General features: G+C 32.5%; 121 protein-coding genes and 1 riboswitch (2 of these 122 cut by a window edge). Of the genes, 19 read left to right on the forward strand and 102 right to left on the reverse strand.

Features of this window, described 5'->3' with window-relative positions; translation table 11 throughout:
* From J2S15_RS15115 to J2S15_RS15150, 8 genes are all read right to left on the reverse strand, one after another.
* On the reverse strand, positions 1–2173 hold the 5' end (the start) of the coding sequence (locus J2S15_RS15115) for an alpha-N-acetylglucosaminidase TIM-barrel domain-containing protein (RefSeq protein WP_307409813.1). Its footprint begins 3311 nt before the window's first position; only the first 2173 of its 5484 coding nucleotides appear in the window; the start codon lies at positions 2171–2173; its stop codon lies beyond the left edge, outside the window.
* A gap of 296 nt (positions 2174–2469) precedes the next feature.
* Complete coding sequence (gene htpG / locus J2S15_RS15120) at positions 2470–4368, reverse strand: molecular chaperone HtpG (RefSeq protein WP_307409814.1); 1899 nt, start codon at positions 4366–4368, stop codon at positions 2470–2472.
* A gap of 99 nt (positions 4369–4467) precedes the next feature.
* A complete protein-coding gene (locus J2S15_RS15125; protein WP_307409817.1) occupies positions 4468–5010 on the reverse strand; it encodes a hypothetical protein in 543 nt (180 codons plus the stop codon).
* Positions 5007–5825 (reverse strand): HAD family hydrolase, encoded by an 819-nt coding sequence (locus J2S15_RS15130; RefSeq protein WP_307409819.1) that lies wholly within the window; start codon positions 5823–5825, stop codon positions 5007–5009. Before J2S15_RS15130 ends, J2S15_RS15125 begins: the two co-directional genes overlap by 4 nt.
* A gap of 55 nt (positions 5826–5880) precedes the next feature.
* Positions 5881–6516 (reverse strand): pyroglutamyl-peptidase I, encoded by a 636-nt coding sequence (gene pcp, locus J2S15_RS15135; protein WP_307409821.1) that lies wholly within the window; start codon positions 6514–6516, stop codon positions 5881–5883.
* A 59-nt stretch (positions 6517–6575) separates the two neighbouring features.
* Positions 6576–6968: a hypothetical protein gene (locus J2S15_RS15140; RefSeq protein ID WP_307409823.1), complete on the reverse strand. Its 393-nt coding sequence runs from the start codon at positions 6966–6968 to the stop codon at positions 6576–6578.
* A 101-nt stretch (positions 6969–7069) separates the two neighbouring features.
* Complete coding sequence (locus J2S15_RS15145; RefSeq protein ID WP_307409825.1) at positions 7070–8065, reverse strand: isocitrate/isopropylmalate dehydrogenase family protein; 996 nt, start codon at positions 8063–8065, stop codon at positions 7070–7072.
* A gap of 1 nt (position 8066) precedes the next feature.
* Positions 8067–9407, reverse strand: a complete 1341-nt coding sequence (locus J2S15_RS15150) for a citrate synthase (protein WP_307409826.1) — start codon at positions 9405–9407, stop codon at positions 8067–8069.
* Between the two features lie 104 nt (positions 9408–9511).
* Here J2S15_RS15150 and J2S15_RS15155 point away from each other — a divergent pair, with 104 nt between their 5' ends.
* Positions 9512–11425 carry an aconitate hydratase gene (locus J2S15_RS15155; protein ID WP_307409828.1) on the forward strand — a complete coding sequence of 638 codons (1914 nt, stop codon included), beginning with the start codon at positions 9512–9514 and terminating at the stop codon, positions 11423–11425.
* 120 nt (positions 11426–11545) lie between these two features.
* The gene (locus J2S15_RS15160; RefSeq protein ID WP_307409830.1) at positions 11546–12019 is read left to right on the forward strand and encodes a TspO/MBR family protein; all 474 of its coding nucleotides are present in this window, start codon (positions 11546–11548) and stop codon (positions 12017–12019) included.
* 79 nt (positions 12020–12098) lie between these two features.
* Here the strand turns inward: J2S15_RS15160 and J2S15_RS15165 are convergent, their stop codons facing one another.
* From J2S15_RS15165 to J2S15_RS15175, 3 genes are all read right to left on the reverse strand, one after another.
* On the reverse strand, positions 12099–12665 hold the full coding sequence (locus tag J2S15_RS15165; RefSeq protein ID WP_307409832.1) for a phosphatase PAP2 family protein: 567 nt from the start codon (positions 12663–12665) through the stop codon (positions 12099–12101).
* Between the two features lie 82 nt (positions 12666–12747).
* The gene (locus J2S15_RS15170; RefSeq protein ID WP_307409833.1) at positions 12748–13686 is read right to left on the reverse strand and encodes an L-lactate dehydrogenase; all 939 of its coding nucleotides are present in this window, start codon (positions 13684–13686) and stop codon (positions 12748–12750) included.
* Between the two features lie 8 nt (positions 13687–13694).
* The gene (locus J2S15_RS15175; RefSeq protein ID WP_307409835.1) at positions 13695–13964 is read right to left on the reverse strand and encodes a GNAT family N-acetyltransferase; all 270 of its coding nucleotides are present in this window, start codon (positions 13962–13964) and stop codon (positions 13695–13697) included.
* A 232-nt stretch (positions 13965–14196) separates the two neighbouring features.
* Between J2S15_RS15175 and J2S15_RS15180 the strand changes: the two genes are divergently transcribed.
* A complete protein-coding gene (locus tag J2S15_RS15180) occupies positions 14197–14397 on the forward strand; it encodes a cold-shock protein (RefSeq protein ID WP_307409837.1) in 201 nt (66 codons plus the stop codon).
* A 43-nt stretch (positions 14398–14440) separates the two neighbouring features.
* On the opposite strand, the gene J2S15_RS15185 is transcribed toward J2S15_RS15180, so the two are convergent.
* The 22 genes from J2S15_RS15185 to J2S15_RS15290 all read right to left on the reverse strand — a co-directional run bounded on the left by J2S15_RS15185 (position 14441) and on the right by J2S15_RS15290 (position 34264).
* The gene (locus J2S15_RS15185) at positions 14441–15304 is read right to left on the reverse strand and encodes an Abi family protein (RefSeq protein ID WP_307409839.1); all 864 of its coding nucleotides are present in this window, start codon (positions 15302–15304) and stop codon (positions 14441–14443) included.
* Positions 15305–15608: 304 nt separating this feature from the next.
* A complete protein-coding gene (locus J2S15_RS15190; protein WP_307409841.1) occupies positions 15609–16025 on the reverse strand; it encodes a flavodoxin in 417 nt (138 codons plus the stop codon).
* A 16-nt stretch (positions 16026–16041) separates the two neighbouring features.
* On the reverse strand, positions 16042–16593 hold the full coding sequence (locus J2S15_RS15195) for a DUF3793 family protein (protein WP_307409843.1): 552 nt from the start codon (positions 16591–16593) through the stop codon (positions 16042–16044).
* A 161-nt stretch (positions 16594–16754) separates the two neighbouring features.
* Positions 16755–17480: a GntR family transcriptional regulator gene (locus tag J2S15_RS15200; protein ID WP_307409845.1), complete on the reverse strand. Its 726-nt coding sequence runs from the start codon at positions 17478–17480 to the stop codon at positions 16755–16757.
* 16 nt (positions 17481–17496) lie between these two features.
* Positions 17497–18222 carry a GntR family transcriptional regulator gene (locus J2S15_RS15205; RefSeq protein WP_307409847.1) on the reverse strand — a complete coding sequence of 242 codons (726 nt, stop codon included), beginning with the start codon at positions 18220–18222 and terminating at the stop codon, positions 17497–17499.
* Between the two features lie 62 nt (positions 18223–18284).
* Complete coding sequence (locus tag J2S15_RS15210; RefSeq protein ID WP_307409849.1) at positions 18285–18725, reverse strand: GNAT family N-acetyltransferase; 441 nt, start codon at positions 18723–18725, stop codon at positions 18285–18287.
* Positions 18726–18835: 110 nt separating this feature from the next.
* Complete coding sequence (locus J2S15_RS15215) at positions 18836–20188, reverse strand: MATE family efflux transporter (RefSeq protein WP_307409851.1); 1353 nt, start codon at positions 20186–20188, stop codon at positions 18836–18838.
* Positions 20189–20242: 54 nt separating this feature from the next.
* Complete coding sequence (deoC, locus tag J2S15_RS15220; protein ID WP_307409854.1) at positions 20243–20881, reverse strand: deoxyribose-phosphate aldolase; 639 nt, start codon at positions 20879–20881, stop codon at positions 20243–20245.
* 8 nt (positions 20882–20889) lie between these two features.
* Positions 20890–21720 carry a PTS system mannose/fructose/sorbose family transporter subunit IID gene (locus tag J2S15_RS15225; RefSeq protein WP_442319969.1) on the reverse strand — a complete coding sequence of 277 codons (831 nt, stop codon included), beginning with the start codon at positions 21718–21720 and terminating at the stop codon, positions 20890–20892.
* A complete protein-coding gene (locus tag J2S15_RS15230; RefSeq protein WP_307409858.1) occupies positions 21707–22483 on the reverse strand; it encodes a PTS mannose/fructose/sorbose/N-acetylgalactosamine transporter subunit IIC in 777 nt (258 codons plus the stop codon). Before J2S15_RS15230 ends, J2S15_RS15225 begins: the two co-directional genes overlap by 14 nt.
* A gap of 15 nt (positions 22484–22498) precedes the next feature.
* On the reverse strand, positions 22499–22969 hold the full coding sequence (locus J2S15_RS15235; protein ID WP_307409860.1) for a PTS sugar transporter subunit IIB: 471 nt from the start codon (positions 22967–22969) through the stop codon (positions 22499–22501).
* A gap of 12 nt (positions 22970–22981) precedes the next feature.
* Positions 22982–23392, reverse strand: coding sequence for a PTS sugar transporter subunit IIA (locus tag J2S15_RS15240; protein ID WP_307409862.1), 411 nt, complete (start codon positions 23390–23392; stop codon positions 22982–22984).
* The gene (locus J2S15_RS15245; protein ID WP_307409864.1) at positions 23389–24222 is read right to left on the reverse strand and encodes a sugar phosphate isomerase/epimerase family protein; all 834 of its coding nucleotides are present in this window, start codon (positions 24220–24222) and stop codon (positions 23389–23391) included. The genes J2S15_RS15240 and J2S15_RS15245 overlap by 4 nt, the downstream gene beginning before the upstream one ends.
* 79 nt (positions 24223–24301) lie before the next feature.
* Complete coding sequence (locus J2S15_RS15250) at positions 24302–24889, reverse strand: HAD family hydrolase (RefSeq protein WP_307409865.1); 588 nt, start codon at positions 24887–24889, stop codon at positions 24302–24304.
* A 2-nt stretch (positions 24890–24891) separates the two neighbouring features.
* A complete protein-coding gene (locus J2S15_RS15255) occupies positions 24892–25923 on the reverse strand; it encodes an SIS domain-containing protein (protein WP_307409867.1) in 1032 nt (343 codons plus the stop codon).
* 775 nt (positions 25924–26698) lie between these two features.
* Positions 26699–27652 carry a virulence RhuM family protein/type II toxin-antitoxin system death-on-curing family toxin gene (locus J2S15_RS15260; RefSeq protein ID WP_307409869.1) on the reverse strand — a complete coding sequence of 318 codons (954 nt, stop codon included), beginning with the start codon at positions 27650–27652 and terminating at the stop codon, positions 26699–26701.
* Positions 27653–27995: 343 nt separating this feature from the next.
* Positions 27996–30596, reverse strand: coding sequence for a cation-translocating P-type ATPase (locus J2S15_RS15265; RefSeq protein WP_307409871.1), 2601 nt, complete (start codon positions 30594–30596; stop codon positions 27996–27998).
* A 111-nt stretch (positions 30597–30707) separates the two neighbouring features.
* Positions 30708–31058 carry an iron-sulfur cluster biosynthesis family protein gene (locus tag J2S15_RS15270; RefSeq protein ID WP_307409873.1) on the reverse strand — a complete coding sequence of 117 codons (351 nt, stop codon included), beginning with the start codon at positions 31056–31058 and terminating at the stop codon, positions 30708–30710.
* Between the two features lie 79 nt (positions 31059–31137).
* Positions 31138–31806 carry an MmcQ/YjbR family DNA-binding protein gene (locus J2S15_RS15275; RefSeq protein ID WP_307409875.1) on the reverse strand — a complete coding sequence of 223 codons (669 nt, stop codon included), beginning with the start codon at positions 31804–31806 and terminating at the stop codon, positions 31138–31140.
* Between the two features lie 106 nt (positions 31807–31912).
* A complete protein-coding gene (locus J2S15_RS15280) occupies positions 31913–33562 on the reverse strand; it encodes an FAD-dependent oxidoreductase (protein WP_307409876.1) in 1650 nt (549 codons plus the stop codon).
* Entirely contained in the window at positions 33562–33861 is a 300-nt protein-coding gene (locus J2S15_RS15285; protein ID WP_307409878.1) for a rhodanese-like domain-containing protein, read from the reverse strand. The genes J2S15_RS15280 and J2S15_RS15285 overlap by 1 nt, the downstream gene beginning before the upstream one ends.
* Positions 33862–33946: 85 nt before the next feature.
* Positions 33947–34264 (reverse strand): SH3 domain-containing protein, encoded by a 318-nt coding sequence (locus tag J2S15_RS15290; RefSeq protein ID WP_307409880.1) that lies wholly within the window; start codon positions 34262–34264, stop codon positions 33947–33949.
* A gap of 130 nt (positions 34265–34394) precedes the next feature.
* Between J2S15_RS15290 and asnA the strand changes: the two genes are divergently transcribed.
* Positions 34395–35408 carry an aspartate--ammonia ligase gene (asnA, locus tag J2S15_RS15295; RefSeq protein WP_307409882.1) on the forward strand — a complete coding sequence of 338 codons (1014 nt, stop codon included), beginning with the start codon at positions 34395–34397 and terminating at the stop codon, positions 35406–35408.
* Positions 35409–35422: 14 nt separating this feature from the next.
* On the opposite strand, the gene ytvI is transcribed toward asnA, so the two are convergent.
* From ytvI to J2S15_RS15415, 24 genes are all read right to left on the reverse strand, one after another.
* Complete coding sequence (gene ytvI / locus J2S15_RS15300; protein ID WP_307409884.1) at positions 35423–36520, reverse strand: sporulation integral membrane protein YtvI; 1098 nt, start codon at positions 36518–36520, stop codon at positions 35423–35425.
* Positions 36521–36608: 88 nt separating this feature from the next.
* On the reverse strand, positions 36609–37271 hold the full coding sequence (locus tag J2S15_RS15305; RefSeq protein ID WP_307409886.1) for a DUF1003 domain-containing protein: 663 nt from the start codon (positions 37269–37271) through the stop codon (positions 36609–36611).
* 96 nt (positions 37272–37367) lie between these two features.
* Entirely contained in the window at positions 37368–38000 is a 633-nt protein-coding gene (locus J2S15_RS15310) for an ATP-binding cassette domain-containing protein (RefSeq protein WP_307409888.1), read from the reverse strand.
* A gap of 1 nt (position 38001) precedes the next feature.
* Complete coding sequence (locus J2S15_RS15315; protein WP_307409890.1) at positions 38002–39999, reverse strand: DUF1430 domain-containing protein; 1998 nt, start codon at positions 39997–39999, stop codon at positions 38002–38004.
* 19 nt (positions 40000–40018) lie between these two features.
* The gene (locus tag J2S15_RS15320) at positions 40019–40318 is read right to left on the reverse strand and encodes a hypothetical protein (RefSeq protein ID WP_307409892.1); all 300 of its coding nucleotides are present in this window, start codon (positions 40316–40318) and stop codon (positions 40019–40021) included.
* A 438-nt stretch (positions 40319–40756) separates the two neighbouring features.
* A complete protein-coding gene (locus tag J2S15_RS15325; protein WP_307409894.1) occupies positions 40757–41413 on the reverse strand; it encodes an ATP-binding cassette domain-containing protein in 657 nt (218 codons plus the stop codon).
* Positions 41414–41416: 3 nt separating this feature from the next.
* Entirely contained in the window at positions 41417–42958 is a 1542-nt protein-coding gene (locus J2S15_RS15330; protein WP_307409896.1) for an FtsX-like permease family protein, read from the reverse strand.
* Positions 42951–44054 carry a sensor histidine kinase gene (locus J2S15_RS15335; protein WP_307409898.1) on the reverse strand — a complete coding sequence of 368 codons (1104 nt, stop codon included), beginning with the start codon at positions 44052–44054 and terminating at the stop codon, positions 42951–42953. Before J2S15_RS15335 ends, J2S15_RS15330 begins: the two co-directional genes overlap by 8 nt.
* Entirely contained in the window at positions 44042–44713 is a 672-nt protein-coding gene (locus tag J2S15_RS15340; protein WP_307409900.1) for a response regulator transcription factor, read from the reverse strand. Before J2S15_RS15340 ends, J2S15_RS15335 begins: the two co-directional genes overlap by 13 nt.
* Positions 44714–44792: 79 nt before the next feature.
* Positions 44793–45458, reverse strand: a complete 666-nt coding sequence (locus J2S15_RS15345; protein ID WP_307409902.1) for a P-loop NTPase family protein — start codon at positions 45456–45458, stop codon at positions 44793–44795.
* A 166-nt stretch (positions 45459–45624) separates the two neighbouring features.
* A complete protein-coding gene (locus J2S15_RS15350; RefSeq protein ID WP_307409904.1) occupies positions 45625–46152 on the reverse strand; it encodes an HdeD family acid-resistance protein in 528 nt (175 codons plus the stop codon).
* 90 nt (positions 46153–46242) lie between these two features.
* Positions 46243–46899, reverse strand: a complete 657-nt coding sequence (locus J2S15_RS15355) for an ATP-binding cassette domain-containing protein (RefSeq protein ID WP_307409906.1) — start codon at positions 46897–46899, stop codon at positions 46243–46245.
* Positions 46900–46901: 2 nt separating this feature from the next.
* Positions 46902–48344, reverse strand: a complete 1443-nt coding sequence (locus J2S15_RS15360; RefSeq protein ID WP_307409908.1) for an FtsX-like permease family protein — start codon at positions 48342–48344, stop codon at positions 46902–46904.
* Positions 48341–49444 (reverse strand): sensor histidine kinase, encoded by a 1104-nt coding sequence (locus tag J2S15_RS15365; RefSeq protein WP_307409910.1) that lies wholly within the window; start codon positions 49442–49444, stop codon positions 48341–48343. Before J2S15_RS15365 ends, J2S15_RS15360 begins: the two co-directional genes overlap by 4 nt.
* Positions 49432–50103 carry a response regulator transcription factor gene (locus tag J2S15_RS15370; protein WP_307409912.1) on the reverse strand — a complete coding sequence of 224 codons (672 nt, stop codon included), beginning with the start codon at positions 50101–50103 and terminating at the stop codon, positions 49432–49434. Before J2S15_RS15370 ends, J2S15_RS15365 begins: the two co-directional genes overlap by 13 nt.
* An 80-nt stretch (positions 50104–50183) precedes the next feature.
* On the reverse strand, positions 50184–50936 hold the full coding sequence (gene yaaA, locus J2S15_RS15375; protein WP_307409914.1) for a peroxide stress protein YaaA: 753 nt from the start codon (positions 50934–50936) through the stop codon (positions 50184–50186).
* A 96-nt stretch (positions 50937–51032) separates the two neighbouring features.
* A complete protein-coding gene (locus J2S15_RS15380) occupies positions 51033–52214 on the reverse strand; it encodes a YibE/F family protein (protein WP_307409916.1) in 1182 nt (393 codons plus the stop codon).
* 58 nt (positions 52215–52272) lie between these two features.
* Positions 52273–54408 carry a purple acid phosphatase family protein gene (locus J2S15_RS15385; protein WP_307409918.1) on the reverse strand — a complete coding sequence of 712 codons (2136 nt, stop codon included), beginning with the start codon at positions 54406–54408 and terminating at the stop codon, positions 52273–52275.
* Positions 54409–54983: 575 nt separating this feature from the next.
* A complete protein-coding gene (locus J2S15_RS15390) occupies positions 54984–56399 on the reverse strand; it encodes a glycoside hydrolase family 1 protein (protein WP_307409920.1) in 1416 nt (471 codons plus the stop codon).
* Entirely contained in the window at positions 56389–57660 is a 1272-nt protein-coding gene (locus J2S15_RS15395) for a PTS sugar transporter subunit IIC (protein ID WP_307409923.1), read from the reverse strand. The genes J2S15_RS15390 and J2S15_RS15395 overlap by 11 nt, the downstream gene beginning before the upstream one ends.
* Before the next feature lie 13 nt (positions 57661–57673).
* Positions 57674–57982: a PTS sugar transporter subunit IIB gene (locus tag J2S15_RS15400; protein WP_307409924.1), complete on the reverse strand. Its 309-nt coding sequence runs from the start codon at positions 57980–57982 to the stop codon at positions 57674–57676.
* A gap of 14 nt (positions 57983–57996) precedes the next feature.
* Positions 57997–58308 (reverse strand): PTS lactose/cellobiose transporter subunit IIA, encoded by a 312-nt coding sequence (locus tag J2S15_RS15405; RefSeq protein ID WP_307409926.1) that lies wholly within the window; start codon positions 58306–58308, stop codon positions 57997–57999.
* Positions 58308–60200 carry a BglG family transcription antiterminator gene (locus tag J2S15_RS15410; protein ID WP_307409928.1) on the reverse strand — a complete coding sequence of 631 codons (1893 nt, stop codon included), beginning with the start codon at positions 60198–60200 and terminating at the stop codon, positions 58308–58310. The genes J2S15_RS15405 and J2S15_RS15410 overlap by 1 nt, the downstream gene beginning before the upstream one ends.
* A gap of 139 nt (positions 60201–60339) precedes the next feature.
* Positions 60340–60714 carry a hypothetical protein gene (locus J2S15_RS15415; protein ID WP_307409931.1) on the reverse strand — a complete coding sequence of 125 codons (375 nt, stop codon included), beginning with the start codon at positions 60712–60714 and terminating at the stop codon, positions 60340–60342.
* Between the two features lie 176 nt (positions 60715–60890).
* On the opposite strand from J2S15_RS15415, the gene J2S15_RS15420 reads away from it, so the two are divergent.
* Positions 60891–61658 carry a Type 1 glutamine amidotransferase-like domain-containing protein gene (locus tag J2S15_RS15420; RefSeq protein ID WP_307409933.1) on the forward strand — a complete coding sequence of 256 codons (768 nt, stop codon included), beginning with the start codon at positions 60891–60893 and terminating at the stop codon, positions 61656–61658.
* Positions 61659–61669: 11 nt separating this feature from the next.
* On the opposite strand, the gene J2S15_RS15425 is transcribed toward J2S15_RS15420, so the two are convergent.
* The 3 genes from J2S15_RS15425 to J2S15_RS15435 are packed head-to-tail and all read right to left on the reverse strand — an operon-like array spanning position 61670 to position 64986.
* Entirely contained in the window at positions 61670–62206 is a 537-nt protein-coding gene (locus J2S15_RS15425; protein WP_307409935.1) for an SMI1/KNR4 family protein, read from the reverse strand.
* A gap of 10 nt (positions 62207–62216) precedes the next feature.
* The gene (locus tag J2S15_RS15430) at positions 62217–64406 is read right to left on the reverse strand and encodes a transglutaminase domain-containing protein (protein WP_307409937.1); all 2190 of its coding nucleotides are present in this window, start codon (positions 64404–64406) and stop codon (positions 62217–62219) included.
* Positions 64396–64986: a hypothetical protein gene (locus J2S15_RS15435; protein WP_307409939.1), complete on the reverse strand. Its 591-nt coding sequence runs from the start codon at positions 64984–64986 to the stop codon at positions 64396–64398. The genes J2S15_RS15430 and J2S15_RS15435 overlap by 11 nt, the downstream gene beginning before the upstream one ends.
* 102 nt (positions 64987–65088) lie before the next feature.
* On the opposite strand from J2S15_RS15435, the gene J2S15_RS15440 reads away from it, so the two are divergent.
* The gene (locus J2S15_RS15440) at positions 65089–66324 is read left to right on the forward strand and encodes an MFS transporter (RefSeq protein WP_307409941.1); all 1236 of its coding nucleotides are present in this window, start codon (positions 65089–65091) and stop codon (positions 66322–66324) included.
* Between the two features lie 26 nt (positions 66325–66350).
* On the opposite strand, the gene J2S15_RS15445 is transcribed toward J2S15_RS15440, so the two are convergent.
* Entirely contained in the window at positions 66351–67082 is a 732-nt protein-coding gene (locus J2S15_RS15445) for a tyrosine-protein phosphatase (RefSeq protein ID WP_307409943.1), read from the reverse strand.
* Between the two features lie 131 nt (positions 67083–67213).
* On the opposite strand from J2S15_RS15445, the gene J2S15_RS15450 reads away from it, so the two are divergent.
* The gene (locus tag J2S15_RS15450) at positions 67214–67726 is read left to right on the forward strand and encodes a hypothetical protein (protein ID WP_307409945.1); all 513 of its coding nucleotides are present in this window, start codon (positions 67214–67216) and stop codon (positions 67724–67726) included.
* A gap of 19 nt (positions 67727–67745) precedes the next feature.
* A complete protein-coding gene (locus J2S15_RS15455; protein ID WP_307409947.1) occupies positions 67746–68234 on the forward strand; it encodes a deoxycytidylate deaminase in 489 nt (162 codons plus the stop codon).
* A 39-nt stretch (positions 68235–68273) separates the two neighbouring features.
* Here J2S15_RS15455 and J2S15_RS15460 read toward each other — a convergent pair whose 3' ends face one another.
* Both J2S15_RS15460 and J2S15_RS15465 read right to left on the reverse strand, forming a co-directional pair.
* Positions 68274–68450, reverse strand: coding sequence for a hypothetical protein (locus J2S15_RS15460; RefSeq protein ID WP_307409949.1), 177 nt, complete (start codon positions 68448–68450; stop codon positions 68274–68276).
* 10 nt (positions 68451–68460) lie between these two features.
* Positions 68461–69477 (reverse strand): NAD-dependent epimerase/dehydratase family protein, encoded by a 1017-nt coding sequence (locus tag J2S15_RS15465; RefSeq protein WP_307409951.1) that lies wholly within the window; start codon positions 69475–69477, stop codon positions 68461–68463.
* Positions 69478–69633: 156 nt separating this feature from the next.
* On the opposite strand from J2S15_RS15465, the gene gpmA reads away from it, so the two are divergent.
* Positions 69634–70377: a 2,3-diphosphoglycerate-dependent phosphoglycerate mutase gene (gene gpmA / locus J2S15_RS15470; protein WP_307409953.1), complete on the forward strand. Its 744-nt coding sequence runs from the start codon at positions 69634–69636 to the stop codon at positions 70375–70377.
* Positions 70378–70395: 18 nt separating this feature from the next.
* On the opposite strand, the gene J2S15_RS15475 is transcribed toward gpmA, so the two are convergent.
* From J2S15_RS15475 to J2S15_RS15490, 4 genes are all read right to left on the reverse strand, one after another.
* The gene (locus J2S15_RS15475) at positions 70396–71046 is read right to left on the reverse strand and encodes a class I SAM-dependent methyltransferase (RefSeq protein ID WP_307409955.1); all 651 of its coding nucleotides are present in this window, start codon (positions 71044–71046) and stop codon (positions 70396–70398) included.
* Positions 71047–71158: 112 nt separating this feature from the next.
* Positions 71159–71440 carry a hypothetical protein gene (locus J2S15_RS15480; RefSeq protein WP_307409957.1) on the reverse strand — a complete coding sequence of 94 codons (282 nt, stop codon included), beginning with the start codon at positions 71438–71440 and terminating at the stop codon, positions 71159–71161.
* 105 nt (positions 71441–71545) lie between these two features.
* Positions 71546–71986, reverse strand: coding sequence for a DUF3788 family protein (locus J2S15_RS15485; protein ID WP_307409958.1), 441 nt, complete (start codon positions 71984–71986; stop codon positions 71546–71548).
* The gene (locus J2S15_RS15490; protein WP_307409960.1) at positions 71979–73061 is read right to left on the reverse strand and encodes a glycerol dehydrogenase; all 1083 of its coding nucleotides are present in this window, start codon (positions 73059–73061) and stop codon (positions 71979–71981) included. Before J2S15_RS15490 ends, J2S15_RS15485 begins: the two co-directional genes overlap by 8 nt.
* A 166-nt stretch (positions 73062–73227) precedes the next feature.
* Between J2S15_RS15490 and J2S15_RS20345 the strand changes: the two genes are divergently transcribed.
* The 3 genes from J2S15_RS20345 (at position 73228) to J2S15_RS15505 (ending at position 75468) form a co-directional block, all read left to right on the forward strand.
* Entirely contained in the window at positions 73228–73704 is a 477-nt protein-coding gene (locus J2S15_RS20345; RefSeq protein ID WP_370872562.1) for a DnaJ domain-containing protein, read from the forward strand.
* Positions 73705–73801: 97 nt separating this feature from the next.
* Positions 73802–74518, forward strand: coding sequence for a helix-turn-helix domain-containing protein (locus J2S15_RS15500; protein ID WP_307409962.1), 717 nt, complete (start codon positions 73802–73804; stop codon positions 74516–74518).
* Positions 74449–75468, forward strand: coding sequence for an IS3 family transposase (locus J2S15_RS15505; RefSeq protein ID WP_307410095.1), 1020 nt, complete (start codon positions 74449–74451; stop codon positions 75466–75468). Before J2S15_RS15500 ends, J2S15_RS15505 begins: the two co-directional genes overlap by 70 nt.
* A gap of 94 nt (positions 75469–75562) precedes the next feature.
* On the opposite strand, the gene J2S15_RS15510 is transcribed toward J2S15_RS15505, so the two are convergent.
* The 15 genes from J2S15_RS15510 to J2S15_RS15580 all read right to left on the reverse strand — a co-directional run bounded on the left by J2S15_RS15510 (position 75563) and on the right by J2S15_RS15580 (position 89176).
* The gene (locus tag J2S15_RS15510; protein WP_307409963.1) at positions 75563–76159 is read right to left on the reverse strand and encodes a recombinase family protein; all 597 of its coding nucleotides are present in this window, start codon (positions 76157–76159) and stop codon (positions 75563–75565) included.
* Positions 76160–76278: 119 nt separating this feature from the next.
* Positions 76279–76560 carry a hypothetical protein gene (locus J2S15_RS15515; RefSeq protein WP_307409965.1) on the reverse strand — a complete coding sequence of 94 codons (282 nt, stop codon included), beginning with the start codon at positions 76558–76560 and terminating at the stop codon, positions 76279–76281.
* Between the two features lie 109 nt (positions 76561–76669).
* The gene (locus J2S15_RS15520) at positions 76670–77437 is read right to left on the reverse strand and encodes a 4Fe-4S binding protein (RefSeq protein ID WP_307409967.1); all 768 of its coding nucleotides are present in this window, start codon (positions 77435–77437) and stop codon (positions 76670–76672) included.
* Positions 77438–77521: 84 nt separating this feature from the next.
* Positions 77522–78502 carry a Gfo/Idh/MocA family protein gene (locus J2S15_RS15525; protein ID WP_307409969.1) on the reverse strand — a complete coding sequence of 327 codons (981 nt, stop codon included), beginning with the start codon at positions 78500–78502 and terminating at the stop codon, positions 77522–77524.
* A gap of 40 nt (positions 78503–78542) precedes the next feature.
* Entirely contained in the window at positions 78543–80063 is a 1521-nt protein-coding gene (locus J2S15_RS15530; protein ID WP_307409972.1) for an ATP-binding cassette domain-containing protein, read from the reverse strand.
* A 178-nt stretch (positions 80064–80241) separates the two neighbouring features.
* Positions 80242–80811 (reverse strand): ECF transporter S component, encoded by a 570-nt coding sequence (locus J2S15_RS15535; protein ID WP_307409973.1) that lies wholly within the window; start codon positions 80809–80811, stop codon positions 80242–80244.
* Positions 80812–80902: 91 nt separating this feature from the next.
* Positions 80903–81045: riboswitch (FMN riboswitch) on the reverse strand.
* 50 nt (positions 81046–81095) lie between these two features.
* Positions 81096–81653, reverse strand: coding sequence for a nitroreductase family protein (locus tag J2S15_RS15540; protein ID WP_307409975.1), 558 nt, complete (start codon positions 81651–81653; stop codon positions 81096–81098).
* A gap of 82 nt (positions 81654–81735) precedes the next feature.
* Positions 81736–82206 (reverse strand): cupin domain-containing protein, encoded by a 471-nt coding sequence (locus J2S15_RS15545; protein WP_307409977.1) that lies wholly within the window; start codon positions 82204–82206, stop codon positions 81736–81738.
* A gap of 8 nt (positions 82207–82214) precedes the next feature.
* Positions 82215–82703: an LURP-one-related/scramblase family protein gene (locus tag J2S15_RS15550; protein ID WP_307409979.1), complete on the reverse strand. Its 489-nt coding sequence runs from the start codon at positions 82701–82703 to the stop codon at positions 82215–82217.
* A gap of 15 nt (positions 82704–82718) precedes the next feature.
* A complete protein-coding gene (locus J2S15_RS15555) occupies positions 82719–83183 on the reverse strand; it encodes an LURP-one-related family protein (protein WP_307409981.1) in 465 nt (154 codons plus the stop codon).
* A gap of 25 nt (positions 83184–83208) precedes the next feature.
* Positions 83209–83781, reverse strand: coding sequence for a histidine phosphatase family protein (locus tag J2S15_RS15560; protein ID WP_307409982.1), 573 nt, complete (start codon positions 83779–83781; stop codon positions 83209–83211).
* A gap of 584 nt (positions 83782–84365) precedes the next feature.
* Positions 84366–85142 (reverse strand): Mrp/NBP35 family ATP-binding protein, encoded by a 777-nt coding sequence (locus J2S15_RS15565; RefSeq protein WP_307409984.1) that lies wholly within the window; start codon positions 85140–85142, stop codon positions 84366–84368.
* Between the two features lie 61 nt (positions 85143–85203).
* A complete protein-coding gene (locus tag J2S15_RS15570) occupies positions 85204–85857 on the reverse strand; it encodes a Crp/Fnr family transcriptional regulator (protein WP_307409986.1) in 654 nt (217 codons plus the stop codon).
* 117 nt (positions 85858–85974) lie between these two features.
* Complete coding sequence (locus tag J2S15_RS15575; protein WP_307409988.1) at positions 85975–88473, reverse strand: ABC transporter permease; 2499 nt, start codon at positions 88471–88473, stop codon at positions 85975–85977.
* Between the two features lies 1 nt (position 88474).
* Positions 88475–89176, reverse strand: a complete 702-nt coding sequence (locus J2S15_RS15580) for an ABC transporter ATP-binding protein (RefSeq protein ID WP_307409990.1) — start codon at positions 89174–89176, stop codon at positions 88475–88477.
* Positions 89177–89327: 151 nt separating this feature from the next.
* On the opposite strand from J2S15_RS15580, the gene J2S15_RS15585 reads away from it, so the two are divergent.
* The 6 genes from J2S15_RS15585 (at position 89328) to J2S15_RS15610 (ending at position 94117) form a co-directional block, all read left to right on the forward strand.
* Entirely contained in the window at positions 89328–89918 is a 591-nt protein-coding gene (locus J2S15_RS15585) for a TetR/AcrR family transcriptional regulator (RefSeq protein ID WP_307409992.1), read from the forward strand.
* A 119-nt stretch (positions 89919–90037) separates the two neighbouring features.
* The gene (locus J2S15_RS15590; RefSeq protein ID WP_307409994.1) at positions 90038–90580 is read left to right on the forward strand and encodes an RNA polymerase sigma factor; all 543 of its coding nucleotides are present in this window, start codon (positions 90038–90040) and stop codon (positions 90578–90580) included.
* A complete protein-coding gene (locus J2S15_RS15595; RefSeq protein WP_307409996.1) occupies positions 90573–91289 on the forward strand; it encodes a hypothetical protein in 717 nt (238 codons plus the stop codon). The genes J2S15_RS15590 and J2S15_RS15595 overlap by 8 nt, the downstream gene beginning before the upstream one ends.
* Positions 91273–92175, forward strand: a complete 903-nt coding sequence (locus tag J2S15_RS15600) for an ABC transporter ATP-binding protein (protein ID WP_307409998.1) — start codon at positions 91273–91275, stop codon at positions 92173–92175. The genes J2S15_RS15595 and J2S15_RS15600 overlap by 17 nt, the downstream gene beginning before the upstream one ends.
* Complete coding sequence (locus J2S15_RS15605; RefSeq protein WP_307410000.1) at positions 92147–93685, forward strand: ABC transporter permease subunit; 1539 nt, start codon at positions 92147–92149, stop codon at positions 93683–93685. The genes J2S15_RS15600 and J2S15_RS15605 overlap by 29 nt, the downstream gene beginning before the upstream one ends.
* Positions 93686–93817: 132 nt before the next feature.
* Entirely contained in the window at positions 93818–94117 is a 300-nt protein-coding gene (locus J2S15_RS15610; protein WP_307410002.1) for a hypothetical protein, read from the forward strand.
* Between the two features lie 53 nt (positions 94118–94170).
* Here the strand turns inward: J2S15_RS15610 and J2S15_RS15615 are convergent, their stop codons facing one another.
* From J2S15_RS15615 to J2S15_RS15680, 14 genes are all read right to left on the reverse strand, one after another.
* Positions 94171–94329 carry a hypothetical protein gene (locus J2S15_RS15615; RefSeq protein ID WP_307410004.1) on the reverse strand — a complete coding sequence of 53 codons (159 nt, stop codon included), beginning with the start codon at positions 94327–94329 and terminating at the stop codon, positions 94171–94173.
* A gap of 53 nt (positions 94330–94382) precedes the next feature.
* On the reverse strand, positions 94383–95957 hold the full coding sequence (locus J2S15_RS15620) for a hypothetical protein (protein ID WP_307410006.1): 1575 nt from the start codon (positions 95955–95957) through the stop codon (positions 94383–94385).
* A 151-nt stretch (positions 95958–96108) separates the two neighbouring features.
* Positions 96109–96942, reverse strand: a complete 834-nt coding sequence (locus tag J2S15_RS15625; protein WP_307410007.1) for a Cof-type HAD-IIB family hydrolase — start codon at positions 96940–96942, stop codon at positions 96109–96111.
* Between the two features lie 117 nt (positions 96943–97059).
* A complete protein-coding gene (locus J2S15_RS15630) occupies positions 97060–97911 on the reverse strand; it encodes a MurR/RpiR family transcriptional regulator (RefSeq protein WP_307410009.1) in 852 nt (283 codons plus the stop codon).
* Positions 97912–98002: 91 nt separating this feature from the next.
* Positions 98003–99406: a glycoside hydrolase family 1 protein gene (locus J2S15_RS15635; protein ID WP_307410011.1), complete on the reverse strand. Its 1404-nt coding sequence runs from the start codon at positions 99404–99406 to the stop codon at positions 98003–98005.
* 21 nt (positions 99407–99427) lie between these two features.
* Positions 99428–100894, reverse strand: a complete 1467-nt coding sequence (locus J2S15_RS15640) for a glycoside hydrolase family 1 protein (protein WP_307410013.1) — start codon at positions 100892–100894, stop codon at positions 99428–99430.
* Positions 100881–102272, reverse strand: a complete 1392-nt coding sequence (locus J2S15_RS15645) for a PTS transporter subunit EIIC (protein ID WP_307410015.1) — start codon at positions 102270–102272, stop codon at positions 100881–100883. The genes J2S15_RS15640 and J2S15_RS15645 overlap by 14 nt, the downstream gene beginning before the upstream one ends.
* 122 nt (positions 102273–102394) lie before the next feature.
* Positions 102395–103231, reverse strand: a complete 837-nt coding sequence (locus J2S15_RS15650) for a PRD domain-containing protein (protein ID WP_307410017.1) — start codon at positions 103229–103231, stop codon at positions 102395–102397.
* A gap of 15 nt (positions 103232–103246) precedes the next feature.
* Positions 103247–103729, reverse strand: a complete 483-nt coding sequence (locus J2S15_RS15655; RefSeq protein WP_307410019.1) for a PTS sugar transporter subunit IIA — start codon at positions 103727–103729, stop codon at positions 103247–103249.
* A 198-nt stretch (positions 103730–103927) separates the two neighbouring features.
* Entirely contained in the window at positions 103928–104491 is a 564-nt protein-coding gene (locus tag J2S15_RS15660) for a hypothetical protein (protein WP_307410021.1), read from the reverse strand.
* Between the two features lie 84 nt (positions 104492–104575).
* Positions 104576–104977: a hypothetical protein gene (locus J2S15_RS15665; RefSeq protein ID WP_307410022.1), complete on the reverse strand. Its 402-nt coding sequence runs from the start codon at positions 104975–104977 to the stop codon at positions 104576–104578.
* 288 nt (positions 104978–105265) lie between these two features.
* Positions 105266–107611 (reverse strand): ABC transporter ATP-binding protein/permease, encoded by a 2346-nt coding sequence (locus J2S15_RS15670; protein WP_307410024.1) that lies wholly within the window; start codon positions 107609–107611, stop codon positions 105266–105268.
* Between the two features lie 163 nt (positions 107612–107774).
* Positions 107775–109148 carry a PTS transporter subunit EIIC gene (locus tag J2S15_RS15675; protein ID WP_307410026.1) on the reverse strand — a complete coding sequence of 458 codons (1374 nt, stop codon included), beginning with the start codon at positions 109146–109148 and terminating at the stop codon, positions 107775–107777.
* An 18-nt stretch (positions 109149–109166) separates the two neighbouring features.
* Positions 109167–110630: a glycoside hydrolase family 1 protein gene (locus tag J2S15_RS15680; RefSeq protein WP_307410028.1), complete on the reverse strand. Its 1464-nt coding sequence runs from the start codon at positions 110628–110630 to the stop codon at positions 109167–109169.
* 138 nt (positions 110631–110768) lie between these two features.
* On the opposite strand from J2S15_RS15680, the gene J2S15_RS15685 reads away from it, so the two are divergent.
* Positions 110769–111767 (forward strand): AraC family transcriptional regulator, encoded by a 999-nt coding sequence (locus J2S15_RS15685; RefSeq protein ID WP_307410030.1) that lies wholly within the window; start codon positions 110769–110771, stop codon positions 111765–111767.
* A gap of 11 nt (positions 111768–111778) precedes the next feature.
* Here the strand turns inward: J2S15_RS15685 and J2S15_RS15690 are convergent, their stop codons facing one another.
* The 6 genes from J2S15_RS15690 to J2S15_RS15715 all read right to left on the reverse strand — a co-directional run.
* Positions 111779–112180, reverse strand: coding sequence for an arsenate reductase ArsC (locus tag J2S15_RS15690; RefSeq protein WP_307410032.1), 402 nt, complete (start codon positions 112178–112180; stop codon positions 111779–111781).
* Positions 112177–112671, reverse strand: a complete 495-nt coding sequence (locus tag J2S15_RS15695) for a GNAT family N-acetyltransferase (protein ID WP_307410034.1) — start codon at positions 112669–112671, stop codon at positions 112177–112179. Before J2S15_RS15695 ends, J2S15_RS15690 begins: the two co-directional genes overlap by 4 nt.
* 9 nt (positions 112672–112680) lie before the next feature.
* Positions 112681–112980 carry a thioredoxin family protein gene (locus J2S15_RS15700; RefSeq protein ID WP_307410035.1) on the reverse strand — a complete coding sequence of 100 codons (300 nt, stop codon included), beginning with the start codon at positions 112978–112980 and terminating at the stop codon, positions 112681–112683.
* 19 nt (positions 112981–112999) lie between these two features.
* On the reverse strand, positions 113000–113992 hold the full coding sequence (locus J2S15_RS15705; protein ID WP_307410038.1) for a permease: 993 nt from the start codon (positions 113990–113992) through the stop codon (positions 113000–113002).
* A gap of 108 nt (positions 113993–114100) precedes the next feature.
* Positions 114101–114385: an ArsR/SmtB family transcription factor gene (locus tag J2S15_RS15710; protein ID WP_307410040.1), complete on the reverse strand. Its 285-nt coding sequence runs from the start codon at positions 114383–114385 to the stop codon at positions 114101–114103.
* Positions 114386–114490: 105 nt separating this feature from the next.
* A protein-coding gene (locus J2S15_RS15715; RefSeq protein ID WP_307410042.1) for a hypothetical protein crosses the window boundary here: on the reverse strand, positions 114491–115343 show its 3' portion. The gene runs 254 nt beyond the window's last position; only the last 853 of its 1107 coding nucleotides appear in the window; the start codon falls outside the window, past its right edge; it ends in the stop codon at positions 114491–114493.

Raw genomic sequence — 115343 nt, forward strand, 5'->3', positions numbered from 1 at the left:
AAGTAGCTGAATCCGTTGCAATCATACTTGGACGTAAATTCCCACCCCAGTTCTTTTGTTTTGTAACTTCTACATTAGGTTGGAATTCATTAAAGTTTGTTGGAACCATTCCTCCATATCCTTGTAGTACGGTTTGCATTCCTAATGAGTTTTTCCATCTTTGAGAACTTCTCGCAAGTTCTAGACGATCTTTTACATATCCATCAGGAACTGGACCACCTAAGGTTTCCATATTGTTCATAAACTGCCATGCTGAATATGATGGACCTGTTAGCCAATCTTTTGCATCATCGTAAGAATAACCAAAGTTCATTAAGAATTGAATCCATGTTGCCTCTTGCCCTGCAAGATCTAATACAACATTTACTCCATTTAATGCCAGCCAGTCATTTTCACGTTGCCATTCTTCTTCACCAAAGAAGGCAAATGTATAACTAAGAGTACAATAGTTAAATGCATACCTTACCTGGTATGGCGTTTCTTTACGCACTGTTTTTCCAATAGGAACGATTGCTTCTGGCATATTTACTTGCATTGTCTGCTCTGAAATATGTACCTTAACATAATTCTTGTAATAATAGTTTAATCCTGTCGTTAATGATAAACCCTCATTACCTTTTATATGAATTTTTCCATTTACATCACTTAATTCAAAGTAATCATTTTCACTTGTTTCATCTGCAATTTCAAAAGTGAACCAACTTCTATATTCAGGTCCAACTGTTCGATCAATGATTCCATATACATTTTCAATTGTTTCATCATTTGTTATCGGTGCTGCATATGCAGTTTGGTTAAAAGCTTTTACATCTAATATCTCTTCCAATGTACCATCTCTTAATACTTCTGTATTTGAATCTGTTTTTTCTCCATATGCTTTTACTTCTGATAGATGTGACGTAATTTCACCATCTGTAAATTCAAGAAAGACTCGAATAATTCGATACGATTGTGGTGTATCAAAGATTATTTCGTTTCCTTCAGCCGTAGCTTTTTCATCAACTCGATGTTGGTGCAGACGATCATAATTATTTCCATCATTACTTCCATAAATTGTATAATATATAATCTTCCCCTCAGGTACATAAATCTGCAATTTATCTAGATTATATGTGTCCATCAAGTCAATATCTACATATGCTGGAAATGATGTTCCTGACCAACTAGTTTTAATATCCCCATCCGTAACAAGGTTTGTTGCCTTTTTAGATAGATTACTTCTTGTTGGCTTATTAAACGCTACGTTTTCATCATCAATTACTATTTTTTCCAACCCATCATATGCTTTTTTAAAATTTCTATAGGCTATTTTTATCGCAAATGCATCCGTGCTGTTATCTGCAATTAATTTGTTAGAAACATTTAGATAATCTTCAAATATAGTATAACTATCTGTTGTATATTCTTCTTGCTTTACAGATGGTGTACTTTCTACTAAATCCTTTAAATTTTGTAAGTCGTATGTTTCATTTGATGCAATTAATTTAGGACTTTTGTTTATAGCTTTTGTTTCTCTACTGTGTAAAAGCAAAGAAACAGAACTATTTTGTTTTCCAACTACAAATATCGTTATCTCAGTATTTCCATCTTCAATCAGTTGTTTAATCGTTTCTGATATATCCGTAGTTATTCTTTTTTCAGAATCTTTTTTTATTTCATACTCTTCATCTTTATCGGTATGAAATGTAAATAATTCATTTTCACTACTCCTTGATATTGATTCTGGTTTTGTATTATATGTAATAACTGTTTCATCCCATGACATATCTGTTGTATAATAGAATCCAAAATCTTGAGCTCCATTTTTAAAACCTGCATTTTTAAAAACATTAAACTCAAATTCAAATGTATCAAGTGCATATTCTTCTACTTCTTGCTTAGTTGGTAAATCAAACTTCATGATTCCAATTATTTCATCAGAAGGCGTATATTTTGAATTTATAACAGTATATCCTTTACCAGCATACTGTGCTCCATGAGTACTTGTTATATTTTCAAAATCATAATTCGTGTTCCCTTTACCTCCACTACGCACAAAAGCATCTTCTTTTGCAATATATTCAATTGTTTTATTCTCTGCTGCTGACACTATTTCCTGTTTTGGTGAAACTATAAAAACACTCAATCCAATAAATAATGATAATATTGTCAATAATAATCGATTTCTTTTCATAATGATCCCCCTTTATGTATCAATTATTTTTCTTCCTTATTCACTTTAACCTGTTTTTTCTTTATCACTCCTTACAATTTAATCGCAAAGCCAGTCAAATATATATTTATTATAAGTAATTAATAATAGTAAATTTTTGCTTTCGTTGGTAAATTATTGAACTTTAAAGATTTTCTATAGTTTTTTTATATAGTAATTTTAAAGAACTTATAACTATACAAATATGAAAGAAAACATAAAAAGAACCTCAAAATTTTATCCTTGAGGTTCATCTTTTATATCTTTTATTTTATATATTAAGCATTTGCTTTAACAATCAGTTTTGCAATTTTATCTGCATATGAAATTGGATCTTCAATCTGGAATCCTTCCATCAACAATGCCTGATCATATAGAATTGATGCATAATCAGCAATCTCATCTTTATCTTTATCATATACATTTTGTAGTGCTTTAAATAAATCATGGTTTGGGTTAATCTCTAAGATACGAGTTGCTTTCATACCCATTGGATTTCCATTTGGCATTTGTGCCAACACCTTTTCCATTTCAAATGACATTCCATCTGCTGCACTCAGTACAACTGGATGACTTACCAGACGAGTAGAGATTTTCACATCACTCACTTCATCCTTCAGCGCTTCTTTTAACGCGTTCAGAAGGTCTTCATTATCTTTTGCAGTTTCTTCTACTTTCTTCTTTTCTTCATCGCTTGCAAGGTCTAAATCACCTTGAGAGATGTTTTTAAATGTTTTTTCTTTGTATGTATTTAAGATTTGTAATGCAAATTCATCTACATCATCTGTAAGATATAGAATTTCCAAATCTTTTTCTTTTACTAATTCTACCTGTGGTAATTTATCAATTTTTTCAACACTGTCACCACTGATAAAGTAGATTTCTTTTTGGTCTTCATTCATTCTGCTTACATACTCATCTAATGTAACTAACTTATCTTCTTTAGAAGAATAGAACATTAACAAGTCCTGCAGCATTTCTTTGTTCGCTCCAAAATCATTGTATACACCATATTTGATCTGCGTACCAAATGTATTCCAGAACGCTTCATATTTTTCACGATCTGTACGTAATAATTTTAATAATTCACTCTTAATCTTCTTTTCAATTCTAGTTGCAATTGCACGTAACTGACGATCATGTTGTAGCATTTCACGAGAAATATTTAATGATAGATCTTGTGAATCAACTAATCCACGAACAAATCTAAAGTGTTCAGGAATCAGTTCACTTGCCTTATCCATAATGAATACACCTGAAGAATATAACTGTAATCCTTTTTCATAATCATTTGAATAATAATTTACTGGAGCTTTCGAAGGAATAAATAACAATGCATTATATGACACTGTTCCCTCTACACTTGTATGAATTACTTCCAGTGGAGGATTGTAATCCTGGAACTTATCCATATAGAAGTTATCATATTCTTCTTTTGTAATATCACTCTTATTACGTTTCCATAATGGAACCATTGAATTCAATGTCTTATTTTCAACTACTGTTTCATATTCATCACTATCTTCTTTTTTTCTGCTTTCTTCCACATCCATCTTGATTGGGTAACGAATGTAATCAGAATATTTTTTTACTAATCGCTGAATCGTTGGACTTTCCAAATATTCATCATAGTTTTCATCATCGGTATTTTCTTTCAGATAAAGCGTAATAATTGTACCACTTGTATCTTTTTGTGTTTTTGTGATTTCGTATCCATCACTGTTTTCACTCATCCAGTGGTAAGCATCTTCACTACCATATTGTTTTGAAACTACTTCCACCTTATCAGCTACCATAAATGCTGAATAGAATCCTACACCAAACTGACCAATAATATCAATATCTTCATCCGTCTCATTGTTTGATTTAAAATCAAAAGAACCACTCTTGGCAATCGTACCTAAGTTTTCTTCTAATTCTTCTTTGCTCATACCGATTCCATTATCTTCAATCGTAATCGTACGTTGCGCCTTATCTAATGTTAAGTCAATCTGTAAAGTACCGCGATCAACATCCTCTAGTTTTTCACTTAATGATTTATAATAAAGTTTATCAATTGCATCTGATGCATTAGAGATTAATTCTCTCATAAAAATCTCTTTATGAGTATAAATAGAATTTATCATCAGATCCATCAATCGTTTCGATTCTGCCTTAAATGCCTTTTTTCTTGCCATGCTATACCTCCTGTTAGCACTCTTTCCTATTTTGTGCTAACAGTATTGTAATACGACTTCTTAGCACTGTCAACCCCTAAGTGCTAAGAAAAAGACTCATTATGAGTCTTGCTTGTTATAGATAGAAGTTCGAAACTCACTATAAGGAGTTACATAACTTAATGATTCTTTTTCTAATACTCCTTGTGGGCGTAAGCGATTGTTTTTATATTCATCACTTTCGACTAATAAATCTCCCACTCTGTTTGCTTTCAACATCGTTGGTTCTCTATCTTCCAACATAATCATTCCATAGATTAACGATGCTGATATATCCATTGTCTCCTTCGTAAACTGAGTAGCTTCCACCAAAAGTTTATCGATGGTTGATTTTAATTTTGGAATATCTGTATTATCTTTTAACGCAATAAAATCCATATCGTTGTTTCCCATAATCATTGGTCGATACAATACCAACAAACTATCTACTAACTGTAACATTTCCTTTTTTATATACGTTAAATACGCCTTTTTGATTTCAACATCATCACCAACCAGATAATTTTCTTCTCCATCAAATGTAAAATCTACGATATAAGCTATTTCACAATGTTTAAATCCTCTTGGAATAAAATTTGTCTTAATTACGGGATACTTTTTCATTCGTTCTCCTTTAATACAAAGTTTTCAATTGCATATGCAACTCCACTTTCATCATTAGTAAGCGTCACTTTATCTACCATCTCTTTGATTTTTCTTGGTGCATTTTCCATTGCTACACTTAATCCGGCAACTTCAAACATTGATAAGTCATTGTAGTTATCACCAATACATACAACTTCATCAAGCTGAATACCTAAATCCGCACATACATTTTGGATTGCTTTTCCTTTGGATGTATCTTCACTGGACATCTCAAAGTTTTCATCATATAAATATAAATTAATTCCTTCAATTTCTTTTAGTTCTTCACGCATCTTGCGAACATTTTCTAAGTTTTCATCCCATGCAAAGATTTTCAGAATATTAATATCCTGATTTGATAAAACATCTACCACATCAACATTGTACAACATATCCATCTGATCCTTTAGTGGTGTCTGTGATTTGAACTGATCATAATCTAAAATACCTGGATCACTTTTTGTACATAATGAAAGATTCTTATTCTTAAAGTAAGTTCGTACATGATATTTTTGTGCTAACTTAGCAACTTTCATAACTGCTTCTTTCGGTATTGGAAATTGTCTTGTCTTATTCGCAATACGATAATAAGCTCCATTAAATGTAATATGTCCCATTCTTCCAGAAATCTGATTCATAATACGAATTGTGAAACAGTTTGGTCGACCACTTACGATTGCAACTTCAATTCCCTGGTCCAATGCCTTACGAATTGCTTCACGATTCTTCGTAGATACTCTTTGACGTGTATCTAATAATGTTCCATCTAAATCTATACAAATTAATTTATACATTGTTTTCACCTCTTCCCTAGTAGTATATCAAAAAAAGATATGTATTCCTACATATCTAATCGAGTTTACCTTCACTTTGTTTAATATCTTCTTTTGTATGAATGGTTGTCTGAATCATTATTGTCAATGCTTGTACAATCACTTCCAAAGTCATACTGGCATATTGTGGTTTATCGCTGACCTGTTGTGGTAAGAATGGGATATGAACAAATCCACTGCGAATATCTGTATCTCTTAGCATATGGCTTACACCATACATTACATGGTTACAGACATACGTACCAGCACTGTTTGATACCTCAGCAGGTATTCCTTCCTTACGTATTTCAGATACAATCGCTTTGATTGGTAACGTTGAGAAATAAGCATCAGGACCATCATCAACAATCGCTTCATCAATTGGTTTGTTTCCTGCATTATCTGCAATTCGATAATCATCCACATTAATACCAATGCGTTCTACACTAATGGCACTTCTTCCACCAGCCTGTCCAACACAGATGACTACATCTGGCTGATACATCTTAATTGCTTCTTCTAATACTTTTAATGATGTATATTGTTCAACTGGAATTTCTATCCCAATTACTTCATGACCATCAATTTCTTTTGGCAAACGTTTTACTGCCTCAATTGACGGGTTGATTGCTTCTCCACCAAATGGCTGAAATCCACTAATTAATATTTTCATAACAACATTCCTCTACTTTTTATATTATATATAATACCATAAATGGAAAACAAGAAGTCCTACGACTCCTTGTTTCTCTTTTCTAAGACTTTCAGTGCTTTCTTTACTTCCTCTGCTCTTCGTTTATCCTCATGGTAATCCAATGTATTTAACTGCAGATAATCTTTGGAAATATCAAACATTATTTCAGTATCATCAAAGAATTTAACTTTTATTCTGACTTTCACATAGGTAGAAGGTGTTGCCAACACAATCCCTGCTGTACTAGCTGCGATATTATTTAAAACCGTTTCTGCTGTTTTGCCCTTTTGTGGTTCTTCTATAATATGAACCTTCTTCACATTCTTATAGTCAAAAATTTTGTTGTCTAAACTAGGAACTCTCCACAACTGATGTGCCTTATCAAATTCCACATATCCCAATACTTCTTTGCTAGGTGTAAATTCACTCATCTCCATTCACCTTCCTTTTATACAAAGATTATATCATATAAATGTTAATCCTGTGTTAATTATGGAAAAAAAGACTTCACTATTAGAAGTCTCTCTCATAACTATAGTTTTGCGATAATTGCATCACTGAACTCGGTAGTAGAACTAGATCCACCTAAGTCAGCAGTTCTTACCTTATTTTCAATCAGTACATCATCAATTGCTGTACGGATTTTTGTAGCTTCAGTTTCATATCCTAAGTAATCTAGCATCAGACATGCTGCTAACAATAATGCAGTTGGGTTTGCTTTGTTTTGTCCAGCAATATCCGGTGCACTACCATGCACTGCTTCAAACAATGCAAAGTCATCTCCTAAGTTACTACTTGGTAATAATCCAAGACCACCAATTAATCCACTTGTAAGATCCGATACAATGTCTCCATACAAGTTTGGCATAACCATAATATCAAACTGTTCTGGTCTCATTACTAATTGCATACATGTGTTATCCACAATCATATCCGTTGCTTCAATTTGTGGGTAGTCACCTTTAATTTCATTAAAGATATTCAAGAACATTCCATCACTCAATTTCAGAATGTTTGCTTTATGCACACAAGTTACTTTTTTACGATTATTCTTCACTGCGTAATCAAAGGCGGCACGAATAATTCGCTCACTGGCACCTCTGGTAATTAATTTGATTGCATGAACAGTATTTTCATCAATCATTGTTTCTTCACCAATATACAAATCCTCAGTATTTTCACGGAATGTGATAATGTCAATATTATCAAACGGTGTTTTTACATTTGGCATTGATTTCGCAGGACGAATATTTGCATATAAATCATATTTGTTACGCAATTGTACATTCAGACTTTTGAATCCTTTTCCAATTGGTGTTGTAATTGGTGCTTTTAAAACAATTTTATTCTTTTCAATAGAATCAAAAACACTTTGTGGGATTAATGCTCCCGTCTTTTCGTAACATGCTTCACCTACTTCATGAAGTTCAAAGTTTAAATCTAAATTTAATGTTTCTAAAATACGTACAACTTCCTTACAAATCTCAGGACCAATTCCATCCCCTTTTAATACGGTAATATTTTTCATTCTATTTTCCTCTCATTTCTATATCAATATATGCTTCTGCTTCACCTACATATTTTGTGGCAGGACGAACAATCTTACCACTGTACAACTGACTTTCAATATTGTGTGCCAACCAGCCAACACTTCTTGCACATACAAACAATAATGTATACAGGTCTCTTGGTATATTCAGCATTTCATACACAAATCCACTGTAGAAATCTACATTCGATGAACATCGGATTCCCTTATACTCATAGATCATTTCTTTCGCAACCTTTTCAAATCGCTTATAGAAATCATATTCACGTTGCATTCCTTTTTCAGCTGCCAGTTTTTCTGCTGCGTCACACAGAATCTCACTACGTGGATCACTTAATGTATAAACGGCATGACCCATTCCATAAATTAATCCACTCTTATCATAGTAATCTTTATCCAACAGACGACATACAATATCTTTAATAACGGTTTCATCTGCATCATAACCGATTTCATTGATAACCGTATCCATCATATCACAAACCTTTAAGTTCGCACCACCATGCTTTGGCCCTTTCAAAGAACCAATCGCGCCAGCAAACGAAGAATAGATGTCCGTTCCACTACTTGACATTACTACATTCACAAAGGTTGAGTTATTCCCTCCACCATGATCAGCGTGTAAAACAAGCGCAATATCTAACACTCTTGCTTCAGTTGCAGTAAACTTTTGGTCTGGACGAATCATCTGTAAGATGTTCTCAGCTACACTTAAGTTTTTATCCGTATTATGAATAAACATACTTTTTCTTTCATAATAGTGAATTTTACTTTGATAGTTGTAGCAAATCAGACTAGGAATCTTTCCTACAATATGTAATCCCTGTTCCAAAATATGGTCAATACTTACATCATCTGGTGTTTTATCATATCCATATAAAGTAAGTACATCCTGCTGTAATTTATTCATTAAGTTTTTTGTGGGGAAACGAAGGATTTTACTTTCTAAGAAATGTTTTGGTAATGCATATTTCTTATGCAGTTCTTTCGTAAAGATTTCAAATTCTTCTTTGTTTGGTAAATAACCAAACAAAATAAGAAAACATACTTCTTCATAAAGATTGGCATTCTTCGTTTTCGAATGTTCAATAATGTCCTTAACATTGATTCCGCGATAATAAAGCTCCCCATGCTGATCAATTTTCTCATCGTTTTCTTTATAGTACCCAACAACATCACTGATTTTTGTTAGTCCAACCAGTACTCCTGTACCATCTTCATTACGAAGGCCATTTTTTACTGAATATTCTTTATATAGTTTGGAATCTATATAACCTATTTCTTTCGATTTCTCGAAAAATAAACGAATATTTTCATTCATTTTTTCACCCCCTAAGTATTATTGTTGTCTATTATACCATTTTTCCCTCAAAAAACTAAACAAAATTGTGATATAATAAGATACAAAATAAAGGAGGACGTGCAATGGCAACACTTTGCGAAAAAATATTAAGAGATCATCTGGTGGAAGGAACCTACGAAAAAGGAAAACAAATTGGTATTCGTATTGATCAGACATTAACTCAAGATGCAACTGGTACAATGGCTTACTTACAACTGGAAGCCATGGGAATTGATAAGGTGAAAACCGATCTGTCAATTAGTTATGTAGACCACAATACCTTACAGAGTGGATTTGAAAATGCAGATGACCATAAATATCTACAAACCGTAGCAAATGCTTATGGAGTTTACTTTTCAAAACCAGGTAATGGAATCTGTCACCAGGTTCACTTGGAACGTTTTGCGGCACCAGGTAAAACATTATTAGGAAGTGACTCACATACACCTACTGCAGGTGGTGTTGGTAGTATCGCAATGGGTGCTGGTGGACTTGATGTTGCCTGTGCAATGGCAGGTAGACCATTCTTCCTAAGCGCTCCTGAGGTAGTAAATGTTAAGTTAAGTGGTAAATTAACCAAAGGTGTTTCTAGTAAGGATATCATCTTAAAAGTATTACAGTTATTAAGTGTAAAAGGTGGAGTTGGTAAAATCATCGAATATAGTGGTGATGGAGTGAAATCACTAACAATTCCTCAACGTGCAACCATCTGTAATATGGGTGCAGAGCTTGGTGCTACTACATCGATATTCCCAAGTGATGAAATCACTTATGAATTTTTAAAGAAACAACATAGAGAAGATGTATATGTAGAGTTAAAAGCAGATGATGATGCAGTTTATGATTCAACTATAGAAATTGATCTTTCTACATTAGAACCAATGATTGCAATGCCACATTCTCCTGATAACGTTCAACCAATTAGTGAAGTAGAAGGAATGAAAGTTGATCAAGTTGCAATTGGTTCTTGTACAAACTCTTCATTCTTAGACTTAACAACAGTAGGAAACATCTTAAAAGGAAAAACAATTCATCCTGATGTAAGTTTAGTTGTAAGTCCTGGTAGTAAACAAGTATTACAAATGATTACAAAAGATGGGTCATTATCAAATATTATTGCAAGTGGTGCGCGTATTCTTGAGTCTACTTGTGGCCCATGTATTGGAATGGGACAATCACCAATTACCAATGCAATGTCACTACGTACCTTCAACCGTAACTTCTATGGAAGAAGTGGTACATTAAGTGCAAAAGTTGGACTAGTGTCACCAGAAGTTGCTGCAGCATCAGCAATTACTGGAGTCATTAGTGATCCTCGTAAATTTGATTTTGATGTAGTGGAAGAACCAGCTGAGTTCTTAATTGATGATTCCATGATTATTGCACCTGATTGTGACAAGAGCAAAGAAATTGTTCGTGGTCCAAATATTAAACCATTACCAATCAATGATCCATTAGATAATAATATACATAAGCGTGTAATGATTAAAGTGGAAGACAACATTACAACTGATCATATTGCACCTGCTGGGGCTAAGGTTCTTCCTTATCGTTCTAACATTGAGAAAATCTCTGAGTTTATCTTTATGAACAATAAAGCGGATTTCCATGATGTATGTAAAGAATATGGTGGAGGATTTATTATCGCTGGTCATAACTATGGTCAGGGGTCATCTCGTGAACATGCTGCACTTGCTCCTATGTACTTAGGAATCAAAGCAGTTGTCGCAAAAAGTTTTGCTCGTATTCACCGTGCGAACTTAATCAACTTTGGTATCTTACCACTAACATTCACAAATGAAAGTGATTACGATACAATTGATGAAATGGATGAACTTCACTTAAATGATTTGCATAATATTGAAGTTGGTAAACCATTAACGTTAGTAAATGTAACAAAAGGAAAAGAATATGTAGTTGATCACAACTTAAGTGATTTAGATATTGAATTAATTAAAGCTGGTGGAACATTAAACCATATTAAAAACAATCAATAACAAAGCGATGGCTATCTCAGTTTGATATAGCCATTTTCTATATTTATCAAGCATCTGATTCGTAATCGTTCCACTTTAATATTATGCTTATAGTATGGAATAGGAAAGGATGGAAAGGAAATGAAAGTTAGAGATTTTTTTGGAGTTGTTTTTAGTGTACTAATAAGTGAAGGGATAGGTTTCTTATCTTCCCTGTTTGCAGGTGATTTAAAAGCAAGTTATGCAACATTTACAAAACCTGTTTTAGCACCTCCGGATTGGTTATTTGGGATTGCCTGGGCAATTCTATACTTATTCATGGGGATTGCAGCATACCTGGTTTATCGTTCAAATGTACCAAAGGTAAGAAAGAAAATTGCTTTGGTCTGGTACGCGATTCAGTTATTTATCAATTTTATCTGGTCAATTATATTTTTTAGAGCAGACTCAATGTGGATAGCATTTGCAGTAATTATCATATTGGATATTCTTGTATTGATTACAATGATACGATTTAGACAAATTAATAAGAATGCATTTTTATTAATGGTTCCATATTTTATATGGATTTTATTTGCCACATATCTGAATGTTGCATTTGCGATACTTAATTAGCTATCACTAATAAATAGGTTGTCTCCCATCTAGAGGAGACAACCTATTTTATAATTATTCAATTCTGTTAATTATGGTTCTATAATAAATAATGTACAAGTGATGCAATACACAGTCCAAGACTCCAGCCACCTATTACATCAAATAAATAATGAATTCCTAAATAAACTCTACTGAATCCAATAAAGAAAGGTAATAGGACACAGGCAATGATAATAAATACCTGTAACTCCGGAAACATTCCTACCATACTAAATGCAATTGAACCATATAGTGCTGCTGAGGTTAACGCATGTGAACTTGGAAAACTGTAATCAACTTCTTCTACTAAGCGATCATCTTTTGGCCGCTCTCTTTTGATGGTTGTTTTTAGCGTCTTACAAAAAACAGCTGTTATAATGACAGCAACTCCAACTGGCAGTGCCAATGCATTACGATCAGGAAAGAATAGAAGTGCCAGACAGATTGCCATCGTTGGTGTTCCTTTTCCCAGTTCAGTAAAGAAATGCATCATCTTTGTGACTACATTACTTCGATGCGAAATAACAGCTGCTGATACACTTTTATCAAAGGTATCGTTTTTTTTACTAATAACTAAAAAACAACACAATAGAAATATTACCCCTGAAACAATTGATATAATCATATATTCTCCTCCATATATAGTTGTTATTATTGTAACATTATTTCACCAAAAAAAAACAACCTTGTTATCAAGGCTGTCTCAATTATAGCTTTTCAAAGTTTTCTGTAATTACATTTGCACTTTCATATAAAGCACCAAGTTCCTGCTCTACTAATGGCATAATAATGATTTCTTCTACCCCATCTTTACCAACAATACAAGGTACACTAATATGAATATCATCTAATCCATATTGACCTTCTACATTGGCACTTACTGGTAGTAGCTGTTTCTCATCATGAATAATACATTTCACCAAATAAGACAAACTAGCTGCAATTGCATATTCCGTAGCACCTTTTCCTTGAATCACTCGCCATCCAGCAGTTTTTGATTCTTCAAGAATTTCATCATAATCTAATGCAAATCGTTCAGAATGACGACGTTCCATTTCGCGCAATGCGATTCCATTAATGGTTACACATGACCATGGAACCATCTGTGACTCTCCGTGCTCGCCTAATACAAATGCCTGTATCGATTTATGGTCCATATTGGTTTCTCTTGATAGAACCGCCTTTAAACGCATTGTATCAAGTAATGTACCTGTACCCAATACCCGATTCGCATCAAATCCACTCTTTTCATATATATAGTGAGTAATTACATCACAAGGATTTGTAATATTAATAATGATGCCATTGAATCCACTTTCTAATATTGGAGGCAAACATTCATCAATCATTCGTTTACTCTCATGTAACTCTTCCAAGCGATTGCGTTCACCTTCAAATATTGTCCCAACACTCATTACTAAAATATCACAGTCTTTAAGATCTGCATATTTACCATACTCAATGTGGGTACGATGTGGCATATAACCAGCTGCATCACTCAAGTCCTGTTGTTCACTTAATAACTTATCTGCATCTGTATCTACTAACACAATGGTATCTGCAACACCTTGCATCATTAATGTATATGCACAATGTGCACCAACATGACCCGTTCCACAAATTCCTATTTTTATCTGTTTCTCCATACAACTACCTACTTCAGGTATTCACTGTATTCAGGATGTTTTTGAAACCAAGAAACACTATATGAACATACTGGAGAAGCCTTTGCATCATTTTCTTTTAATAACACAATCAGTTCATCAAACAGTTTAGCTGCTACTCCCTGACCTCTTAATGAGTTATCTACAAATGTACTCATCAGATAGTAAACATTCTGATGTTCCTTATATTCTAACGCTGCTACTTCTTTACCATGCTCATCTTCCATAATAATTGCTTTTGCTTTTCTTTTAATTTCCATAACTATCCACTCCTTCTCTTATTATCACCATTATATCGAATATCTTACGTTTTATACATTTAAAAGCATGATTTATCTCGATTTATATTTTTCTATTTTACCACACTCTGAATTGAATCAATAATTTGCTTTATGGTTTTCGCTGTGTTATACTTGCTTCATATGAAAGATGTAACAAGATATAGTATTTCAATTGAGTACCTCTTTTTTATAGTAAAGGAGGTAATTATTTATGGAATCTGGTAAAGTAAAGTTTTTCAACGAAGAAAAAGGATTTGGTTTTATTACAACAGACGCAGGTAACGATGTATTCGTACACTTCACAGGTATTAAATCTGAAGGATTTAAAACATTAAAAGAAGGAGATTACGTTAAATTCGATATCGAAGCTGACACTCGTGGTGATAAAGCAGTTAACGTTGAAATCGTTTAATTCATTTTAAACAGAAAGACATCCGTAGATGTCTTTTTTTGTTTTATAATCCTGATACTTGCATCATTTTAGAAAATGAGGTTGGATTTATTTTTGATTGATATTTTTCTTTTATGTTATCTAATTTTTTGGTAAATGTATCAAACTCCCTTTTAGTCAAAAAATATTTCATATGGTTTTTTAGACTAGCAATATTAAAACTCGCAGATCTCTTCTTATAAAATCTATAGTCATGCGCACAAGCATTTCTAAATATATTACCTTGTTTTAACATTTTCTTTATATCATCTTCATTTACTCTAATCGTATTGTTTTGATGTTCTGTTCTTCTATGATGTGAATAATATGCTGCAATATCGTTTCTTTGATGACTTTTTAAGTAAAAATAAACATATGCAACTTCGCCCATAGTTAGAGAATTAATAATTATCCAAAATGGCACTTCTTGATGATTATTTATATAATGCCTAATAGATTCATTATTATCGCCCATCTTTTTTAAAAACAAAGATATCGTATCATGAATACATCCACTAAAACCTCGTTCTCTTCGACTATTATCATAATTATTAAAATCAAGAAATGCTCTGGTATTATTTGGATGATTTCGTGAAAAAACATAAGCTATCTGTGTCTTAATAGATTTTTCTATTTTTATTAAGTACTCCAGATAAACCAGTCGCAATTCTCGATCCATGTCAACTGCACAAATCAATTCATCAAACGTGACATACCTCATATATTTCTCAGGAGAAGTACTTCTTAAAAATTCATCTTTATATCCATTTATAATACAATAATAATTCTCAGTCTCAAGTTTTCTTATTGCCCTTGATTCATTTGGTATTTGTAATTCCCTATCCCTTAATATGGTTAACTGTTGCTTATAAGTCTTAAAAGGCTTCATTTATCCCTATCCCCCTAATAGTATTAAAATAAGGAGGCCGAAGCCCCCTTATTCGAAGTGGTCACCGAATGATTCCACTTCTTCTGCGTAATCAAATAATACATTAATTTAATAACTCAGTCAATCAATTTGGACTAATATTACTCACAATCGTTGCATACTATATTTACATTTTATAATAATTATAATTGTTTCTTTTCCATTTCATTTATCATTCCTTCCCCGTCGAATTTGTAAAATAAAACCATGTAATTAATCCTACCTAATTACATGGTTTTTATACTTCTCAAAGTAATTATTACTTTTAAACTGCCATAAATGATGCAGCGAACTTCTTACAAGTTTCCTTATCATCATCTGTTGGTGTTTCATTAATGATTAGACCAGTTTCAAATAATTCAGCTCCATCTGCTTTTACACGAGCTTCCCAGTCACGCATCCATTGTCCATCGCCCCATCCATAAGATCCAAATAGAGCAACTTTCTTACCTGCTAATCCTGCTTCAATTGAAGCAAAGTATGGTTCGAATTCACCTTCATCCAATACTTCATCACCCATTGAAGAACATCCAAACATGTATTTGTCATATCCATCTAACGATGGTGTTTCAGAAACATTTACACATGTTACATCTGCATCACCACAACCTTCAACGATTGCGTTTGCCATAATCTCTGTATTTCCTGTCATACTCCAGTAAACAACTAATACTTTTTGCATATTGTATATTTCCTCCTTATGCATGTAATAACTGGCTTAAATTATTGCCAGAATAAAACGAATGTAAGTAGTAATCACTACATTCTTTAAACTTTGCGAAGAGCTCCTGCTTTTCTTTCTCCTTATGATATACTTTCCAAGGTCCAATACATTTACAGTTCTTTCCCTTATGTTCCATAAAAGAAATTACATCATCAATACTGTAACCAAGAAACACACCAATATCGTGAGGAAATTCATCATCAGAAAGTCTCAGTTTTAAAATTTCAAGATTCTTCTCAACTGAAAGCGTATATCCCTGCTTCAATAGAAATTTCTTGCTTGATTTCTGATTCCAAACATTTAAGAGGAGTTTCCTACGATAGATGTATAAAAGCACAGAATCTTTACGATCAAGTAAAATCTCTATTTCGATATTATCTTTTTGAAGCATTTCTCTATAGTACTCTAATACAGAAGCAAGATTTTTAACATCTTTCTTTCTGCAAGTAAATAAAGAACCAGCTTTCACCCCACCAATTGTACAAGAGCAGAACAGAAATAATAATTCTTCAAACTTACGATTCATGAATTCCTCCGATAAAGTTATACAAGGCTAACTGAATGGTTAAAAATAAAAGTTATCCTCTTCTAACATAATAAAATAATTTATATCTGTTGTCAATAAAATATAGAGGTTGCTAATACAAGAAAAAAGAAGAATTGCAGTTTAAGCAACACTTCTTATATTTATATTCTTTTTGCTTCATATGTAAAGACTGCTTTATCACAACGAATATAACTCTCTGTATATTCTACGACATTTCCATCCTTATCTTTACCTAAATACTCAAAATAGTATAAGGGATCATTGGTCTGAATTCCCATTTGTTTGGCAAGTTTTTCATCAGCTTCAATAATAATCAGACGTTGCTTGAAGTTAATTGGAAAATGTCCTTTTGATTCCATATAGTTATAGATAGAAACATTCTCAAAATTGTGTTCATCTGCATCTTCAAAGAACTTAAATGGCATATAACAATATTCTACTCCAAACGGTTCATCATTTGCATAACGTAGACGTTGAACAACATAAACATCCTCATATTTTTGCAGATTCAATTTTGAACCCAAATAGTTAAAGGCTTTTGTAAGACCTTTTACTACCACCTTATCTTTTCTTTTTACTCCCTGCTCGCGAAACAAAGCACTAATTCCAGAAGCATCATCACTTCCCCAGGCTAAACGCTGACGATGCTTTCGCTGTACAAAGGTTCCTTTCCCATGCACACGAAACAAATACCCTTCTTCTACTAGTGCATCAATTGCCTTTTTAACCGTCATTCGATTCACTTCGTAGCTCTCTGCCAGTTTTCGCTCACTAGGAATTGCTTCCCCAGGTAAATACTCTTTATTATTTACTTTTTGAACAATTGCATCTCTAATTTGTATATATATCGGCATCCGATAATCCATATAAGTATCTATCCTCCTACTTCTTTCTTCCAGTTAAGTCATCATTTACATATACAAAACGATTCATAATCATATAGGTTTCTGAATACTCAATTGGCTTTTCATCTTTTGAAAGTACTAATCCCTGTTGTTTTACTAACTTCTCCCCTACAGGTACATGAAGATGTTTTGAAAGAAACTCGTCACTTTCCTCAACTATGATTTCCTGTTCTGAATAATCTAAATCAATTAAATAATCTTCTTCTAAAATACTATAAAATGATCGGTTTTCTAAATCTTTTTCCATTAATGTAGGGGCAACTGCACAAGGAACTAGAGATTGTTCAAGCGATACAACTTCATCATCAACATAACGAAGGCGGTCGATAAAAAAACACTTCGTTCCTATTGGAAGTTTAATTTTACTGAATAAATCTTTTCCAATTTCCTTTTTTTCTATATTTAATAATTTGATATGTTGTTGTTTTCCCATATCAGAAACTACCTGTGAAGTAGAAGAAATACGATACACGTTCTTTTCAATGCGACGTGGAGCTACATAATAACCACTACGTTCTCTTGAACAAATCCATCCTTCCTGAAGTAATATCTTTAGTCCAGTACGAACAGTTGCTCTTTGTACATCTAGTTTTTCTGCCAGTTCACGTTCACTAGGTAATTTTTCTCCTTCTAAAATAGGAGTGTTTTCTATCATATATTTTATTTCATTGCATACGATAATATCAAGTGTTAACAATCTCATGGTAATTTAAACCTCTTTCCTCGTTTATTATACCACATTAAAATTTATAGAGAAGATAGAGCTTAATATTTTTCCATCACAATATACTTACTTTTTTTATACCCTAATTTCTTATAGAAAGATAATGCCTTTTCATTTCTTGGATTCACTTCCAGGGTAAACGTATAATCATCTAAATGATAATTACTCTCGAGCCAGTAAAAGAATTCCCTCCCATATTGATTTCCTCGATATTCTTCCTTTATATACAATTCATCAATTAATATTGTGATACTTTCATTTCCATTGCACCAGAAAAAACCTAATAAAGCATATCCAATAATGTAGTGATTATGTTCTATCATTAATCCTCTTACATAGGGTGATTTCTTCATCACTTGTACAAATGTGGTTACAAACTGTTCTTCACTTCCATCCTCCATTGATGCATCACTATGATAAAAGGCAGTAGACATTTCTATATACTCACGTTTATCTCGTTCTTCAAAATCACGAATAATCATATCATTTCTCCTTTCTAATTATGATTTCGTATCATTGAAGCTATCCTGGATTACTCTGATAATAATCAGAATAATAATGTATTACTCGTTCTCCCTCATCAGTCACGTTTTCACTCCTTTGCTAAAGTTAAATTTTTAATCCAATGCTCTTTTTTATAAAAGTAAGTAGACAAAAATACTTTTACAATGTTCACGCCTTCTACCAATATAAACATCATAAGTAAATCTAAATTCCATATTCTGGAAGCTAGTATACTTAACAACAATGGACCAAATACAATGAATAAACCATCTATCGCAAGTACTGATGTTGTATCTCCTCCCGCTCTCAAAATGTAATAGGCAGTTTCTGCATATCCTTGTGTCCACATAATAGCTGCTTTTACTATTAATAGAATCATTGCCATATGAGCATTGGTCTCTTGCAGTGAAAATAATAGAGGTATAAATGGTGATCCTACCATAATAACTATACTTCCCAATATATAAATGATTAGTCCTATTTTAATCATCTTTTTAGAGTCACTACGAGCCTCGTTTAAATGATTAGCACCTAAATCCTTACCTATAATAATTCCTGTCGCTGTAGCACATCCAGCGAAAGCGACATGGACTAGTGATGATATGTTGTCTACTACTGTTAATGCTGGAATATAACTTTCACCAACATAACAATAGTTCATAAAAATAACACTGAGTCCTACTGACCATAGTATTTCATTACATACAAGAGGAACTGTTTGTTTTATTACAGCAAGTTTCTCTTTTATATGTAATTTCTTAATTTTCACAAAAAGATATAAATCCGATTTTTTATTTGATAATAAATAGAATAGAAAAAACAGTTCCACATATCGTGATATTGCTGTTGCTATTGCAGCCCCCTTAATTCCCATAGCATCAAAACCAAAATGTCCAAAAATCAATATATAATTCAATATAACATTTACAACAAATGCGATAAAACCACTAACCATTGGTATTTTTGGTTCTCCTTTGATTCGATATGCAACAGCAATCATCATTACACAAGCAAATGGAAGATAAGAGTACCTGACAACATACAAATAGTCCAATGCTCCTTCTACTATGTTTGGTGTTTCCAAAAAGATAGTAATTACTGATTTTGGAAATAACAACAAATAAACGGTTGCAACAACGCCTACAAGCGCACAACACCATAAACCAAAGCGAAACACTGCATTGTAGGATTGTTTATTGTTCGCACCATAATACTGAAAAATATAAATACCAATTCCATTTGCTAATCCGAAAATTGCCAGATTGAAGACAAAGAAGAATTTATTAGCAACGGTTACACTACTAATTGCATCTTCTCCTAAGCCACCAATCATTATGGTATCTGCAATACTTAACAGATTCACGAGCAACTGTTGAATAATAACAGGTAATGCTAATAATAAAACATACTTTACAAACTTCTTATCTAATTTTGATTTCATTGTCCACCCCACTTCTAAAATGAACCTGGCATCTTATACATACCAGGTTCATATCTATTTTTCTTCGCTAATAATTTGAATTGCAGCACTAGCTCCAAGTGCGTTTGCACCTGCATCAACTAATTCTTTCGCAAATGAATAGCTACGAATACCACCAGCTGCCTTGATTTGAATTGAATCCTTCAGATATTTACGCATTAACACTACATCACTCGTTCTAGCTCCTCCAAAACTCTTTCCTGTAGATGTTTTCAAGAAACTTGGATTTGCTTCATTCGCAAATTTGCAAACCTTTATTTTTGCTTCTTCATCAAGTTTACACATTTCAACAATTGCTTTATCTGTAATTTGATGTTCTCTGCAGAAATCTGCTATCGCTTTTAATTCTGCTAAAAGTTCATCATAGTTTCTTTCTTCAATATTCTTCTGATTTAAAACATAATCAATTTCTTTAAATCCTTTATCTGCATAAATTTGAAACTCTTTTAATTTAGCTTCAAGACTCAAGTTACCTTCTGGAAAATCAATTGCTCCAGCAACAATAATATCTGTATCTTTCAAATACTGTACTGCTTCGTCATATTGATCTAAGGATGCAAATATACATCTTACTTTCATGTCTTTCGCTTTTTGAAGATATTGAATAAATGAATCATTTGGATCATCAATATAATCGATATATTTATTTATCATAAGCTAACCTACGCTGCCATAATTCCAAAATAAGCCATTACAATTCCTAACACTACAGTAATTAGAATTAGTTTTACTGGACCTACTTTTTTGCCTAATGCCCAATAATAAATCCATGTAACTCCTAAACCAACAATACCTGGCATTATACCATCAAGTACTTCCTGCAGACTTGCTACTGACTCTCCAGATCCAATCTGTAAGGATACTGAAGCCCAGAACATATCAAACGTCATGGAACCAATTACCATAATCCCTAAGATACCTGCTGCATACATAAGCTTATCCATTGTTCCATTTTCTTGTGCTTTTGTAAGATAATTAAATCCTAAGTTATATCCTAATCTGGCTCCAAATACACGAACTAAGAATGCTGGTACATTATAAATTAATACGTATAAAATTGGTCCAAGTATACTTCCTTGTTGAGCTAATGAAAGACCAACACCAAGTGCTATAACACGAATACATCCTAAGAAAATTGAATCACCAATTCCTGACAATGGCCCCATCAGTGCAGCTTTAATCCCATTGATTCCATCACCATCAATATCACCTTTGTTTACTTCTTCTTCCATTGAAAGAACAATTCCACCAACAAAGGGTGCCAACTGAGGTGTAATATTGAAAAACTCCATATGACGTATAAGTGCATCTTTATACCCCTCTGGATTCGTTGCATAGATTTTCTTTAAAGATGGGTCTAACATCAGTAAGAACGCCATATGCATCTGTCTAGGATAATTCCAAGACCATTCCATTCCAAGACCACCTACATTAAAACTCATTCTTGTTAATTCTTTTTTTGTAATTATCCCTGTTTGCTTAGAAGTCATCATCATCTACCTCCTCATTATTTGCTCCAACTACTGCTTCTTTTACTCCAGATAAGAAACCAAATTTTTCAGCAACGATAATAACTCCTAAAATCGCAACTCCAAGTACAGGCATTCCTAAATATGCAGTTAGAATAAATCCTAAAAAGTAATATGGAATAATCTTTTTCGTTAAAATCATTCGCATTAACATTGCAAACCCTAATGTTGGTAACATTCCTGCAGCAACTGCCATTCCATCAATAATCACTTGAGGAATTGAACCCAATACAGATTCCACAACATCTACTCCTAAATAGTATGCAAAAAATACTAACAAGAATTTTTCTAATGCACCAATTGCTCCCATTAGCCAGTGCACTTTCTTGATTGTCTTTGAGTCACCTTTTGTTGCAGCATCATCTGCAAACTTTAAGAATGTTGGTGTTAATGCAGCGATAAAATTACTGATCGATAACGCAATTAGTGCGATTGGCATCGCTAGAGTAACCGCTGTTTCCAATCCCGCACCTGTTGATATTGCGAATGCTGTACCTAAGATTCCTCCAATTAATACATCTGGTGGAATATATGCACCAACTGAGATTGCTCCCATAAATAATAATTCCAAACTAGCCCCCACAGTAATACCAGTTTGTAAATCTCCTAAAATTACTCCTACAATTGGACCAATCGTAATTGGTCTAAATGTATATAATGTCCCTAGTTGATAATCCAATACTCCCCATACTGCAACTAGTCCTAATAAAAACGATTGAACTACCATTATTATATTTCCTCCTTACAACACTTTTTCAACAAATATCTTTTTATCATCAACTAAGGCTCTGATTTCCACTTCTAACCCTTTTTGAATGAACTCTTTGAGAATTTCTTCTTCCCTTTTTGTAACAAATATTTGTTTACTTAGTTGCTTTGTTTCATCTGATTCCTTTGTGTTTCCTAAATTTATACTCTTTACTTGTGGACATCCATCTACGAGTTGCTTTGCTTCTTCAATTGTTTGAACTACAATGATTAACTTATATTTATCTGTAACACCACTATTAATTGCATCAATAGAATCTTGCATATTTTTTATCACTAATTTACACCCAGAAGGTTTCCCAAGTTTCAATGTTGTTTTCCAAACATTGTCATTTATTACCATATCGCTAGCAACCAAAATACAATCAGCCCCTACTCCATTGGTCCATGAGAATGCAACTTGTCCATGTAATAATCTATGATCTATTCTAACTAGTTTTATCATAATTTTACCTTCCTAAAACTCATCTTCTTGAGAGTTATCTTCAATTAGCGGATTACAGAATTTCGGTGCTGTATCTGCATTATTTACAATACTCTCTATTATCGCTTTTGTATCACCATCACCAGCTAAGAATATCTGCATCAGCAATGGTAAATTCATTCCTGTTATCAAATAATAATTCTTTCTTCCTAAAAGTTTCATAAACTCATTATTTACACTACCCCCAAATACATCAGTCATTGCAATGATCTCTGCTTCTTCTGGAATCAAACTTATTATTTCCTTTATATCACTTTCAATATCGTTTGATTCTACAAATCCATTGATAATATGTATATTTGGCTGTTCTCCAACAATGATTTTAATACTCTCATAAATCCCTTTTGCAAAGGTTCCATGAGATGCAATTATATAATGTTTCATTGTTTATTCTCCTTCATAATGTTATTGAATTTCTGCATTGTTTTAAGATCTGCTTCATATGGTTTATGATAATAAATCCCATTTACACTTTCTAGTGATAACAAACCATCATATCCATATAATTTCAGTTCCTTAATATCTTCTTCCATACTTCGTTTTCCATCCCCCCACGCAAGATGTCCTACAGGTGAACCGTCAACAAAATGTATATGGATAATATCTTTTCCAAATGCTTCAAAGTAATCTCTAATTGTTTCACCAGCTCCAGCCATTGCTCCAAAATCAATACACACTTTTAATTGATCACTTCCTACTGCCTCTCGATAACGTTGAAGACTGGGTATCGAATTAACGATTAGCGACTCATCTTTCTGTAATGATTCAATTGCAAGATAAATCTGTTTGCTTTTTGCATATTTGCATAATCGTTTCATCATCTTAACACTTCGCTGAAACGCCTCTTCGCTATCTTCATTTAGAAATGCCCAACCACTTGTTACAAGAACAATTTTTGCATCTATACTGTTTGCTACATCAATGGCATTTGTAAAATATGAATATACATGTTTTTGAAGTTGTAGAGATTTTGCAGCCATATTGTTTGGTTTGGGATTTGTTTGTTCTGGACAAATTACTTCAATTTTAATCTGATATTTTTCTTCTAGATCTTTTAATTTATCAACACTTTCGTACCCTTGGTAATCCATAAAAAAGTGTTGAGGTCCAGTCCATATTTCAGCACTCTTAAATCCAATGGATTGAATATGTTGAAAGAAATTTTCTAGTTCATAGAAGCGATAATGACCATTCATAGCACATAACTTAATCATGAAATTCCTCCTCACCTGCCTCAATTTGCTTTATCAACTGATAAACATCAAATAAATCTCTTGCATAGTAGTCAGCCTCCTATTGATCAAAATGAAATCGTTCATCTACCTTTGCTACAACCTTTACACCGGCATTTTTCGCAGCCGCTATTCCATAATTAGAATCCTCTATAATCAGAGTTTCTTTTGCATTTACTGACAGGCAATTTAATGTATGTAAATAAATTTCCGGATGAGGTTTACTTTCTTTAAACATCATCCCACTCACAATTGCATCAAAGTAATGATCAATATTATTTTCTCTGCAAACCTTTTCAATAAAATCCAAATGGTTGGAAGAGGCAATTGCAACCATTATCCCTTGCTGTTTCAAATATCGGATAAGAAACTTTGCATAAGGATTTAAGATATCTGTACAATCAACCTCTTCAACATTTGTTGTTCTACAATAGTAATCATACATTTCATCATATGTATAATCACTTTCTAACCATCCTGCCATCAATTCCCATGTTCTCTGGTGACTTGATCCAATAACTTCTGATACAATTTTTTGCGACTTTGGTTTTCCATGATTTTCTAGAAACGTCATCATCTCATACATATAGTACGGTTCCGAATCAATCAGCACACCATCCATATCAAAAATTACTGCTTTAATTTTCATGATTAATATTCAAATTGACGATAGTAGCGTCTGTAATTTAAGTTATGTTTTGTGTATGTTTCGTAGTGTGCTGCTAATCTTTCTGTTAATAAACTAGTTGCAATTAATGGAGACACAAGTGCTCTAAACTTGTCATCAATACCATCAAGTGCATATTCAGCAGTATCAAATACAATCAAGTTATCTGTAATCTTTTTACAGAATGTTTCAACACGTGTATCTAAAGCACGACATTCATCTTCACCTTTCACTAAGAATACAGGCACATCTTTTTCCACAAGTTCCAATGTTCCATGGAAGAATTCTGGTGAAGTAACAGATTTTGTACGTACCCACTGCATTTCTTCAAGAATACACATAGAGAATAAATACGTTTCTCCCCATAATGCACCTGAACCTACCCAGATGTTATATGGCTCACTGTAATATTTTTTAGCAATTTCTTCTGCTTTTGGATCAAATTGTTCACGAATATCTACTAAGTTTTTAAAAATACCTTTCATTTGATCAGCAAACAATTCATAGTCAGGGAAATCACCACGGTTGTATAATAATCTCAATGCCAATAAATTAAATAATAAATAACTGTATTCACACATACCAGTTGTCACATTCGCTTCAATTACTGTTTGTGCCACTTGTCCTAGAGGTCCTGTTGATTTTGTGAATGCCATTACTTGGATACCATCAGCTACGATCCATTTCACAGCTTCGACAATTTCTTTTGTGTCCCCTGATGCACTTGCTGTAATTACGATTGAGTCTTTTGTTAGTTTACGATGTTTTAATACATTCAACTCAGCTGCATTTACTAAATAAACATCTACATCAGAATATTTTTCAATCGCATATTTGATTGGAGCAAATTCTGCCCATGTTCCACCAATTCCTAATAAGAAGATATTTGAATATCCATCTTTTGAAATTTTATCGGCTACTTTCTCAACCTCAGCACGTTGTGCATAGATTGCATCTCCTTCTTTCAAATACTTTTCTGTGTCAAACTTTGGTAGTGTTACCTTCTCTTTTTCCATTTCGTCCTCCTTCTTAATAAAACTTTCGTTTTAAAATCAATCATAAAGACAGAATCAAACCTGGCGCCTTGTGGTTCTTCTTGTATTCCACTTTACGTTTTTAATATACCAGTTAGTTGGTGCTATTGCAAGCGGTTTCATAAAAATATTATTTAAACAGTATAAACTAAAATTTAACAAAACATCAAATTCCCCTTTGTTTATGCATATATATTATACTTTTCTACAGTCATGTATTTTTTTATTCTTTTCTTATTTTCTTTCAATCAAAATGAAATTTTAGATAATTTACTGGCTAGTGGTTGAGTTATATTGGTTGCTTACCGACTATTTCTATTCAGCAAATATAACTAATTAAAATATATTGATAGTTTTTCTTATCCATTTAGATCACTCCGATTATCTTAACAAAATCTATAAATTCTAATTACATAAGCCTTATCCCCTTTATTGGTGGGGTTTTCCACAATTCCACATCTTAGTTTTTTAAAAAATCATTTGAATGTGCTACCTCAATATTTTTTTGTAATCATTTTCACTCTTCTTTTTATTTTTTATACATTTTTATTTCCTTGGTTTATCAAGTATGCCAATTCATTGTTTTTATATACCAAAGACAAAAAATATTAACAACCTATATAAAGTCAGTATTAAACTAAGACGAAGGATTATAAAACATAAACTTAGAATTCACACAATAACAATGAAAGCAAAACAAAAAAAGAAGTAGAATTTCATAATCTAAAATTCATTTCTTCTTATTATTTAGTATTCGTTATTTCGCAATCAATACCGTGATTAGATTTACTACATTTTCTTTATCTTCAGGATTTGATGATGCAATCAATATAGTGAGTGTTACTAATGTTTCATTTGATATTCTTTCAACACCATTCACCTTCAAATTATTATTTTTTTGTAAGAAATATAAAAATACTATTGCTGCAATCCGTTTATTCCCATCTATAAAGCTATGATTTTTGGTAACTAAGTAAAGTAAATTTGCTGCTTTCAATTCTAGTGTTGGATACATTTCAATTCCATCATATGTTTGATAAATTGTTTGAATGCTTGAGTGAAATGAATCATCTCTTTCAATCGCAAATAGATCATCTTTATCTTCAAAACTACTTTTTCTAATTATATCTATGCATTCATTGTAGGTAAGTTTGTATATATCTTGTATTCCATTTGGACTTGTAAGTGTATGATGGTCATAATTATCTAATATCTCTAATCCTCTTTGATATGAATCTAAAAATCCCAACAGATCTTCACCAGTTATTTCATCCATCATATTTTTAGTTCTTAAATTATTCAACAATCCTAGTACCTTAGAATAATCTAACGTATCGCTACGTCGTTCATTAACAACATAACCATCAAGTAAATACTGCTTCAAAACTGAATTAGCCCATTTACGAAATAATACCCCTCTATTTGATTTCACTCGATATCCAACTGATATAATTACATCTAAGTTATAGTGATCTATATTATAACTTTTCCCATCATTTGCAGTTGTCGCAAATTTTGCGACAACTGCATCTTCATTATCTAATTCTTCCTTCAATACATTATTAATGTGTTTACCAATAGTCTTTACATCTCTATCAAATAACTCTGAAACTTGTTTTCTCGTTAACCACACTGTTTCCCCATCTAAATCTATATTCACATTAACTTCAAAACTTCCATCCTTAAAAATCATAACTTCTTTCTTAGTCATTTTATTTTTATCCTTTCTATTAAAATATTCCCTATTCTTATATTGTGAATATAGTTTAATAGTCCTAAAATACTGTTAATATTTTATGTTAGAATAAAATGAAGATAAGCCATAATAAAAGAAGAAATCACTTTAATACATTTCTTCTTAAAATATTTTATAAATACAAGTGCATCTAAATTAGGATGCTCAATAATATGTACTTCTTTATTATTTGCAATATCGGAAAAACCGATATTGCTTTTTTATTGTTTTGATATTTTTACGTTTAAATAAACCAAAAAAAAGACGAAATAAGTTTCTAATGAAAGGATCTTATTTCATCTATTGTTCTAGAATATTTCTATTTTACAAGTTTTAATGCTTTTACAATTTCCAATACAATAATTGGAACAAAACTTAAGAACCAACTAAATGCATATAGGTCAATTGGTAATTGAGTTAATCCAAATATTTCAGTAATTGGTGGCACAAAGATAACTAATAACATTAATCCTGCTGATAAAGCAACTGCTTTGTTTAATGTTTTATTTGTAAATACTCCAATTTTAAACAATGATTTATTTGAACGCATATTGAATGCATGATGCACTTGAGATAATCCAAGTACAATAAATGCCATTGTTCTGGCAGTTGTTAAACCACCGTGTTCATATCCAAAGTGGAATGCAATTAATGATAATCCTCCAAACATAATCCCTTGAAGTACTACTTGTACACCTAAACCATGAGCAAAGATTCCTTCTTTCTTAGGTCTTGGTTTTTCATTCATTACATCTCCATCAATTGCTTCAGTTCCTAAGGCAATTGCAGGCATACTGTCTGTTACAAGGTTAATCCATAATAATTGCATAGAAAGCAATGGTGATACTTTCCAAAACAACATTGAGAAGAATACTAATGCTATCTCTCCAATATTTGTCCCTAAAAGGAAACCAACAACTCTTCTGATATTACTGTAGATTCCTCTACCTTCTTTTACTGCTTCTACAATTGTCGCAAAGTTGTCATCCATAAGTGTAAGATCAGCAGCACTCTTTGCAACATCGGTACCAGTAATACCCATTGCACAACCAATATCTGCAGCTTTCAAGGATGGTGCATCATTTACCCCATCACCTGTCATGGAAACAATCTTATCCTTCTTCTGCCATGCTCTAACAATACGAATTTTATCTTCTGGTGATACACGAGCATATACAGATATATGTTCTAATTGTTGATCCAGTTCTTCTTCACTCATTGCGCTAAGTTCCAATCCTGTAATCGCTCTATCCCCTTCATTAAAGATTCCCAATTGACGAGCAATTACTTCTGCAGTTACTACATGGTCACCAGTAATCATAATTGGTTTAATACCAGCTTTCTTACATACACGAATTGCTTCTTTTGCTTCTTCACGTGGTGGATCAATCATTCCTACTAATCCAAGTAATGTTAAATCATTTTCCAACATATCTGAATCAATATCATCAGGAATTGTATCAATCTCTTTATAGGCTACTGCAATCACACGCAGAGCCTCTTTACTCATATCTTCTACAACTTGTTCCGCTTTCTTCAAATCGCCCTTACATCGTCCTTCCATGACGTCAAAGGCACCTTTGGTAATCACAATTTTCTTACCATTAATCTCATTGATTACACTCATCATCTTACGATCAGAATCAAATGGTAATTCAAACAATCTAGGATACTCTTTATTGATTTCATCTTTAAAGATTCCATTCTTCATTCCAGCAGATACAATACTCGTTTCCGTAGGATCCCCTACTGATACTTCTTTTCCATCCTCTACTAAAATTGATCCATCACTACATAAAATTGCATACGTTAATAATTGCTTTATATCATCACTATTATGATCACTGATTGCTTCGCTTTCAGCTCCTTCATAATACGCTTTTACTAAGGTCATTTTATTTTGTGTAAGGGTACCTGTTTTATCACTACAAATAATCGATGTACTCCCAAGTGTTTCTACAGCTGGCAGTTTCTTAACGATTGCATTTTGTCTTGCCATTCGCTCTACACCAATTGACAATACAACTGTAACAATTACTGGAAGTCCTTCAGGAATAGCCGATACCGCAAGTGATACTGCAGTCATAAAGATTTCCATAATTGGCATACCATCGACGATACCCATCACAAAGATAACTACACAGATAATTAAGGCTGCTATTCCCAGATATTTACCTAATACTGCTAAACGTTCCTGTAATGGTGTTTTGGTATCAATTGCACTATCTAATAAGTTGGCAATTTTACCCATCTCCGTATTCATACCTGTTGCACTAACTACTGCAACTGCTGTACCATTGGTAATCGTACAACCTGAATACACCATATTAATTCGATCTCCAAGTGCTTCTTTCTCTTCGATTATCACACTGGCATTCTTGTCACTTGGTACCGATTCACCCGTTAATGCGGATTCATCTGACTTTAATGCATTCGCACTAATTAAACGTGCATCTGCTGGAATAAAATCTCCTGCTTCCAAACGAATGATATCACCAACCACTAAGTTCTGTGTATCAATGATTTCTTCTTTCCCATCACGAATCACTCGACTTTGTGGTGTTGTCATATTCATCAAAGCCTCTAATGACTTTTCTGCTTTATTTTCCTGATATACTCCAACTACTGCATTTAATACAACAATTAATAATATCAGTAATGGCTCAAAGAATCCTGATAGATGTTGTTCCATGATTGCTACAATAAATGAAACTACTGCAGCTAACAACAAAATCAGAATCATTACATCTTTGAACTGATCCAAGAATTTAGCAAAGTTGGTTTTCTTTGCTGATTCTTTTAATTTATTAAGACCATCTCGGTCTAATCTTTCTTTTACCTGCGCTGAGTCTAGTCCCTTTTTCTCATCGGACTTTAAATCTTCAATTACCTCTTTTGCGCTATGGTTATGTGCTAACATAAAATATTCCCCTTTCATGGTGTTATTACTATTATACACGTTTCCCAAAGAAAGTAGAAAACTTTTAAATAAACTAATTTAAAGAAAGAAAAAACTACCCAAATTGGATAGTTATCGCTCATCTCTTATATTTACATTTGGATCAATTTCACCAGAGAATTCTCCAGCTAGAATTAAATTATTCAATGATCCAACTTTGATGACATCTTTTTCATCTAAATAATCTTTTGTATATGGTTTAATATAAAGTTTTCCTAAATCCGAATCAATTGTTTCTCCATAGTCTTCTAACTCTCTATCTCTATCTACAAAGATAATTTCAAAACGAGTACCAAGATCACAACTCACGCTACCTTTCGCAAATGGACCAATACCATCTACCATATTCAAAACTACTTTCGCACCATCAATTGAATGTCTTTTAATAATCTCTTGTGCTTTATCATCAACTTTTACATACATAATGTGTGCCTCCTTTCGTTGACTTCCTAACCTAATCATAAGCCAATCGAAGGATTAATTCTAATGATATGCATAATAACTATTTTTGATTCAAATGATAACTGATATCAATAAATTTATAAATAGTTTCTAAGGGTACACTTCCATCCAAAACAATTGTAAACCAATGTTTCTTATTCATATGATAACCACAGTAATATAATTCATTATCTACAATCTTTTCAATTTCTTCTGGTGTATTTTTTAGATCTATAATCTCTACGAGTTCATCATTATTAATTCCCAGTTTATTTGCTTTCACAGTAAGCAGTGCTGCATACCATTTCTTATTTTCTTTATGACGAAAGATTGCATTGTTTGGTGTTTTCTTCCAAAGAAACTCTAATTCTCCATTATAGGTTGTTTCAATATAACGAATCACTTCCTTAGTTACTTCATTTTTAAAGATATCTTCAACTGTACAGTTTTTAATTATATCATTGATTCTTTCTTCATAAGTTTCTCGAATTACTCCTAAGAATTCTCCACTTGCTCTTGAAATGTCCACTAGTACATATTCTTCATTGGTATTCATATCAATTACTTTTGTTATCATTTCTTTATTTGCATAAGTTACAACAATTGTAAATTGTTCATCAACCAAACTCGCTTGAAACTCATACACATCATTATGTTTTATAAATCCATAAATTACTAGAAGTTCCTCTTCTATTTTTCTGTTTTTTAGTTCTTTCTTTACTATCCTCATGACAATCCTCACTCTTACTATAAGTTAATACTATCAAGAATCTCAACAGTGTCAACAAGTCAAAAGAAAAAGTAGTAAACTTTTCAGCTACTACTTTTGTCAATTATTAATGCTCAATTTCTTCTGGTAACACTTTTGAATAAAGATAGAACGCACCATCCAAGTTACGTACATTAAATCCATTTTGCTTTAAGATACGTTCTGCCAGATAACTTCTAAGTCCACTATGGCAGCTGACAATAATTAGATTATCTGTAGGAATTTCATTCATTCGCTCTCTTAATTCACTTAATGGAATATGCGTTGCATTACTTAAACGTCCTGCTTTCAGCTCTGCATCATCACGAACATCCAATACAAATGCTCCATCATCCTGTAATTTACGAAGTTCATGCCATTGAATATTTTCTGACATTCCTTCAATAATATTCATTGCTGCATATCCTGCCATGTTTACAATATCTTTTGCAGAACCAAATGGTGGCGCATATGATAATTCTAACTCTGGTAAATCAAATACTGTCAGTTCACCAAGAATTGCAGTAGAAATAACATCAATACGTTTATCCACTCCATCTCTTCCGATTGCCTGTGCTCCATAGATGGCACCAGTTTTACGATCAAATAATAACTTTAAGAAAATATCACTGCTCCCAGGAAAGTAACCTGCATGGTTTTTTCCAGGAATGTGTACAGCTGCATAATCTTTCTTTAATCTTATTAATTGTGTTTCATTTAATCCAGTTGATGCCATTACTTGTGAGAACACACGAACAATTGCCGTTCCTAAGGAACCTTTATTTTTACGTGGTAATCCTGCAATCACATCAGCAACCTGACGTCCCTGACGATTGGCTGGTGAAGCTAATGAAATCATTGCATCTTCACCTGTCTGTATTTGTTTGACAACTATTGCATCACCAACGGCATAAATATCTTTCACATTTGTTTCATAGTTTTCGTCAACTAAGATTCCACCACGATCATTTACAGTAATTCCTGAATTCTTAATCATATCCGTATCTGGGCGAACTCCAACTGATAAAATAATCATATCAGTAGCAACTTCTACTCCATTATCTAAATGAACCACTTTGCCATTATCTGTAAATGCAATGACTCCAGCTTCACTTATTACATGTACCCCATTTTTCTTTAGTTCGTATTCTAGAAAAACTGCCATTTCAGCATCAACACTTGGTAATACATGAGATGCTTTTTCAATAATCGTAACTTCAATTCCACGACTTGTCAGATTCTCTGCTGTTTCTGTCCCAATAAAACCAGCCCCAATAACAACTGCCTTCTTTGGTTCATGCTCATCAATATAATTCATAATTCCATCAACATCTGGAATTGAGCGAAGAGTAAACAGATTATCAGCATCTTCCATTCCTGCAATCGTAGGAATGATTGGAGTTGCTCCTGGTGATAATACTAATTTATCATAAGGAATCACTTCTTCATTATCTCCTGATAAAGCTACTACTTCCTTGGTATCTGTATTAATATGAATTACTTCGTGTTCGACACGAACATCCAAATTAAAACGATCTTCCAGTCGTTGTGGTGTTTGAACAATCAGTTTTTCACGTTCATTAATTTCTCCACCAATGTAATAAGGTAATCCACAATTCGCAAATGAAACATAAGGTCCTTTGTCTAAGACAATAATATCCATCTTCTCATCTAATCTTCTAAGCCTCGTCGCAGCTGACATTCCTCCTGCAACCCCTCCAACAATTACTGTACGCATTATTTGTCCTCCTCTATTGGTCCTTCCCACTCCAGCATACCACCAGCCATACTTTTCGCTTCAAACCCTTTGTGTTGAAGAATCAGTGCCGCTGCTCTACTTCGTCTACCGGAATGACAAACCAGATATACTTCCTGTTCTGGTCTGTAATTATCAACTTCTCCTAAGGGAACATTAATCGCTCCACTTATGTGTCCACTACTATATTCATCTGGTTCACGAACATCGACAATCAGTGGATGTTCATCTAATTTATCCTCTAATTCCTTTGCACGTATTTCTATTTTTCTACTAAACATTCATAATCCTCCTAACGTCCTGTTATTATTGTATCGGAAATATGAATATTTAACCTTTCATTTGCACAAGAAAAAAGGTGTTATCCTAATTAGAATATAAAATTCCAAAAGGTACCCACCCTTTTGTCCCTTGTTCATCTTCAGCATATGCCCAGTCAAATGCCACTTCTAAAATAGTAACAACATCTCCTTTGTTAAGTACTAATTCTGTAGGATTATAATCGCGATTCAATATACCATCACTGATATACGTATTTGAAATATATGTGTCATACCCATCAATGGTACAACTACTCCAAAATTCATACTGCTGACATGACTTTACATTCTCTACTTTTGCTCCTTTTGAAAATAAAGGAAATTGTCCTTCACCATCATGTTTTTTGTATACTGTTGCTTTCATCTTGCCTCCTTCTCTATCAATCATTGTTTCTAATTTCTATTATACACTACAAAAATGTATTTATTTATGCAATTTCATTTTGACATTCCCCTATAGATATACTATTATAAAGTGCAAAGGAGTTGATTATATGGGGAAAACATATGTTCCTGAGGGATACACACCATCACTGACTTTATTGGAAACAGAGATTGCTTTAAAGTTAGTAAAAGATACATTTGAAAGACGTTTAGGGGAAGCACTGCACTTAACCAGAGTATCTGCACCATTGTTTGTACAGGCAGACAGCGGATTGAATGATGACTTGAACGGAGTGGAGCGCCCAATTGCCTTTGATGCACCAGACATCAACAATCGTTCAATTGAGATTGTTCATTCACTGGCAAAGTGGAAACGTGATGCATTAAAGCGTTATGATTTAGGAAAATTTGAAGGTTTATATACAGATATGAATGCCATTCGTCGTGATGAAGAATTAGACAATGTTCATTCAATCTATGTTGACCAGTGGGACTGGGAACTAATTATCGATGGAAAACATCGTAACCTAGATTACCTGAAAACAATCGTCAATAAGATTTATGATATCTTACTTGAAATTGAGTATATGATGATTAAGCATTATCCATCTTTAGGAGAAGCAATGCTTCCGCAAAAAATACATTTCATTACAACCCAAGAGTTGGAAGATATGTATCCTGATTTAACTGCAAAAGAAAGAGAAAACAAAATTACACAAGAGCATGGAGCGGTCTTCCTTATGCAGATTGGTGAAAAATTAAAATCCGGAGTTCGTCATGATGGACGTGCACCCGATTATGATGACTGGCAACTGAATGGAGATATCTTAGTATGGTATCCAGTTCTAAATGTTGCAATGGAATTGTCTTCTATGGGAATTCGAGTAAACGATAAAACCTTAGATGAACAATTAAAAAAGGCAAATGCTACTTATCGTTTGGCACTACCATATCATAAAGCAATTATGAATCATGAATTACCACTTACCATTGGTGGAGGAATTGGACAATCACGTTTATGTATGTACTTCTTAAGAAAAGCACATGTAGGTGAAGTTCAGGCATCACTGTGGTCGGATGATGTAATTGAAGCATGTGAAAAAAATAATATTCCATTACTATAAAAGAAAAGTTGAGCCTACGATGTAGATTCAACTTTTTTTGGACTGTTCTTATACAAATGAATAATTCCTTCTTCATTTAAATTTTTAATAATAATAACTAATACTGGGAACGCTATAATTCCAACAGCTCCCAAAATCTTTACTCCCAAGAACATTGATATTAGCATGACGATTGGATGAGCACCAACTTGTACTCCAACAATCTTTGGTTCAATAATATTACGAATAACGGTAATGATTAAGTAAACAACTAGTAATCCAAACGCTAATTCAACCTGACCATTAATAAATGAAATAATAATCCATGGAATCATAATTCCACCAGTACCTAATACTGGAAGGATATCAAATATTGCAATTAATAATGCAATAGCAATTGCATTATCAACTCCAAGAATCAATAAACCAGCACTAAGTTCAACAAATGTAATTGTCATAATAATTCCATACGACTTCAAGAATTTTCCTAACGTCCCAAATGTATGTGCTTTTGCTCTTCTTATAATGTTCTTTTTTGGTTCATCAAACTGCATCATAATAAATTCTTTTATGCTGGTAAAATCCATTGCAAAGAAGAATGATGAAATAATCATAAAAACAAAACTTAATAAAAATGAAGGAACAAACGATACAAAATCTGTCAGATATGAGATTGATCCAGAAGAAATTGATGGGGCTATTTGTTGCCCAATTTCTAATAATGTACTATTCAAGTCCTTAAAGTTTTTAGCCAAATCTATATTAATATTTGACAGCAATGAACTAAATGACTCAAATAATGTCTCTAGAGCAGGTTCAATACTTGATTCATAATATGCTGGTAATTCTTTAAATAAATCCCCAAGCATTGCAATTAGTTGAATTGAACCAAATACAACCAAGCTACCAATACTCAAATAGAAGATTGCCAGCACTATAATTGCTACTACTTTATTTTTTATATTTAATCTGTTTGAAAGTCTTCTGATCGCTCCCTGCAGCATCCACGCAATTGCAAATCCTAGTAGAAAAGGTAAACACCATGGTACTACATAGCGAAACACTCCTACTATAATTGCCACTACTGCTGCATAATAACATAGGTTTATCAAAAACTTCTTTCGCTCTTCCATCGTATTACCTCGCTTTTCCCTCTATTATAGATGACATATTAATCATAATTCTTGTTATATTATGTAATATTATGTAATTTACCATGTTTTACTCGTTTTGACTACTCTTTTTTATCTCCTTTAGATATTCCATCTGCAACTGTTGCATTTCCAGTAACTGTTTCATTTGTGCATAAATCAAGTGGTCCATCTTTTCATGCAGTAAACGCACTTCTATTTCCGACTTCAGATTTACTTCATAATCATGTACAGACTGTTCTCGATCATGGTCTTCCTGGCGATTTTGACTCATCATAATAATTGGTGCCTGAATCGCAGCTAAACAAGACAGCAAAAGATTCAACAAGATAAATGGATATGGATCAAACGCTTTGAATAATAGCGCTGTTGCATTCAAACCAATCCATACAATTAATACCACTATAAAAGTAATAATAAATCCCCAGCTTCCACCAAACTTAGCAATTGCATCTGCTGCTTTTTGACCAGTTGTAAGTTTACTGTCATCTGGATGTATCTCTTTCGTGATAAATTCATTATTCTGAATACTTTTAAGAATTCGTTTATCTGACTTTCCTATAAGGTTTGATTGCTGTTGTAATTGTCTCTCAATAATCTGTAAATGATAATCCATTACCTCATTATAATCAACTTCCATATCTTCTGTATATTCTGGATGTTCCTTCATTAATTCTTCCTTAATATTTTGAGGAAGTTGATTTAACTTAACTTTATTTTGTTCCACTTTCATAATAATCCTCCTACCTTGCTTTAATAGTAGTACAAAACAATTAGTGTGTAAAAGGATACAATCAAAAAACCTCTCATCACGGAGAGATTTTGTTATTTAATGATTTTTTTCAAGCACAATTTTATAATCACAGATATCCAGGAAAGATTCATCATGTGTTGCAATAATAATTGTCTTTCCTTCATTTTTTAGTTCCTTAAAAAGTTCCACTACTTCTAAAACATTTTTATCATCTAAATTTCCAGTAGGTTCATCAGCTAAAACTACATCATTTTCTTTTAACAGAACTCTAGCCAACGCTACTCTTTGTTGTTCACCTCCGGATAGGGTAAACACCTTTTTATTTAAATATCCACTTAATCCAACTCTTCCCAATGCTTCTTCCATTAGTTTTTCTTTATTATCACTTTTAATATATTCTAATGCAATTTCTAAGTTATACTTAACCGTTTTATCATCAATTAATGCATAGTTTTGAAATAGATAGGCAATTCGTTTGCGAAATAACATCATCTGATTAGATGTGTCTACTTTGTTGTCCTTGTAATAGACAATTTCGCCTGAAGACGGTTTATCTAAATTTCCTATCAAATTTAGCAATGTACTTTTTCCACTTCCACTAACTCCATAAAGTACATAAATTTTACCTTGTTCGAATGAATAAGAGAAATCGTCAAGAATAACATCAGTGCCAAATACCTTAGAAATATTTTTACATTCTACTATCATTTTAATCTCCTTTCAGCACGATACTTATAGACTTCTTTTCAACATGTTTAATTACTAATGTTGTAAAGAGCATATCCAGCAACATAATTATCAATAAAACTACAAAAGCAGTTATTTCGTATCCAAGAAATTTCATTAATAAAAAGTTGATTAAATACGAACTCACTAGTAATAAAACGATATCAGTATATCTGTTAAAGAATGAATAACCATTCATTTTTTTAATCATGTATTCTTTTCTGTTAACATCAAATAGCAGTAATAGATATTGAACAATTAGTAGAGTAAGTAATGCTATGTATAATAATATAACAGAACCCTCATATATGACATTAGACAATTTACTATTGAAGATAAATGAAGCTTCATCTTTTGCATATTCATAGTTAAATGTCGTTTCAATCCCAGCATCTTCAAATATCTTGTGTATTTCCATGAAATCTGATTCCTTGGGATTATCAAAATATATGTTGTACCAAGAAAAATCATTCGATACAAGAATAGGTACTTGTCTTACATATCCTAATGCTCCTTCATAATGCTCGATATTAAAAGTAAATACTTTTTGCTCATCTTCAATAATAATTTCTTCAAAAGTTAAAAATTCTTTCATTCTTTCAACGCTACTTTTATATAATTCATCGTTTTCAATATACTCTTTTGGAACTAGTAAATATGTTTTATTTATATCTAGATTTATTATTTGGTTATTATCAATATTATATATCGGAAATTTTTTTAGATAATTATGATTAACATCTATCCACGAATAACCTAAATCCAAGCTATTGTCATAATTACCCGTATATACCCCAAAATACCCATCTTTTGTTTGAAGTTCTTGCGTAAACTCGTCTATTTTCAAGTTTTCTTCTTCATCTAAGAATCCATTCACAGAAACACTATGCGCATAATCCCCACATGTATCAATAAACTCATTATATTCAAATGCCATGCGCAATGAATTATTAAATTCAGGTAACATTTTAAATATGGAAACACTTAAAATGAAAACAAAAGCAACTCGCATTACTGTATTTAGATTCATTATAAACCTAGATATTCCTTTTCTTTTAATCAGTGTACTTATACTAATCGTCTTAATATACATTAGTACAATTAAATAGACAAAAATAAGTACAACATATTTTATAAGAATAGCAACAGCGAGATTTAACATAAGAGGGATGTGCACTGAACTTATTACAGGAATATTTAGTAAAAGCATAGCAATTGTAATTACAATATCAAAAACAAACATAATAATTGTAAGTTTTAACATGCTATCTTTTATTATTTTCAACAAACTATAACCATTCATTTTTTTTATTGAAATTTCTCTACTTTGATTTGAAAAAAACAACAATAAAATAACGACTGCACTACAACTAAATAGCAATCCGAATTTCACTAATTTATCTTGATTCGTATCTTCTAAATATTCTACTTCGTGTTCATCACCATGAATCTCAATTACTTCTGTATCGTTTGGAAAGTGTTCATTAAATTCTTCATAAAATTCTTTTTTATTTTCTCCATAAACATTATACCAGCCATCTAAAGAGGTATTATCTTCACTAAAAAATGATTGTTTCGTAATTATAGTACTATTATCATACTTTTTAATAGATTCAGTTGTTGATAACTTACTATCAGTTGAAATAACTGCATTATCTGAATAATTAAATGTTGAGTCTACATGATATCGATTCAGCATCTTCTCGTCATTAATAATTAAAAATTGATTAATTATATTATCAGTGCTTCCCGTATTTGTGAAAACTGTCACCTTATATTTGTCTGCTAAATCTACAATGTACTGAATATCATCTTTCGTAAAACCTTGCTCTTCATGCTGATATACCATAAATTGAAAACTTTCACCTAAATAATCATTTTCTATCTCTGTTTTGAGATAGTTTTCTCTTGACTCTATATTAATAAAGAGAAAGCAGAATACCATAAATATTCCGCTTAATATGACTAAGATCTTTTTCATATATAATCTCTCTTATAGCTTACTTTCTTCCATGAATATGACTGTATCTATTTGTAGATATTGATACTCGTGCTGTAACACCAGGACCTTTTGTTTGTGATTGCCCTGTTCCATTTGAATGATATACTTCCGCTGTTGCATTTCTGTATCGTTGATTATGTTCTGTCATAGCTGTACAGTTTGCACCATTCAAATTACTGTCTGAATATCTATACATCATATACGAATCCGAATAATATTCATTTGTTGCACTTACCAAGGTCGGAACAAACATTAATGCAAGCATTAATGCTATCCCTATTCTTTTCATTTTTTTCATATGCTCCTCCTAGATTTCTTTGTTTGTTAAATTAAAGCTTATTGTTTGTAGACTAAAACTAGTTTCTAGTTTTCAACCTTGCATCCAAAGTAATAATGTAAAATACTAATCAATAGTCATTAGGTTATATAAGAAACATGAATAATTGTTACTCAATTATTAAAACCAAATATATTTTTGTATAATAAAAACATATAGTATTGATTACCAATTAGCTTTCATATTTTAATTTACTTGACGGATATTTATTATAAAAATTATTAGATTGTTTATTACCGTCTATTCCATACATTGTTGTGTATACTCATCTACTTAATAAAAGAGTACTCTTATTATTATAATACATATATTTTATAAATATGTCAAATTATAACTAATTCAAGGAAGGCGGATTGCATTAGTTGATTACAATACCATATTTCAGTGTTTAACCACTCCTCACTGAGAAGTTTTAATATAATGTAATCGACAATTGCTTAATCCCCATAATTCATCTGTATATTCGTCAAGTTTAGGGTTATCATCAAGAAGAATGACACATTTGTTTTTCATAACTGCTAACTTTTTCAATTCTTCTAAGAACTGTATAATTTGAGGACTACCTTTTTCGCTCAATAGATTATCAACGATAATTAAATCAGGATCTTTTGCCAACACTCTAACAATTTCAACTATTTTTCTTTGTGTAGGCTCTAATTTAGATACTCTTGTTTTTCCTAGAGCTTCATCAATTCCATAACGTTGCAACAATGCACTTGCAAATAACTGTTTATGTTTTTCCTGAATATCCGATATTTCCATAGCTAGCATCACATTCTCTACTGCACTATAATTATCAATAAGTGTATCCTCTCTAAATGAACATCCCACTTTCTTACGATAATCATTTTTATTGATTTCTTCAAGATTTTTATGATCAAAAAGAATATGAATATTTTCAAACTTCTTAAGTCCTAACAAAACCTCAACAAACTTATCTACATCTGCTTTACTTTGTGTAGCAACACCATACATTCTTCCTTTTTCAAAATGTACATTGGTTTGCCATAAATGCTCATTATTCTGTAAACTTTGTTTTTCCTTAAGTTCTAACATTTCCTATTTCCTTCCTAGAAAATCATAATCACTGATTTTCTTTATTAATACATCACCGCTTATCAAGAAAGCTTCAAGCATACAAACGACAACTAACAGTAAATAATGTAGTGGTTGTAATCCTACCTTTAAATTCACAAAAGCATTGACACTATCCCAATCCAAACCACCGAATGACCAATAGTACACAAAGTCAGGCCCTACCTCTAGATCATAACCTAACATATCAACATAGTAATGTTCATAACTCGCTATATTCATATAGTAAAGCAACTCTCTCATTGCAATACTTACGACAATTATCGCGACCACAGCAGCAACTAACAACAATAACAGTTTTTCAATAAACATAATTTGCCATATATCTTTTTTCGAATATCCTAAAAGATAAAGAACTGTGGTTTCCTTATTACGTTTCCTACTATCATATATCATCATACTTACCAATATGAGGATCGCAATAATCGTAGTTATAATACATGCAACTTGTAATTGTAACCTTACATTCATAATTGGAGTCATTTCACTGGATACACCATCATATACCGACAATACTGCATAATCATTATTCAATCCTTTTTCATATAGTTCATCTTGTAGTTTTTGTTTATCTTTAGGATTCTTTAAAACAAGTTCCACATTAGTATTGGCATAGGATTCATTGGTTATATAGTTTTGAAACTTGTCATCATTTGAAACTTCCTGTACTAACTTATCATATTCAACTATTGTATTTGTCGTTGTAAAGCTTACTCCTATTTGCGAATATGTTTCATCATATCCCCAATCTTCTGGTGATATGCCTTGTTTAAAATCAAGTTTATAAATACCAACAACTTTTAATGTATAATCAACATATTGTTCTTCCAATAATTCAATTTCCTTATAATCATCTGTAGCTAAAGTATCTCCATTCACATAAACTGGCTGATGTATTGGCAAGGAATCCCCGACACTTACTCTTAGTTGGTTTGCGACATCTTTGCTAAGCAAAACTTCACCATCTTTTAAAGTATCTACACCATCAACTAATGTATAGTCATAATGCATTCCATATAAAGATTCTTTACTTGAAAGCGTAAAAATTCCCATATAAGTACTTGGATAGCTATCTGGATCTGCACCTTCATAACCACCACTCCCCCATTCATACATATGTATTTCTTCTTCTGTAAGATTATCAAACTCTTTTCTAGTTGCTTTTGGAGTGGTTACAACATGTGCATATGCATTATAGTTACTACTCTCAATTAAATCAGAATCTTTATATCGCTTATATTCTTCTTCCGTTATCAATGATGTTGGTGGTGATGTTGTATTCAAATAAGGATTTTCTCTATAATCACTCTCTGATTCTTCATAGAGACCTAGACTTACATGCCTACGCAAATCATATTTTAACTCATTATATTTCTCATTGTATTGTTGATATGATGCATATGATAAAAACTGTGCACATACAATAATTATGATTAGTATAAGATAGATTCCCGTTTTAACTTTATTTACCTTTAAATTACGTACCGCTATTTTTAACTTATTCATTTAAATCACCTCGTTTATACACCCTTGGAAATGATAGATAAAATGTAGAACCTTGTCCTACTGTACTACTTACCCAAACAAACCCATTACAAAGATCACATACATGTTTGACTAAGCTCAGCCCAATTCCATAGCCATTCTTATTTAATTCATTTATTCGATAACGATTTTGAAAAATGACTGATTTTTGTTCATCTGCAATACCAATTCCATGATCTTTTACTTCAACAATAATATTATCTTTATCACTATAAAGTGATACTAAAATTGGTTTGTCTTCACCATACTTGATTGCATTATCTAATAGATTACTGATTGCACGATACAGCCAACGTTCTTCACCTAAAATTGTTGTATCAATATACTCATCAAACGTAAATTCAATATTTTTGGTTCTAGAAAATTCATCAACCACTTTTGCTGCAATTTCTACTAGTTCGATTTCTTCCATACTAACTTGATAGCGATCTTCACTAAGAGTTAATAAATCATCAATACTAGACGATATTCCATCTAAATCATCTAATATTCCAATTGTATTTTGCAGCTCTATTTTAGAACGAACAATTGCTAGTGCATTTTTCTGTTCATGAGCCAAATAAGAATGGAGCCTACGATAATCATTTGCATTTCGGTTTAAATCATCTTTCATTACCTGCATTACATTTTCGATATCAGATACATCATAATTTTTATTCACACCAATAACTCTTTCTGCTATTTCACTTAAACGATTTAAGTGAATTTGATTGATTAGTTTCCACATCAATACAATTAATAACCCCACTACAACAATATAACCAATTAATAATATTGCACTGTTTGTATATGCAGTAGTTGTATACTCATTAATTTTAGCGGATAACTCAACTGGATCTTGATATAACAATGTCGGTTCTTCATCTATTAATGCATGAGAATACATTTCCAATTCTCGTTGAGTCATTACACGAACTGACTTGTAGTCTATGTCATTTGTTTGTGCTTCGCTTACTTGATAGCGATAAAATAAAGTAAATACAACAAATAATGTGCTAACAACAAAAAATGAAATTACACTAATTATGATTGCCTTTTTCTTTGTCATTTTTCGCATAACTGATACCCCTTTCCACGTACTGTTTTTACTAAGTCAACACCAGCTACTTCCAGCACTTTTCTTCTTAATTGTGCAATGTGTACACGAAGTACAGAAGAGAATGGATTAAACTCATTATTATATACATGTTCAGCAATTGATTCACTAGTTGCCACATCTGGATACTTATAAGCAAGATACTCTAGAATATCAAATTCTTTTGGTTTCAATCCAATTTCTTTTCCCTGATAACTCACACTTCTACGAAGTGGTGATACGCACAAACCACCAACTTTGATGTCCGGTTGGGTTCTGCCATAAAACCTGCGTATAACAGCGTGAATGCGCGCATGTAACTCACTTAGTTGGAACGGCTTCACAATATAGTCATCTGCACCTAAATTAAGTCCTGCAGTACGATTTTCGACCTCATACCTTGCAGTAATAATTAATACAGGAGTATTTACATTTGATTCACGTAAGAATGATAAAATTGCTAGACCATCTTTATCTGGTAAGTTTAAATCCAGAAGTATCGCATCATACTCATTGGCATAAGCAAGTTCTTCTCCTTCCAGTCCAGATACAGTTGTGTCTACCTGAAACTCAGCTTTCCTTAAACTTTCCTCCATAATGGATAACAACTCCTGATTATCCTCTATAATTAGTAAGCGCATAGTATCTTCCTCTCTTTTCTGATTTTATTATATCAAAGAGATTGTTCACTTTTTGTTAATCCATCAAAAAAGTTTCTCGTTATTGAGAAACTTTTATATGTCCTGTACGTTTTCTTTCTAGTATCCACAACTCATCTGTATATTCTTCTAAGTCAGATGTGTGATCTAATAAAATCAAACACTTTTTATTTGTAATTGCATAACGTCGTAACTGATCAACCAGCCGTTTTCTCATAGTATCTTCAACCAAAGATAACTGATCAACTACAATGATTTCTGGATTCTTTGATAACACCCGAACGATTTCAACAATCTTTCTTTCACTATCATTAAACTCTGATACTGGTAGCTTTATACGCTCCTTATCAATTCCATACTGATACAATAACTTACTTATATATTGAGCAACAAATTCTTTATGCTCCTGCGTCACTTCTTCACAATTCATTACCAACATAATATTTTCAATTGCGCTTAGATTATCTAAAAGATAATCACCTCTAAGTGAACATCCTATTTTCTTACGATATTCATTCTTATTAATTTCTTCTATATTCAGATTGTCATATTGAATCATAAGACTACTAATTGGATCGATTCCCAACAGTGCTGCCACAAAACTGTCAGCCACCTCTTCCTTATCGCTTATAATCCCATAAACCATCCCCTTATCTAGATTAATTGTTGTTGTTTGCAATAACTGATATACATTTAATGTATTGCACACTTCTTTAATTTCTAACATGCAGTATCTCCTTTCGTAAAATTATGCATCTCACTCTACAAGGCATGGATTTATAAAATTGCCTACTTCTATTAAAGCGTAATTTTCTAAACTAATCCTTAAGTTTATCTGAACTTCTTGTGAATTTTTTAATTGTACATTAAAAAAGCCTCCTTAACGGAAGCTCTTAAAATTTGTATAAGGCATATATAATAAACTGTACACCAAATATCAAGAAATAAATTCCAACAATCATTGACATTGTTAATGCTGCAACAATTGGGTTGAACAGTAACAACACACCCATGATTAATGAAAGAATGTTCAATACTAAGTATAACCAATACATTCCAGTACTAATATCTTTTAAGAATCCAATGTTTGATAATCCTGTAACAGAATCAAGTAAGATCCATAAAGCAAATAGTATACCTAAAGTAAATACTCCTGATGCAAGGTTTGTAAGAAACAAGACACCAATTAAGATATCAAGTACTCCTGTAACCAATGCTAGAACAATTCCCATCCCTGATAGATGTTTAATTCTAAAGTATCCTACAATTGATCCAATCCCTTTCATAATTGCAGTAATACCGAATAAAATTACAAATGTTTTTAATGCACTTGTTGGATTGGCAAAACTAACGAATGCAGATATCAAGAAGATAACTCCAATAATCAGTTCCAACCACCCTATAACTCTTTTTTCCTTCATATATTTCACTCCTATCTTTACTTATAAAATACTCCTTACAAGTAAAAATGGGAAGTAAAGTGATTGAGAAAATAGGCTTTTAACAGATTCTTAACGAATAAAGTTTAAATATCCATTTTTCATTGCCCACAGTTCATCAGCGACATTCTCTAAGAAATGATCATGATCAAATAAAATGATACATTTTTGTTTCTGGTGAGCTAGCATTTTTAGTTCTTCTATAAACAATAAGCGCTTTTCTTCATCTAACTGTGCCAACACATTATCAATGATAATAATCTTTGGATCTTTAGAAAGCGCACGAACAATCTCAATGATTTTACGATCTTTATGCGTTAGTTTTCTAACTGGATGATTTGCATCTTTCTTATTGAATCCATATTTCTCCAGCAATGCCAGTGCAAACATCTTTTTATGTTCTTCACTGATTTGCGCAATTTCCATTGCAATCACTACATTATCAATAGCACTATAATTCTGCAGTAAGCTTTCCTCGTAATATACAACTCCCACAGTAGAGCGAAACTTTGGCAGATCAATCTGATACAACTGCTCACCATTATAAATCACTTCACCATTCTCCACAGTTTCACAACCAAGCAATACATCCATGAATGGTTTCTTACCATCCAACATATCACAGTGCACCCCATAGACCTTACCTGCCTCAAATTCAATATCAACATTATGTAAAGTAGTTCCTTTTTTTCCACTATAAATATCTACATTCTTTAAAATAATTGACATACTTATATCCTTTCTCTTCCTAGGTGAAGTTGTTTATTTCTAATAACCCTAATAGCAACAAAGATATTACTCCAAACAAGAATCAGTAAACCGACGATGATAAAGATTATCCAAGAGATATTCTTATAATTTACTGGAATTATCAACATATCATTTACATTTAACAGATGAGAATCATAGAGGCTTATATTCGTTAAGTTCGACATCCAATCTGTGTAAAGGTATGAATTTTCATATATGTCTACTCCAATTCTACTATCTTTTACTTGGAGTAATATCTGATCTAATATTGGTTGAGCGAATAATATAAATAGAATGAAACTAGCAATTATTGCAACTATAACAATGTATAGTTTCTCAACCAATAGCTGTTGAATAATCGACTTCTTTGTCATTCCTTGTAATTCTAAAATATTGAAGTCCTTTTTTCGTTTTTGATATTCATATATAGATACAATCAATATTAACAATATTGATATACCTGAAATATACAATAATGACTTATTTAAATCTTTGTTGGTCATCTCAAGTGTAGTTACTAATTGTTGATATGCATCTGTATCATAAGATAGTATTTCAGCGAGGTCAGGGTTTGTTTGTGATACTTCATTAATAAATTTTTTTACATCATTATAATCATGTAAATTAAATACAACATCATTTGTAACATAGTATCCAACATAATATGGAACCTCTCCATCATTTGCTATATACATCTCTTCAAATCCTTTGTTGTATGCTTCTATTGTATCAATTGTTGTGTAGGTTGCTTTCTCACTAATCCCAACAATCGTTAGTGTACTTTCTATACTTGGCCCATCCTGTTCTCCTAGATAATTAATATGATCCTCTTTTATACGAAAACGATCACCAATTGATAACTTATATTTTTCTGCTTCTGTTTTTTTCAAAGTTACTTCATTTAGCTGTTCTGGCATTCTTCCTTCAAGTGGCTCATCGATTTGACTCCCTAAAGCATTTACACCCAAGTCATTACTTGCATAAATCATAATCATTGGTCCCCATCCATTTTCAGTAAGGTCATCTTTATAACCATTAACATCATCCTCATGTATTTCCACATGGATATTGTATTGATAATATGAATCTTCTACTAACTCAGATGCAGCATATGTTTGAAATTCTTCATAAGTTACATTGACTGATTTAACTACATTGAAATAATCCCATTTTTTATAAAAGTAACTTTGTTGATGCATGCTTTCTGCATCTTCATCATTCATAAACTCATTTTTTTCATTGGTTTTCAAAAATACTTTATTCATGACTTTTTCTTTATTCTCTTCTATTCTTTCATGTATCTGCAATTGATAAGCAGATACAAATATAAAACTTGATAACAGAAATGTGCTAATAATACAAACGATAAGACAAAACATCCAATTTGCTTTCATATTTCTTAAAGCTAGTCGCATCGTTTTCATATTGTTCTCCCTTCTTGCACATCCACAAAAGGGAAAGACATATAAAATATCGTGCCTTTATGTAGCTCACTCTCCACCCAAACATTTCCGTTGCAAAGATTACATACATGCTGCACTAAACTTAAACCAATACCATAACCATCATTATTTAATTCATTGACACGATATCGATTTTCAAAAATAACTAAAAGATTTTTTTCTTCAATTCCTATTCCCTGATCCATCACAGAAACAATAATACTATTATATTTTCGCTTTAGTCTAACTTGAATTGGCTTCTTTTCTCCATATTTGACTGCATTATCTAACACGTTACAAATTGCACGATATAACCACCGCTCTTCCCCTAAAACAAATGTTTCTTCATCTTCATCAAATTCAAAAGATATTTCTTTAAATTTCTTCTTATATAAATCTACAGATTTTGCACAAATGAGTGTTAAATCTACAACCGTATCTGATATAGAGTCATTACTCTCACTAAGAGTAAGTAAATCATCAATACTGTTTGAAATATCATCTAAATATGGAATGTATTCACTTTGTCCATCTAATTCTAAAGTTGATTTAATCGCAGATAATGAATTCTTTTGCTCATGCGCTAAATAGGCTTGTAGTTGACGATAATCATGTGCACTAACCTCTATCTCATTTTTCATATTTAGTACTAGTTCTTTTATATCCGCATTAGATTCAATCGTTTCGATGTCTAACACTTCTGCTACAGATTTCTCAATTTCATTTAGATAGATTTTTTTCATTGATCTCAATATGATAAAAAGTAACACAACCGCAATCACTATAAGACCTATAATATAAACCACCATTTGTGACAATGCGGTAGATGCATATTGTTGAAATAAATTTGATGCATAAGTAGCATCTCCCTCTAATCGCTCTCCATTCCAAAGATCCGTTCTCATAATTTCATTCATCTCATTTGTCGTAAACACTTGTGAACCAGAATATGAATAATCATCTGCTTGCACATCTTTTAGCTTTTGTTGGTATAGAAATACCAATGATATCGAAAGTGCAATCAATACAATAACACTCATTATTAAAATTCCTTTTCGGGTACGATTACTTATTTTTCGCATAAGCGATACCCCCTTCCTCGGATTGTTTCAAATAAGTTCTCTCCAGTTTCTTTTATTATTTGTTTTCTCAAACGAGCAATATGAACCCGTAATACTGATGAAAATGGATCCAGATGTTCATCGTAGACATGTTCCATTAATTGTTCACTTGATACGATTTCAGGATATCGCATTGCAAGATACTCAAGAATATCAAATTCTTTTGGTAAGAGATTTAATTTCTGACCTTTGTATCTAGCTGTTCTTTCAATTGAGGATACTTGTAAATTACCAACACTAATAACAGGATTCGTTCTACCATAATAACGTCTTACGATTGCATGTACTCTTGCATGTAATTCACCTAGTTCAAATGGTTTTACTACATAATCATCAGCTCCTAAGTTTAATCCCTTCATTCGGTTTTCAACTTCATAACGAGCTGTGATAATTAATACTGGTGTATTGATATTTTCACTACGAAGATATTTCAGGATTTCTAAACCATCTTTATCTGGTAAATTTAAATCTAAAAGAATAGCATCATATCCATTAATGATTGCTTTTTCTTCTCCTTCAAGTCCTGTAGCAGCAATATCTACCTGAAAGTTTTCTCGCTCAAAACTTTTCTTCATATTGTTTAGTAATTGAATATTATCCTCAATAATTAATAAGCGCATATCCTTACCTCCTGCTTTGATTTTAGCATTTTTTTTGTTACATGATTGTTAAGAAAAGGTGCAATCGCACCCTTAATTTATTATTTTTCTCTTTTCACAAATACATATTCATGTTCATTTGATAATGATTCTTCAAATTGATAACCATCTTCCTGAAACTGTTTTAATGCATCTAGTGTTTCCACTTTATTTCTCAAAAGATACGATACCATTCTACCTCTGACCATTTTTGCCTGGGTTGATTCCGTTTTGATTTTTCCATTCTTTTCAATCTTTAACTGAATTGTAATCATATATTTCTTACAATGTTTATTTAGTACTTTACTATATTCATTGGATGCTAAGTTTAAGATAATTGGTTCTTTATGATTATCTAATTCTTTGATCAAATGATCTGATATTGTTTCTTTCCATAAATCATATAAATCTTTATGACCATTTACCGAAAGCTTTGCCTGCATTTCTAATCGATAAGGATATACAACATGATTTGGTTTTAACACTCCATACAAGCCAGATAAGATTCTTAAGTGTTTATCCGCAAACTTCTTATCTTTCTTATCCAATGTATCAATATCCATATATTGATATTGAAGTCCCTGATAGGCTTCGATTGCCTTTGTTCCTTGATCATCAAACTTGAAGTTATGATAACGATTAAAATTTAACTTCGCAATCTTATCATTTACTTTCATTAAGGATTTAATCTCATTCTCTTTTAATTTCTGTAATTCTTTCATAATTGCTTTGCTTATATTAGTAAAAAATAGTGGTTCTTCTTTCTGCACTATATTCTCTTTCATAGTTTTGGTTGGGGATACGATAATTAACATATATACTCCTTAAATTTATACATTAACTATATCATAAATCTTTACGTATATACGAAAAAACAGGCATCCAATAGAACTTTGAATGCCTGTCTTACATTATGATTGTACCTCTTCTTCTATCTTTGCAGGTTTGTTGATAATCTTTTGTCCTGCAAATACTTTCCCTCCGATAAACGCAACAAACGGTACACACAAGACAATTCCAATACTTCCTGCCAGTGCCTGCGCTATCTCTAAAACTAAGCTGTCTAAATTAATCAGCTGATTGTAGTTCACTGCATATGCCATATAGAGTAACATCGTTGAGAATGATCCTCCAGCATACGCCAGAATCAATGTATCAGCCATGGTTCCAATTAAGTCCTGTCCAACATTGATTCCTGATTTAAACAATTCATTTGCCTTCAAGTCTGGATTATGTTCATGCAGTTCATGTAGTGTTGATGCAATACTCATCGCTACATCCACAACTGCTCCAACTGCTGCAATCAGCACTCCAGCAAACAATACATCTCTCACTTGTAGTCCCGTATTTTCATGTATCATAAATAGAACCTCAGCATCTGCCAAGTTGTATCCTGATACTCCAAGTATCCTACTGAAGAATATAAATACCAATCCTGCACCGATTACTCCTGCAGCCGTTCCTGCCAGTGCAACAATTACTTTTTTTGTCATACCTTCAAGTAACATCAATGACACAAGTGCAATCAGTACTGCGGTTATAATCGAAATCAGAATCGGAGAATAGCCATTAAAAATCATTGGTACAGTAAAGAAAATAATGCAGCTGAATGAAAAAATTAATCCAATCAGGGTTTTGAACCCTTTTCTTCCACCAACAACAATCATCAAAAGGGCAAAGAATCCAAGCATAAAGTAAATTGTATTTGCCTGAGAATAGTTATAGACCGATACATGATACCCAACATTGTTTTCATCAAGCGTAACGATTAATTCACTACCTTCATCTGCCAATATATTATGAGTTCTTGTCAGATAGTTAGTAGCATCGACAATTTCTCCTTTATTCTCTCCACTTGTAATCTTTAGTTTTAATTCCTGAGTTCCTCTATACCCAGAACTGGTATTGCTGTCCTCGCTTAAGTTACTGTCAACTACTTCCAGCACTTTGGCTTTTTCATACCCTAATCCTGAAGAATTAAGTGGCTGATATCCTTCTAAGTGATAATTGTTTAACCAATAACATATACATCCAAACACTAGAAAAAATACTGCTAATACAATGTAATATTTTTTAATTTCTATCTTTTTCAATTTATCCTTCATAAGCACAAGAGTGGTGTCCTCTTTTCAAGAACACCACATATCCTTTCTATGATTTTTTACTTTGTTTTCTAAGGTATAACGCACTCAGCGCAAATCCACTAGCCAATAATACCCACATAAGTGTATTTACTGATGTAGTATCTCCAGCTTTTGGAGCTGTTGATGCTGCAGGTGGTGTAATTACTTTTGACTCATCTGTCTTAGTTTTCTTGATTGTGTATGTATCAAACTCTTCCATTGTATCTGTACGATATGCACTCATAGTGAATGTATCTTCAGTAAATGTTAAGTGTGAGAATGTTGGTACATAGCTTTGTTCTCTATGTGCCAGATAAGCATACTCTTCTACTAAGTCATAGTATTTACTACCACTGGCTGAACTAGTTGTTAAGTAAAGTGTACCCTCTGGATCTACTGCTACTGTTTTTGCTTCATCTTCATATGTAACACCTTCTACTGGTGAGAAGTTTTTCATTTGATATGTTCTTGCATAACAGTGGTCATGTCCCATTAATACGATATCAATACCTAAATCATCAAATGCAGGAACTAATTGTTCTTGTCTAGTCCACGCATCTTCGTAAGTTGATTGTTTTCCTGAAGCATAGATTGATTGGTGGAACATTACAACTGTCCAGTCGTAATCTTGACCAGCTGTTGCTGCCATTGTGTCTTCCATAAATTGTCTATGTTCAGCATTATTTGTATTACTTGTATTCAATACCATGTATAACACATTTCCATATGTGAAATAGTAGTTACTGTTTGCTGCACTAGCACCTAAAGTAGATGCATTTGGTTCATTAAAGTGATGTCCATAGTTTGCAGAAACATCATGGTTACCTACTGCTGTTGCAGTTGGATAATTATTCAATTGTGATGGATAGAAATATGCATCATATTCATTTTCTTTAGTTGCTACATCGACGAAGTCACCTGTATTCGCAATAAAACTTGTATTTGGGAATGCTCCAAATGCTTTGTCTAATGTTGTAGACCATCCCAGACGGTCAGTCAGTACAGTTCCTGTACCAATCTGTGCATCTGATAAGAAAATAACTTCATAACCATCGCTGATATCTTGTGTTTTCAATTCATATGTTTGTGACCAACCATCATCACTACCTACACGATAAACATAACTCTTACCTGGTTCAATACCACTGTAAGTTGCTTTGTTTGAGTAATAAGTTGATGAATAGAATTTTGTATATGCTTCATTTGCTTGTGTTGAAGGAATTGAAACTGCTTGATCAAGAGGGAATGCTCCACTTGTATCGCTACCTTCAGCAATTTGAACATATCCAGGTGCATTAGATTTTGCATACCATGCAAAGTTAACTGAATTTTCATCAGCACCAGTGTTTACTGCAACACTTTTAACTGCTTCAGTTTCAGCTAATTCACTTTCAGCTGGGTTTAATTCAAATGATACTAATTCAAAATATGCATCTGTATCATTTTCATCTGAACAGTGAATTTCTGCAGCAATTGCAAATTCTCTTAACTCTGGGTTCCATTCATCTACCAGACTTGATACATCTTCCATATAAATTGTTTCTTCAAAGTAGTATTGACCATCATCACCTAAAACGGCTTTTGCAGAGTTTCCATCTACTTTTTCCTGGCAACCATATTCTAAGTTATTCTTATAGTTACTTGTAGGAATATTAAAGAAAGAATCTACTGATTTTCCATTTAAATATAAAATCATTGCATCATTATAACGAACAACAATTTTAATTGTTTTTACATCTTCTGGGTTTGGTAAGTCAAACAAATAACGGAAAAAGTAAGTTGGCCCTGCTTTTCCATCTTTTGCATCTAATGTTGCTGCATCTGCAATTGATGCATCCGTAGAGAACTTTGGAGAACCTGTGTGTTTTTTCCAAGTTGCATCACTAAACTCCTGTGGATATTCTCCCCAGTCTAACCATTGGTGAGAATACACCCATCCATTTTTCTTGTTCCATTCTTCATACCATGTACCTTTATTTGGATCCGTTGTCTGATCATCCAAATATGTCCATTTCATACTATCTGACACTAATTCTGTTGAAGCTAATGCAGGCTCTGCTGCACTAACACTTGCAGTTGGCGCATCTTCTTTTGTGTCGATAAGACCAACAAAAGCTGCTACAACTACAACAAACGAAATAAGTAACAATCTAATCTTTTTCATTTTTTTCTCCTCTTATTAACGTTAAATTTATAAATCATTTTTACGAATTCTAAACGTCTCCCACCATTGCAAATACAAAACTTATTAGATTAACAATATTACATGCTCATACATATTTAATGTAATATCAATTCTCTAATAATAAATCTACTTCTCCCTTAATGCTGATTTTCAATTTTTCTTTGAATGGATTTTCCCAATCTATCTAGTCCTCCTCCTTTCATCTTTATCTTCTAATGTTTTTTTAAGACATACTTATAAAAACATCACAAGTCGATACATTAATTTCAATCATAAAACGATTCTCACTTTTAACTGCCCTTTGTTAAATGCTTGAGAATATTTTATTTTGATTGAATGTCTATTTCCCTGCGATATTTAATTAAAACTATTCAAAACCTCTTCACCTAATACTTACCTAAATTATTAACAATTCCTAAAATTCTTGCAACCACACTTTTTCACTGATAGAGTGAAAACAATAGTTCACCCTTTAAATATAAGAGAATTTGCTACTGCTTTCACTTTCAGATAAAAGTTTTCTATTAATAAAATAACACTGTGCTTCTTTAAATTTAGATATTATTTGCTGTAATAATTTTCTGATACCAATAGAAACTATCTTTCTTATAACGTTTGAGTTCTTTGATATCTTCATCACTTCGATCAACATATACAAAGCCATAACGTTTAGAATATCCATTACTTGTACTTAATACATCCATAAAAGACCATGGATAATAAGCAATGATTTCTACACCATCATTAATCGCTTCTTTCATTTGCAGAATATGTTTCTCTAAATAATCAATCCGATACTGATCATGTACTTCATTACCTTCTAAGGTATCATAAGCACCCAATCCGTTTTCCGTCACCATTAGTGGTAACTGATAGCGATCATAAAGCTTTCTAAAGGCAATTCGAAATCCTATTGGGTCAATTTCCCAGTCCCAGTCACTTCTTTCTAAATACGGGTTAGAAGCCTCCTGGTAAAGGCCTGGAAATTGTGAGAAACTCATATTTCCTTTTTTTCCTTCCAGATTAAACTCTGGTTGTTTTTCTTCTTCTTGTAATGGACAGAACTCTGCTACTGCACTCTGATAATAGTTGAATGCAATAAAGTCTGGGTTGACTCCCTGCATTTCTAATAATTCTTCATCAGAAAGTACTACATCAATCCCACGTTCTTCCAAGTATCGTTTTACCAGTTTGTTTTGTCTGCCAAAACAAAGTAAATCTAAAGGATAGTTAAAACGAAAGTCTTCCTGATTTAATGCAGCCAGCATATCTTCTGGTTTGCATGTTTTAGGATAGATGGCACTATAACCAACACACGGTCCAATTTTCGAATCTGGTAATAATTTATGACATAACTTAATAACTCTTGCATTGGCTATCGTCATTACATGATGAACTTCAAAACGCCATTTCTCGCTGTCGACTCCATCAAGAAAACCACCAATCAGTTTTGGATATAACACTACATTGTTTTGCTCACAGATGGTAAGCCAATAATGAACGCGGTCACCAAACTCTTCAAAACATGTTCTAGCAAATCGTACAAAGTCATCAATGATTTCTCTTGAATACCATCCACCATATGCATCCTGCAGACACTGTGGATGATCAAAATGATAAATGGTAACTAATGGTTTTATATCGTTTTTAATTAATTCATCCAATATCCGGTTATAAAAATCAATTCCCTTTTGATTTTTCGTTTTTCCATCTGGATAGATTCTGGTCCAGGCAATTGATAAACGATAAGACTTTAATCCTAACTCTTTCATCAATTTGATATCTTCTTGATAACGATGATAGTGGTCTGCTGTCACACTTGTATCATGAAACTTATTACTACCATTTTTCGCATCTTGAATTGAAATACCTTTTCCATCAACATCATAAGCACCTTCTACCTGAAAAGCTGCAGTTGCAGCTCCCCATAAAAAGTCATCTGGAAATTTATTCAGGTATTTATGCTCCATTTGTTTCTACTCCATCAATCTCTTCTTTTTTACCACCTGCTTCTACCATTAGTTCCTGGCGTTCACAAACCTTAAAGAACGGATAGTAGATAGCAATTGATATCAGAATACAGACAATCTGCCAGATTGCAGCACGAATGTCTCCACCAGTAGCAAGATATCCACTTAACACCGGAGGTGTTGTCCAAGGAATCATTGCGACTACTCGACCAATGATATTAAACTGCATTAATAAATATGTAATCGTAATTGTTACAATGGGTGTCAAAATATATGGAATCATCATAATTGGGTTAAATACAATTGGGAATCCATACGTTACCGGTTCATTGATACAGAAGATACCAGGACCAATTGTCAGTTTTCCTAACTGGTTATATAACTTTGCTTTTGAACGCATCATTAAGATAACTAATCCAAGCGTTCCTCCTGTTCCACCTAACCACATTCCAAAATAGTGAATTCCATATGCTGAAATATTAGGTGCAATATCTCCTGCGGCAAATGCTGCTGCATTTTCTGCAAGTGCTGCCATAAAGATTGGATATGAGATTCCTTCAAATACAGAATCTCCATTGATTCCACAACACCATAATAAACAAGTGAAGAAGAATAACACTAGTAATCCTGGTAGTGATGATACACCTTGTACTAATGGTGATAGCACTACTCCAATTACTTCAATCAAATCAATTCCTAATACACCTGCAAAGATCCAAGCAATTAGCACATTTACAACCGCTGGAATCAACATCTCAAATGAGCTGTATACCATTGGTGGAACACTGTCTGGCAGTTTTACAACCATTTCTCGTTTTACAAATAAACGAATAACATTTACCGAAATAATCGCGACAATCATTCCTAGAAATAATCCATTTACACCAAAGTTATCTGTACTAATAATATATTCATTGTTTGTTTGTGTTACCACAAAAGCAGTTAAAGCAACAATTGAGCTAGTCAAAGGTTCTACTTCATATTCTTTTGCTAGATTATAAGCAACCCCTACCGTTGCAATTAACGCCATAATTCCCATACTCGCAGTAGCAGGAATTTCTAGTACCTGTTGGAATGGTCCTAACAATTCTGTCCATCCATCAACTGGAAAATACGCAATAATATTAAAGATACTTCCAATAATCGTAATTGGAATAACAATTGAAATCCCATTACGTAATGCAATCATGATTCGGTTTTCACCAATCTTTGATAATACTGGTATCCATTTCTTCTGGAACCAATCAATAAACTTATTCACAATCTAATCCTCCTTATTTTGCTTTTACTAAATCCTCTGCCTGCTTAATTACATTTGCACCATACCCAAAGCTATAGTCTGTCCCATTGATAATTCCAACCGGTACTCCTAATGGATCAGCAGCATCTTTGGCATAACTAGTTTTATGTGCCATATGTGGTCCTAAAAGAACAACATCTGCTTTTTGAATATGATCTTTGATACTTCCAATATTGATTGCCCAAATCTCATAATCCTTTCCTTGCTTTTTCGCTTCTTCCTGCATTTTTGCAACTACAATACTGGTAGAAAACCCACCATCACAACATAATAAAATATTCATATTTGCTCCTCTCTCTATCTTTCTTGTATCCTTTGATACATTCTAACCATTTTCTCCGCCATCAAGTGCAGAGTTGTCGCTGAAGTCAGATGATCCTGTGCATGAATCAAAATCACATCAACCGCAACTGCTTCACCATTCGCAATCTTCACTAAACTGTCCGAATGTCCCTTATGTGCTTCATTAATTTCCTGTTGCGCATTTTCCAGACACTCCTGTGCTTTCTCAAATTCCCCTTCCTCGGCATAATCTACTGCCTGAAGACATTGAGTTTTCGCATTTCCTGCATGTAGTATTACTACAAAATTTCCACTCATATCATCCATTATATTTTCTCCTTTATAACATCTATTACATTCTTGTACGTAGGTCTGTGAATTACTTTTGATATTTTTGATTCATTGGTTACAAAATCAGTAAACTCCTTATAGAACACTTGCATATCCTGATCCAGATCTTTCTGTAATCCAAGTAATACAACTACCTGCACCATTTTCTCTTTCCACAAGATTGGCTGCTCTAGTATCGTTATTGATACAAAGGTCTGGTTCGCCAGCGGTTCAATCGAGTGTGGAATTGCAACTAAGTTTCCAATTGCGGTTGAATACAGTTTGTCACGTTGTAATACCTCACTGACAAAACGTTCCCCTACCCCTAATCGTTTCGGTAGTCGATTACATATCTCTCGAATAATCACTTCATAATCCTCATGTGGCGGAAGACAGAATACCTGATCTTCCTCAATACAATCAGTAAAGTGAACACTCTTATCATCTTGTGTAAGTGATGACTCAATTGTCTTTACATCATGCGAATCTAAGAAACACGAAATTTGTATGATTGGTTTTCCAAGTTGTTTGTTCACAGGCACGGTCGTTAGAATGTAGTCATAGGAATCAACATCCTTGTTGTGCAAATCATACAAATTTGTGGTTTCAACAAAATCAATATACTTATTAAAATTACTTTTTATCTTATACGCCAGAAGTGAAGAAGTCGCTCTTCCACTGGAACATACAATTAATATCTTACGTTTCTTTGTAACTACTTTGTGGCGATCCAGTGCCAGCGAGAAGTAAATCGCAAAGTAACCCAATTCATCTTCATCAAGCTTTACATCAAATTCTTCTTTCAAGACAATTCCAACTTCTACTGCAAGATTAAATGCAAGTGGATAAGTTGCCTTTGTCTGATCCAATAATGGATTACGCATTCGCATCTGATAACGAATTCTTGTAACTAACGGAATCAGATGTAATGAAAGGCTCATCCATAAATCAAAGTCTTCAAAGAAATCAACGTTATACTTCTGCTTACACGCTTCCAATATTCGATTCACAATTCGATTCAGATCTTCTGAAACAATTGGATTCTCTTCATTCATAATATTGTCATATTTATGTTTTGCTTTTAGCTGAATTGCAAGATGATGAATATCATCTTCTTCCAGTTTCTCTAAACCAACTGTTGATAAACGATCCACTAAGATTCTCGCTACCTCCAGTTCCTGACTATCCTGTGGTAATCTGACATATGTATGATCCCTTGGAAACTCTCGTATCATATACATCACCTGTATATGTAGCAGTAAACTTTCCAGTGTAATATCTGAAAACTGATATTCCTGTTCATTCAGCACTTCACTAATTACATCCATAATCTGCTGGTTGAAGCGATTGATTTTCTTAAACTTTGCATCTGCTGATATTGATAAATCCGGAAACGTTCCATCAGCAATTTTATCTGCAAGTAAACGTCGAATATTTACTAACCTTCCTTCAATTCGCATTCCATAATTTGGTTTGGATACCAACTTTAAATCATAATTCTTTAAAATCGTTTTCACTTCTTTCATATAACGATTGGCTGTAGATCTGGAAATATATAATTCCTCACACAAATCATCCAACTTTATATATTCCTGATAAATCAATAACATATAAATAATCTGGTACACAATCTGATCAAGTGAATCTTTTAGTTCATTCACTGATAATGACTGTAAGTAATTTTGAAAACGCTCATTATCTTGAATATCCAGTGAATACCCTTCACTGGAACTGACAATGATTGCTCCCTGATTTTCTAACTCATAATTGAGTTTCTTTATATCATCACGAATGGTTCGATCACTTACATTCAGTAATGTAGCCAATTGCTTTGATGTCCATACAGTTTTCCCCTGTAGTAATCTTTTTAGAATCTCTTCTTTTCTCATAGGAACTCCTCACTTTCATTATAGAAATCTTTTACTTTAACTCCATTTATTAAATTTCCTACCCTTAGGAAATAAAAAAAACTTGAAATTTCTTTCCCAAGTTTCCTAAGTAATACAATACAAATATTTCATCATACATCTAATCTTTATTACGATATCCTTTAAAATAATCAATTAATTGTTTTTCACTTACATCAAGACGCTTTAATTCGCCTTCATATACGTCTATAGGTGGATTGCTATCTTCCAAATCCGGTCCATAGATACTCACTCTTGTAGCCCCATGATCAATTACTCCATAAAAAAATTCTAAAGCATATAAAGATAAATCATCCTCATAAAATGCATGAATAGTAAAATTCTCTTTTGAATTCACATAAAGAACTTGATACTCAGTTTCAATAAAACCATCATATCCATTGGTTTTTAATATTTCATCTACGTTTACTGATTCACCACTGCACCCACTCATAACTAAAACGAAAGTAATTAATAAACTAAATAATTTCTTCATCACTTCTCTCCTCATCTTATACTCATTATATTTGATTCCACATTACTTAGTAAAGAAAATAAACAAACTATATTGTCATCATAAACACAAAATTAAATTACCTTCTTTAGTTTATGCCATGTTTGATTTATTTTAATAGTTAACTTTATATGCTAAAATGCTCATAGGAGATTAATATGAAAAAACGAATTATTGCAATAGGTGGTGGCGAAAACGGCCGCCAAGGATATCCATACGAAACTGCAGAAATAGATCAGGAAATAGTAAGGTTATGCGAAAAAGAAAATCCTAAGTTACTATTTATTGGTACCGCTTCAAATGATGATAGTAATTACTTTCATTCAATGTCTAAAGTATTTAAAAAATTAGGTTGTATTGTTAATAATTTATCATTAACAATAAATAACTATACTGAAGATGATATATATAAGATAATAACTCAATCAGATATAGTTTATGTTGGTGGAGGAAATCCAAAAAGATTGCTAGAACTATGGAATGAAAAAAAGATAGTTAAAATATTAGATGACGCTTCAGAAAATGGTTTAATTTTATCAGGATTAAGTGCAGGTTCATTATGTTGGTTTTCTTATTGCAATTCAGATTCTTTAAAATTTAATAATGAAAACATTGAATCTATTAAACAAGATGGATTAGGTTTTATCGACGCTGTTAATTGTCCACATTATGATAATAAAGATAACAGAAAGAATGAATTAAAAGCTATGATGAAACACTTACCTGATAAGGTTGCAATAGCTCTTGATAATTGTTCTGCTATCGAAATTATTGGTGATAAATATAGAATAATAACAAGTAAGACTACTGCAAATGCATATAGAACGTATTGGTTAAATAATGTTTATTACGAAGAAATCATTCCAAAAACTCTAGAGTATTCTAATTTAACCGACTTAATCGTTCATCCTAAAAATAGAAAATAAGCTGCAGATATTCACAGCTTATTTTTTAATTTATTCATTGTTTTTGTCATAAATTCACCAATTGTTGCACCAGCATAATCTACAACGCCATCAGCTTCTTTATACTCAATAATCTGGCCTTCTTTTCCAAGTGATGTTGGAGCATAGTCCAACATCAGAAAACTTCCATTCTCACTTGCTGCAAACGGAATCCAGCGTTTGTTTTGGATATAGTTTTGAACTCGTTCATCATTGCTGTTACTTATCTCTTCATCCTTATTTTGAAAATAAACTTTCACCTCCACAATGGAAGCAAGTGATAAGATTCGATAATCATTGTCATCACTCGATAGAAGTTCGATTGATCCACTTCCATTATGATAGTTATAAAATGCTTTTAACTCTTCTGGAAGGCTAATATCCAACAGTTCTTCAAACTCTTGCATTTCAAATGGATCCGCTTTAGGAATTCGCATATACTCCTGTACTAACTGTATCTCTAATTCTTCTCCATCCAATTTTTTACCATTCAGCATATATGTCTGTTCAATTTCTTTTAATATATCCATGTAGTCTCCTTTAATATAAAATAACTCTCATAATTCCATCAGACATATAGTATTGAGCAGAACGTCCTGCTCGGTTTACGATTGTCTGTGCAATTGATGTATATTCAGCTTGCGTAGTTGTCATTGGCAATCTTACCGCTCCGATCTGACCACTGTTTAATAGCTCTAATATTTTATCAGCAGCCGTATCGGTTGTTACTACCAGACCATTTGCACGATAATATTCATACTGATCACCAGTTGCTGTATACTTATCCAATTCACTGTCAATTACATAATATTCATCTTCCTCATACAATAAGTCACCAATTTCATCTGGTAACAATAATGCTGAGTTAGGAATTTCATCACTGTCATTGAAGGTAGTATCTACCAGATACCAGTTATCATCAATGTTTACACGGTTCCATGCATGACGAATATCTGAATCACTATTACTGTACCCAGTTACCATAATACTTTCAAGACCTGCATCACGTGTTAACAGCATGAATGCAGAAGCATATCCTTCACATACTGCACTACCTTCATAGAATACACCAGTAGCAAGACTTGCATCAAAATAAGTATTATCCATTTGTGAAGTTGAAATAATTGCATCTGCTGCAGCCTGATTGTACACTGTCTGATTAAGAATATAATCATTGATTGCATACACCTTCTGTGCATCACTCATATTATCATTCAAAATTTGCGCATTTACTTCTTTTACAGTTGCTCTTAGTGCTTCCTGTTTTTCTTTTCTTGTATCATCATCAAACAGATAATGAACATACATCACTTCATTCCCCATATCTATTTCATACCACACCGTTTTTAAAATAATCGGATTTTGGTGTTGAATCTCCTCAATCATGTCATATAGGTACGTATAATTATAGTTGTCTGAATTACGTAAATTTTCATCTTTCGATAAGTCAATAACGTTTGCACCTGCAACTAAATTCTTCGCAATGTATTCACCATTTTCATCATTTAAAAACAACTCATCTTCCACTTCTGGAAGTGAAGATGATTCAATTACATTATAGGCAACTGTCTTACCACTCTTATAATCATATTCTTTCGTTTCTAATTTTTTATATTCATCTTTAATTGCTTCCTGACGTGATTCAATATCCTTTTTATAACCACTGTCATAAGTTGAAACAACAAATTCTCCACCTACAATTGAATTCTTAATCAAATATGGAATATGTAGGTTCCCGTCTTTTTCATAAGCTTCATCAGCCTGTAATACTGGCTGACGATATACAGTATTCCCATCACAACTACTTGCCAACACTGCGTTTGGTAAAGAAGTAATTGACTCATAATTATTTGAATAACTTACTTCCTGCATTGCATATTCAGCAAATCCACAAGTTTCCTTTTCATTATCAAACTCTTGAATATTTCCTAAAGCCGAATATGATTTATCTTTTACGGCAATTACTCCATATTTTTTTCCCTGATAATCTAGAATATCTTCATTTGCCCACCAATAATCATCGTTTGCTGCATATTGAGCATCTTCTGAATGGAAGTAGTATGGTAATGTTTCATCTAGTGCTACAGATGTTTTATCACCCTTCACTTCTTTTATGATATTTACATCTACCTGAGAATAATCATATACATCAAAACTAACGACCAGGTACTTCTGTGCATCACTTACTTTTTCCCATGATAAAACTAGTTCATCATCTTTATACTCATAACTTACTTGTGGTGTATCAAGTTCACGTTCTACACTAAATACGGTTACAGTTTTCTTTTCTAATTCTTCACCTGTATCTAAATCATAGTTTTGAACAATGAAATACTCAGAATATAATCCCCAGTCATCTTCATCACTCATTACGCCATCTTCACTTTTGAATTTTGTGTTTGCTGATATATTAAATTTATTATCAATTTTATCCACTTTCAGTTTTGGATGATATTCTGTTGTAAACTCTTTATCTACATAAATAGTAAATACTCGATCTTTACGTATCGTACTTGCTGAAATATCTTGTCTTACATCTTTATTTACATCAAATGAGAATACATGGTCTTTTTCAACATCATCTAATGTTTCCACATATTCATAACCTTTTTCTTCAAAATAAGTTGCATATTCTTCATTGTAATTATCACCAGAATCACAACCACTAAGTACAATTACAGATACAAACAAAACAATTGTACTAAAAACTAATTTTCCCCTAATCTTCATTATTTCCCTCCAAAATCATTAATAACTCTTGATCATTGTATTCAGATAAAATATAAATGCGAACAAACCGTGAATCCATAATCGTTTTTTTCAAATCATTTGATTCACTCAATAACTTAAAGAATCTTATATCTACATATTTAAAATATTTTTCACAGTCTTCTATCAATAATTCCAGATAATCTACCTCTGGATTATAATGAATACTCTTCTGACTTTTTGCTTCAATTATTGAAATAATCTTACTCTTATATTCCATAAAGTTTGGAATGTTTGATAAGAGTTCATCAGTTGAGAATTTTAGCCAGTCATCCTCTTCCATATTTCTTGTATAAATCTTCAAAAAGTTATCTTCAGTATATTCACTTTTGATATCTTCAGCATACTGTTCTGGGCGATTAAAAATCTTTGCTCTTGCCTGACTCAAGTATAACTGAGTAAGTTCGACTCCAGCATAGCTTTGATCACTTTTTTTATACACCAGAAAGTCAGGACTTTCACTTGGTGTAATTTCATATTCATCACCATAGTAGATTTTATGTAATGTTGCTAATTCCTTTAATTTCTTTTTCTCATCCATAGTTCACCTGTACTGCTCCATTATATCATAATTCATTATTCAATGTTGTATTCATTAGCCATCTATACTATGATGTAATTGACATAAATTTAAGGGGTCTCTATGAAAAAATCAAAATTCACAAGCTTAGAAAAGTACTGGATTCTTTATGATGTAGGTAATTCTGCGTTTATTATGCTGGTGTCTACCATCATACCTATCTATTTCAATGGATTAGCTGAGAGTGCTAATATATCAGAAGTGGATTATCTTGCTTATTGGGGTTACGCTGTTTCCTTCTCCACGCTGATTGTAGCAGTAATTGGACCAATCATTGGCACGATATCAGATACAAAAGGATATCGCAAACCAATCTTTACATTATTTATGATGATCGGAGTCATCTGTTGTGCTGGTTTATCTTTAGCTACTACATGGATTGTATTCCTTGCTGTGTTTGTGGTAGCAAAAGTAGGATACTCAGCAAGTCTGATCTTCTATGATTCCATGCTTTATGATATTACAACACCTGATCGAATGGATGAAGTATCCTCTCAAGGATATGCATGGGGATATATTGGAAGTTGTATTCCATTTATTATCAGTTTAGTCTTTGTATTGTTTTATGAATTAATAGGTATTTCATTATCAATGGCAATGATGATTGCATTCTTTATCACTGCAGCATGGTGGTTTCTTGTGACAATACCATTATTAAAAAACTATGAACAAAAATATTATATTGAACCAAAGAAACACCCAATCAAAGAAAGCTTTCAACGTTTTGGAAGTTCAATCAAAGAAATACGACAACATAAAAAGATTCTACTATTCTTAGTCGCATTCTTCTTCTATATTGATGGAGTCTATACAATTATAGAAATGGCTACAGCGTATGGTAGTGCTTTAGGTTTAGACACTCAAGGATTATTGCTGGCACTGTTAGTAACACAAATTGTTGCCTTCCCATTTGCCATTCTATTTGGTAAATTATCAAAGAAATATGATACAGCATCACTAATTAAGTTTTGTATTGTTGCTTATACTGGAATTGCCTTATTTGCAATTCAACTGGATCAGCAATGGGAATTCTGGTTTCTGGCAATCTGTGTAGGAATGTTCCAAGGTGCAGTACAGGCACTATCACGTTCTTACTTCGCCAAGATTATACCACCAGAAAAAACTGGGGAATTTTTTGGAATCTTTGATATTTGTGGAAAAGGTGCTTCGTTTATTGGAACTGCTTTAATGGGATTGTTCGCCCAATTAACAGGAAGTGTAAATAGTGGTATCTTCATCTTAGTTATTATGTTTATAATTGGTTTTTACTTCTTTAGTAAAGCCGCAAAAGAAGAGTAAAAGAAAACACAGGCAACCTGTGTTTTTTACATATCTTCTACTAATCGTTCTTTCACAATCTTTAGTACTTCATCTGAAATATCACATGAACATAAATACTCTTCATAAGTACCATACTCTTTTTCTAAGTAACTGATTGTTTTTTCAATGTACTCTGCTTTTGAATACATAAACTTCATATATTGGTCATTTGATTCTTCTAAGATATCAATTCCTCTGCGATAACGTAAATTCGTAAATGTTTGTTCATAATTTGTCACAATATCCTGACGGCTTACACCTACTAGACCCAACAGTAACATTGCCACTACTCCCGTACGGTCTTTCCCTGCTGCACAGTGAAATACAACCGCACCTTCTGGCATATCTGCAATTACTTCAAAGATTTTTCTTACTTGTCCTTTACACTGTAATAATCCAATATAGAAATCACCTAAAGTGAAATCAAAATCATCTGGATTTACTTTACTGACATCACCGATACTATCAATCATAAATGGAATATTCACATGCGTAATATCCAGATCACTTGCAAGAGTGTCAGGACTTCTCTTTGTTTCATTCTCTCCTCTTAAATCAAGAATTGAAGTTACTCCATAGTCTTTCATTAGTTGTTCATCAGCTTTCGTAAGTTCTGATAAATCATCAGCACGAAGAAAACTTTGCCATTTGGTAAGTTTGTTATCTTTGGTAACATAACCACCTAATTCACGAACATTGTATGCTTTATCTAAAGGTAAACGTATCATTGGTTTCATAAAATCCTCCAAATTATAATATCTATATTCTATCCCTGTTTCATTTTTTTATCAACTATTCGCTAAAATACTCTATCTTTTTCTTTGTAAATTGTGGATAATATGAGAAAGAGATATGGGGAGTTATGATTGTGAGAAAGTTAAAGTTATTTAAGAAAAAAGAAAATTCTGTTATTACTGTGAATAATACATCTATATTTGAACTCAATGGTATTTCCTATTCAATCAGAAGAGATAGAAGAGATACTGCATTTTTTCTTTCTACAAATTATGAAACATTAAAGTATTCATTTATAATTTTAGGTAATATGAATGAAGATTCTGGTTATTCACCTTATCTTGTTATTAACTCAATTGATACTTCTAAAAAGAAGGCAAAAGAACTTATTGGATTGAGTTTTAAAGTTACAGATATTAATCAAGCAAGAGAAAGAGAAGATACTTTCTACATTTACGAACATGAACCAATTGTAGAATATGAAGTAAAAATTTTAGATATTGAAGAACATCAGGTGCATATAAGTTGTACAGGAAAAGCAATTGTCGATGGGTATGTAGACGATTATGAAACGATTGATTTTTCAATTGATTGTTTCTTACCAATTATTACTAATAAAGATGATTGGTCAAAATATGGATTTTAATGATATAGGAGGTCTTTAGATGGAAAGACGAGATAAAGTCAATTATTATTTAGATTTAGCAGATGTTGTTTCAAAACGCTGCACCTGTTTACGCAGGCATTATGGTGCTGTTATCGTCAAGAATGACGAAGTAATTTCTACTGGTTATGTAGGATCGCCCAGAGGTAGAAAAAACTGTACAGATTTAAACTTCTGTATCAGACAGAAGATGAATATTCCAAGAGGAGAGCGTTACGAGTTATGTCGTAGTGTTCATGCAGAAGCAAATGCAATTATTAGTGCAGAACGTGAAAAGATGATTGGTAGTGTTTTGTACCTGTCTGGAAGAGAAGTTGATACAGGTGAATTTATCAATCAATCCAATAGTTGTTCAATGTGTAAACGAATGATTATCAATGCTGGAATTGATAAAGTTATTATTCGTGATTCTCAGGATAGTTATCGTATTACTGATGTTCAGGATTGGATTGAAAACGACGAATCACTTTCCGGAAGTTTTGGTTATTAAAAGCAATACCCCGTTATTTAAATAACGGGGTACTTTTTATTATTCTGTTTCATATGCTTTTAGTTCATCATCACTGATATAAGTACTTTCTTTATGGTCATAAAGAATCATTTCAATTTCATCAATTGTCTTCTTATCTAATTCTTCCTTTGTGTACTTATCAGTAAGTTTCAGAATTCTATTGCTTAGAATCCCACGGTATGCATCTTCTCTCATTTGTCCTCTCCTATTCCGCTTTCATATCAATTATTTCTTTATCTGGATTATTCATAATTTCCATACATACATCAACTGATTCTTGAATCGCAGCATGAATGTCATCTTCTTCTACACCTAATTTATCACGAATAATTGATTTATCAATAAACGTATCTGCTGTCATCAGTTTCACATACTCAACCATATCTAATCCTAATTCTTTATTTGCTGCTTCCAGTTGTTTCTTTGTTTCCTTCATATTTTCCAAATATGGTTCTGTCGGAATCGTAACCACTGTTTTCGGGTCCTTCATATCTGCTGAGAACTCTTCTAACCACTCTTTCCAGCTCATATTAAACCAACCTACTGGATATGCAACAGCACCTTCTGTATTCAGCAGAGCGCCTGCAATGGCCTGTCCAACCTGATGTACTGTAACCATTGTTGTACCACCAGTTGGGTAATATAATTCTTTGGTTGGTGTATTCTTAATCATCTCTGCAATGAATTGCCAAACTGGTTTTCTACCTTTTTGAGCACCAAAGATATACGGTAGTTCAAGCACTGCAACATTCATCCCATCTTTAGCATAAGCAAACGCTGCATCTTCCTGATCGACTCTTGAACGAATATATGGATGGTGTTTTGTAAGTTCTAATTCTTTCCATTCTTTCGCAAAGTAAGAGAAATAAGATCCTAACACTACTACATGTTTTACTTCTGCTTTCTTCGCAATGTCCAATAAACGAGTTAGTGTATCAATATTATACTTTTTAAACAAATCATAAATTGGTGGTTCTGCTTCTACTCTTTCATCTACTCCAGCTGCAAATACAAATCCTTCACAGTCTTTCATAATATCGAATAATTCATCATCACTCATATTCAGATAATTACCTAGTTTTACTTCCATTCCTTTTGGTATATCCAAATCATCTTGTAATGGAGGAAGTGCTAAAGAAACAACACTATGCCCTTTTTTAATTAATTCTTTCGCTCCTTCTAAACCTAATAATCCAGTTCCTCCTATCATAAATACTTTCATGGTTTACCTCCTTTGATATTTCATCTAGTTTTATCATACCCTCAAATTGAGTTCAAACCAACTAAGACAACCGAGAAAGTCGTGGATATTACTTTACAAAATTTCATAAATGACTATAATATGTTACATAAGGCTAACTTTGCAGGAGGTATGAAAATGAAATTAGTTTTGATCCGTCATGGGGAAAGTGTTTGGAATAAAGAAAACCTATTTACAGGTTGGACAGATGTAGATCTTTCAGATACAGGAAGAAAAGAAGCAAAAACTGCAGGAGAATTATTAAAAGCAGAAAATTATGATTTTGATGTATGCTATACATCTTATTTAAAAAGAGCAATTCACACACAAAACATTGCATTAGAAGTAATGGATCGTGAATGGTTACCAGTTATAAAAAGCTGGAAATTAAACGAACGTCACTATGGTGCGTTACAAGGTTTAAACAAAGCTGAAACAGCAGAAAAATATGGTGATGAACAAGTTAAAATCTGGCGTCGTTCATTCGACATTCAACCACCATCATTAGAAGAAAATGATGAACGTAGTCCACGTCTTCTTGAACAATACCGTTATGAAGACAAAGACCAACTTCCATTAGCAGAAAGTTTAAAAGATACAATCGCTCGTGTAATTCCATATTACGAAGGTGAAATCTTAAAACAAATGAAAGATGGAAAACGTGTATTAGTTACTGCACATGGTAACTCATTACGTGCATTAGTAAAATACCTGGATGGTATGAGTGACGATGAAATCGTTGGCGTTAACATCCCAACTGGAGTACCTTTAGTATATGAATTCGATGATAACTTCAAAGTAATCGACAAATATTACTTAGGTGATCAAGATGCAATTCAAAAGAAAATGGAAAGTGTTGCAAACCAAGGAAAAGCAAAATAAAACTGTCATATGACAGTTTTATTTTTTTAATAGCCAAACATCTACTGATAGAATCTGAGCTATCTTTTCTATGCCATGAAAACCTATATTATTTGCTATCATTTCAATCTCATCCGCACTCGTACAAGCCATTGTCGATTGTGGATTTTTTCTTGTATTCCCTACCTGCTCTGCATTCGCACCATTATGAATTGCATATGTTTCCCACCAATCCAAGTGATAATCAGAGAAGGCGCTTAGAACACAAAGTCCATCCGCTTCTAAACTGTTATATATGTTCCTTAAAAACTGCTCTTTATCACCTACAAAATGAATTACCAACAATGATAGACACAAATCAAAACATCTCTTATTTTCATATGTCTCAAAAGATGAACATTTAAACTCTGCATATTCGCTAATATTGTATTCCTCTAATTCTTCTTGTATCTTTCCTATCATGCTTTCACTTGGATCAACAAGTGTAAAACTTGCATCCTCATAAGCATTATGAGATTTCATTACTTCTACTAATCCGCCACCAACAGATAAAATCGAATGAACTTCCTTTGCTTCTACTGGCAATACTCCATGAAATATTAAATCAAACATCAAAGAATATCCGGGGATCTTTGCTTCCATATCCTTCATATACATCGCTGCATATTCATCACTATTAAAATCTTTCATTATATTCTCCTGTTCATATGTTACCTAAGGTTAACTTGATATAACTATATCATGTTAGACAGTGGTAGTGAAATAAAAAATACACAGAATAATTCTGTGTATCTTCATCTAATTACATTGTTGAGACGTTAAATGGATCACCTAGTGGTGTAATTCCAAATGCTGGCAAACTAAATACCAGGATAACAACTACGGCAACAATCAATGCTAACCAATTCACAATTCTTGTTGAAATGTGCTTCTTACCTTCTGCATCAGTCATATTTCTAGTAAAGAATTTAGCAATTGGTTCTCCTATTGCATAAACAAATCCTAGTGCAGCTAATGGTGCTCCAAGTACTAATACCCATCCCATAATTTCCGCTGGTACGCGAATACGTGCTAAAATAAACATTTTTTCTCCTCCTAATAAACACTCTTCACCAATTAAGACATTCTTCCCTCAAAAAAGGTTCAGATTTCTTTTATAGTAATATGTCTATACAAATACGTCAATAGTTTATTTCCCACTATTAACTGGCTTCTTTTTAAAACTAATGAGTGTCAATACTTCATTTAATTCCTCTTTATTATTTGTGAGTGGATAATTAATCCACCCTCCATGATCCCCACATGGATAGCGTTCTTCCCATAACTTTTTTGTCTGTGGTAAGAAAGACTCAAAGTTTTCTTCTATCTTTGGAACACAATTATCACCAAGCTGCATCATTACTATGACTCGTTCGTCTTCAAAGAATACATACACCAAATGATTTGCTTTATGCGCATATTTGTATCCCCATCCATAGTTGTTACCAAATGGAAAGCGTAATTCTTTTTTTAAGTCATAGCGATTTCTTAGTTCATCTTCTAATTCTACTAAAATATCCCAAGAACCTTTAATTTTTTCTTTAATTTCATCTATTGTTGGTTCTTTACTTTTATCTAGCATTCTACTCATGGTTAGCCTCCTTACAGCTTTCTACAAAGCGAATTGCATTTTCTAATTTATCCATATCCATCTCATAAGGGACATTATGAATATTTGTTAACTTTTCAAAGCACTCGTCCTCTACTAGCTTCATTGTCTCCTTGTTCATTTCAATCCCTAAGGCTTGTAACGTAGTAGGTAACCCAATTTGTGTACATAGTTGGTATACTTCTTCAAACATTTGTTTATTTCCTTCACATGCAAGTTGAACAAGCGTTGCATAAGCAACTACTTCTCCATGCATGTTTTGTTTATTACTCTTTACTTTAGTAAGTGCATTATGTAATGTATGAGCGATTGATAATCCACCACTTTCAAAACCAATTCCACTTAATAAAATATTTGTTTCTATGATGTTCTCCACTGCATCACTTACGATTCCATATTTAACATCATCTACAGCACTAAGCGCATATTCCATCACACTTTCATAACATGCCTTTGCTATCATAAGTGCAGAGTAGGTTACTGTTCCACCAGCGTCTGTAGTTTTTTTTGCTTCATAACATGCTCTTGCTTCAATATAAGTTGAAAGCGCATCTCCTATACCTGCTATAAATAACCGTAGTGGTGCTTTCACAATTACATCCTCGTCAACCAATACAGCACTAAGACTGCGTTTTAGATGAAGGTAAGAATCGAATGTCAGGTCATCATGATATAGAACTGCGATAGAACTGCATGGTGCATCAGTTGATGCTACTGTAGGAACAACAATGACATCACTGTCAGTATAGTAAGATAATCCTTTTGCAACATCCATGGTTTTTCCACCACCGATTCCAACAATTAAATCTAACACATTTATTGTATAGTCTTTTATTAACTCGTTTAATTTTTTCTTTGAGCATACGTTAGGGACCGATAATAATATAATTTCTTCATCATCAAATGAATGAAGTAATTGATTTTTCATATTTTGAATGACAAAGTCATCAGCGATTATAACAATTCTCACATACCCTGGATTGATATAATCAGACAAATGATGTAAGATACCTCTTCCTTGTATATACCTCATTGGTGCTTTTAGTATTTTATCCATAACGCCCCCCTTGTTTACTCTATTATAAAGGATTTAAAGGTTGGATTAAAGTGTGTGATATAAAAACAAATTATGTGGAAGTATAGAAATAAGTGAATTTTACTTGAATAATGTAAACTTAAATTGTATTATATGTTAAAATAGTATGTAGTAAACAGGAGGATGTATGGCAAAAAAAGATTATTATCTTGTACTTGGCGTACCCAAAACAGCAACTGCTGATGAAATTAAGCGTGCCTATCGTAAGTTAGCTCGTAAATATCATCCAGATGTTAGTACAGAACCAGATGCAGAAGCAAAAATTAAAGAAGTTAACGAAGCGTATGATGTATTAAGTAACCCTGAAAAGAAACAGGCATATGATCAATATGGTCATGCTGGTGAGCAAATGAGGCAACAACAACACCAACAACAGGCATATGGAGCATATGGACAGTTTACTAGTATGGATGACATATTTGAAGCATTTTTCCGTGCAAGTGGAGCTCAACAACAACAACAACGTCAAGGGCAAGGTCAGAATTATCAACAAAGACAACAGTACCAATACCAGCAACGTCGTTCTAACCCATTTTCATTTATTATTCAAATATTCATATGGAGTTTTATTCTACGCTTAATATTCTCATTCTTCTTTATTTAATATATAAAAAAACAAAGGTGTCAATCTGATATGATCCCCCTAGAGTAGACAACTAAAATATATAAAGTTGTTTCTATGAAAGGAGGGATCTTTTCTTATGGGAAGAAAAAGTAAGTTTACACCTAAGCAAAAAGAACAGGCAGTACTAAGATATACCAAAGGATATGAATCACAAAGAGGAATTGCAGCATCTTTAGGAATAAAGCACACTTCATTTCTAAAGTGGATAGCACTTTATGAAGCAAGTGGAATAGAAGGGTTTATACCTTCACCACACAACAATAGTTATTCAAAAGAATTTAAAGTAGAAGTAGTTTTAGCGTATTTAAATGGAGAAGGTTCATTACTTGATGTAATGAAAAAATATAAACTTAAATCAACTAGGCAAATTGAAACATGGGTAATGAAGTATAATAGTCATGAAGAACTAAAGGATTATAATCCAAAAGGAGAAGTTTACATGGCTGAAAACAGAAGAAAAACAACACTTGAAGAACGTATAAAAATAGTAGAATGGTGTCTTGAGCATGACAAGTCCTATAAAGATGCAGCAAGTGAATTTGATGTATCCTATGCACAAGTTTATCAATGGGTAAAACGATTCACAGAAGACGGTGAAAATGGACTTGAAGATAGAAGAGGAAAAAACAAGTTAGATGAAGAACTCACTGAACTAGAGTTATTACGTCGTGAAAACAAGCGACTTGAACGCAAACTGGAAGAAGAGAGAAGAACAATAATTGCATTAAAAAAAGTGAAGGAAATCGAAAGGAGGCGGTATTCGCCAAAGGGAAACAAGAACCGCAATACTTAGCAATTAAAGAATTACATGAAGATAAAGGGTGGAGCATTAACTGGTTATGCAATGTATATGGCATTGCCAGAAGTAGTTATTATAAGTGGTTGAATCGCAAGCCAACACAGAATGAATTAGAAAGCCATGAATTAGCTAATATAATTCTAGATTATGATGAGCGTTTCGGACATATACTAGGATATCGCAGAATGACGGAATGGATTAATGTACTGAATCATAAACAATACAATTATAAGCGTGTGCATCGGATTATGAACTTACTTGGTATTCACGCAGTTATTCGTGCAAAACGAAGTAACTACAAAAAGAGCACTCCACAAGTCACTGCACAAAATTTATTAGCAAGAGATTTTAGTGCATCAAAACCAAATGAGAAATGGGTTACAGATGTGAGTGAGTTCAAAATTAAGGGAATGAAGAAAAAACTTTATTTAAGCATTATTATGGATTTATATGATTGCAGTATCGTAGCTGTGCATATCAGTGACAGAAACAATAATAAACTTGTCTTTAATACTTATAAGAAAGCAATTAAAGCAAACCCTGGAGCCAAACCAATGCTTCATAGTGATCGTGGCTTTCAATACACTAGTAAAGTGTTTAAAGCGAAGTTAGATAAGCAAGGTATCGTTCAAAGCATGTCTCGTGTTGGGTGTTGCATTGATAATGGACCCATGGAAGGATTATGGGGAATTATTAAATCAGAAATGTATTACTTAAATGAATTTCATACATTCCAAGAACTCAAGAAGGCAATTATGAAATATATAAGTTTCTATAACAATGAAAGATTTCAGTCTAGATTCAATATACAAACACCAATCCAAGTACGTGAAGCTGCAATGAGAACAACTGAACCAATTCAGTATGTAATTCCAAAGAATAGAAAGATAGAAGAATATAAAAGACATTTACAACAGAAACAACAAGCAAGTATCTATGCATAAGAAAAGACAATCTATCTTATTGATAAATCGTCTATATGAATTTTAGATATTTCACCTGTCTACTTGACAGGGCTCATATCAATCCGACACCTTTTTATATTGTTTCCTCCTTTGCCCATCTGGCAAATGTATGATTGCTGACATGCAATCTTCTGCCTGCTTCTTTCTGAGAGATTTCACCCAGCTGATATAGTTTTAATACTTCCTCATATCCTTCAGGTTTTTCTCTTTTTGGTCTTCCAAATTGAGTACCTTTTTTCTTTGCTTCTTCAATCCCTTGCGTCTGTAGCAGTTTTCTATCATGTTGTTCTATCTTGGTTACATAAGATAGAACTTGTAATACAACATCTGCAAACTCTTCTCTACTTATTCCTTTTGCTGGATTTCTTGTATCCAATAAAGGAAAATCAAGAACTACTACATCAACATTTTTGTCAATCGTTAGTAGTTTCCAATGTTTCATAATTTCATCATAGGTTCTACCTAAGCGATCAATTGAAGAAATAAAGACAATATCCTCTGGCTGTAATTGTTTTACCATTTTCTCAAATAAACTTCCTTTAAAAGTATCTCCTACTTTTTTGTCTACATATAGCTGTTCCTTTAAAACTCTTTCATTCCTAATTGCGGATATTTGTTCATCAATATCTTTCTTTTTCCCTGATTCTCTCACATATCCATATAGTTGCATATAGTATCACCTCCATAATAATTGTAGAATATCATGATTTCTAATCTAAAGTCATTTCTTATGCACTCTTTATATATAGAAAAGAAAGACACATTGTGCCTTTCCAATTAATTTATCTGCTAATGTACCTTATAGGATACATCACTTGTACAGTCTACACACATAACAACCTCTTTAATCGAATCATTTGTTGGCAATAACAATGACTGAGGATAAAGTCCTTTTGAAGGTTGTTGTTGGTAGCTACGTAATGTCTCCAACAGGTGAATCGTTGCGGAATCATCCAGAACAACTGAAACCATTAATCGATTTTTGTTATAGCGAATCAGTTCTTTTTCTAATCCACTACGTGCGATTGCAGAAAAATCAACTCCCATTTCTAATGCAATATTGTACTTCATTATACCACTTCCTTTCACTTGTAAAACATGCAAAATTAACTGATATATAACTAACGATCATTTCTAATTCTATAATATCACGCTTTCATGAAATGTACATTCATATGCTTTATAAGTAGAAAAATTCAGGTTCTTTCCTTCGTGAGTTTTTCTCTTCAAATGGACCTCTTGCAGCATTGTATAATTCTTGAGGGAAAGCTCTTGCTTTCACTGGACAATGCGTAATACAGGCTGTACATGAAATGCACTTCTCCATATCCGTTACTCGAGGATCTGCTGCATTAATTGCAAAGACTGGACAGACATTCACACATGCCTGACACTTGATACATTTTGTGTCCCCTTCTGGCTTCATCTTAGATGGCCCCACTTCTTTGTAAGGATAGTTTCCATTTACTTTTAATTCACCGCAAAGATCTTTCTCATAATCTTCTTTACAGTGTTTTGCAAATTCCGCTATTTTATGAAGATCCTGTGCATCAGGACGACCAACAGCGACATTTGTAAAGATTGAATGATGAGCAACAAATGCTGCAGCACTAATTACATTAAAGTTTTGTTCTTTCAATAAGTTTACCAACTCTAATAATGCATCATCATAATCACGATTCCCATAGACAACTATCGCCACTGCTTTTGCTCCATTTCCTTCCATTATAGATAATATCTCACTACAAACAGATGGAATTCTCCCAGCGAACACAGGCAGTGTAACTACAACATAATCATCTGCCTCAAAACTTACCTCTTGAAGGTTATCATCATGCAACAAATCGATTTCCGTTGTTTCCCAGTTAATGTTTGAACAGAATAAATTAGATATTTTTTCTGTTGTACCACTGGGACTAAAATATAGTTGTTTAAGTACGTTATTCATATCAACACTCCTTTACGTCTTGATAATATTATAATCTCATACTAAGAAAAAACAACTCTAATTTCTTAAAGTTGTTTTACAAGTTTATTTATCTGCTGGAAATACAATTCCTGCTTCTTTACGACAATACGTAAGTACTTCATGAACATCTTTGGATACTTGATGTGGTACACTGTAACCTTCAATTCTTCCTTCTTTGATACAAGCAATCATTTCCTTGATTTCATAATAGAAGTTTTCTGATGGTTTTTCACTAACTACTGTTTGCTCTTTCGCCAAACGATTGTACCAGATGACTTCTTGAGGCATACTTGGCTGATCAATGGTAATCGTTCCATGTTCACCACAGATTTCTGACAGATTCTTAGTATCCGATGCTTTTGAGTAACTTAAGGTAGCTACAAAATCATCATAGATAAAGATACTCGCTCCTGCAATATCAGCACCTGTATCTAACAATTCTGCAGTACTGATTACTTTCTTTGGTTTACCAAACAAAGCAATAACATCAGCAATAACATAAACACCTAAATCCATAATAGCTCCATTTGATAAATCAGCACGGAACGTTGATGGGTTTTCTTTACGTAAATAAGCATCGTATCTAGACGAATACTTCGCAAAGGTGAAATTCACCTGATGAAGTTTTCCTAGTTTGGGTAATAATTCTTTTACTACTTTTAAGTTAGGATTATATAAGGGTATTAATCCTTCTTGTAAGTAAGTGTTATTACGTTTTGCGCATTCAAACATTTCATTTACTTCATCAATATTACTAGCTAGCGGTTTCTCACAGAATACAGGTATTTTTCTTTCTAAAAAATACATACTAATCTCTTTGTGTAAACCATTTGGCACTGCAATATAAACGGCTTCAATTAAGTTTGATTCCAACATCTTTTCGTAAGAATCAAAAGTATTCGGAATCTTATATTTCTTGGCAAACGTATCTGCTAGTTCTAGTGATACATCACTAACTGCTACTACTTCACATTCTTCTACAAGAGCTGCACCATCCATAAAAAAGTCTGATACAAAATTCGTTCCAATGACACCAAATTTCATGATAATCTCCTTTTTGTATATTATTAAGTTTATTATATCCTTACTTCAGTACTTCTTTCAATTCTTTGTTTTCTATTTTATAGATTCTTGGTTCTATTTCTCTTAATAAATAACGATCATGTGTCGTAAAGATTAGACATCCCTGAAACTCTTTTAATAAGTTTGTAAGTACAGGTTTACTTAATGGAGATATATTACGGGTTGGTTCATCCATTACCAATACTTTAGGTTTTCGTAAAATAAGATAGATAATACATACCTTCGCTTTCTGACCTTCACTTAAATCTCGAATCGATTTTCCCATTTCCAACACAGTTAAATGAATTGATCCAAGATAATCCTGTACCTGATTCAATAGTGCATCTGTATTCGCTAATAGAAAGTCAATTGCACTCATATCGTAGTTTAGTAACTCATCATAATTTTGTGGCATATAGGCAAATTCTAATTCCTGATTTAGTAACTCTTGTCTGATTCTTTTTAACAGAATTGATTTTCCTGTACCATTGTTTCCAATTACTGCAACTTTATCCTGTCCATAAATATCAACTACTGCATCATGTACCAAAAGTTTATCAGCTACAGTAACATCTTCTTCGATATGAATTAGATGTTTACTAGGATGATAGGTATTCTGTTCCATCTTTAAGTTGATGGACTCTTCATAGGAATCAATAGAAAAATCCTCACTATCCATCCTTGACTCTATTCCTTTTACTGCACGCATTTTCTTTTTTAATAATCTTCCCATAAATGGCATCGAACGAGGCACCGTATCTTGTGCATAATTTACTGCATTCTTAATATCGTTGATATGGTCCAGTTTCTTCTTCTGCTCACGTTTACGCTTCGCTAACTGCTGTTTTTCATGTTCATATGTTTCGTCACGATCTTCTACATAATTGCCATAGGCATCATCTATCATCGTCCATACTGGTTTATTACGTTTGTTGCGTTGCTCCAAGTGAAGAATCCGGTCCGCACAATCGGAAATCAAATCAATATCATGTGAGATAAATAAGATTGCACATTTTAACTCCTTCATAAATCTGGTTAACCAATCAATGGTTTCCATATCAATATCATTGGTAGGTTCATCTAACAGTAAACAGTCTGGATGTTTTATTAATACTTTCAATAACTGTAACTTTACTCTTTCCCCACCACTTAATTCATTCATCTTCTGATCACGATAGATCAGTTCTTTATCAATTTGAATATCACTACATATTTTTTCATATTCTTCATACAAGTTATAATCCAATTCATCGTCTATTTCATCCCTAAGTAAATACTCATAAATAAAACATGCACTCCATTTGTTTTCTAAACGCTGAGCTAAATACCCAGCACAAATGAACTGCATGTCTATTAATCCTTCTATTTTTGCATAACCATCGATCATTTTAGGATCGTAGATTGCTTTTATTAACGTAGATTTACCATTACCTTCTTCTCCGATAACAGCAATTTTTTCATTTTTATTTAGTACAAATGACAAGTCATCAATTAACACTTTTGATGAACTATCACTTATGGTAAGATGTTGTATTTTTAACATAAAATTCCCCCTTTTTTCAAAAGGGATTAATAGACATGACATAACTAAAAAATATCATTCGATATTCAAATTGTATAATGTAACATCTATTTCAACATCTTATCACCACCGAAACCATTATAGCATAGCCTTTCTTTGAAAGTCTATCCTTTTCATTCCACTCTCTATATTAGCGTGATTAGTTATGTAAGAATGATGAGATTCTTTTATATAACAAAAATGTAACTGCTCCATTGATTCCTGCTTTCACAAGATTAAATCCAATAATGAATGGCATTAGATTCCAAACCGTATCTACATCTACACCCATGAACATTGGGGTAATAATCAGGTTGGCCCCAGTCATCACCAGCGCCATGGCGATTACGCCACACAGCAATCCAATGATTGCGCTCTTTCTTGTCTGTTGTTTATGATAAATCACTCCAGCAACCAACACTAAAGCACTGGTTGCAATAATATGCATAATAATTCCATACACACCACTAGCAGCACTTACCGTCAATCCTTGAATAACTGAAGTTGTTACTGTTAATACAAGACCAGCAATAGGTCCAAATGCAAAGGTTCCAATTAAGATTGGAATATCTGCTGGATCATACTCCAAGAATGGTACAGCTGGAAAGATGGGAAAGTGAATCAGGTATACTAGTGCAATCGATACTGCAATCAGCATTCCCATTTTCACTAACTTTAGGGTTTGTCCCTGTGTCGTATTTTTGTTTCCTTGTATGCTTTTTTCTAACATCGTTTTATTCCTCCTATTAATATTTGTGAAGAATCTGACAGAAAAAAAAGTCCTGAAATTATACATTTCAAGACAAAAATACTTATATCGTATTTCGTTTCTTTCATCCGGACTATACCGTCGGTATGGGATTCGAACCCATTCAACTATTACCATCATAATAAGCTCGCGGACTTACAGCATTGTATGCTGATCACCGCCGGTGAGGAATTGCACCTCGCCCTGAAACAGATTTTTCGCTTACATCATACCACTAAACTTTCTACTCTTCAATAGCGTTTCTATTATTTGAAGTATGATACATTATTTACATTTGGTTTTCTAGGTGAAACATCTTCATCTTTATAACCAATTACAACTGAAGTTAGTGGAACATATTCCTCAGGAATATTGAACTCATGTTTCAGATGTTTATTCTTCTCTTCAATAAACGCCAAAATAGGATAGAACAACCAACAACTTGAAAGTCCCATTGATTCTGCACTTAACACCATGTTCTGAATTGCTGCACCTGCATCAATTCCTGGACTTGATGATTCTTGTTTCGCAGAAACTAGAATGTAAGTTGGAGCTTCAAACAGACTGTGAAATCCTTCCACCTGTCCTAAGTCACTCAATCCTTCTACTTCTAAATCAATTGCTGCCTGTTTGGCAAGCACATTTAATTCATCTATCTTTTCTTTATTTTGAACAACTGTAAAAAACAAAGAATCTTCTTCAGAATAAGGAGCTAATAATCCTGCTTCTAAAATTGTTTCCAATTGTTCTTTTGAAATCTGATGATTTTTAAATTTACGTACACTACGTCTTTTTCTAATTACCTCTAATACTTGATTTTGCATAGAACCCTCTCTTTCAAGAACTAATATCTAAACCTAGTATAACAAATACTATATTATTTGTGTTATCTAGCAAATGAGAAATTTATTCGCCAGTAAAGTAATCAACTGTATCTTCTTCCATATAGACATCTGCTGATTCACCATGAACGATTACATTGATTTTCTTGCTGTCTGGATAATGAACAATATCTGGTGAATTGGTACTATCAATATCAATATAGGTAAGCATTTGTGTTTCAGAAGTATTCACAATCTTATGTACTCCCTCTTTTCCCTGAGGGCATACAATCACATCACCTTTACGAATAATATTTTCTTCTCCATCACCAATAAATAATCCCTGTCCACTAATAATATAAAATGCTTCGGTATTATTCACATGATAGTGGAATGGATAGGACGCTTTTAGTGGTGGTATATCATAAATACTTACATATAGCTGATCAAACTGATCACGTGAAGTAATCTGTCTTTTATAATATTCGTACTTCTCATGAGGTTTACGATGTACTCGCTCTACATCATTCTCATTCACAATAATTGTTTTTGTCATAATTTCTCCTATGCTGCTGAACTGGCTGCTGCAGCTTCACTGTCTAGACAAGCATCTACTACTAATACAATACATACACTCAACAACATATCATCTTTGTGCTCAATATCAAGTTCATAACTATCACCCCAGGTAAACCATTTCTTTGTCAGGTTCATAACTGGTTCACTACCTTCCACAATTCCATAGTTGTGCTCAAAGAAATCTCCCTGTAACATCCAGTCACTACCTTCAATTACATACTTTGGTTTAAAACTGAATTTCTTATGAACCGTAATTTCATCTCTACCAGGAATATTAATATAGTATCTTGGTCGAAACGAAAGTACCTTTTCCTCAATTGATGCAACTTCTTCTCCATTAGCATCAAATACTTTTAATTTCTTTCCTAATGAAAATACCTTTCCTTCTACAGTGTAAACAACTTCTTCATTTTCATCAGCAATCGTAAAACGATCTTTGAATGAGAATACTTTTTGTTTTATGTATAATTTCATAAGCTCTCTCCTTTTTTATTTATACATAGTATTTATAACTAAAACGATACAAACACTTAATATAACATCTTCACTTCTTTCAATATCCAATTCAAACTTATAATCCATATTTGCCCATAACTTACGAAATGATGCAACCATGTTATCTTCATTTGTTAAATCAAAATCACTCGTTAATGGATCTTTGTCTATCACCCAGTCATTTCCTTCAATAATGTAGTTTACTCCAATACCGAATTTCCGTTTAATCGCAATTACATCACTACCATAAATATCAATTGTACATTTACGTCTAGAAGTAAAATGCATTTCTTCAATACATGCAATTTCATTACCATCTATATCATATAATCGAATTTCTCTATCAGACAACGTTGCGTTTCCTTTTGCAGTATATATTACTTCTCTATTCTCATTTTCAAATTCTATTTTTCTCTTTAACGCACTGACAATTGCACCATCTCTTATCAACAATTTCATTTTATATCTTCCTACTAATTATATTCTAAAACTCAGGACGAATGATATCCAAAAGCTTAAACTTTTTATCTTCATATTCATATTTTAAAATCGTACAATTTCCAATACCATCCTTTAAAATTTTATCTGCTTCTTTTTCCCAGTGCATTAAAAAGTAAGTACTGGTTCCACTATGTGAAATTGCCAATACTGTTTCATGATCTTCTTTTTCCATAATATCAGTTAATGCATCGATTACGCGTTTTTCCATATCTTTTGCGCCTTCTCCACCATAGGGGATAAAGAATGTATCATAATCTTCTATTTTTTTAGGTTCTAAATAATCTGATTGACCTTCAAATACTCCAAAGTTAAATTCTTTCAATTCCTTTACTCTTGTATACGGCTGATCTCCAATAACCAATTCTAAAGTATCACTACTTCGCTCTGAAGTAGAACAATAATAATGGTCAAACGCTATCCCTTGCAAATATTTTTTCGCTACTTTTGCTTGATGAATCCCCCACTCTGTTAATGGAGAATCACATACTCCTTGAATTCTATTTAGTTTATTAAATAATGTTTCTCCATGTCTCATTAAATACAATACTTTTGCCATAACTACTCCTTTTTTACTTGATAGGTATATCATACCATTTAATGATATAAACATACAAAAAGCTTTATACTATTCATTCTATAAAACAATGAATATTTAGAAGAAAAAATTGAAATGGCAATAAACTAATAAACCAAATTGAATAGAATTTAGCTATTGATTTCTTGACAGTAGAGTCACTACTTGTTATTATATTTGCGAAAGTAATGAATAAATTATTTAGTATATTTATTATCTATATTACCTAAAAACTGTGCGTTTCGCTGCCGTTAAGTGTGAATTAAAAAGCTGTGTGTTTCGCTACCGTAAGTGCGAATTAAAAAACTGTGTGTTTCGCTACCGTAAGTGCGAATTAAAAAACTGTGTGTTTCGCTACCGTAAGTACGAATAAAAAAACTGTGTGTTTCGCTACCGTAAGTGCGAATTAAAAAACTGTGTGTTTCGCTACCGTAAGTGCGAATTAAAAAACTGTGCGTTTCGCTGCCGTAAGTGCGAGTTAAAAAACTGTGTGTTTCGCTACCGTAAGTGCGAGTTAAAAAATAACGAAAATGGGATTAATCGCCACTTGTGATTAATCCCATTTTTTATATTTTCAATTGTTTAATTTTATCTACAATATCTTTTAATTCATCATTTTCATATTCTTCTATTCTACCACTATCTGCTAATTCTCTTAGTTTCGGATCAAGTGGTACTCTAGCCACTGTTGCTATATCATATGTCTTCATGATTTCATTTGTATCATGTTCACCAAATATATAATGTTTTTTCTGGCAATCATCACAAACAAAATAACTCATATTTTCTACATAACCTAAAATATTTACATTCATTCTTTTCGCCATATGAATTGATTTCTTAACAATTGATTCTACCAGTTGTTGAGGTGTACCTACCAGAACGATTCCATCGATTGGTAAGGACTGAAATACAGTCAATGGAACATCACCTGTTCCTGGAGGTAAATCAATCAACATATAGTCTACATCTTTCCAGACAACATCACTCCAGAACTGTTTTACCATATTGGCAATAATGGAACCTCTCCAGATTACTGAGTCCGTTGCTTTATCCAACAACATGTTTGTAGACATAATTTGAATACCACTATCACTTACACCAGGTGAGATTACTTCTCCATTCCCTCTTGCTTTACCTTTAATACCAAACAAATGAGGAATGGATGGCCCTGTCATATCAGCATCTAAGATAGCTGTACGATAACCATTCTTCTGTAATGCAGTTGCCAGTTGTGCCGTAATGGAACTTTTTCCTACTCCACCTTTACCACTCATTACACCAATTACATGTTTCACATTTGAATACTTATTTAAATGTGCAGTAAACTTATTCTCTTGCATAGTAAAACCTCTTTCTTCAATATCTAATTATAATACTATTTTAAAAGAATTCATCTACAATTTACACATTCTGAAAATACTTTAAATTTAGTGTATATTCATTCTTTTTATTTGTGAAATAACCTTCTTCTTCCATCTTTCGTATTTCTCTAGTTAATGAACTACGATTAACACTCAAATACTTTGATAACTGTGTTTTATTATATGGCAACTGAACAGTTTCTTTCTGTTGCTTATAATAAAAGTATTTTAGTACTTCATAAATTCTTTCCTTAATAGTAGTCTTTGCAACACTTTCCAGTTGTTGTGTACTTTGAACATTATCATTTGCCAGTATATACAACATATTAGTCATAATCTTACGATTGTTCAATAACATAAAATCTTCGGTTGGTATCATTAGAACTGTGGTATCACTTAATGCAGTAAAATTAAAAATTGACACTGCATGTGGTGATATCGCAAATGCTTCTGCTACTAATTCATTCTTTTTTACAATATTAATAATTCGTTCACTTCCATCTAAATTTGAAGTAGTAATTTTTATTTCTCCACTCAACACGATGAAAATCACATCAATCCGTTCCCCTTCTTTATATAGAACTTCATCTTTTTGATAGTTCTTTAATGAAAAGGAGTTCAGTATTGTTTTTAAATTGGTTTCATCAATTCCTCGAAATAGAGGATTGTACTTAATTTCCTTTAACGCTTCCATATCTTTCACTCTTCTTTCCTTATATCCCATTTTATATATACGTTATATCACAGTTTTCTATATTTTTATAATAAAGTGCACAGCAAAAAAGTATCATTGCTGATACTTTTCGTTGTTTTATTCTACACTCTTTAATGATTCAATCATATCAATTTTCTTTAATGCATAATGCGATACGATATTTACAATAATTGTGAATCCAAATACGATAGCAAATGCAAATAGATAACTGATTGGTTTGATAACAACTGGATATGTCATGTATTCGTTCGCTGCTGCTCGTAATACAAAGAAATTCAGTAATGTACCTCCAACCAAACCAAATGCAATTCCAATTACACTTAGAATCATCATTTCACGGTTTACATATTGATCAACTTCACCATTATAGAAACCCAGTACTTTTAAGGTTGCAAGTTCTCGCATCCTTTCATTAATATTTACATTCGATAAATTATATAGAACAAGGAATGTCAGCATTCCTGATACCACAATTAAGATAATAATAACAAAGTCCATATTCTTTACACTACCTTGAATATCAGATGTTAAATTTACCGTAGTAACATTGTCATCTTCCAATATCTTTTCGGATAATGCACTCTCTTTTTTATTGCTAAGATCATCAGTATTTACTAATAGTACATTCGTAGTTGATGCTTCACCATATAATTCTTCATATAGATTGCTACTCATATACAAATTATGAGAAATGTATTGTTCTGCGATACCACCAATCGTTACTTCTTTTTCCACTTCATCAGCATCTTTAATCGTAACTGTATCACCAACTTTTAATGATAGTGTATCTGCCATTGGTTTGGTAAGAACAACCGAATCATCATCTACTTTTATTTCTTTTTTATCGCCACTGTTTCTTATATTAATATAATCAGAAATATCCTGATTATCATTCAATACCATAAGTGATACATCTTTTGAAAGGCCATCTGCTTCTAAAGAGACACTTTGTACATTCATTTCATAAATATCTTTGATTTCATCATGGTCTTCCAATTTATCAATCGTTGAATCTAATTCATCTGCATTGCTTATCCCAACCATCATTTCATATTTATAGATTTCTTCATATTGAATTGGTTTTAATTCAGAGATACTGTTATCTACTCCAAATCCTACCATAACCAGACTGGTCGCTCCACAGATCCCTACAATTGCCATCAAAAAACGTTTCTTATAGCGGAAAATATTTCTAAGGGTAACTTTCTGTGTAAAGCTTAAACGCTTCCAGATAAAGGTTATGCGCTCTAAGAACACACGTTTACCAGACTTTGGCGCTTCTGGACGCATTAAGGTTGCAGGTACATCACGCAGTTTTTTCTGACTTGCATAAATTGCCCCACCAACGATACATACCATGGAAATCGCAAAACCAAATAATGCCAGCATCCAATCATATTTTACTGACAATAATGGTAATACGTATTCATCCAGACAAATGTTTAAAATAACATTTGTTAGTAATTCAAATCCAACGAAGATTCCAATAATCGTTCCAATAATTGTTGCTAGAGATGCATACAGTACAAACTTACTTGCAATCTGCGATTTTTTATATCCCAGTGCTTTTAGTGTACCAATTTCTGTACGTTCTTCATCCACCATTCTTGTCATTGCAGTTAAACTCATCAGGGTTGCAACTGCAAAGAAAATTGGTGGGAATACGGTTGTAATATTATCGATGTTCTCTGCAAACACAATCCATGAATTATATCCATCGTTTGCTTCACTACGGTCCTGCACATACCATTTTCCTTCAGGTATTGCATTTTCTACTTCTTGTTTTTGTTCATCACTTAGCATTAAGGTACCTTCATAAGTATAAGGTTCTAATGCTTCATCTAACAGTTCACTTCGACGTGATTCAATTTGAGTTGTTTGAATCCCTTGAATATCTTTTAATTTACTATTTATTAAATCTTCATATTCATTACTGTCACTGGCAAGTTCTTTCGCTCCATCAACGGTAATATAAATTGAAGTATAGGTATCAAGATTAAAATTATCTTTATTTACATATAGAAAAGAATCAATTTTCCCTGATCCAAGTGTTGAATTCCCTTTATCATCAGACGTATACAAAGGAGAGTTTCCTAATCCAGTAATCGTTAATGTACGCTCATGAAAATCATCTTCATATTCATCAGTAATCGTTATTGTATCACCAATCTTTAGATTTTGAGCCTTGGCATATGCTTCTTCAATAATACATTCATCTTCATTAACAGGTGCTTTTCCTTTTACTAAATCTACTTTATTAATTTCATCGCTATATTCCATGGCATGAAATACTTGCTGTTCATCACCAATCTGAACCATAATATCCTGTTCATAGGTACCATAAACATTTACTCCATCCAAATCTTCAATTGCTTTTACATCATCATTACTTAACCCCAAAGTTGACATAATTTTGATATCAAATACTTCCTGGTCATCAAAATAATGATCCATCATATTTCGCATATTCATTCCAGCAGCACTAATCCCTACATAAACAGCAACTCCTAACATTGCCATCAGTAAAATTGATAAGAACCGCTTAAAGGTCTTTCTTATTTCACGAAAGGTATCTTTTTTTAATGCACTCTTCATACTACCACTCAATACTTTCTATTGACTGAGGATGTTCATTTAAACGAATATCCGAAACCTTTCCATTTTTAAATGATATGATTTTATCTGCCATAGGTGCAATTGCACTATTATGAGTAATAACCACAACCGTAATATTTTCTTTACGACAAGTATCCTGAAGTAACTGCAGAATCTGTTTTCCAGTATTATAATCTAGTGCCCCTGTTGGTTCATCACACAGTAAAAGTTTTGGATTTTTCGCAAGTGCTCTGGCAATTGCAACCCGTTGTTGTTCTCCACCAGATAACTGTGAAGGGAAATTATCCATACGATCTTTCAATCCAACTTTATGTAATACATCTTCTGGTGGCAGTGGATCCTTACAGATTTGAATTGCCAGTTCCACATTTTCTTTTGCGGTCAGATTTTGTACTAAGTTATAAAATTGAAAAATAAATCCAATATCTTCACGACGATATTTAATCAGTTCTTTTTCCTTCAACTTGGTAATATCTTTATTATCAATTAAGACTTCACCTGATGAAACTCTGTCCATTCCACCAAGAATATTCAACGTTGTTGTCTTCCCAGCTCCACTGGGACCAACAATAACAACCAATTCACCTTTGTTGATTTCAAAGCTAGTTTCATTCAATGCCTGAATGACTACTTCACCCATCTGATACTCTTTTTTTACTTTTTTAAATTCTATATATGACATATGCATACTCCTTCTTACTGTACACTGTGTTGATTATCTTACACTTGTTATATTATAATATGTTTAAGTGTTATCGGCAATCAACAAAACTGATTTATTTGAAAATAAATAGACACTTTTAAAAATACTGTTGATTAACTAGAGGTAAAAGATGGAAAAAGAAAAAATTGACCGCAGAGTACGTTATACAAAGATGATAATCAAAGATACCTTCTTTGAACTACTAAAAGAAAAACCAGTAACAAAAATCACTGTCACCGAAATCTGTGCTGCAGCTGATATCAACCGTGGTACCTTCTATAAATACTATTCTGACCCTCTTGATTTACTAAAAAAAATTGAAGATGAAATCTTTAAGGAAGTACTGGAAGCTACTCATAAATATTTTCAGGCACAAGAACAAACAGTATATGAGTTTTCACTTCATCTATTTAAATACCTAGAAGCAAATGTAAATATCTTTAAGATATTATTTAGTGAAAATGGTGACAGTAATTTCGTTCGTAAAGTATATTATGTAATGCAGGATAAAGTAATATCGGAATGGAAAAAACGAGGAATTCAAGGAGACAAAAAAACACTTGATTATGTTTTCTGTTTTGTAGCGAATGGCTCCATTAGTGTAATTCAGAAGTGGTTAGAGAATGATGTACAGGAAAGTGCTGCAGAAATAACAGCGTTTATTCATAACATTGGAGAATCAGGTTTTTTGTATTTCATGGATCATTCAAATATTTTTTAGAAAACGGCAATGCCGTTTTTTTATTTACTTTACTTACAGAAACCACTACACTAAAATTATTGAAAATAGTTAAGACTATTTATAAAGTAATTCAGTTATATAAGTGAGGGAGGAAATTCATGAACGAATTGAAGTATATAAAAAAGATACGTAACGGTGATCAAAACGCATTGAATGAACTGATTGAATTTCTATATCCTCAGTTATATCGCTTTGTATATCGTAAGTTAGCTGGAGATGAGACAACCAGTGATATTGTACAAGATACCTTTGTACGTTTTGTCAGAGTAATTCCAACCTATCAGGTACAAGGAAAAGTAATTCATTATTTATTTAAGATTGCTTCTAATCTCTGTATTGATTACTGGAAACAAAAAGGAAAAGAATATGATTATGAAATTGAAGAAGAATTGTTTGTTGATGTGGGTACCAATGTTCATGTAGAAACATTGGATAAACTGCAACAAGAACAAATTACAACGTATGTAATGGAATTATCGCCACCACAACAAGATGTTATGCTACTAAAATACTTTGAACAACTTACCTTCAAAGAAATAGCAAACATTTACCAGGTCAGCGAATCCACGATTAAATCCAGACATACACAGGCATTAATAAAACTAAGAAGAAAAATGAAAGTAGGTGAAACATATGAATAATGACTATATTCCAATTCCTAAAGATAAACTTGAACAAACTAAAATTATCTGTGGACAAGAACTTTTAGAAGTACGAAGCCATCAGGAATGTAATATCTTTAAGAATATTATTAGTTTTCTTTACGATGAATTAAAACATTATTTAGTGTTTTCATTGATTGGATTAGTATTTGTACTACTAATCCATAAAATGAATATTACTTCCCTTTCACTTACTATGACAGTCGGAATTTACTTCGCAGTTCTCGCACTTATCAGTTGTGTAGAATTTTGTAAGAACTCACTATATCAAATGGATGAACTTCTGGGTGTATCCATGATTCAACTCCATATGATTCTGATATATAAAACAATCAGTGTCATGATTATTGAGTTTATTTCCTTCTTCATCATCAGTTTCTTTTTAGGCGATGATCTTTCAATTAATATTTATAAATTATTCATCTATGTGATGATCCCTATTCTAATCGCAAACGTCAGTGTCTTATGTATCCCTCACGATAAACTGAAGCCAGCAATATGTGCTGGTATCTCAATGGGAATTTACACCGTTACATCAGCAATCTTCCTTTCCTACAAAATTGCAAATGATATTGATACAATTACGTTTATCGCAATTACATCAACGTTAATTATTTTATATGCATATCTTGTGAGAAATGGAATAACAAAAAAGAAGGAGAAGTATACTTATGGAACTGAAAATTGAAAACATCAGCAAAGACTTTAAAAAGAAACGTGCTGTATCCAATGTAAACCTTTCATTAAATGAAGGAGTACATGCTCTTTTAGGTGCCAATGGTAGTGGGAAAACAACACTGTTTCGAATGTTATGTGGATTAACGAAAAGTGAGAGCGGTGGGAATGTTTACTTAGATGAAATTAATATGTATCAACAATACAATTCTTATTTATTTCATTTAGGTTATATGCCACAACACTTTGGTTTTTATCCCCACTATACAGTGGAAGAGTTTCTTAACTATATGGGAGTTGTTAAGGGATTAAAGAAAGATTACATCAAACAAAGAATCAATGAACTATTGATTCAATTAAATTTAGAAAGTAAAAAGAACAGTAAAATGAAAAGTTTATCTGGAGGAATGATTCGCAGAGTTGGAATTGCCCAAGCATTATTAAACAATCCAAAGATTTTGATTTTGGATGAACCAACTGCAGGATTAGATCCAAAAGAAAGAATTAATTTTCGTAATATGATTTCATCATTATCTAAAGATACAATTATATTATTATCTACACATATTGTAAGTGATATCGAAAATCTTGCAGATGATATTTTGGTAATGAAAAATGGAGAAATTATTTACCACAATACCGAAGATAATTTACTGGATACAATGAAAGAAAAGGTATGGGAGATTACCGTTACAAATAGAGAGGCAAGTCAGTTACTACAAGATTATGTTATCGTCAAAACAACATTGAATGGTGATTATGTAACATTACGACTGTTATCAGATAACAAACCTCATGAACACGCTAGCCTTCTAACTCCTTCACTTGATGATTTCTACTTGTATCATTTTGAGGATGAGGGAGAAGAACATGAGACAATTAATCAAACAAGAATTTAAGAAGATTTTTAAGAAGAAATATTTTCTTGTATTGCTAATATTGCTTTTAGTGTTTAGTGGTTATTTGACCTATAGTAACTATAGCAATGTGTATAATGGTGAATATGCAATACAAGATGAACAGGGTGTAGAACTAACCGGGATTGATGCAATACGATATATTGACAGTGAAAGACATAAATATGCTGGTATCATTGATGATGAGTTTGTAAAGAAATTTTCAAATGACTTTGATACCAGAGTTAAGAATATCGTTGATAATGATTTAACTATAGATGAAGAGAAAATGCAAACAACTTATGGAGAAGATTATGAACAGTTAATTGAACGTGCAAAAGAAGGAACTCTTACATCGGAAGATTGGGATATAATTCTCAACTCAAATACTGGATGGTATGAAACAGAAAGAGAAAATGGAACAAGTGTATATCTAAATGTTTTCTACGAAAACCAAGGGAAACTCAGTGCTGCTTCGTCTATTTATGATTATGCGAATGAATACTTTAATACAGTTGATTTCATTCAACCTTGGATAGATAAAAATGAAGATACATATGATCCAGTGGAGTATATTAATAATTCCAAATTTGCTCCATTACTACATAAAGAAGAGTACTTAATAAAGATATGTCCCCAAAATATTGATGAGAATTATGAATACAAAAGTTTTATATATATTTATGAAGAAGATATGGAAAATTCTATCGATTCAAAAATTATTGATTACTATAACCAACGTTTTATGGATGCTAAGCCTTATTATGATAGTACCCTACCCAATCAATACTTAAATGATAATATGACGCATACTCTAGTAATTATATTAGCACTATTACTCATCATCATTGTACTATCTGATATGTTTTCCTATGACTGTCAAACAAAAAGTGATCAAATCATTGCTTGTACTTCTTATGGAACAAAAAAACTCAAGTTAGCGAAACTGATTGTTGGAATCGCCACAGCATTAGGTATCATCATCCTCCAACAGGCACTCATTATTCTAATAAGTAACATTATCCTTCCTGTACGAGATTTCTCATTAGTTGAAACTAGTTATGATACAATATATAGTTTTGTAACAAGTGTTAATGTGTATATAGAGTCCTATGGAAGTGTATTCATTACTGGAATTATAATGCTTTTGCTAGGTGGATTGGTAGTGGGTATGTTCACTATGTTTGTATCTTATATCAGCAAAAATAAATTCATTACTGCTATTATTATAATTTTAATTACTTTTTTCTTGATATTCATCTCAGAGACCGTGCTTTTTGATAATTTGATTAATATTATTTTTCCTTACATACCTCATAATTTTATGAGATTCACAATATTTCATCGCTTTGCTTATAATATAGGTTATCACAATGGTATCGTTCCACATACAGTGTTATTTGGTAATGTTGTGGCTGTAAGAGATCTTGTTATTATTGTATGGCTTGCCTTATGTGCAGGTATGGGATTATTTATAAGTTTTGTTAAGGTTGGTGAAGTGAAAAGTAAATAATCCTATGATTTACCTTATAAGCTGAACTTATAAGGTTTTCATTTTTCACATATACACTAATCATTGTTTTATTTATTCTTTTTCCATATAATATTACTGGAGAGAAAGAAAAAGAAAGGAAGGTTTATATTTATGAACAACAAAAACAATGTGGCCTCTGCATTAAAGATTGGAGCGATTGTCATCTTCTGTATTGGACTAATATACGCATTCACAATAGCTACAGAATATGGGGATTACAATTATTATGGGGAACAGCGAATGAGTTTCACTGTATTCTTTAGCACTCTAATTGGGTTTGCCACTCCTTGTGCGATATTATTTGGAATTGGTGAATTAATTCAAATTAATCATGACAATAGAAATTATCTTGCAAGTATGTCAGGTTCCTCTAGAACAAGAGTTAGAGAAAACGAAATAGAAAATCCATAAATCTATACCAAAACACCATTGTTTCAATTTCTAAACAATGGTGTTTTTTCATATTACTTATCTTTATGTCTTCGATCCCACTGACTGTAACAAATCGCTGCACGTTGCTCCTCTTTAGGAAAACGTTCCTCTTCTTCAGTCGTTAATGTTTCAATGCATCGAGAGATAAACTTTTCTTTTCGCTCATACTTTTTTGGTTTTGGCATTGGCATACTATCAACTCCTTTCCTAGTTATATAGTATCATTCTACCTTTAAATTTCTAATCATTTGATTGAATAATTAGTATTTGTTTTTTTCTCAAAAAGTACTCGCTTATAATTATAATTCACCTCATAAATCTTGGTAGTACTATCATAATCACAAAATGCATATCCTTTGGCAACATAATTACCATCTAAAGTATATGACAAAACATTGGCGATAACACAGTTATTACTGGTATCACTTTTTTCAAACGTTAATTGTACTGCTCCAGATAAATCAATAGACTCCATAATATAACTACTAAAAACAATATTTTCTGTTTGCAAGTTAGCTCTCATAGATGTGTAATAATTGCTTGGATAAAAAATATACTTATTATAGATTACTTGTCTTCCATTAAACTTAAGCGTACACTTTGAATCATTACAGATTTCTTTATTTCCATACTTCAACTCCATATTAGTTAAGTTTGCTGGGCTTTCAATTTCTTTAATAAATGAATCATAATAATCATCTAAGTCATTGTTTTGCACTATTTCCTTCTCTACATATTCATTACTATATACGTATTCATTACTTATCATTTGAGTTCCTTCAAAATTAATTATACGAAACCCTGTAGTAATATGTGTATTATAGTTTGTAGTAACTTGAACAAAATATAGTTTATCAAAGTCATCTAGAATAAAAAATGGACTATGCCTCATATACGCTATACTTTCCTGTGAACCATCAGAAAAGAGAATATTTAAATATTCATTTCCCATAGATCCACCTTCAACAACAAATAGTTCTTCTTTTATGCCATCATTATTAACATCGATTTGTACTTTATCATTCTTATATATCCAAGAGCGAAAGAATGTATCATTTACAACTCCCAGCTTATAATCATTCATTGTTATAACTCTATCCATATAACTTACAATGCTTTCTTCCTCTTGACGCTGTGGATACTTAGAAAACATAAGTTCATCATATACATTTGGAGCTTTTTCTTCTACTACTTTTACCAATAAAGTAGTATCTATAGCATTGTTGTGGGAATCAAATGCGGTTATATCTATTTTATATTCTCCAACTTTACTAAAGTCAACTTCTTCTGTATCAATATAATAGTTTAAGTCACTATCATCCATATCTCTAAAAGTTCTGTTATTCTTTATATCCTTATATATATCAGATTTATCTGATCCTACTGTAACCTCTACCCTTGTAGAAATTAAGTCTTCATTTATACATGGTTCTAGTGAATCTTCAACAACTATCTTGAAAGGTATTTCTTCATCATTATAAAATGCTGTAGCATTATATTCTCCAATTTTTAAATATTTAGATTCATCAGCTTCAGGTAGTATAAGTCCATCTATTTTAATTGATGTATTTTTCAGCACCTCTAAACTTTTACTGTCTACAAAAAGACTAGAATCTAATTCTTTTTCCACAATACCACTGTTGTAGTCATACTCTGCAATCTTCAGTTCTCCATACTCCATTGTTATATAGCCATTATTCTTTATTTCAATACTAGCCTTTTGATTAGTACTGTTATCTTGGACATATATGAAAAAGATACTAATAACTAACGTACATATCAACAGACATAAACCTATTTTCTTTTTATGTTTCCCCATCTAACCATTCCCTCCAAATATACATCTTATTGGTTATTTAACTATCTCTAGTTTATCACAATAAAAAGCAACAATGTATCTTATAAATACAATGCTGCTCTACATCTATCAACTAAAGTTTAGCCAACTGAATGTCACTACCCTTATGATACTAAATTAATTCATCTAATACGTGTGCAATACCATCTTCATTATTTGATAATGTAATTCTATCAGCAATTTTCTTTAAATCATCTACTGCATTTTCCATTGCGACTCCAATGCCTGCGTAGTCTACCATTGAGATGTCATTATGTCCATCACCAAAGGCAATTGTTTCTTCACTGCTAATACCCATAGGTAATAATACTGAATCTAATGCTTTAGCTTTATCAATGCCTTTTGCAGTAAATTCAAAGTAGAAGTCAGCAGTAAACATACAGCTAAGTTTATCTTCAAATGGTGCCATAATATCTTTATAGTTTTCTGATAAATACGTTGGATCTGCAGCAGTTAGAATCTTATTGAGTTTATAGTCTAAGAAATCAGCTAAATCATCTTTCTCACATAACTTATAACTTCCTCCACGAGATTCATATTCAATAATATTAATTGATTGTCCTTTCCAAACAATTTCATTATTAAATACATCATTTACATACATATAGTCATCTTTATCAATCATTGGAATTACATCAAATTTCTTTAAGTGCTCCAAAACTGCCTTTCCAGCTTCTACACTCATTGCTTCATCAAATAGTATCTTATATGTCTGGCAGTCAACCACTCTTGCTCCATTATAAGAGACAAGTAACCCATGGTGTTTTTTCATTTCTAATATTTCTGCATACTTCATCATCCCTGTTGTTGGTCTTCCTGATGCCAGTATTAACTTTACACCCTTTTCTTGTGCTGATATTAATGAGTCCCTTGTTCTTGGGCTAATTCCCTTTTCATTGTTTAATAGGGTTCCATCAATATCTAAAATAATTGCTTTTATTGTCATAACTAACCACTCCTCTCGCTTACGATTATAGCATTTAATCATAATAAAAAAGGCAAATTAAGATATCTTGAAATGAAATTCTCAAATAAAAAAGAATTGAAATAATAATTTGAGAAATTATTTCAATTCTTTATTAATTTTCTTATAATTTTCTAATTTATATTTGATGTTTCTTTCATAGTCTTTATTGAAATAAACAGAATATAATGTGTCAAATATATAAAGTAGTGACAGTCTTGTCGAGAATGAAGATATTTTATTATAATGATCTTCTGCAGAAGCAAAATAGATTTTATGTTTTGCATATTTATTCAAAGGATTGTCTTGTGTAGAAGTAATCAAAACAATATCAACATTGTTTTCGTATAATATCTTTGTTATTGCGCTGATTACTTGACCTCTTCCACCAAACGATACAATGATAGCAATGTGATCCTGATCACTATTTGCTGCTGATAGATTTTGAATATAGTCTTCTTCAGGAACATTGATCATTACCCCAATTTCCTGCATCTGAAACTTGAAATTTTTGGCAAAGAATAAATTAGCAGATGCAGTATATACATCGATCATTTTTGCTTTATGTAGTTCTTTACCTACTTCGACTAATACTTCAGGGTCAACATAACTGATTGTTTCATCAACTGTACTCTTATATATCTTCCCCAAGTTTTGCATCATTTGAAATGGTGTATCACTTTCTAAAATTGGATAATCAAAATCAATATCTGCATTTTCATTGTTCATCTTTAAGGTAGATACAAGTTCAATCTTTAGCTCTCCTAATCCACTTAATCCAAGCTTATTTACTAGTCGATAAATTGTAGCGACTGAAACAAATGATTCAGCAGCTATTTCATTAGGTCTATAGTTAATGATTTTTTCAGGATTTGCCATTATGAAATCAACAAGTGTTTTTTCATTGTTGGTTAAATCTTTTAGCTGTGATATCTTGGTTAAAACATTCATGGATAGACCTCTTTCTTTTATCTATTACTATAATATCAATAATCAATACAAATAAAAAGAAACATTTCAATTTGATGTTTCTTTTTATATATTATTCTAAGTTTTCTCCATTTGATGCGATTACATCTTTATACCAGTAGAAACTTTTCTTTGGAGTCCGTTTCATGCTTCCATTCCCTGCATCATCACGGTCTACATAAATCTGACCATAACGTTTTTTCATCTCGCCTGTTCCCGCTGCGATAATATCAATACAACCCCAAGTTGTATATGCCAATAAAGGTATTCCATCTTCATTGATTGCTGTACGCATTTCTTTGATATGCTTTGATAAGTAATCAATTCGATAATCATCATTGATAATGCCATCTGCTTCAACTGTATCTACAGCACCTAATCCATTTTCCACAATCATCATTGGTAACTGGTATCTGTCATATAGCATGTTTAATGCATAACGTAAGCCCATTGGATCAATTGTCAGATCCCAATCGGTTTTCTTCAGATATGGGTTCTCAGCCCCGTCAATGGAGCTTCCAACCAGATTCATCTTCACTTCAATTCCTGCAGAAGAACACATTGTCATATAGTAAGAGAAAGCAATATAATCTACTTTTCCTGCCAATAATATTTCTTCATCGTGTTCTTCCATCTTAATATTAATATTATTCTTTTTCCAGAATGCCTTGGCTTTATTATCGTAGTAACCTCTGCACATTACATTTGGAAAATATAAGTAACGATCCATATCTTTCTCACATGCCATTACATCTTCTGGTTTACATGTATGAGGATAAGAGAAGATTCCTCCATACATCATTCCCACCTGAAGATCTGGATAATGATCGTGTGCATACTTTACTGCCTTAGCACTTGCCACAAACTGATGATGAGATGCCTGATATACTTCTTGCAAACTTGCTTCACGCATCGCCAGTGAAAATAATGGATTTAATATGGCGCTATTAATTTCATTGAAGGTCATCCAGTACTTTACCTTTTTATGATAACGATCCAAAATTACTTTTGTATACTTTTCAAAGTAATCTACAACTTTACGATTACTCCAGCCATTATAGTTATCCATCAGATAAAGTGGTGTTTCATAATGATTCATTGTTACAATCGGTTCAATTCCATATTTTAATAACTCATCAAATACATCATCATAGAACTGTAGTCCTGCTTCATTTGGTTCACTCTCTTCCCCTGTTGGAAAGATTCTAGCCCATGCAATCGACATTCGATAACACTTATAACCCATCTGTGCAAATAACTTAATATCTTCTTTATAGTGATGATAGAAATCAACTGCTTCATGATTTGGATAATATACATCATCCTTGATTTCATTCATATAAATTCTAGGTTTGTCAATTGCACCTACAGTTGCAATATCAGCAGTGCTTGGTCCTTTACCATCAACATTCCATGCACCTTCGCATTGGTTCGCTGCAGTTGCACCACCCCACAAGAAACCTTCAGGAAATCTCATCTTATTACCTCGCTTTCAAAATTAATCTAAATCTTCTCCATTACTTGCTATTACCTTCTTATACCAGTAGAAAGAATCTTTTTTATATCGATCAAATGATCCATTCCCCTGATTATCCAAGTCCACATAGATAAATCCATAACGTTTATCCATTTCACCAGTTGAACCTGAAATTAAGTCAATACAACCCCAAGGAGTATATGCAATTAAGTTAACTCCATCTCTGATTGCTTCTTTCATTTGTATTACATGATCTCTTATATACTTAATTCGATAATCATCATGAACACTTCCATCAGCTTCCAGTTTATCAGTTGCACCCAGTCCGTTTTCAACAACCATGATTGGTATCTGATAACGATCCCAAATATGGTTTAAAGTCCAACGTAATCCTTTTGGATCGGATTGCCAACCCCATTCACTTGTTTCTAAATAAGGATTTACATTTCCTTCTACAATCATATTTCCAGATGCTTCTCCTAATCCTTCTTGCGTACTCATAGTTGCAGAGAAATAATAACTGATACTGATGAAATCAACCGTTCCTTTTTTTAATATCTCAAAGTCTTCTTCTTCCATTTTGATATCGTATCCTTTTTCTTCAAAGAAACGATAGGCAAATCCTGGATAACTTCCACGAATCTGAACATCTCCAGCAATCAGATTCACTTCACGATCTTTCTTCTGTGCAAGTAGTACATCATCTGGATTACAGTTATATGGATAATACGTTAGATATGCTTCCATACTACCAATCTTAAAGTCTGGATTAATTTCATGTCCCAATGTTACTGCTTTCGCACTTGCAACCAACATATAATGTAGTGCCTGATATAACGTTTCCGGATCTACTTTCATATCCATAACTTCATCTTCATCACCATTTAGAATTCCAGCTCCAATATATCCAGATGTCGCTAGTGCAACCGTATTGATTTCATTTAAGGTTAACCAATACTTTACTTTATTCTTATAACGTCTAAATATCGTTTCTGTAAACTTCATATAATAATCAATCATTTCACGAGATTTCCAACAACTGAATTTTTCAACTAAATGATATGGATACTCATAATGGGAAATGGTTACAATTGGTTCGATTCCATATTTCTGTAATTCATCAAATACATCATCATAGAATTTCAAACCTTCTTCATTTGGTTCACTCTCTTCACCTGTTGGATAAATACGTGTCCATGCAATTGACATACGAAATGATTTAAATCCCATTTCTGCAAACAATGCAATATCTTCTTTATAACGGTGATAGAAATCAATTCCATTATGGGAAGGATAATAAACACCTTCTTTTATTTCTTTCGCTAATCGTTTTGGTATTGTTCTTGAACCAGCCAGACACATATCTGTTGTACTGATTCCTTTTCCACCTTCATTCCATCCACCTTCAAATTGGTTGGCAGCAGTTGCACCACCCCATAAGAAGTCTTTTGGAAAACCTTTTGTTAACATATCTCTATTCATTTTCATTGATTCCCATTACGAATGTTAAGATAAATGTAATTACCATACCAACGATTGCTGAAAGAATAAAGAAGATTAAGTTGTTACCTGGACCAGTGAAGGTAATAATAGCAAATACTCCTCCAGATCCTGGGAATGCATAACATGCAACTTTTAATAATCCTAATAACAATCCACCAACAGCATTTCCAATCATCGCTGCATATAATGGTTTTTTATATTTCAATGTCACCCCAAACATTGCGGGTTCAGTAACTCCAGCTACAAATGCTGTAACTGCACAAGATAATGCAGTTGCTTTGTTGTCTGGATTTTTTGCTTTTAATGAAACTGCAAGTGAAGCAGTTGCTTGGTTTAAGTTTGATACGATCATTGCTGGCAAGAAGAATGCATCATATCCTAATTGAGCAAATGCAGTTGTCCAATATGGTGTCATCATTGTATGCATACCAGTCATAACCAATAATGGTAATAATGCACATAGTACGGATACTCCAACAAATCCTATCGTGTCATAAATAAATGTAATTCCATCTGATATAAATGTTCCAATATAGAATCCAGCTGGTGCAACTACTACTAATGCAACTGGTAACATCACTAATAATGTCAACGTAGGAACGATTAATGAACGAAAATTATCTGGTGTATATTTCGCAATAAACTTTTCTACTTTCGACATTACCCAAACAACCATAATAATTGGAATAACTGAACTAGAGTAGTTTGCCATATATACTGGTAAACCAAACAATGTCATTTCTACACCTTCCGCTACAGCTCCAATAAATGATGGATAAATTAATAATGCTCCTAATAGCATCCCTAAACCTTGGTTAGCTCCAAATTTCTTTGCTGCTGTCTGCCCAATAAATACTGGGAAGAAGTAAATGAATGCATCTCCTAACCAATATAAAATCTGATAGGTTGTACTTGTTTCTGGTAGGATTCCTGCCATGTTTGCAATCATGTAAACAATCTTGATCATCCCTCCACCAATCATCATTGGAATTAATGGAGTAATACATCCTGAAACTCCATCCATAATTCCTGTCGCGATATTCTTTGGTGTTAATTTCTTTTTCTCACCTGGTCCATCAAGATTTTCATCAATTGCTGCCTGTTCCTTTAAGCCAGCCAATTCACAAATCATCTTATATGCATCTGATACTGCAGGGCCAATGATAACCTGTAACTCTTCATTTGACCACTGTGACCCTAATACTCCTGATAGCTTTTCAATCTTGCTTACATCGGCAGCACCTCTATCTTTTAAATTAAAACGAAGTCTTGTTGTACAGTGCTCAAAATAAGCAATATTATCTTTTCCACCTACATACTCTAAAATCTTTTCAGATAATTCTTGTAATTTTTCCTTTTTCATATAATTCTCCTCGTACTTGTCTAGTATATATATGCAAACAATAAAGGCGCCTTTTTATTGTATTTGCCAAAAATAAAACCTCATACAATACACCTATCCCGTGCCTTGTATGAGGTAATGCCCTACTGGTAACAATCCTCTCTTGAACATAACCGATTCACATGAAGCATCAAATATAATAACTCTTCATCATTCGGTTCCCATCCAATTTCGATTTTTAAATATTCTTTAATTTCCTTTACACATAAATAGGTATCTGGAAATTCATCTTTAATTGATTCAAATAGTTTGGTATTTTCACTACTGATTGCAGTATTAGAATCTTGTCTTTTTAATAAATACTGCAAGTGGGTCACAAACCTTGAATAATTAAAACTATTGCGATTAATCTTCTGATTTCTTTGCTTCTCTATAATCTCTGTTACTTCATCATTAATCTTTTCACGATCATATCCAACATTGGAAGAAATGTATCGTTCTTCTGCATTAATGAAATGAATTGCAATACTGATTGCTTCACTTTGAGGCAAGTGTATCTTTAATTCTCTTTCAATAAACTTTAGAGATATTGTTCCAATCTCTACCTCGGTAGGATATAAATGCTGAACATCATAATGTAATGGATTATTTGCAATAATTCCTTTTTTATATCGTTCAATTGAAAAATTAATATGATCTGCAAGTGTAAATACTAAATTTGGATTTAACTCGCTTTTAATTCTTCTTTTCGCAAAATCAATAATATCCGAACTGACTTCAAATATCTTCTCATCAATCTCATTTAATAATCCCAGATACTTCTTATCTATTCCATAATAGGTTCTCTTAATAATACTCAGGTCTTTCAAATCGTAAGGTATGGGAGTATATCCAATCCCACTTCCAAAGGCTATTAATTCATGTCCTTGACTATCCAGACAAATAGCTACATTGTTATTTATCTTTTTTATAACTTTCATGTATATAACCCCTTTTTACTTTTCTACTTCGATAACAATATTTTCACCTTTCCTCACACTATCATTCCCAATTACAGTAATTCCTTTATCATCAGCATCCGTTATAATCATTGGTGTTGTAAGATCAATTCCCTTACTGTTCATAAACTCTAAATCAACTTTCACAAGTGAATCACCTTTCGATATTCTATCACCAACTTTAACCAATACCTCAAACCCCTCTCCTTTGAGTTTAACGGTATCTAAGCCAATATGCAAGAGCAGTTCAATACCACATAGCGCTTTCATTCCTACAGCATGCTTTGAATCAGGAACCATCACAATTTCCCCATCACATGGTGCGATAACTACGCCATCAATGTTTTGAAACGCAACACCTTCACCCATCATCTTCGAAGCAAATACTTTATCATTTACTTCTTCTAAAGCAATTTGCTTACCATTAACTGGCGAATATATATTGTAGTCAATATCTTTCTTTCTAAATAACTTAAACATCTTTTTTCTCCTAAACGTAAAAAAAACTCCAAAAGCACCCCAAATAGAAATCCCATTCAGTATAGTAATGCCTCAAAGAGTAACAATCTAATATTTGTTTGTACTTACATCTTAGGTTAACTTTTTAATTTTGTCAACAGAGTTCTTGAAATTTCATCAAAAAATCATGAGAAACCGTGATAATTCTATCATAATTGATTAAGAAAAACTGCGATTATATCCAAAGCATTCCCTGTATAAAAGCCTTCCTATATAGTTGTGAAATCGATATTCTTTATCACGGTAGAATTCATTCCAATAGCTAATCATTCTATTATATCCTCTATTTACAATTGCCTTATTATTTAGACAAAATTCAATAATATCGCTATTGTCCCTTCCTTTTAAGTAATCATAAGTAGTATACAAAATTTCTATAACATACTCATCACAAAGCTTTACAATGAAAGGAATTGCCCAGTAAGGAAAATCAATTTCCAATAGTTTCTTTAAATATTTTTCTCTAATAAAACCCTCGCAGCTTCTTGTATAAATACAACATAAGATAATCTTTTGTGTTTCAGTTAGTTGGTGATATATAGTATCATCTACATCTATAAAATACATTCGATATGGTATTCTAACCGTTTCATCTTTTAAATTATATTCAATCATATCTCCATAAAATGCAGAAGAAACGTTATTAAAGGTTTTAGAAGGAATTAATTCTGAAACTATTTTCAAGTCTGAATTTAATTTAACAGGGAATGAATTGTAAAACATTAAAAACCTCCTTATCTTTTATTATCATTTATTTTCTCTATATCTAGTTGTATCAGTTATTACATTAATTATATGAATTTAAATTTAGAGAAATATAACTATACATTTTCCATTTCTAGTTTTTTCAAAATCATATCTAATACTTTTATTATAGATATCACTATTGTAATACCATACGGTATTTGGATAATCATATGGAAACGGATCCTTGCGTATAGCAGTCCCCTTAATTTTTTTTACTTCATTTTTTGTTAATCCTATTTTGACTCCATCAACTTCATGGCTGAATGGAGCTTCAAAGCGAATAGTATCTAATAAAAGTGGAGTTCCTTTAAAAAATAGTTGCACTCCTTCTACGTATTTTATAAATTCATAACTATATCCACTCTTTTCATAATGTTCAAGTTCTATTGATTCATTTAATCGATTTTCAACCTCTGCAATTGTCATACCAATTTTTAGTTGCAAGAATAATTCTTCTTTCATTTTTCAGTTACCTTTCAATTAATTCATTTCATTCAATATAACCAATAATTTCTTACTGATGTTATACCATTTTGATTAGCTATCATACAAATTTTAACCCATTAAACTAATGATTTTTTTCCAATAAGTTTAAATATTATGCAACTATTATTTAATATACACTTTCTAACTCATTCTATTTCATTTCCATAAGAAAGTAAAGACACCTAGAATACTTAATTAGTCGTTATTTTAATATATTTAAACATAAAAGAAGACAAATTTATATTTGTCTTCTCATACCTTTATCTATTCACTTCTTAACGCCTCTACTGGATCTTTTTTCGCCGCCATCTTAGCCGGAATAAATCCACCAATCATTGTAAGAATAACACTTAATGCTACTAGTCCAATTGCAACAACTGGATCTAGCTGAGCAATATTAGCCAAATCAGTCATTCCTTCAAGAACTGAGTTTACTGGGAATGTCAGTAAATATGCAATCAAAATTCCTAACAATCCTGAACATGTTCCTATGATAAATGTTTCTGCATTGAACACACGTGTAATATCTTTCTTACGTGCTCCAAGTGAACGCAGTACACCAATTTCTCGTGTTCTTTCCAGTACGGAAATATAAATGATGATTCCAATCATAATCATTGATACAACCAGCGAGATTGCCGCAAAGGCTACTAATACAATGGTAATTGCACTCATGATACTACCTGATAGAGTTGTAATCATTTCTGCCATATCAGTATATTGAATTTGATCTGTATCCGCTAATCCATCATTCCAATCATCCAAGTATTCCGTTATTTTCTCTTTTGAATCAAAATCAACAGGATAAATAGATATTGAAGTTGGAACTGATGAAGCACCCAATTGTGCTAACACATCATCTTTGGTTTGTGTGCTTCCTAGTGAACTAGTATTTCTACCACCCATTGTGCTTCCAGAACTATCATTTGAAGAAAATACAGAACCATTCAATACATTATAGTCTGCTGCCTCTTGTGCAAGCACAACTTCTGATTGTTTTGCATTTTCAATAAATTTCTTAGCTAAATCATCAGAATAAGCGATTCCTGTTGATAAGCCAGAAACATTTGTATCTTCTTTGATTCTAATAATTCCTGTTACAGTTAAGGTTTCTGCATTTTCAGAATTATATAAATCAGATAAATCAGTAGGTGTACCATTTACAACATAATAATCTCCAGATTTTGTATAGTAATCATCATTGTATAATAACTTGTATTCTGTTCCTACGATATCATCAAACTTAATTTCTTCATCATCTGAAGTAAGTCCTAATTCGTTTAATATAGATACATCAACCTGATTGTATTCATCTACAATTAATACAATATCATTTGTATCTTTTGGTAGTGAACCAGCAAGTACATCATAATTTTCTTCTAGAAAATCACTATCAGTACTTTCACTTTTACTTGGATAAGTTGAGAAACCTGCAGTTGATTGATTTACTGAGGTTGCCTTTCCATCTTCCATTTTTAAAATATTCATATTTACACTACGAGTATAAGAAATTCCATCAATTAAAGATGAATCCATATCTTCCACATAATCTACATACTCTTCAGTAATCGTATTTGTATGAGTTACATTATTTTCAGACGAGTCATATGAATACACTACTTCATCTTTAGGATACTCAACTGCTTCTTCCTCATCATTACCCATCGCTGACATATCAATATTCATTGCTGTCTGAGTAATTTGAATTGGATAGTTTGATAAGGTCCCTTTTTCATATTCACTGATTTGAATATCAAATCCATTGGATAATGCAAGAACTAATGCTACACCAATAATTCCAATACTGGAAGCGAACGAAGTTAATGCTGTTCGCCATTTCTTGGCCAGAATATTCTTTCCTGATAACTTTAACGCAGTAAAGAAACTCATACTTGTTTTCTTTGGGTTGTAGTTATCTACTTCATCTTTTTCACTGTAAGGATCACTGTCACTTACTACTGAACCATCTGACAATTCCACAATACGATCTGCGTAACTTTTTGCCAAGTCTGGATTATGAGTAACCATAACTACTAACTTATCTTTCGCTATTTCGCTAATTAAATCCATGATTTGAACACTTGTTTCGCTATCAAGTGCTCCAGTTGGTTCATCCGCTAATATAATATCCGGATTATTTACCAATGCTCTTGCAATGGCGACTCTTTGCATCTGTCCACCAGATAATTGATTTGGTTTCTTTTTCGCATGTTCTTTAAGTCCTACACGCTCTAATACTTCAAGTGCTCTTTCTTTTTTCTCAGACATTGAAATTCCAGATAAGGTCATACTCATTTCAATATTATCTAGAATATTTAAGTGAGGTATCAGATTATAACTCTGGAATACAAATCCCACACTGTTATTTCGATAGGCATCCCAATCAGAATCTTTAAAGTTTTTTGTGGATCTGCCATTGATAATCAAATCACCACTATCGTATTGATCCAATCCTCCAAGTATATTTAATAATGTTGTTTTACCACTACCACTTTGTCCCAGTATTGCAACAAACTCATTTGCGCGAAAACTTAAATCTATTTCGTTTAATGCAACTTGAGTAAAATCTCCAGTTGTATATGTTTTCTTAATCTTTTTTAACTGAATCATGATAACTACCTCTCTTTATAATCAACAGTATAAAAGATGTTTTTAAACTAAACATTAAACGAATATGAACTCAGTATGAACTTTACAAATTAGATGTTACATGTAAAATGACACCCTACATTTACATAAGATGTCATTTTTTATACTAATTAAACTATATATATTAGTTTTCAATTCTTTCTTTTTTCACTTCTGAATTTGAACTAAATATAAATGTTAGAACAGCTGCAATTACAAAGGTAGCTCCAATACATAAAATCATTAATAACAGATTTGTCATTGTTCCGTCTGGATTTGAATAGATTGGTAATGAAGTTATTCCTGGCATAACAAATGCGAAACATTTAACGGTTAGCATGGTTGTTAGTGCTCCTCCTACTCCTGTCGCAATCATTGCACAGATAAGTGGAGTTCTTCTTACTACATTCACAGTAAACAGTGCTGGCTCAGAGATTCCTAGAAATGCAGAGAAACTGGTTGAAAAGGCTGCTGCTCTCATTTCTTTATCTTTTATTCTTAAAGCAGCTCCAAATGCAGCACCTGATTCTGCCATATTGTGACAGAAAGAAATCGGTAGTAAATAGTCATATCCCAGAGATGCAATGTTTTGAATCTGAATTGGTGATGTTGACTGATGCATTCCTGCAAGGACAATTAATGGCATAAAGAATCCTAACAGGAATCCTGCTATCGGTCCTAGAGTATCAAACATCCAAACAATGCCATCTGCTAAGTAAATACCACCATATGCTCCTAGTGGCGCTAAGAATAGTAATGCTAATGGAATAGTAATTACTAATGATACCGTTGGTACTACGACCATTTTTAAAACTTCTGGAATAAAGCGATCAATGAATCGATACACAATTGCTAATAATCCAACTCCTAAAATAACTGGGAAAACTGAACTTGCATATTTGAATACAGGTATTGTAATTCCTAAGAAACTAAATGGACTAGTATCACCACCAATTGCATCTACAAAGGTTGGATACAACAATGCTCCAGCCACACACAATGCCAGATAATCATTTACCTTAAATTTTCTTGCTGATGATAATGCTAATAGGAATGGTAAAAAGTAAAATGGAATATCTGAAATAATATCTAATATGACATAAGTTTCTGCTCCATCAGCAAAGAATCCTAATCCTTGGGCTAAAGCTAATAACCCTTTTAACATCCCACCTGCAACTAATGCAGGTAATATTGGTGAGAAGATACCAGATAATACATCTAGGATCATATCTACACTAAACTTCTTCTTTACAGTTTCAACATTTTCATCCTTAATATCTAATAATGGTTTTACTTCTTCAAATACACTGCCTACATTAGGTCCAATAATCACCTGATATTGTCCATTTTTTATTTGAACACCAATGACTCCATCTAATTTTTCAATCGCTTCAATGTCAGCTTTGCTGTCATCTTTTAAATTGAATCTTAAACGAGTTACACAGTGAAGTGCATTTGTTATGTTACCCTTACTTCCAAGCAATTCAATAATACGTTTTGCTAAATCCTTATTATTCATTTTCTTGCCTCCTATAGTTTATAGTTCCTTCCCATTTGTTTCAATTATATGCTTATACCAATAGAAACTATCCTTTTTATAGCGGTTTCCACTTCCTAACCCACCATTATCTAAGTCTACATAAATAACTCCATATCGTTTATCCATTGTTAACGGACCACAAGATACAATATCAATAATTCCCCACATCGTGTATCCCAACACTTCAACACCGTCAATAATTGCCTCTTTCATTTGTTCAATATGAGATTTTAAATAATCAATTCGATAATCATCATGAATACTTCCATCTACTTCAAGAACATCACTAGTACCCAATCCATTTTCTGCAATAAACAATGGTAATTCATAACGATCATACATCTGGTTTAATGTAATTCTTAAACCAATTGGATCCATTTGCCATCCCCATTCACTTGTTTCAAGATATGGATTCTTATTTGCCATAATTAGATTTCCAGCTGTCTTTTCCCAACCTTGATCACTTGTAGCAACTTGTGAGAAATAATAAGAGAATGACAAGTAATCTACTGTTCCTTCACGTAAAATTCTTTCATCATCTTCTTCCATTTGAATCTTTATATTAAATCGATCAAAATAACGTTCCATATACTTAGGATATTTACCTCTTGCCATTATATCGGTATAAAACCAATTTGCATACTGGTCATCATGAATTGCCTGTAATGCATCTTCTGGTTTACAAGTTGCAGGATAAGTAGTGAATCTGGCAATCATTCCACCAATTTGTGAGTCTGGCATCATTTCATGTCCCATCTTTACAATTCTAGCATGTGCTAAGAATTGATGATGCAAACATTGGAAAATAGCTTGATTCATATTTTCTTCTTCACCTGGAATTAAACATACTCCATCCCATGGGGCAAATCTACCAGCATTAAATTCGTTAATTGGTAACCAATAGTCTACTAAATCACCTAGATTTTCAAATAACACTTTTACATAGTCCACAAACAGATCAATGGTTTTTCGATTCTTCCATCCACCATACTTTGTTACTAGATTAACGGGGATATCATAATGAAGAATTGTAGCAAATACCTTCATACCTTTTTTCTGACATTCTGCAAACATATCACGATAATACTGTAACCCTTTCTCATTTGGTTTCACATCATCCCCATTTGGAAAAATACGTGACCAGCAGATTGACGTTCTAAACACGTTCATTCCCATCTCTGAGAACAGTGCAATGTCTTCTTTGTACTTGTTATAGAAATCAATTCCTCTTCGGTTTGGATAGAACTCTACTCCCATATCTTTTAATGCAGTATCAAATTCTGCTTTTGAGAATGGACTATTATGATGTTTTTCTTCTACCTCATCTCGATTCCAGGCAGGGTTTAAATATCTTAAGTCCTGTGTTGATACTCCTTTACCATCTTGAAGAAACCCTCCATCTGCTTGTGAACAAGAGATTGCTCCTCCCCATAAAAAATCTTTTGGAAAACCTGTATTCATATAATTCACTCCTCTACTTTCTACGAGTACTCATTTGCATTAGCTAGCTTACAATGATATTATCTCAGTATAACTAATATGTGAAAATAACATATTTTCATTGATTTTATATCATATTTACATTTTTTGGGGGTTTCTATGGATTTACATGAATTAAACTACTTCTTACATCATGTTACTAAAAGTGAACAATGGCATCTTGAACATCCAGGTGAACTAAGTCCTTTTTATAAAAAAATGACTCCAGCTATTCACAATGGAGAAATTTGTTATATGTTTGATTTTGTTAATACCTTAAAAGATGAAGAATTCGCAGTTGTTAAGGAAACAAGATTTACTACAATTCCTATGCATTATCATAAAGATATGGAAATGAATTATGTATATGAAGGCTCTTGCACTTTTCTTATCAACACCCAGGAAATAACCTTACATAAGGGGGATGTTTGTATTCTTGATTCTAATACGCATCATTGTGCTACAAGTGAAAAAGGGGAAAATGATATTGTTATTAACTTTGTTTTTCGAAAATCTTACTTCAACGATGGATTTCTAAATCGATTATCAGATAAAGGCTTAATTACAAATTTTCTATTAAGTACATTATCTAACTCTCAGGAACATAATAAGTATTTAATCTTTAAGACTGCAGAAAATTTTCGTTTTCATAATATTGTTCAATCACTATTATGTGAATACTACGCCCCTAGCATTTGTTACAATGAACTTAATAAAACTTATATGGCATTAGTATTTCTTGAACTTATTAATTCAATATATGATAATACCAATTCTGAATATATTGATTCAAAGAGTGATCAATTAATAATTTCCATATTAAAATATATTGAAGATAATTATAAAACTTGTACATTATCATCATTAGCTGATAATTTTAATTTTAATCAAAATTACCTCAGCAATCTAATTAAGAAAAAAACTGGTTCTACTTTTCAAGAACTGAAATTAACTCAACAATTAACCAATGCATCATTTCTACTTACAAATACAAATAAAACAATTAATGAAATCATTGATGAAGTAGGCTGTTCTAACCCTTCTTACTTCTATAAGAAATTTACTTCATTGTTTCATCAGTCACCAAAATCTTATCGTATAAACTCAAAGAAGCCCTAGATGGGCTTCTTTTATAGTTTACCTTGTTGTATTCGTTCTCTTAAATCAAAAGCTTTCTTCTCGATTAATCTAGCTGTCTTTTCAAATTCAAGCATTCCTTTTCCACTAGGATCATCCAATCCCCAATCTTCACGATATTCACTAGGAATCATTGGACAATCAACATTACAACCCATTGTAATGACAATATCTACTTTAGGAATATCTGCAATTAATTTAGAATATTGAGTTTCTTTCATATCAATGGAATATAGTTGTTTCATTATCTTTACAGCATCCTTATTAATTTCATCTTTGATTTCAGTTCCTGCACTATAGGCTTCAAATATATCTGCACAGTAATATTTTGCTAGTGCTTCTGCCATTTGTGAGCGACAAGAATTGTGTACACAAATAAATGCTACTTTTTTCATTCTATCACCTTGCTTCGTCGTTCCATTAGAATTGTATTTCGCCAATTACCAAATCGATCTTTTCCAATTCGTTCACGATACCCAACTTCTCGAAATCCTACTTTTTTATGTAGTTGGACGCTGGCAACATTATCTTCCATAATTCCTACCTGAAGCGTCCATATTCCTGCTTTTTCTGATGCTTCAATCATTATATTATATAGTTTAGATGCAATTCCATTACCAGCAAAATCATTGTGGACATAAACACTTACTTCGCATACTCCACTGTATACACATCTTGAAGAGATTGGGCTTAATTCAATCCATCCTACTACTTGCTGATTGATACATGCAACATAGCGTAACTCCTCTAAATGAGATTTATTCCAATCTTCATATGTTGGAATATCACTTTGAAAAGTTGCCATATTCGTATCTACTCCTTGTTTATAGATTTCAGCAACTGCATCCCAGTCTTCAACTGTCATCTTACGTACAACTATATCCATCTTATCTCCTTATAAAAGTTCTTTGATTTGATCTACTGTTAATACTTTACCATAACTAACTACTTTGCCTTTGTAAACAAGTGCAGGAGTTGACATCACACCATAAGCTGCAATTTCACTCATATCTGTAACCTTCTCAATATCCGTAGACTTGTTTAGTTCAGAAAGTGCCTGTTTTGCATTATTTGTAAGTTCCACGCATTTTGCACAACCTGCACCTAATACTTTTACATCTGCACCTTCTACACCTCGATCAGCATTACTTGTGCTGCAACCACAATCATTCTTCTTTTTTCCAAATAATTTCATTTCATCGTCCTCCTCTTACTTAAAATAAATACTGAAATGTATTAAATCCATAACCAATGATAATAATACCAATACCAACAATAGCAATGAATGTTACTAACAGCTTAGGCTTTACTGCACGTTTCAACATAATAATTGATGGAAGAGATAAAGCAGTTACTGCCATCATAAAGGATAATACAGTACCTAATCCTACACCTTTGGCATATAACGCTTCTGCAATTGGAATGGTACCAAAGATATCTGCATACATTGGAATTCCTACAACTGTAGCCAGTATTACAGAGAAAGGATTATCTTCTCCTAATATACGTTGAATAAATTCTTCTGGCAATACATTATGAATGACTGCACCAATTCCTACTCCAACAATAACATATGGAAATACTTTTTTAAATGTTGATATTACCTGTTCTTTGGCAAACGTGATTCTTTCTTTTCTTGTTGTTGTTTCATCATCAATAGCAACATTAGGTGCATCTTTAATAAACTTCTCTACATACTTCTCCATTCCCAACTTCTCGATTAGTAAACCACCAAATACAGCAAGAATTAATCCAACAACGACATAAACAATTGCAATCTCCCAACCAAAGATAGACATCAGCAACACTAACGATCCTAAATCAACCATTGGTGATGAAATCAGAAATGAAAATGTTACACCTACTGGTAATCCTGCACTTGTAAATCCCATGAAGATAGGAATTGATGAACAGCTACAAAAAGGTGTAATAGTTCCTAATAAGGCACTAATCACATTCGCCCATATTCCTTTAAACCTTCCTAGAATTTTCTTTGTTCGTTCTGGTGGGAAATAACTTTGAATATAGGATATTCCAAAAATCAATACGGATAACAACACTAAAATTTTGATTGTATCATAAATAAAGAATTGAATACTCCCGCCTAATTGACCACTTATATCTAATCCTAGGCTAGTTAATAAATTACCAATAAGTTCATTTAACCAGTTCATCCCTAGAATTTGTTCCTGAATAAAACTCCACATATCTTTCTCCTTTTTACACATCGATAATTATCGATATTTAAATTATACTAACATATCGATATATGTCAATATGTTTTCTTAAAAAAAAAGAAGAAATATAAACTTCTTCTACTTGGTACAAGTGCCATCAAATAACTCTAATATCGATGTTCTGGTTTTTGAACATAAATCTTTACTAATTGTATAATTCATCCACTTCCCACTTTTTTTAGCATCCACTAATCCAGAATCTACTAATATTTTCATATGGTGTGATAAAGTGGATTGAACAATATTTAAATCCTCCAGAAGGTCACAGGCACATCGTTCTCCCTGTTCTTTTAGAATACGAAATATCTTAATTCTATTTTCATCACTTAATGCTTTTAAAACAATAATGAGTTCTTTATCCATAGTAGTTACCTCTTACTATCTTAATATAACGAATGGAAGTTACCGTGTCAAATATGTACTTTTTAAGTTTAGCTTTTGAAAAATGAAAATACTGCTTTTCGACTTCTAATCAGCACCTAATTTCTCTTTAATTATTTTTCTTTCATCTTCTATTCGCTCTACCAAACTCGTATACTTAGCATTTGTCAATTCTCCCTCTTTTTTTTCATCTGGCCATATAGCATTTGCAATTTCAATCATTCTTGACTTATCATATAAACTTGTATCCGTTATAACTGCATAATCATAATTAGTATGATTCAAACCATAATTTAAACGTTCAAATTCATATTTAGTATGAGGATAAATCTCTTGTTTCTGAACCGGATAATATATAATACTAAAAAATTGATATGATCCATTGTAACCTTGTAATATAATATGAACAGAATAATACCACTCCGATAAATCTTTATTTGAATAACCAGCTAAAAAATGTGTTTCTCCGTGTTGAAAGCAGTTCCATAATGAATTATCCATACTTTCAACATCTGCACTAACTTCAAAGTCATCTGCACCAATTACCAATGCAGTATAGTGATTCTTTTTATTTTCTGCAAACTCAGTAATTGATACTTCATCATTATTTGAAACATAAGCAAGATAAGATTCTAAAAAGTCACCTGAATCACCTTTTTTTTCTAAACTAAATGAAATTAAGCCTGTATTTATTTTATCTGTTGTTTCTTTATCATTAATTGAAACATCAGAAAACGTACTACATACAACCTCATCGTTTTCTGAATTTTTGTTTTCAACAATCATTTCATAATTCATATTTAAATTGCGTTTTGTATTTATACTTACATTATAAGTATAGTAAAAGCTAATGCATGCAAGTATAAATGAGACTAAAGGAAGCCAATTTTTTAAATGTTTTTTTAATGTTACTAAATGATAACTATTTTCTTTAGCATAA

The sequence above is a fragment of the Breznakia pachnodae genome, from assembly GCF_030814225.1.
In the GTDB taxonomy this organism is placed as follows: domain Bacteria; phylum Bacillota_I; class Bacilli_A; order Erysipelotrichales; family Erysipelotrichaceae; genus Breznakia; species Breznakia pachnodae.

Bases quoted from the DNA above. Each gene is read 5' to 3' on its own strand.
- htpG (WP_307409814.1), bottom strand. From the start codon at position 4,368: ATGGCAAGAAAAAAGGCATTTAAGGCAGAATCGAAACGATTGATGGAT.
- J2S15_RS15125 (WP_307409817.1), bottom strand. From the start codon at position 5,010: ATGAAAAAGTATCCCGTAATTAAGACAAATTTTATTCCAAGAGGATTT.
- J2S15_RS15130 (WP_307409819.1), bottom strand. From the start codon at position 5,825: ATGTATAAATTAATTTGTATAGATTTAGATGGAACATTATTAGATACA.
- pcp (WP_307409821.1), bottom strand. From the start codon at position 6,516: ATGAAAATATTAATTAGTGGATTTCAGCCATTTGGTGGAGAAGCAATC.
- J2S15_RS15140 (WP_307409823.1), bottom strand. From the start codon at position 6,968: ATGAGTGAATTTACACCTAGCAAAGAAGTATTGGGATATGTGGAATTT.
- J2S15_RS15145 (WP_307409825.1), bottom strand. From the start codon at position 8,065: ATGAAAAATATTACCGTATTAAAAGGGGATGGAATTGGTCCTGAGATT.
- J2S15_RS15150 (WP_307409826.1), bottom strand. From the start codon at position 9,407: ATGAATGAAAATATTCGTTTATTTTTCGAGAAATCGAAAGAAATAGGT.
- J2S15_RS15155 (WP_307409828.1), top strand. From the start codon at position 9,512: ATGGCAACACTTTGCGAAAAAATATTAAGAGATCATCTGGTGGAAGGA.
- J2S15_RS15160 (WP_307409830.1), top strand. From the start codon at position 11,546: ATGAAAGTTAGAGATTTTTTTGGAGTTGTTTTTAGTGTACTAATAAGT.
- J2S15_RS15165 (WP_307409832.1), bottom strand. From the start codon at position 12,665: ATGATTATATCAATTGTTTCAGGGGTAATATTTCTATTGTGTTGTTTT.
- J2S15_RS15170 (WP_307409833.1), bottom strand. From the start codon at position 13,686: ATGGAGAAACAGATAAAAATAGGAATTTGTGGAACGGGTCATGTTGGT.
- J2S15_RS15175 (WP_307409835.1), bottom strand. From the start codon at position 13,964: ATGGAAATTAAAAGAAAAGCAAAAGCAATTATTATGGAAGATGAGCAT.
- J2S15_RS15180 (WP_307409837.1), top strand. From the start codon at position 14,197: ATGGAATCTGGTAAAGTAAAGTTTTTCAACGAAGAAAAAGGATTTGGT.
- J2S15_RS15185 (WP_307409839.1), bottom strand. From the start codon at position 15,304: ATGAAGCCTTTTAAGACTTATAAGCAACAGTTAACCATATTAAGGGAT.
- J2S15_RS15190 (WP_307409841.1), bottom strand. From the start codon at position 16,025: ATGCAAAAAGTATTAGTTGTTTACTGGAGTATGACAGGAAATACAGAG.
- J2S15_RS15195 (WP_307409843.1), bottom strand. From the start codon at position 16,593: ATGAATCGTAAGTTTGAAGAATTATTATTTCTGTTCTGCTCTTGTACA.
- J2S15_RS15200 (WP_307409845.1), bottom strand. From the start codon at position 17,480: ATGGATTATCGGATGCCGATATATATACAAATTAGAGATGCAATTGTT.
- J2S15_RS15205 (WP_307409847.1), bottom strand. From the start codon at position 18,222: ATGAGATTGTTAACACTTGATATTATCGTATGCAATGAAATAAAATAT.
- J2S15_RS15210 (WP_307409849.1), bottom strand. From the start codon at position 18,725: ATGATTATTCGTGATTTTGAAGAACGAGATAAACGTGAGTATATAGAA.
- J2S15_RS15215 (WP_307409851.1), bottom strand. From the start codon at position 20,188: ATGAAATCAAAATTAGATAAGAAGTTTGTAAAGTATGTTTTATTATTA.
- deoC (WP_307409854.1), bottom strand. From the start codon at position 20,881: ATGATAAATAAATATATCGATTATATTGATGATCCAAATGATTCATTT.
- J2S15_RS15225 (WP_442319969.1), bottom strand. From the start codon at position 21,720: ATGATGACTTCTAAGCAAACAGGGATAATTACAAAAAAAGAATTAACA.
- J2S15_RS15230 (WP_307409858.1), bottom strand. From the start codon at position 22,483: ATGGTAGTTCAATCGTTTTTATTAGGACTAGTTGCAGTATGGGGAGTA.
- J2S15_RS15235 (WP_307409860.1), bottom strand. From the start codon at position 22,969: ATGATAAAACTAGTTAGAATAGATCATAGATTATTACATGGACAAGTT.
- J2S15_RS15240 (WP_307409862.1), bottom strand. From the start codon at position 23,392: ATGAAACATTATATAATTGCATCTCATGGAACCTTTGCAAAAGGGATT.
- J2S15_RS15245 (WP_307409864.1), bottom strand. From the start codon at position 24,222: ATGATTAAGTTATGTGCTATGAATGGTCATTATCGCTTCTATGAACTA.
- J2S15_RS15250 (WP_307409865.1), bottom strand. From the start codon at position 24,889: ATGAAAATTAAAGCAGTAATTTTTGATATGGATGGTGTGCTGATTGAT.
- J2S15_RS15255 (WP_307409867.1), bottom strand. From the start codon at position 25,923: ATGGAAAAAGAGAAGGTAACACTACCAAAGTTTGACACAGAAAAGTAT.
- J2S15_RS15260 (WP_307409869.1), bottom strand. From the start codon at position 27,652: ATGACTAAGAAAGAAGTTATGATTTTTAAGGATGGAAGTTTTGAAGTT.
- J2S15_RS15265 (WP_307409871.1), bottom strand. From the start codon at position 30,596: ATGTTAGCACATAACCATAGCGCAAAAGAGGTAATTGAAGATTTAAAG.
- J2S15_RS15270 (WP_307409873.1), bottom strand. From the start codon at position 31,058: ATGTATGTAAAAGTTGATGATAAAGCACAAGAGATTATTAAAAGACAT.
- J2S15_RS15275 (WP_307409875.1), bottom strand. From the start codon at position 31,806: ATGAGGATAGTAAAGAAAGAACTAAAAAACAGAAAAATAGAAGAGGAA.
- J2S15_RS15280 (WP_307409876.1), bottom strand. From the start codon at position 33,562: ATGCGTACAGTAATTGTTGGAGGGGTTGCAGGAGGAATGTCAGCTGCG.
- J2S15_RS15285 (WP_307409878.1), bottom strand. From the start codon at position 33,861: ATGTTTAGTAGAAAAATAGAAATACGTGCAAAGGAATTAGAGGATAAA.
- J2S15_RS15290 (WP_307409880.1), bottom strand. From the start codon at position 34,264: ATGAAAGCAACAGTATACAAAAAACATGATGGTGAAGGACAATTTCCT.
- asnA (WP_307409882.1), top strand. From the start codon at position 34,395: ATGGGGAAAACATATGTTCCTGAGGGATACACACCATCACTGACTTTA.
- ytvI (WP_307409884.1), bottom strand. From the start codon at position 36,520: ATGGAAGAGCGAAAGAAGTTTTTGATAAACCTATGTTATTATGCAGCA.
- J2S15_RS15305 (WP_307409886.1), bottom strand. From the start codon at position 37,271: ATGAAAGTGGAACAAAATAAAGTTAAGTTAAATCAACTTCCTCAAAAT.
- J2S15_RS15310 (WP_307409888.1), bottom strand. From the start codon at position 38,000: ATGATAGTAGAATGTAAAAATATTTCTAAGGTATTTGGCACTGATGTT.
- J2S15_RS15315 (WP_307409890.1), bottom strand. From the start codon at position 39,999: ATGAAAAAGATCTTAGTCATATTAAGCGGAATATTTATGGTATTCTGC.
- J2S15_RS15320 (WP_307409892.1), bottom strand. From the start codon at position 40,318: ATGAAAAAAATGAAAAGAATAGGGATAGCATTAATGCTTGCATTAATG.
- J2S15_RS15325 (WP_307409894.1), bottom strand. From the start codon at position 41,413: ATGTTAGAACTTAAGGAAAAACAAAGTTTACAGAATAATGAGCATTTA.
- J2S15_RS15330 (WP_307409896.1), bottom strand. From the start codon at position 42,958: ATGAATAAGTTAAAAATAGCGGTACGTAATTTAAAGGTAAATAAAGTT.
- J2S15_RS15335 (WP_307409898.1), bottom strand. From the start codon at position 44,054: ATGCGAAAAATGACAAAGAAAAAGGCAATCATAATTAGTGTAATTTCA.
- J2S15_RS15340 (WP_307409900.1), bottom strand. From the start codon at position 44,713: ATGCGCTTACTAATTATAGAGGATAATCAGGAGTTGTTATCCATTATG.
- J2S15_RS15345 (WP_307409902.1), bottom strand. From the start codon at position 45,458: ATGTTAGAAATTAAAGAAGTGTGCAATACATTAAATGTATATCAGTTA.
- J2S15_RS15350 (WP_307409904.1), bottom strand. From the start codon at position 46,152: ATGAAGGAAAAAAGAGTTATAGGGTGGTTGGAACTGATTATTGGAGTT.
- J2S15_RS15355 (WP_307409906.1), bottom strand. From the start codon at position 46,899: ATGTCAATTATTTTAAAGAATGTAGATATTTATAGTGGAAAAAAAGGA.
- J2S15_RS15360 (WP_307409908.1), bottom strand. From the start codon at position 48,344: ATGAAAACGATGCGACTAGCTTTAAGAAATATGAAAGCAAATTGGATG.
- J2S15_RS15365 (WP_307409910.1), bottom strand. From the start codon at position 49,444: ATGCGAAAAATAAGTAATCGTACCCGAAAAGGAATTTTAATAATGAGT.
- J2S15_RS15370 (WP_307409912.1), bottom strand. From the start codon at position 50,103: ATGCGCTTATTAATTATTGAGGATAATATTCAATTACTAAACAATATG.
- yaaA (WP_307409914.1), bottom strand. From the start codon at position 50,936: ATGTTAATTATCGTATCCCCAACCAAAACTATGAAAGAGAATATAGTG.
- J2S15_RS15385 (WP_307409918.1), bottom strand. From the start codon at position 54,408: ATGAAAAAGATTAGATTGTTACTTATTTCGTTTGTTGTAGTTGTAGCA.
- J2S15_RS15390 (WP_307409920.1), bottom strand. From the start codon at position 56,399: ATGGAGCATAAATACCTGAATAAATTTCCAGATGACTTTTTATGGGGA.
- J2S15_RS15400 (WP_307409924.1), bottom strand. From the start codon at position 57,982: ATGAATATTTTATTATGTTGTGATGGTGGGTTTTCTACCAGTATTGTA.
- J2S15_RS15405 (WP_307409926.1), bottom strand. From the start codon at position 58,308: ATGGATGATATGAGTGGAAATTTTGTAGTAATACTACATGCAGGAAAT.
- J2S15_RS15410 (WP_307409928.1), bottom strand. From the start codon at position 60,200: ATGAGAAAAGAAGAGATTCTAAAAAGATTACTACAGGGGAAAACTGTA.
- J2S15_RS15415 (WP_307409931.1), bottom strand. From the start codon at position 60,714: ATGAAGAAATTATTTAGTTTATTAATTACTTTCGTTTTAGTTATGAGT.
- J2S15_RS15420 (WP_307409933.1), top strand. From the start codon at position 60,891: ATGAAAAAACGAATTATTGCAATAGGTGGTGGCGAAAACGGCCGCCAA.
- J2S15_RS15425 (WP_307409935.1), bottom strand. From the start codon at position 62,206: ATGGATATATTAAAAGAAATTGAACAGACATATATGCTGAATGGTAAA.
- J2S15_RS15430 (WP_307409937.1), bottom strand. From the start codon at position 64,406: ATGAAGATTAGGGGAAAATTAGTTTTTAGTACAATTGTTTTGTTTGTA.
- J2S15_RS15435 (WP_307409939.1), bottom strand. From the start codon at position 64,986: ATGGATGAGAAAAAGAAATTAAAGGAATTAGCAACATTACATAAAATC.
- J2S15_RS15440 (WP_307409941.1), top strand. From the start codon at position 65,089: ATGAAAAAATCAAAATTCACAAGCTTAGAAAAGTACTGGATTCTTTAT.
- J2S15_RS15445 (WP_307409943.1), bottom strand. From the start codon at position 67,082: ATGAAACCAATGATACGTTTACCTTTAGATAAAGCATACAATGTTCGT.
- J2S15_RS15455 (WP_307409947.1), top strand. From the start codon at position 67,746: ATGGAAAGACGAGATAAAGTCAATTATTATTTAGATTTAGCAGATGTT.
- J2S15_RS15460 (WP_307409949.1), bottom strand. From the start codon at position 68,450: ATGAGAGAAGATGCATACCGTGGGATTCTAAGCAATAGAATTCTGAAA.
- J2S15_RS15465 (WP_307409951.1), bottom strand. From the start codon at position 69,477: ATGAAAGTATTTATGATAGGAGGAACTGGATTATTAGGTTTAGAAGGA.
- gpmA (WP_307409953.1), top strand. From the start codon at position 69,634: ATGAAATTAGTTTTGATCCGTCATGGGGAAAGTGTTTGGAATAAAGAA.
- J2S15_RS15475 (WP_307409955.1), bottom strand. From the start codon at position 71,046: ATGAAAGATTTTAATAGTGATGAATATGCAGCGATGTATATGAAGGAT.
- J2S15_RS15480 (WP_307409957.1), bottom strand. From the start codon at position 71,440: ATGTTTATTTTAGCACGTATTCGCGTACCAGCGGAAATTATGGGATGG.
- J2S15_RS15485 (WP_307409958.1), bottom strand. From the start codon at position 71,986: ATGAGTAGAATGCTAGATAAAAGTAAAGAACCAACAATAGATGAAATT.
- J2S15_RS15490 (WP_307409960.1), bottom strand. From the start codon at position 73,061: ATGGATAAAATACTAAAAGCACCAATGAGGTATATACAAGGAAGAGGT.
- J2S15_RS20345 (WP_370872562.1), top strand. From the start codon at position 73,228: ATGGCAAAAAAAGATTATTATCTTGTACTTGGCGTACCCAAAACAGCA.
- J2S15_RS15500 (WP_307409962.1), top strand. From the start codon at position 73,802: ATGGGAAGAAAAAGTAAGTTTACACCTAAGCAAAAAGAACAGGCAGTA.
- J2S15_RS15510 (WP_307409963.1), bottom strand. From the start codon at position 76,159: ATGCAACTATATGGATATGTGAGAGAATCAGGGAAAAAGAAAGATATT.
- J2S15_RS15515 (WP_307409965.1), bottom strand. From the start codon at position 76,560: ATGAAGTACAATATTGCATTAGAAATGGGAGTTGATTTTTCTGCAATC.
- J2S15_RS15520 (WP_307409967.1), bottom strand. From the start codon at position 77,437: ATGAATAACGTACTTAAACAACTATATTTTAGTCCCAGTGGTACAACA.
- J2S15_RS15525 (WP_307409969.1), bottom strand. From the start codon at position 78,502: ATGAAATTTGGTGTCATTGGAACGAATTTTGTATCAGACTTTTTTATG.
- J2S15_RS15530 (WP_307409972.1), bottom strand. From the start codon at position 80,063: ATGTTAAAAATACAACATCTTACCATAAGTGATAGTTCATCAAAAGTG.
- J2S15_RS15535 (WP_307409973.1), bottom strand. From the start codon at position 80,811: ATGTTAGAAAAAAGCATACAAGGAAACAAAAATACGACACAGGGACAA.
- J2S15_RS15540 (WP_307409975.1), bottom strand. From the start codon at position 81,653: ATGCAAAATCAAGTATTAGAGGTAATTAGAAAAAGACGTAGTGTACGT.
- J2S15_RS15545 (WP_307409977.1), bottom strand. From the start codon at position 82,206: ATGACAAAAACAATTATTGTGAATGAGAATGATGTAGAGCGAGTACAT.
- J2S15_RS15550 (WP_307409979.1), bottom strand. From the start codon at position 82,703: ATGAAATTATACATAAAACAAAAAGTATTCTCATTCAAAGATCGTTTT.
- J2S15_RS15555 (WP_307409981.1), bottom strand. From the start codon at position 83,183: ATGAAATTGTTGATAAGAGATGGTGCAATTGTCAGTGCGTTAAAGAGA.
- J2S15_RS15560 (WP_307409982.1), bottom strand. From the start codon at position 83,781: ATGGCAAAAGTATTGTATTTAATGAGACATGGAGAAACATTATTTAAT.
- J2S15_RS15565 (WP_307409984.1), bottom strand. From the start codon at position 85,142: ATGCAAGAGAATAAGTTTACTGCACATTTAAATAAGTATTCAAATGTG.
- J2S15_RS15570 (WP_307409986.1), bottom strand. From the start codon at position 85,857: ATGGAAGCGTTAAAGGAAATTAAGTACAATCCTCTATTTCGAGGAATT.
- J2S15_RS15575 (WP_307409988.1), bottom strand. From the start codon at position 88,473: ATGAAGAGTGCATTAAAAAAAGATACCTTTCGTGAAATAAGAAAGACC.
- J2S15_RS15580 (WP_307409990.1), bottom strand. From the start codon at position 89,176: ATGTCATATATAGAATTTAAAAAAGTAAAAAAAGAGTATCAGATGGGT.
- J2S15_RS15585 (WP_307409992.1), top strand. From the start codon at position 89,328: ATGGAAAAAGAAAAAATTGACCGCAGAGTACGTTATACAAAGATGATA.
- J2S15_RS15590 (WP_307409994.1), top strand. From the start codon at position 90,038: ATGAACGAATTGAAGTATATAAAAAAGATACGTAACGGTGATCAAAAC.
- J2S15_RS15595 (WP_307409996.1), top strand. From the start codon at position 90,573: ATGAATAATGACTATATTCCAATTCCTAAAGATAAACTTGAACAAACT.
- J2S15_RS15600 (WP_307409998.1), top strand. From the start codon at position 91,273: ATGGAACTGAAAATTGAAAACATCAGCAAAGACTTTAAAAAGAAACGT.
- J2S15_RS15605 (WP_307410000.1), top strand. From the start codon at position 92,147: ATGAGACAATTAATCAAACAAGAATTTAAGAAGATTTTTAAGAAGAAA.
- J2S15_RS15610 (WP_307410002.1), top strand. From the start codon at position 93,818: ATGAACAACAAAAACAATGTGGCCTCTGCATTAAAGATTGGAGCGATT.
- J2S15_RS15615 (WP_307410004.1), bottom strand. From the start codon at position 94,329: ATGCCAATGCCAAAACCAAAAAAGTATGAGCGAAAAGAAAAGTTTATC.
- J2S15_RS15620 (WP_307410006.1), bottom strand. From the start codon at position 95,957: ATGGGGAAACATAAAAAGAAAATAGGTTTATGTCTGTTGATATGTACG.
- J2S15_RS15625 (WP_307410007.1), bottom strand. From the start codon at position 96,942: ATGACAATAAAAGCAATTATTTTAGATATTGATGGAACCCTATTAAAC.
- J2S15_RS15630 (WP_307410009.1), bottom strand. From the start codon at position 97,911: ATGAATGTTTTAACCAAGATATCACAGCTAAAAGATTTAACCAACAAT.
- J2S15_RS15635 (WP_307410011.1), bottom strand. From the start codon at position 99,406: ATGAGATTTCCTGAAGGTTTCTTGTGGGGTGGTGCAACTGCAGCGAAC.
- J2S15_RS15640 (WP_307410013.1), bottom strand. From the start codon at position 100,894: ATGAAAATGAATAGAGATATGTTAACAAAAGGTTTTCCAAAAGACTTC.
- J2S15_RS15645 (WP_307410015.1), bottom strand. From the start codon at position 102,272: ATGAAAAAGGAAAAATTACAAGAATTATCTGAAAAGATTTTAGAGTAT.
- J2S15_RS15650 (WP_307410017.1), bottom strand. From the start codon at position 103,231: ATGAAAGTTATAAAAAAGATAAATAACAATGTAGCTATTTGTCTGGAT.
- J2S15_RS15655 (WP_307410019.1), bottom strand. From the start codon at position 103,729: ATGTTTAAGTTATTTAGAAAGAAAGATATTGACTACAATATATATTCG.
- J2S15_RS15660 (WP_307410021.1), bottom strand. From the start codon at position 104,491: ATGTTTTACAATTCATTCCCTGTTAAATTAAATTCAGACTTGAAAATA.
- J2S15_RS15665 (WP_307410022.1), bottom strand. From the start codon at position 104,977: ATGAAAGAAGAATTATTCTTGCAACTAAAAATTGGTATGACAATTGCA.
- J2S15_RS15670 (WP_307410024.1), bottom strand. From the start codon at position 107,611: ATGATTCAGTTAAAAAAGATTAAGAAAACATATACAACTGGAGATTTT.
- J2S15_RS15675 (WP_307410026.1), bottom strand. From the start codon at position 109,148: ATGAATAATAAGGATTTAGCAAAACGTATTATTGAATTGCTTGGAAGT.
- J2S15_RS15680 (WP_307410028.1), bottom strand. From the start codon at position 110,630: ATGAATACAGGTTTTCCAAAAGATTTTTTATGGGGAGGAGCAATCTCT.
- J2S15_RS15685 (WP_307410030.1), top strand. From the start codon at position 110,769: ATGGATTTACATGAATTAAACTACTTCTTACATCATGTTACTAAAAGT.
- J2S15_RS15690 (WP_307410032.1), bottom strand. From the start codon at position 112,180: ATGAAAAAAGTAGCATTTATTTGTGTACACAATTCTTGTCGCTCACAA.
- J2S15_RS15695 (WP_307410034.1), bottom strand. From the start codon at position 112,671: ATGGATATAGTTGTACGTAAGATGACAGTTGAAGACTGGGATGCAGTT.
- J2S15_RS15700 (WP_307410035.1), bottom strand. From the start codon at position 112,980: ATGAAATTATTTGGAAAAAAGAAGAATGATTGTGGTTGCAGCACAAGT.
- J2S15_RS15705 (WP_307410038.1), bottom strand. From the start codon at position 113,992: ATGTGGAGTTTTATTCAGGAACAAATTCTAGGGATGAACTGGTTAAAT.
- J2S15_RS15710 (WP_307410040.1), bottom strand. From the start codon at position 114,385: ATGGATAAAGAACTCATTATTGTTTTAAAAGCATTAAGTGATGAAAAT.